We start from the raw sequence: 115,343 nt of genomic DNA on the forward strand, positions 1-115,343 counted from the left end.
TGGCAATTTACGACTCAAGATGCCCGCATCAAACTCAAGCGTCTCTATCCATCAATTCTTTCTTGACAGACTACTAGGGTGAGGGCGAATTTTGATATTCATCCCTCAATTCAGCAACGCCAAAATGTCTGGCTCTCAAACACTTTAAAATGAAGTTCTGGCGACGCGATCGCTCCCATGACCCACGTTTATCCTTTTTCTACATCAATCATGAGTCAACTTCCTACCGACCTGATCCCGTCTAAATCTGAGTTGCCAAACCCTATCGAACCAAAGTATGGAGAGCGGTTAATTGATGAGGGACAATTGATTACCTTTCCCAATCCGCGAATTGGTAGACGCTACGAGATTCAGATTGTGCTGCCTGAATTTACCTGCAAGTGTCCGTTTTCGGGATATCCCGATTTTGCAACGATTTACCTGACCTACGTTCCTAACCAAAAGGTCGTGGAGCTAAAGGCAATTAAGCTTTATATCAATAGCTATCGCGATCGCTATATTTCCCACGAAGAGTCAATCAATCAAATCTTGGATGATTTTGTGGCAGCGTGCGATCCCTTGGAGGTGAAAATTAAGGGCGATTATAATCCTCGCGGCAATGTGCATACGGTGATTGAGGTGGAGCATCGTCACCCATCGATTCCAGCATAATTTGCTTAAGCATAATTTGATCGAATAAAGTAAGGCTTGCGCTGTTGATAACTGCAAAGGTTGGGCACACTGAATACTAAGGCGGTGCAATACAGCGATCGCCGCCTTTAAGAGTATTTATGAATGAGTCATTGGAATCATCACCGACCTTTTCTAATCCCGTTTCTGCTGAGAATCTGTTGCTGAAGCTTCCTCCTGAAGCGCGGCGATGGGCTGAAAGCCTGCCTTGGGCACAGCGCCGCTATGTGTTGTCGTTGTGCCATTTAATGTGTGCGGCTGCGCCAGAAACACGGGCAAAATTTTTAGATGACTATACCGCCGATGGGTTAGTGTCTAAAGTTTTGGAAGACCGTGACACAAAGCAAAAAGTCAAAGAATATTTGAAAGAATTTAAGGTTAAAACCGATCTGGATACTAATTCTTTACGGCATTATATTCGTCAGTTTTATATCCATTCGGCGCAAGATATGCGAACTCAGCCGGATCTTTATTTAGAGTCGGCATTGCGGTTGGTGATGAGTACGGAGGAACGCAACAATGTGTTTTCGTATATTTTGGGTTTTGAGTTGATTAAGATGATGTTTCGCATGAGTTGGTATCAGCAGGAAAAGCTCTATCGCTTGCAGCGTAACCAGGAAGAGTTTTTGCAGACTTACATTAAGCCGATTCAACATGCTCACCGGATTAATCAGATTATTGTGCCAAAAGATGAAAACCTATTTTTTGCGCGGCGCGATTATTATGTGAAAAAGCCGATTATGTCTGAGAAAAAGTTGGTGGAGTTGGCGATCGCCACTTTCCCAACGGATGTCACTACGAATATGGGCTTTTCCATTATTCGCCATTCTCAATCACTCATATTCGACTATCACTATATTTTTGAACTGGATCAGGATGCCATTTATCTGCAATGACCTATTCTCAAACCTATTCCCAGAGTGACTTAATTGCAGAGCTTACCCAACTCTACCGAACCTACGAAACCGCTCTTTGCTGCAACGATTTGGTAACTCTAGATGCGCTGTTTTGGGAATCAGCCGATGTGGTGCGGTTTGGTGCCACTGAAAATTTGTATGGGATTGACGAAATTCGCCAGTTTCGCCAAAATCGCCCCACAAAAAACCTGGAACGGCAAATCTCCAATCTGAAAGTGATCCCGTTTGGCGAGGATACGGCGGCGATTACCCTGGAGTTTTGCCGCCAGATTGATGGAGTGGCGAGATCGGGTAGACAAAGCCAATTTTGGCGAAAGTTTCCCCAAGGATGGCGGATTGTCTCTGCCCATGTGTCGCTGCTGCCAGTTTAGGAATATGGTAAAAGGGCGATCGCACGAGGCAGCGTAAAGGCAACCTCAAAGTTCACGCTTCATCATCAGTGCTTCATCATCTTCCTTCTCACCGGTGTATGCGAAGCCTTGCTTCTGATAAAATTTCCCTGGACTCCCCTCTCCCGGCACACAGCTTGTTAATAAAACCTTTGCGCCGGGGCGTGTTTTGACGTGTTCGATCAACAATTCCAAAGCGCGTCGCCCAAATCCGCACTTTTGAAAACGGGCATCAATCATGAATCGCCAAAGAAAATAGGATGCCTTGACCGGATCATCTTCCAGCATCACAAAACCGACGGGTGTTTCATCAGCATAAATCGCTCGAAACCAAGCAACTTCTGGATAAAAATGGGCTTGAGCAAGAGACCAAGCATTGGAGGCAACGAATTCTTCTTGTTCGTCAGTTACTTTCAAAGCGAGAATATCTTCAAGATTTTCTTGAGTAATTTCTTGTAGCGTAACGATTGCACTTGGCAACACCATTAGATCTCTTCCAGTAAACGCTGTCCGCTATTTTAACTAACAGATGCAATACACGTAAGCATTAAATAAAATACAATCCCGTCGATAACTTGACCAGCATAACAACGCCTTAATCGTCCTTGCCCTTGCATAATAGAAAGCGGCAGAGGATGCGAGTGAGCTAGCAGGAGAGTGTTTGTATGAGTCAGTGCGATCGCCTATTAATTCAACGGTCAAAGCGACCACTCAGTAAAAAAATTGGGTGGTTGATTGTGGTGGGTGCGATCGCGCTCACAGGTTGCAATTCTCCAGAACCTAGTCCTCTTCCAACAGAGTCACCAATCCTCCAATCTCCGTTTCCCACTTCCACTGGATTGTTGCCCAGTGCCAGTCCCACAGAGACTCCCCTCAGTGCTAGCCCAACGCCCACCTTAACGCCCTCTCCAACAGCGGAAAAGCCAGAATCCGTCAAGGCAGTGGAAAACAATTTGGCAGGGTTGGTCGGCAAAGCGGGAAACTTAACGATTCAATCGGTAGACTGTCCGGCAAATTTGGCAGCGCCCAGTCAACCTGGAAATTCAAATGCCCCCGTATCAAAAGCCTACGAGTGTCAGATCAACTCAGATGCAGGCGCATTTACCGTTGTCGTTGAACCGACCAGCGATCCCAGTAAATTTCGCTGGGGCACCAAGGGAATGCTGCTGCTCTCTAAATTGAATGACTTTATTCAAAAAAGTGCTGAGAGCAAAGATATAGGGAAAGTTGCGGTGGATTGTGGCGGCAAAATTCGCCCTGCCAAAGTCGGAGAAACTTTTGACTGTAAGGTCACTGATCCAAAAGGTGTTGTTCGCACGGTGAAAGTGACGGTTCGCGATGAAGTTGGCAACGTGTTTATTGCACCGCTCAACCGCAGCTAATGGCTATTAGCGATTGGCTTTTTATAGCTGAGATACCCCACTAATGCCACAAACAGCCCAGTGCCGATCGCGTATTTGACTAAATCGGGAATCGCTGGTTGTGGGGAAACAAAGCCTTCAATAATGCCAGCAATCACCAGCATGGGCACAATGCCAAAAACCAGATTTGCTGCCTGCATTCCGTAAACTTTGAGGGCATCCGCACGGCGATATTTGCCTGGAAACAGAATCGCTTTAGCCAGCAAAAAGCCTGCACCTCCCGCCAAAAAAATGGCAGGCAATTCCAGCGCGCCGTGGGGAAAAACGAATGCCCAGAAGGGAAGGGCAAGATTATTTTGCCCTACGAGCGCCCCCACGGTGCCAATGAGCAAACCATTGAGCAGCAGAATATAAGTGGTGGCAAGTCCGGCGGTCATGCCCCCCGCGATCGCGGCAAACGACACCTTAATGTTGTTGATCATGATGCTGCTAGAAGCGAGTGGCTCAATCCCTAAAATAGAACCCATCCACAATTCGCCGCGATCTCGCACTTTTTCAATCATCTCCGCTGGCAGCAACAGGTTCATAAACATGGGATCGTGCCATGCCAGCCACCACGCCACCACGCCACCAAAAATAAATAGCGCCGTAGCAAAGGCAATATAGCCGCCTGCTTCCTGAACTGCCGCCGGAAAACCCCAACGATAAAACTCCAGCACGGCTTGCCATTCCTGCTTGCGATCGCCCTGATACACTTGGGCATAGCCACGAGTGGTTAAGGCTTGTAAATCCTGGGTGACTCGTTCTCCCACCTGATTCGTTTTTGCCCGCGCCAAATCTGCCGACACGGAGCGATACAGACTCGCCAACTGCCGAATTTCTTCTGCTTTTAGGGATTTTAGCCCCTTGCTTTCCAACTTTTTGAGGAGAGTTTCTAACGCCTGCCAACTGGGTTGTCGCCGACCGATCCAGCGCTGGATGTTCATAGATGTTTATATTTGCAACGAACGAAACGAGGTGGATTAGGATAGCGGCATCATTCACCGTTTTAGCAGGAGCGTAACTCATGGCTCAAGATTCGCGATCGTCCCCGGTGGAACCCCTCAGTGTTGGCAATATCGTCAGCAGTAGCTTTCAGCTTTACCGGGAAAAGTTCAATGAATATTTACCTATTGCATTAGCGGCTGTCGGTTGGTCTTTGCTGCCCATTCTTGCACTAATTGTACTGGGACTTATCGTAGCAGTGATTATGGGTGCCAGCCAGCAACCAACAGCCGGGGCTGGAATCGGAGTTTTAGGGTTTGTTGCCATTATTGTATTGGCGGTGTTTTCCTCGGCTAAATCCTTAGCGAATTCTGCGTTAATTACCCGCTTAGCCTTTGGAGAACTGACCAACGAGCCTGAAGCACTGACGGAGGCTCGCCGATTTACCAATTCTCGCAAGTGGAGTTTCTTCGCAACTCAAATCTGGGTTGGGCTAATTGCCGCTGGCTTGGTGCTTGGCATGTATTTGGTGGCAGCGGTGTTTGGCGTTGCCCTGTTTGCAGCATTCGGTGGCTTTAGTGGTTCTCCAAATTCTGGATTGATAGTTATTGGGGTGCTGCTGTCGCTGTTGATTATGCTGGTCGTGGTCACGGCTTTCTTTTGGCTAAGCGCTCGACTATTTGGGGCAGAAGTTCCCTTGGCAGTTGAACCTCAAATCTTGCCGCTTCAATCCGTTAAGCGCTTTTGGAGCTTAACCAAGGGTAATATTTGGCGAGTGTCTTTAGTCTTGCTGATTACGTTTGCCATCACTCTGCCGCTTTATTTAATTGCCCAATTCATTTCGATCATTCCCCAAGGCTTAGTGTTGGGATTGATCCGAGATAACCCCAATGCATTGGCGATCGGCAATGCTTTATCATCACTAATCAGCTACGCCATTGGATTGCTATTGTCTGTTGTAATACTACCGCTGTGGCAAGTCATTAAAGCAGCGGTTTATTATGATTTGCGAACTCGGCAGGAAGGTCTTGGCTTAAACCTGCGCGATCGCTAAAAGTAAGGAATGCCATCATGCGCTATTTCAATCGAGTTTCCCTCGCCACGCCCGAAAGCGTTGAGCTAGAGTTCACCTTGGCGGGAATTGGCAGCCGCACGTTGGCATTAACGATTGATTATTCAATCCTATTTTTAGTGCTTTCTGCTTTCTGGATTGTTTGGTTTGTCGTGGCGATCGGGCTGCTCAGTTCTTTAGAGTCTTTTGGCAGAGATTATAGTTCGGCTCCTCTGTGGCTAATCGCAATTTTTATATTGCTCAATTTTGCGCTGTGGAATGGCTATTTCATTCTGTTTGAAACAATTTGGCAAGGGCAAACTCCGGGGAAGCGGCGGGTCAAAATTCGAGTGGTGCGCGATGACGGTCGATCGGTTCGCTTGATGCAAGCCACTCTGCGATCGCTGTTGCGCCCAGTCGATGATTTTTGCTTCATTGGCGCAGTGTTTATCCTGTTTAGCAAGCGGGAAAAACGCATTGGCGATTGGGCAGCCGGAACCATTGTGATTCAGGAATCTCAAGGGGATAAAAGATCTGCGATCGCCCTTTCAGACCATGCTAAAACCCTTGCCGCTCAATTACCTGACATTGCCGATCTAAATCAACTGCTACCCGATGACTATGCCGTGATTCGAGAATACTTGCAGCGCCGCACCACCATGACAACTCAAGCCCACACCGACAAAAGCATGGAACTCGCCCGACAACTGCGATCGCTGCTGGCAATGGAAACCACCCCGCCCAACACTACCTCCGACGACTTCCTAGAAGCCGTATTCATCGCATATCAACAGATGGACAATAAAGAACCATATTGAACTCAAAACTCAAAATTGAACTCAAAACTCAAAACTCAAAATTGAACTCAAAACTCAAAACTTCCCCCTTCACTCTTGCCAATCTACGCTAGGGTAGGGCTGTAGAGGATTTTGCTGAAAGTAATCGTGTTTCATCGTTGTTTGTCTGCCTCATTAATAGTGTTCAGTTGCTTGCTGTTGACCAGTTGCGCCAATAGTGGTTTGGGAGAGTCGCTGCAAACATCTTTAGCCGCTGACCCCAAGCTAAAAGAAACGGTTTTGGACGGAGATGGACAGGCGATCGCCCCAACGCCGTCTCCCACCGAAAACCCAACTTCTCAGGCGGAACTACCTACTACGTTTCCAGTAGAAATTCCCCAATATCCGGCGGCAGTGTTGCAGTCGGTCAGTGAACCAGACAGAACCACTCAATGGGTCAGCGCAGACAGCAGCGATCGCGTTTTCGCCTTTTACAAAGAGCAGTTTCAAACCAATGGTTGGACGCTGGAGGCATCGCCCTTAAGCACAACCCAGGGAACCCTAACCGCCAATCGAAACGATCTAAAAGTAAGTATTGCCATTCAGCCGAAGCCAGATGTATCCAACCCGGCTGCTACGACTGGCACAGATTTTGCGATTCAATATCAGCAGGGCAGTGTGATTGGAGCGGTTCCTAGTCCCTCGCCAACCGCATCCGAGCCAACCACTACACCAGAAGAAGCATTCTTAGGATTATCGGGAAGTTCGGATGATACTCTGCAATCCAGTCAGCCACCTATTTCCAGTCAGCCACCTATACAAACAGCAGCGCCGTTGCCGCCCAATTCTTTCACCGATATAGAGAAAGCGCCCAAAGAATTACAGCCTTACATCACGGCGCTTGACCAACTTGGCGTTTTGGAGTTGTCGTCGAGTGGGAAGGAGAAAGCCGATAACAACAATTTTGCACCGAATAAACCAGTTTCGCGGCGCGAGTATGCGCGATGGCTGTTTGCTGCAAACAATCGCCTCTATCGCGATCGCACGGCTCAACAAATTCGACCCGCATCCAGCAGTTCTCAACCCGTTTTTCGGGATGTGCCCGCTAGCGATCGCGATTTTGCCGCGATTCAAGGGTTAGCAGAAGCGGGAATTATTCCCAGTCCTTTATCGGGCGACTCAACTGCGGTCACCTTTCGCCCCGATGCTCAGCTGAGCCGGGAAACTGTGCTGCTGTGGAAAGTACCGATAGATACGCGCCAGCCTTTGCCAGTTAGCAGTTTGGAGACAATCAAGCAAACCTGGGGCTTTCAAGATGCTGCCCGGATTGATCCCAAAGCGCAACGTGCCGTGTTAGCGGATTTCCAAAATGGCGACCAATCCAATATTCGTCGTGCCTTTGGCTACACCACTCTTTTCCAACCCAAAAAAGCGGTCACTCGTGCAGAAGCCGCTGCCACCTTGGGGTATTTTGGCTATCAAGGAGACGGGATTTCGGCTCAAGAAGCGCTGAAACCAGAAGGATAATGGCGATTGATTTTACGAACACGAATCTAGTCTGGGCTTCTATTCTGGTAGAAATGCTAGCTCGATTGGGATTGAAGACAGCAGTGATTTGCCCGGGATCGCGATCGGCTCCGTTAGCGATCGCGTTTGCCAATCATCCCACCATCGACGCAATTCCAGTGTTGGACGAGCGCTCCGCCGCTTTTTTTGCCCTTGGAGTTGCGCGTCAACAGCATCAACCCGTCGCCCTAATCTGCACCTCCGGCACGGCTGGCGCAAACTTCTATCCGGCTGTGATTGAAGCCTACGAAAGTCGAGTACCGCTACTAATTTTGACCGCCGATCGCCCTCCCGAACTGCGCGATTGCAACGCCGGACAAGCGATCGACCAGCAGAAACTCTATGGCTCCTTTCCCAACTGGTATGCCGAACTGGCGATCGCGTCGATAGAACCTGCCCTACTTGTCTACCTCCGCCAAACCCTGATCCACGCCTGGGAGCACACTCTTTTTCCAACTCCAGGCGTAGTCCATCTCAACATACCGCTGCGGGAACCGCTTGCCCCCATTCCCGACCCTTCCGTCCAAGCGCAAGCCCTTACCTTCAACGCCACCCACTTTTTTTCTGCCCTCCCCTCTACCCCTTCCCCCCTCCCCTCCTTCACCCTTCCCCTCCCTCTCGCCCACTGGCAAGCTTCATCCCAAGGCATCATCATCGCTGGACTCGCTCAACCAAACGACCCCGAAGCCTACTGTGAAGCGATCGCGGTTATTTCCAGTTTTCTCGGTTATCCCGTCCTAGCAGAAGGGCTGTCTCCAGTTCGCAATTACGCCAATCTGATCCCCAATTTGATCTCAACCTACGACCTGATTTTGCGGAATGCGGCGTGGGCAGAAAAATTGGCACCTGCGATCATCCTGCGGATTGGCGAAATGCCCACCAGCAAACAATTGCGGACTTGGCTAACCGCAACAGAACCGCGACAGTGGGTGATTGATCCCAGTGGACGCAATTTAGATCCACTCCACGGGAGAACCATTCACTTACACTGTTCTGTCGAGCAAGTAGCCGCACAATTTGTACAAGATTTGAATCCTGCTAAAACCAATCCTTACTGGCATCTCTGGCAAACCGCAGAAACCGAAACTCGCCAAAACCGCGATCGCGCCTTGAGTAAAACTACTCATTTATTTGAAGGCAAAGCTGCCTGGATGCTCTCTCGCTGCTTGCCTCCTAACACGCCCCTATTTATCAGCAGCAGTACCCCCGTGCGCGACGTAGATTTTTTTTGGGTTCCTGGCAATTCTAAAATTCAGCTATTTTTTAATCGAGGCGCAAACGGCATTGATGGCAGTCTCTCCACGGCGTTAGGAGTTGCCCATCGCAACCAGAGCAGCGTCATGCTCACCGGGGATTTAGCCTTACTGCATGACACCAATGGCTTTTTGCTACAGCAGCATTTTATCGGGCATCTCACGATCGTGTTAATCAATAACAACGGTGGCGGCATTTTTGAAATGTTAGCGATCGCCCAATTTGATTTGCCCTTTGAAGAGTTTTTTGCCCTGCCCCAATCCATTGATTTTGCTCACCTGTGTAAAACCTATGGGGTTGAACACGAACGAATTACCACTTGGGATCACCTAGCAGACCGACTCAATCCCCTGCCCAAATCTGGCATCCGTGTTTTAGAACTCTGCACCGATCGCAAAGCAGATGCCCAATGGCGACACAATCATTTAGGCACCTTTGCTGCAAAGATAAATGATTGAGCGACGATTTCCCCAATTCAAAACTCAAAATTAAAAACTCAAAACTCATTTCGTATGCAAATTGACTGGCAAATTGCCAAAACCTACGAAGACATTCTGTATCACAAAGCAGATGGGATTGCCAAAATCACCATCAACCGCCCCCATAAGCGCAACGCTTTCCGTCCTAAAACGGTTGTTGAACTCTATGATGCGTTTTGGAATGCCCGTGAAGATACGCGGATTGGAGTTGTCTTGTTTACTGGAGCAGGACCTCATACGGATGGCAAATATGCGTTTTGTTCTGGCGGCGATCAAAGCGTTCGCGGAGAAGCCGGATATGTCGATGAAGCAGGAATTCCTCGCTTAAATGTGCTGGATTTGCAAAAACTGATTCGCTCCATGCCCAAAGTGATCATCGCACTGGTGGCAGGATACGCGATCGGCGGTGGACATGTGCTGCACATTCTCTGCGACTTAACTATCGCGGCAGATAACGCTGTTTTTGGGCAAACCGGACCCAAAGTCGGCAGTTTTGACGGAGGTTTTGGGGCGAGCTATTTAGCAAGACTTGTGGGGCAAAAAAAAGCGAGAGAAATCTGGTACTTATGCCGTCAATACAATGCGGCTGAAGCCTTAGATATGGGACTAGTAAACTGTGTTGTACCCGTAGAGCAACTAGAAGCGGAAGGAATTCAATGGGCGCAAGAAATTTTAGCCAAAAGCCCGATCGCGATTCGTTGCCTCAAATCAGCGTTTAACGCTGACTGCGATGGTCAAGCTGGGTTACAGGAACTGGCAGGCAATGCCACCCTGCTCTATTACATGACCGAAGAAGGAGCCGAAGGAAAACAGGCGTTTTTAGAGAAGCGATCGCCCGATTTTCGACAGTATCCTTGGCTACCATAAAATAAAACTATCGACCTTGTTAAAACATCTAAATGCAAACAGCTTAAACCCAACTGGATGAAGCTTCAACGCTGAGTGGTGTTGGCAGAGGTTGGGCTGCAACTTCCGCTTCTCCTAAATCCTCACGAAAAGCATTTGCTTCAACAGCTTCTTGCACTTCTAACGCTTTTTGCTGCCAAATCATAATGTCTCCCAATCCATTCCAAGGCGGCAGAAAAGGGGGAGCCGATACACTACAAGCATTCCACTGACTTTTAACAGAAACGCTGAGCTTTTGACAATGCCCTCCGCGTCGCCCTTGAGGAAGGTAGTAGCGGCAGTGACGACAAAACGATATTGAGGATTCAAGGGACTTCATAAAATTTTTTAAAGTGAGCAAGAAGTGCTGATCCCCATTTTTAACTAACAGTTTTTTGCGTTTTAGAAGACTTTTCATCTTGAATTCACAGCACCGATGGACTTTGAGCGATTCAAGATAAAAAGTGACTTTTAGATTCTCTTTAGATTTGAGCAACCTAAGAATTGATTTGTGTGTAGTTTCCGTAAACCTTCTTGGTTTGCACCAAAAAACGACAGGGATCAAGTAAAACTAAAAGCGGTTTTTTGATAAAACTTTATTAAAGTGAGTCTTTGTTAAAGGAGAAATATTTGTGAACGCATTCTATCCAGTCACTCTTAGAGAAAGAATCTTACTTTTGAAAGAGTTTAGTGATGGGATTAAATGCTAAAAAAATAAGGGATTTATATTTTTTCAAATCACTAATTTACTGACAGATCATTAAGCTTGGCTTGCCCCAAAAAAAAGTGTATGTTCTAGCTCACTAAAATGTGTGATTATTATCACTCTGTAAGTAGTTACTTCAGCAATTCGTATTATTTACCAACGTTTTGCCACACATAGTGAGCAAATTTGCCAACGTTCTAGTTCCCCAATTGGAGTAGGGGAATGGCATTGGGGACAGTGAGGAAGATGGTTAGTTCGCGATCGCATGAGTGTTGCCCACTGTTGAAACGCCACCAGCGGCGTATCTGAAGGCAATGTGGCTGAATTGCTTAAGGGAATGGTGCCTGCTGGCAAACGACTGGGATGATCCTGCCACAGCGCTGTTTGCTCTTGTTCACCGGGGAAGGTTGCTAGGGGAATCTCTGCCCATTGAGCCGTAGAAAACCGAATATCAGTCAGCGATCGCGACAAGACCTGATTCAGTTTCTCTAAAATACGTTGGCGCTCAAACACCAAATTTTGTGCCCAAGCAGAACTGGAGGTTGCAACCTTAAGAACTCCGCGCTGCACTGAGATTGGACGAGTTTGCGCTGCAACGACGACTCCGACCACAGACTGCCAATGTCCCAAAACCTGCTGAAGCTGTTGCTGCTGTTTCTGCTTATACTGACCTTCTAAAGACCCTAGAACATGGTTAAGCGAATGGAAAGCCATGATTGCACAGTCCGCAATAAAAAATCAAAAAATGTAATCAAAAAAATGTGATCAAGTTTAGAAAAAGAAGTGTATAACGTTGGCTCAGGTTCTACTTGAGTTCCAAAAGAAGTGATACTAGGTGAAATTCGTTTTTGTCTAAGGGATCGTTAGCAATGGTGTCCTAGTGCAAGTCAGCTATAGTATCGCACTCTCTTCACTTTGAGATATTGGACTTTGGTTGGTTTGGGGTGAGTCGCTTGGGTGATTTGATGAAGAATTGGTTGGGGGTTTTGAAATGCGTCAGTCTTCTACAATAACGTCTTCTAAGGCTTGTGTTCAATCGCTGCATCCGCTGTTGCAGAGAGCTTTTGCGTGTTCTGACATTCAGCTTGATGAAGAACTTGCTCGGTATCGACGGCAAAAAGCGTTGGGCAAAGCGACCTATTCTCCTCGCCCGACGGCTTATCGAAAAGCGCCAAAAAGTCTAGATTTAATCTCAACTGCACCGATCGCTGAATCTGTTGAATCTTTTGCGCCCCCTCCGCCTGTTGCACCCACTATTGAATCCAACCTTGAACTGGCTCAACCATCAGCGGCAGCGACCGCACTAGATTTGGCGATCGCGGCTTTACCCGATCACGCTGATCTATCGATAGCAAATATCTCTGAACTCAAAGAGCTTGCTGCTCAATATGCTGCCCAAGTTGCCAGTGGCGCAGACTCAGCCTTAGATGAAATTAGCCCGGATTACTATTTAGAGTCCTCTGAATTATTGCGAAGCCTCGCCGCAGAAGAAGCAGAAGTTCAAGCCGAGCAAAGCTTCTTTCAAAGTTTGCTGACCCCATTGGGTATGGGATCAATGTTGCTGCTGCTGTTATCTAGCGCAATGTTTGGCTTTTTGGTGATGAATCCAACTAGCGTTAGCCGCTTCTTCAATAGTAACGAGACTCCAACGGCTGCCAATCCCCTAGGGGCGACGGTTTCTCCTGCCAACAGTTCTACGGCTGAAATGGCTAGTGCGCCTCAACCTAATCTTGCCAGCCGTGAATTTCCTGACCTAAACTTACAAACCCTAGGCTCCGTTGAGGTAGCGCCTTCTAGTAGCGCTGGCGTTCCTACCCTGAACACCGCTGAAGCTAGTTCAGTCAAAGGCGCGCAATCTGCCAACTTAGGGCTTTCTGGCAAATCAAGCTCCACTGGACTAACGCAATCTTCTGAACCTGTTCCCACCAGTGCTGCAACATTAAGGGTTGCGGAACCCCTTCCTGATCCGGTGATCCCGATCGCTCCTGCTGCCCCCCTCTCTCGATCAACTCCCCTACCTCCCAGAGTTTCACCACCTCCAGCCTCCTCTCCCATTCCTCGCTACAGACCCCCTGCCCAACCCTACCAATCCGCCCCAGCGCGAAGTTATGCCGCGCCTGCCAAATCTTATACTCCGCCGCCTATCAAATTTAAGCCTGTATCACCAGAAGCGCTCCCTACTGTGGCTCCGGCTCCAGCAGCATCTCAGTCACCGACGCAGATCAGAGAATATATTCGCGAACCTGATTATAAAGTAGTGACTCCTTATAGCAGCGATCGCTCCTTAAATGAGGCACAGCAAAAAGTACCCGATGCCTACTTACAAAACTATCCATCTGGAGCAAAAGTTCAGCTTGGATCGTTTGAAAATGAAAGTGCTGCCAAAGCCCGGGTTGAGCAACTGCGCCAACAGGGAGTAGAAGCAGAAATTTATAAGCCCGAAGGGATAAAGCCTGAACCGAAAAGGTAGGTTAGTATGATTAACATGCTCTTTTACCTGTGGAAGCGTCATGGGATTTTTTGATCGAATCTGGCGGATGATTCGTGCCAACTTGAATGCGTTGGTCAGCCAAGCAGAAGATCCTGAAAAGATCTTGGAACAGGTTGTGCTGGATATGCAGGATGACCTGATTCAACTGCGCCAAGCAGTAGCCCAAGCGATCGCGACCCAAAAGCGCACCGAGCGGCAATATTCCCAAGCGCAAACCACCGCCGATGACTGGTATCGGCGCGCACAACTAGCTCTGCAAAAAGGAGAAGAAGAATTGGCGCGAGAAGCCCTAGTGCGCCGCAAATCCTATGAAGAAACCGCCACGGCAATGAAAACCCAACTCACTCAGCAATCAGTTGTGGTAGACCAGCTTAAACAAAACATGAAAAAGCTGGAAAGCAAGATTTCTGAGGCGAAAACTAAGAAGGATCTTTATATCGCTCGTGCCCGGTCTGCCAAAGCCACCCAGCAAATTAACGACATGATGGGAAATGTGGGCACAGGTAGCGCCATGCAAGCTTTCGATCGCATGGAAGAAAAGGTGTTGCAACTCGAAGCCCAATCGGAAGCGATCACCGAACTTAGCATGGACGATTTGGAACAGCGGTTTGAGAAACTCGGTCAAGCCGACGACATTGACGCAGAGCTAGAAGCCATGAAATCCCAAGCTCTGTCTGGCACCAGTGCAACGGCTCAACTGCCTGCCCAAACCGCTGATCCAGAACTAGAAAAACTCCGTCAGCAAATCCGCGAGGGTTAAATGCTTAATCTATTTTTCCAAGATGAGAGCTTCTAGGTTTAGTAGCTTGCACAGATCTATTTGTACTGAGAACTACAATCAGAACTTAGAACCTCGTCAGAATTTCGCGGACTTCCATTAAAATCTGCCCTAATTGATTTTTACCGCTGCCATCTTTTCCACAGCCCCAGTAGTAATCGACTGGGGAGTTTTCCACCAGATCTTCATTTCCAGTGGCTAGCAAAATCTCTCGAATGTCTGCATGAGTTCTAAACTTTTGCAGCACTGCTTTTCTCATTACCTCATCCTTCACCTGATTCCAATCAGCATGAAGCGGCAACGATCGATTTCTGCCCATATTGGCTGCATCCTTCGGAGTTTTGGTTTGTCGCACTTTCTCCAGATGCGGTGTGTTAATAAACTTTTGCGCTTGAAAATAATGTTCACTGGTTGCCCAATATAGCTCATCCAACATAAACCCATGGGCTGAAAAATTGGAGAAGCACCCATAAGGCTTTTCTCGTTCAACGTAAAAGTAAATGGTCATAGTTGCTTCTTTGGGCTAAACGAGTAGTCATCATTTGGGCGATCGCGTCTTACAAACTTTTACACAGAAAACTTTTACACAGACACGATGTAGGGTGAAGCGATGACAGGTGATCGCCCCGATTGCACTAAAGCTTGATAGACAAAAGCGGCAACCTCAGCGCGGGTGGTGTCGCGCACGGGGTTTAACTGCCGTAAGGTGGGATGATTTACCACTAGCTTTTGTTGCGTTGCCGTTGCTATCTGGTTTTGAGCATATTGGGGAATCGAAGCGCGATCGTCATAGGCAGCTAGCAGGCTGATATCTCCGCCCGTTAAGCCCAAACCGCTGATCAGCGATGCCAGCAATTGAAACCGGGGAATGTTTTGGTCAGGTTTAAAAGAACCATCGGGAAAGCCTGAAATAAAGCCAGCGCGGTAGGCTTGATCAATAAACGGTTTTGCCCAGAAGGTGGCTGGAATATCAGAAAACGCGATCGCATCCCGTTTGGGAGAAGGGTTGAATGCTTTGACCAGCAGCGCGGCATATTGCGCCCGATTAATCGCAATATCTGGCTTGAAACTGCCGTCAGCGAACCCGCCAATCAGGTTTTGTTTTGCCAGGGCAGAAATAAAGTCTGTTGCCCAGTGTCCGGAGATATCGGTAAAAGCGGCAGCGGTCAAATCCGGGTTGACAATGTAGGGCGAAGCGATCGCGGGCGCTTGGTTTAATGCCACCAAGGATTGATAGACCAGTGCCGCAATTTCGCCCCGCGTTACATCGCGCATCGGTTCCAATTGGCGCACCGTGGGATAGTTCACCACAATCCGTCGCTGGGTTGCGGTTGCCACTTTTTCGGCAGCGTAGCTGGGAATTTGGACGCGATCGCTGTAAAAGCTCAACACATCTAACAAACCGCCTGTTAATCCTAAGCCGCCAATCAAAGACACGATCGCCTGCACCCGCGTCAAATTTTGATCCGGGCGAAATGACCCATCAGGGAAGCCCGAAATAAAGCCCATTTGGTTCGCTTTTTGGATGAAGGGAAACGCCCAATAGCTATTGGCTACATCCACAAACGGGGTAACTGCTTGCTTGGCAGGCAAACTAAAAGCTTTGGCAATAATGGCGGCATATTGGGCACGGGTAATCGGTGCTTGAGGTTTGAAACTGCCATCGGGAAAACCGCTGATATAGCCCTTTGCAACCAGTCCGCGAATAAATCCTGCTGCCCAATGTCCTTCAATGTCGGTGAGTTCGCCAGGGTTTGGGGGCGGCACGGGCGTGGGAGTCGGCAAGGGGGCAGGATTGGGGATCTCGTTTGCCAGTAGTTCTATTAACCCTTTGACTCTAACCGGATTAATCTGGTTGCCCACAGAGAGCAGTCGAGTTGCCGTGGCATTGTTGATATCACACTCGGTGTTGCCTCGAAAGATGTTTCCTCCCGGATCTTGCCCTTTACCGAGGTCAGGCATGGCGCGATCGATCATCGTTAAACCTTCGCTGGTATTGAGCTCTACCACATTCAACCGCAACACCGGACGACACTCCTGACCCAGCACGATTCCTGAGCGATTCTCAAATACTCGGTTTTCTGCCAATAGCGGAGCCGCCTGATCGCCAATCGAAAAACCAAAGCCTGTATTTCGGCAAACATTGCGTCGCCATTCACCCTTGGCATTCCGCACAATACTAAACCCATTGGCATCGTTGCGAGTCGCCACATTGTCATATACCGCAGGGCTAGCGTTTCCAGTCGCAAAAATACCTTCACGCTTGCAGTTCGTAAACGTGCAGTTGATGATGACTGGATTAGTTGATTCAATCCAAACCCCTGTTCCTCGTGTCGCCGGATTGGTAACGGTTACTCCTCTTAGTTGGGCATTCGTTTCCATCCGCAGAGTAATGTTTTGCCCCGCAAAGGTTTTGCTGGCATAACTGCCACTGCCGTTGATCACAATCCCTGCGCCTTTTGTGGCTTCGTTGCCAATTACGGTCACTCCAGCGGGAATCGCTAAAGGAAACACTTCGCCGCTAGCAGCGCTGTAGGTGCCAGTACCAAGCTGGATGCGATCGCCCAGTTTTGCCTGCTTCAGCGCCCGACTAATGGTTTTGAAAGGAGCCACCTGATTTCCACCAGCAGCATCGTTGCCGATCGCTGAATTGACATACAAAGTCGCAGCAGGTGCAGCTTGAACCATAATCTTCTCTCATTTAATGATAGGAATATTCTATGCTTTGCCCTAATGTCGGGTAGGGGGTATCCGTCTTAGAGAGGCATCACTACAATAGTCGAAAGAGTCGAAAGGCGTTTTTCCGTTTCACCAATCAGCAATCAAAAGCAAGAAACGCGATCGCCCGTCATTTAAGTCTATCGTTTGTCCCATTTACCCATTTTGTGATGGTTCTGTTTGTTGTTATTACTAACGTTGTACTGGGGCTAATCTGCCTACGCCTTGCGGAAGTACTCTGGTCTTTAAAAACGCGGCTCAACAGAATAGCTGGTAGCACTTTAGCGGTTGAACAATATTTTTATCAACTTCTTTACAACGCTCCCACCAAACTTAACAAAGCAACCTTGAGCGTTAATAGAGCGCGATATAGCTATCAAAACTTCGAGCAAAAAATCCAGAAAATCCAAAAGCTTTTGTCGCTCATTAGCCTAGGACAATCCCTCTGGCGGCGGAATGTTTTTAATCCGGTTGCAGGAGTCAGAGGGCGGAAGTAGGCAACGGGGGTACGGGTACGGGGGTAAGGGGCAGGAATAGGAAAAAATTACGAATGGCGAGTCATGAAGCATTGAGAGCAAAGGGGAGACGCTATCAAGCCTATGTTGATCGACATTCGACATTCAACACTCTGTACCCAAAACTCGAAGCCCGAAACCTAACCCCTCCTACCTTTACCAAAGATTGATAAGATGGGAGCTTTGATAGCTGAAATTGATTCAACGTTTTCCCTGAATGACAAGGATAGGGCTGAATATATGTCAAATAATCGGTCTGGATCGTTTTTGGGAGGGTTGCTGTTGGGAGCCGCCGCTGGTACGATCGCGGGAATTTTGATGGCACCTCGAACGGGTCGCGAAACCCGCCAGATTTTGAAAAAGTCGGCGGATGCCTTACCCGAACTAGCGGAAGATTTATCGACAACAGTGCAACTCCAAGCAGATCGTCTTTCAGAGTCGGCGTTGCGAAACTGGGATAGTACTTTGGTTCGCCTCAAGGATGCGATCGCGGCTGGCATGGAAGCCACTCAGCGGCAACATCAAGCGTTGGAAGAATCAGATTCTTTGGCTGCTCAATCTCAATCTCCTGCCCGTGACACTCTTTTGTAGCCTACCCCTGTGAACAATCCTCTCTTCTGGCTCGTTGTATCTTTTTTGTTCGTCACCGCCAGCTTGACGATTGTACTTATTGTTGCCATTCCTACCCTAAAAGAATTGGGGCGAGCAGCCCGGAGTGCAGACAAACTGTTTGAAACCCTACGGCGGGAGTTTCCACCGACGCTAGAAGCGATTCGGCTAACAGGGATGGAAATTACCGACCTGACGGATGATTTGAGTGAAGGGGTGCAAAGCGCGGGACAGGTGGCAAAGCAGGTAGACCAATCGCTTAGCGGTGCCCGTAAGCAAGCGAAAAAAGTACAGCTTGGCACTCGCAGTTTATTGACAGGAATGAAAACCGCCTGGAAAACCTTTACGCGATCGCCGGCGACCTCTCGGAGATCGGGCGATCGCTTGCCTCCCAGCAAGAGCAGTAGTGAACGACTGGAATCTTCTGAAGATCGGTTCCCCGGGCGATCGCATTCCCGTTCTGGTGTGGAAGAAACCATTTATCCTCCAGAACTGGATTCCACTAACGTCCACTCTTTTGCTGTTCAACCCTCTGAAAACGCCGCTAAAACAAGCCAAGTTCATCATGTCGAAGGAGCGCAATCTAAACGTCCTGCTTCAGAAGCGACCCCGTTAGAAGACTCACGCTATTCGGCAGACGAGATTTAACAACACTTCGGACAGTTTTTGTAAAAATCTAGATTACTGGCATAGATTAGTGGCATAGAAATGAGTCAGCCTTTCCGCTACGATGAGAGCTTTAAAGCGTGGTTCAATCGATAGCATGGGCAATACTTTCGGTCATTTATTTCGAGTTACGACCTTTGGCGAATCCCATGGCGGCGGTGTGGGTGTGGTGATTGATGGCTGCCCACCCCGTTTGGAGATTTCAACCGAAGCAATTCAGTTTGAACTGGATCGCCGTCGTCCCGGTCAAAGCAAAATCACTACGCCGCGCAAAGAAGCCGATCGCTGCGAAATTTTGTCTGGCATGTTTGAAGGGAAAACGACTGGCACGCCTATTTCAATTTTGGTGCGAAACCAAGACCAGCGATCGCAGGATTATGACGAAATGGCGACAACCTACCGTCCTTCTCATGCCGACGCGACCTATGATGCCAAGTATGGCATTCGCAACTATCAGGGCGGTGGGCGCTCTTCTGCACGGGAAACGATTGGGCGGGTTGCAGCGGGGGCGATCGCTAAAGCAATTCTTCGTCAAGCTGCTGGAGTGGAAATTATTGCCTACGTCAAGCGGATTAAAGATCTCGAAGGGGCGATCGACCCAGAAACCGTCACTTTAGAGCAGGTGGAAAGCAATATTGTCCGGTGTCCCGATGGCGAAGCCGCAGAGCGGATGATTGAGCTAGTGGAGCGCTTTCGCGATCAGGGCGATTCTTTGGGAGGCGTTGTTGAGTGTGTGGCGCGGCATGTGCCTAAAGGGTTAGGAATGCCAGTGTTTGACAAGTTAGAAGCCGACCTAGCTAAAGCGGTCATGTCTTTACCGGCGACCAAAGGCTTTGAAATTGGCTCTGGCTTTGCCGGAACGCTGATGGCGGGCAGTGAACACAACGACGAATTTTATACGGACGATCGCGGCACTATTCGTACAGTAACTAATCGATCGGGCGGGATACAGGGCGGCATTTCCAACGGTGAAACCATCTTGATTCGAGTTGCCTTCAAACCCACAGCCACGATTCGCAAGGAACAAAAAACCGTGACGCGAGAAGGGGAAGCCGTAACACTGGTAGCCAAGGGGCGGCATGATCCCTGCGTGTTGCCTCGTGCCGTGCCCATGGTGGAAGCAATGGTGGCGTTGGTGCTTTGTGACCATTTACTACGCCAGCAAGGGCAGTGTGGCGATAGGTAAGGCGATACCAATGGGAGTGAATAAGGATCTGTAAAGTTCGGTCGATAATGATGAACGATCGCTTAGAATTGCCAGGTCGTTGATGGGGTTCATCAGCATGAATGGATCAGGGTTGCTTAAAGTGTTTAGTGGTTGCTTAGTGGCGATCGCGCTTATCGCTGGCGGTGGATTTCTTGCTGCTCAATATTTGATTACTCAATTTACAACTCCACCTCCTAAACCCATGTTTCCCAACGACAAGCCATCTCCCAAGCCCCCCCCAGCCGCGATCGCACCCAAACCGACTCAACCCCAACCCACTCCTAGCGCAACTCCTTCGCCAAAACCCAGTGCAACTGGTTATTCAGCAAAAATCACCCTATCTGAGGGCTTAAATATCCGGTCGAATCCTAGTGTGGATGCTGAGCGAGTGGGGGGAATTGATTTTGATGAAGAAGTAATAGTTTTAGAAGAAACCCCTAATCAGGAATGGCAGCGAGTCCGGTTGAAAACTAGCAATGTGGAAGGTTGGATTAAATCAGGACATACCGAACGGATGAATTGAGCCGATGAAAAAGCCCCAGGCGATCGCTTGGGGCTTTTAGGATAGAGAACACATTTCTCAAACCCTTCATAAACCTGCTATCTATTCTTCTTTTTTTAGGGGAAAAGTAAATAACAGATTATTAAAGGTATTTTTCTAAAGTCGTTGCAAGAGTAGTTTTAGGAACTGCCCCTACAACCATATCTACCCGCTGTCCACCCTTAAAAATCATCAAAGTAGGAATACTACGAATACCATACTGACTTGCGACAGTTGGGTTCTCATCAGTATTTAACTTAACGACCTTCACTTGTCCCTCGTATTGAGTGGAAATCTCATCTACAATCGGTGCTACCATTCGGCACGGACCACACCAGGGAGCCCAAAAATCAACTAAAACTGGAACTTCGCTTTCAAGAACTTCTTGTTTAAACGTAGAATCCGTAACTTGTGCGGCGGATGACATGCTCAAAAATCCTTGCCTAAACATGTTTCAAACATCCTACCATAGCCCGAAGATCCCCCCATTAAACAAACTTGTCTAATATGCCGAATAGATAGACTAATTCCTAAAAAGAACCTCTTAACAGCTAGTCTTTTCTATCCTTAACTACTAGCTCTTTCTATACTCTTTAAAAAAGGAACCGCCCGAACGTTGTTCAGGCGGAGTGTGGTGTGAGGAGTGAACGGAAACTTTCATTTCCGCTCTCTTTATTGTAAACGACCTAAATCATTTTTCCAGGAGTTGTAAAAAAGACGGAATAAAGTTTTAAGAATTAAATTCTAGTGTCTAATTTAACTCTCCCCATAGTCTATTTTCCCATACCCAACTGCTGTGCTTTTTGATAAACTTTGCCTTCAGTCAGTAAGGAAGGAGCAATCACCACTTCGACTTGCTGCATTTCCTTAAGGTTTTTTGCACCTAGTGTGCCCATGCTCGTTTTCAATGCACCTAGTAGATTATGGGTGCCGTCATCTAACTGAGCAGGTCCCCGTAAGATTTGTTCTAAGGTGCCTGTGCTGCCAACTTTAATACGAGTGCCGCGCGGCAAAATTGGGCTTGGAGTTGCCATGCCCCAATGATAACCGCGTCCCGGTGCTTCTTTGGCTCTAGCAAAGGGAGAACCAATCATTACCCCATCGGCACCACAGGCGATACACTTACAAATGTCGCCCCCTGTGATTAAACCGCCATCCGCAATAATTGGCACATAGTTACCTGTGTCACGGTGATAATCATCACGAGCCGCTGCACAGTCGGCGATCGCAGTGGCTTGAGGAATGCCTACCCCTAACACTCCGCGTGATGTGCAGGCGGCACCCGGTCCAATTCCCACCAATACGGCGGCGGCTCCGGCTTTCATCAGGTTAAGGGTGACTTCATAGGTCACACAGTTGCCCAAAATGACTGGGATTGGCATTTCCAGGCAGAAGTTTGCTAAATCTAACGGCGTGACGGTTTCTGGAGAGAGGTGAGCGGTTGAAACGACTGTTGCTTGAATGAAGAACAGATCGGCTCCCGCTTTGGCAACTGTTTCACCATATTTCGTGGCTCCAATTGGAGTGGCGCTCACGGCAGCAATCCCGCCCTGCTGCTTAATCTCCTGAATTCGTTGGGTAATTAGTTCCGCTTTGATCGGTTCTGCATAAAGCTCCTGCATTAGTGTGACAAAACCATCGTTGCCCACGGATGCAATGCGATCAAGAATGGGATTTGGATCGGCATATCGGGTTTGAATGCCTTCTAAATTCAGCACTCCTAAAGCGCCTAGTTGAGACAAATGGACTGCCATACCCACGTCTATAACCCCATCCATGGCACTGGCAATAATCGGAATTTCTCGGTCAATGCCGCCAACTGTCCAATGAGTATCTGCTAAAACCGGGTCGAGGGTTCGCAATCCTGGAACGAGTGCAATTTCATCAATACCGTATGCTCTACGGGCAGTCTTGCCCCTACCAATTTGAATGTCCACGCTCTTTTGCCCAAACCTATTTAAGCTAGACTACCAAATTTCTCAGTTTGAGTGTTGCAGAAGTGATTTCTAAACTTAAAAGCGATCGCCCTTTGCATCCCCTTCCGACCATGCTAAAGGCGATCGCTAAGGATCTAAAACGCTGACTTAAAGGGCTGGTGCAGCAACAGGTAGTTCCCGATAGGCTTCTACAATCTGCCGAAATTCGTCGCCTTCAATCGTTTCTCCGTCGAGTAACACCTCAACTAAGCGATCAACTAAGGGACGATTGTCTCGAATCATTTGACGAGCTTCTTGATAACAGCGCAATGCAATTTCTCGCACCTCGCGATCAATCTGAGTAGAAACTTCCTCAGAATATTCCTGACGGGACATCATACTTCGCCCTAAAAAGACCTCGCCGGCGGGACTTTCTAAGGCAACTAACCCTAAATCAGACATCCCGTAGCGGGTGACCATTTCTCTGGCTATCTCAGCAACCGCTTTAATATCGCCGCTAGCTCCAGCCGTCACCTCTGCGGAACCAAACACTTCTTCTTCCGCAGCGCGACCCCCTAAGGCAATGGTGATGCGATCAGTCATCCACGATCGCGTATACAGTCCGCTGTCAATCATTTCTTCGTTAAATGACTGTTGGGCAAAGCCACCGATACCGCCGGATCGCGGAATAATCGTGACTTTATTCAACGGATCAGAATTTTTGAGCAGAGTCATCAGCAGGGCGTGACCCACTTCGTGATAGGCGATCAAGCGTTTTTTCTTGCTGTCCAACAAAGGAGTCAATGTTAGCCCAATCGTCACTCGGTCGATCGCGTCGTCTACTTCCAGCATGGACACTGCTTCTTTGTGGCGGCGGGCAGTTAGAATTGCGGCTTCGTTGAGTAAATTGGCGAGGTCTGCGCCTGAAAAACCAGGAGTACGACGGGCGATCGCTTCCAACGAGATATCCGGCTCCAGCTTTTTATCGCGAGCATGGACTTCTAGAATACCCAGCCGACCAGCATAGGTCGGCAAATCTACAGAAATTTGGCGATCGAATCGTCCAGGGCGCAGCAATGCCGTATCCAACACATCGGGTCGGTTAGTTGCCGCAATGATAATAATGCCAGTGTTGCCTTCAAACCCATCCATTTCGGTGAGCAACTGGTTCAGAGTTTGTTCCCGCTCGTCATTCCCTCCCCCAATGCCCGTTCCACGTTGTCGCCCAACCGCATCGATTTCATCAATAAAAATAATGCAGGGCGCGTTTTCTTTCGCTTTTTTAAACAAATCGCGCACCCGAGAAGCGCCAACGCCCACAAACATTTCGACAAATTCAGAACCAGAAATGCTGAAAAATGGAACTCCTGCTTCTCCCGCGATCGCTTTAGCAAGCAATGTTTTACCCGTTCCAGGCGGACCAATCAACAACACACCCTTGGGAATTTTTGCACCAACTGCCGTAAATTTCTCTGGCTTTTTCAAAAAGGTAACCACTTCTTGCAGTTCTTCCTTCGCTTCCTCAATCCCCGCCACATCATCAAACATGACTCCAGTTTTGGCTTCCATCTGGAATCGAGCGCGAGACTTGCCGAAATTCAGCGCCTGCCCTGGACCACCCGGCGAATTAGCAGACCGCCGAATGATTAACAACAAGCCGCCTAATAAAAGTAAAAATAAAAGTAAATGGGCAAGTAACCCCATGACAGCGCTGTTATCGGCAGTGGGCTGGATCGCCAAGTTCACCTTATTATCACGCGCTCGTTTCACTAGCTCAGGATAGTTATTAAACAGGGCAACTTCTTGAGCCGGGTCTTTCTTGTCTTGATTTTCTAGCGTAACTTTGGCAACCTGCTGGACTGGATCAATCTCAATTTTGGATACTTTGCCGTTGTCAATATTTACTAATAAGTCGCTGTAGCTCATGGGTTCACGGTTGGAACCGCCACTGGCGATCGCCGGCACCGTTAATGTCAAGCCTTGGGCAACGACCCACAGAGTAGTAATCAACCCTTTTGCAGCCGAATTGCGTAACGGAAGTGGTTTTACCAATGCTTTAGTCCAGAATCCTTTCATACAGATCGCCTTTCTGTTCTCCAAGTTCTTCGTCTAAGGTTGGCTATTTTCTCTTAATAGCTTTATAGCTTTTCTTACATAGCTTTCTCTGAGCAGCTAGGTCGCGCCTTAGATGTCTAGTTTAGCTTGCTTTCATCCGAGATGGCTTGGGTGATCAAGCCGATAGGCGATTCGCTTGTACGGCAATTACCCGTAGGAATGGAGGTGCTAGCCGAACCCTTAGTTCAGTGGTTCCCCGATATTCTAGAGACATGCAGAAATTGGAAAAGAGGTTAAGCGCTCATGGCTAAAGTAGTTGGAATTGATTTAGGAACGACAAATTCCTGTGTAGCAGTGATGGAAGGTGGACAACCCTTAGTTATTGCGAACGCAGAAGGTGGACGCACCACACCATCAGTGGTGGCATATGCAAAAAATGGCGATCGCCTAGTGGGGCAAATTGCCAAACGCCAAGCGGTGATGAATCCAGAAAACACGATTTACTCCGTTAAGCGGTTTATCGGGCGGCAGTATAGCGAAGTCAGCCAGGAATCCAAACAGGTTTCTTATAAAGTAGAGCAAGACGGTAGCAGCGTTAAGATTGCCGCGCCTGCTGTAGACAAGAAATTTGCTCCGGAAGAAATCTCGGCACAAGTGCTGCGGAAGTTAGTGGATGACGCTAGCAAGTATTTGGGCGATAAAGTCACCCAAGCGGTGATCACTGTTCCCGCTTACTTCAACGATTCTCAACGGCAAGCAACTAAAGATGCGGGTAAAATCGCCGGAATTGAAGTCCTCCGGATTGTCAACGAACCCACTGCGGCAGCATTAGCTTATGGGTTAGACAAGAAAAATAACGAAACCATTCTCGTCTTTGACTTGGGCGGTGGGACGTTTGACGTATCTTTGCTAGAAGTGGGCGATGGCGTGGTTGAAGTGAAATCCACGAGTGGCGACACTCACTTAGGCGGCGATGACTTTGATAAAAAAATCGTTGATTGGATTGCGACCCAGTTTCAAGCGTTGGAAGGAGTTGACTTGCGGAAAGACAAGCAAGCGCTGCAACGGTTAACTGAAGCCGCAGAAAAAGCCAAGATTGAGCTTTCTAATGCAACTCAAGCCGGAATCAATCTTCCCTTTATCACTGCCACTCAAGACGGACCGAAACACATTGACTTGACCCTGACCCGCGCCGAGTTTGAGAAGCTGGCTGCTGATCTGCTCGATCGCTGCCGGGTTCCTGTCGAGCAAGCTATTCGCGATGCCAAGCTAACAGCAAGTGATATTGATGAAGTAGTCCTAGTCGGGGGTTCCACTCGCATTCCCGCAGTCCAAGACTTAGTGCAAAAAATCACGGGTAAAGCACCCAACATGACCGTCAACCCGGATGAAGTGGTTGCAGTCGGTGCGGCGGTTCAAGCAGGTGTGCTGTCGGGTGAAGTGACCGATATGCTGCTGCTAGACGTGACTCCCCTCTCGTTGGGCGTGGAAACCATGGGCGGTGTGATGACTCGGATCATTCCCCGCAACACGACCGTTCCTACCAAAAAGTCGGAAGTTTTCTCTACCGCTGTGGATGGACAATCCAATGTGGAAATCCATGTGCTGCAAGGCGAACGGGAAATGTCAAACGATAACAAGAGCTTAGGAACCTTCCGATTGGATGGCATTCCTTCTGCTCCGCGTGGCGTTCCTCAAATTGAAGTTGTGTTTGACTTGGATGCCAATGGTATTCTGTCGGTTTCTGCCAAAGATAAAGGCACGGGTAAGGTGCAGTCTATTCAAATCAGCGGTGCGTCTACCTTGGATAAATCTGAAGTGGAACGTATGGTGGAAGATGCGAAGCGAAATGCAGACAGCGATCGCCAACGTCGGGAGCAGGTAGACACCAAAAATAATGCTGAAACATTAGTCTATCAAGCTGAAAAGCAACTGCAAGACTTGAATGGTCAGGTGCCAGCGGCAGACAAGAGCCGAGTGGAAGAGTTGGTTGCAAATCTACGCGAGTCTGTGACCCGTGAAGACTATGACCAAATGAAAACGTTGACTAACGAGTTACAGCAAGCCTTGATGCAAGTGGGGCAAGCAATCTATGCTAATGCCAACGCTGATAGTGAAAACGCATCCAGCGAAGATCCAGCGAATGGTTCGGCTGCCAACACTGATGATGTGATTGATGCCGACTTTGTGAATAGCAAGTAACTGAGTTGAGCAAAGCTAAAAGTTAATTAGCTATGAGTGACGGGGAATGGGTTTAAAATCCTATTCCCCTTTTTTATGGCTTTTGGAGGGAATCGTTGCCCTCAACTTCTTCTAGAATTCACACACAAAACTTGGAGCGTGATTCACAATACTAAACAGGCGATCGCCCACTTTCTAACTCATAAAGTCTGACGATTTATCAACAAAAGTGTAGGTATTCAAGTGGTTGTGCTGCTAAAGTCGAAACCGATTAAAGTATTCTCGACACCTGTTTTTCAGCACCTTCTTTCTAACTAGCAATGACCATTGGCTTATTGAAACAGGCAATCCACGCACTGCGGCACGAATCTATTAGCCGGACTCCAGTTCGTCTAAGTCGGTGGTTCAAGTGGATGGCACCGGGGCTATTTGTCAAACGGTGGCTGCTGCTGAGCGCTGCCGGAGTCTCGCTTGCCACCTTGGGGATTGCCATTTCGATGAAGTGGACTCCTGTATTTCGCACGACTCAGTTTTTTGGCTGGATTTTACAGCAGACAACCGAAATTATTCCAAGCTATGTTAGTGGACCCTTGGTGGTTGGGGGCGGCTTGTTGCTGGTGTGGTGGGGGCAATCGCGAACTTTGGGTGCCATCACCGAAGTGTTAATGCCCAATGGTAATGAAGATCTGATTGATGTGCTGTTGGCGCATCGCCGCTTAAATCGAGGACCCAAAATTGTCGTGGTGGGCGGTGGCACCGGGCTTTCGACTTTGCTGCGTGGGCTAAAACAATACAGCGCGAATATCACCGCGATCGTCACAGTGGCAGATGATGGCGGTTCTTCTGGGCGGTTGCGGCGTGAAATTGGTGTGCTGCCACCGGGTGATATTCGGAACTGTCTAGCAGCGCTAGCAGACGAAGAAAAACTGATGACGGAACTGTTTCAATATCGGTTTCAGGCGGGGGATGGACTGACGGGACATAGCTTTGGCAATTTGTTTCTGACGGCAATGAATGAAATTACGGGAGATCTAGAGCAGGCGATCGCCGCTAGTTCTCGTGTGCTTGCCGTGCGGGGAGAAGTGTTGCCTGCCACTCTGAGCGATGTACGGTTGTGGGCAGATCTAACCGATGGCAGACGGATTGAGGGAGAATCACACATTACCGAAGCCTGTGGCGCGATCGTTCGCGTGGGCTGCACGCCTGAAAATCCACCCGCTTTACCCAGAGCGCTAGTTGCCATTCAGGAAGCAGATTTTATTATTATGGGTCCCGGTAGCCTCTATACCAGTATTATTCCAAACTTGTTGGTGCCCGATATTGCCGACGCGATCGCCCACTCTAAAGCACCGCGTATTTACGTCTGTAACATCATGACCCAAGAAGGTGAAACTCAGGGCTACAGCGTGGGTGATCATATCCAAGCGATCGATCAAGCCTGCGGCAAGCCTTTATTTGAAGCCGTCTTAGTTCAAAAGCAGATGCCAACGGCAAGAGCACTGATTCGCTATGCTCAAGAAAATTCCAACCCGGTGCCCCTCGATCGCGATGTCGTTAGTCGGCTAGGAAGACGAATTATTTTGGCAAATGTAATCGACGAAGAGGAGCATACCGGAGTCGTTCGCCATGATCCTGAAGCATTAGCTCGTGTGCTATTTCGCTGGTTTACAAAGGTTCAAGGCTTGTAGTTTATGGTTTTTTAGTCTTTTTGCGGAACCAAACGCCTACTCCAACCAGCGTTAGACCCAAAACAGTGCTGGGTTCAGGAACGGCGGCACTGCTGGGGGAAGCGCTCCAAGAGCCTGAGCCGAAGGATGGAGTGAGTCCTACGACTGACTGAACCCAAGAACCACCCCAACCCGCAGAATTTTGTTGGTTGCCTTGCAGCGAAAATTGCCGTATGCCTGATCCAACATCTCCAAAAAACCAGGTATCCGCGATGAAAATTCCATAACGGCTGATGACCTGTTGCCCAAGATTTTTGGAGTCCGTGGGCTGCCACCAAGTCACACCAGGGCGATCGCCCAAACTCCAGCTTTTCCCTAGCACCGTTGCCGAAAAATTAGTCAAAGCATTTCTCACCTCAAAGCCAACTGGAGCCGAAATTGGAAGCGTTTGCACAAACGTTAAAGCTTCATCGTCGTAGCTAAACTCACCAGTGCCAACCGGGTTACCAGCAGTATCAAAAAAGCTCAATCCCCAGGTAAGAGTGGCTGCTTGAGTAGGTGCCGTGATGGTGCCAATTCCCACAACTGCGCTAAACGCGATCGCGGCGGTTTTCTGATAGATTTTTTGCATCTGTTTTTCCCTAATTGTCAAAATTGCTAGTAGCGCACCGCTGGGAAACCAACTTACAGAACTGTCAACGTTAGAATTGATGCGTTTAACCTGGAGAAATAGTAAAAAACAGTTCGCAAATTAAAAACGATCGCAGTTGCTCATTATGCTGATTGAAATTGCGATCGCTCTGATTGAACAACTTTCAAAGTGTAACTATTTGTTGTAATAAATCAAGGGTTAGAACTTTCTATTTGCAATTGTTAATAGGTGCTTTACCATGCTTCCTCTAAGCGATTCAGTTGGCTCCAGCCCTATGACTCTCACTAATTTGGATATTCACGCAACCCGCCAAATTGGTAGGCAATTGGGGCAAACTTTGGCAGTGGGAAGCGTATTGCTGCTAGAAGGTGAATTGGGTAGCGGCAAAACCACCTTGGTTCAAGCCATTGGGGAAGGGCTGAACATTCCAGACACCATTGATAGCCCCACGTTTACCTTAGTCAATGAGTATTTTGGGGGACGCTTGCCGCTCTATCACATGGATTTATACCGATTGCAGCCGGACGCAGTTGCCCAACTTTACCCCGATACTTATTGGGATGGAGTAGAAGTAGAACCCGGCATCGTGGCGATCGAATGGGCAGAACGCCTTCCCTATAGACCTGTGGATTATTTGCTGATTCGATTGGCTAGCGACGACGAGCAACGCCAAATGAGCCTAATACCTATGGGAAGTTTTAAGATACCGCACTGGATAGTCAATTTTGAGTTTTGAGTTTTGAGTTAGATTGCGTAGGGTACGTGAACCACAGGCAAGATCACCAATCTCCTGAAACCTGAAACTTGTTAAGTAAATCGCAACGGCTGACCGCGTACAGAGGTGTTTAACTTGCCGTGGTCAAATACAATCTGTCCCCCCACAATCGTCATCACTGCCCAGCCTGTCAGGTTCCACCCTTCAAAGGAACTCCAGCCACATTTGGTTAACTGATCTTCCCGCTGCACGGTGCGATAGGTGTTCAAATCCACTAGCACCAAATCGGCATCATAGCCGATCGCAATCTGCCCTTTATTGGGGATACCATATGCCTTTGCCACAGCGGTAGACATCCAGTTTGCCACCTGTGCCACGGTACAACGTCCTTCCATTGCCTGGGTCAGCAGCAGCGCTAGAGAGGTTTCCACTCCCGGCATTCCGGAGGGCGAGTCGGGGTAAGGTTTCGCTTTTTCTTCGAGAGTATGGGGCGCATGATCGGTGGCGATAAAGTCAATCACGCCATCTAGCAACGCTTGCCAGAGGACTTGATTGTCGTGGGGCGATCGCAAAGGTGGATTCATTTGTGCCCGTGTGCCGATTGTTTCATAGGCGCTGGTATTGAGCAGCAAATGTTGGGGTGTGACTTCGGCAGTCACCCAGGCGGGTTTCTCATGCCGCAATAACTCGGCTTCTTCTGCCGTGGATAGATGCAGGATATGCAATCGTCGCTGATATTTTTTGGAAAGTTTAAGCGCCAGTTGCGTGGCTTCCAAGGCGGCTTGATTGTCCTGAATTTGAGAGTGAATCGCCGGATCGGTGATTCCGGCAAACTGCTGACGGCGATCGCGAATTCTCGCCTGATTTTCAGCATGAACCGCAATTAAGCGATCGCCCTTAGAAAAAATTTGATCTAGCAGCGATTCCTCATCGACTAACAGAGCGCCATGCATTGAACCCATAAAAATTTTAATGCCGCAAGCAGGCATTGCCTCTAGCAAATCGGGTAACATCTCGGCGGTTGCGCCAATAAAAAAGCCATAGTTGACTAAACACTTTTCTGCGGCTCGTTGGAGCTTGTCATCCAGTGCGGCTTGAGTAGTCGTCAACGGGCGCGTATTGGGCATCTCTAAAAACGAGGTCACGCCTCCTTTTGCACAAGCGCAACTGGCGGTAAATAAATCTTCTTTGTACTCCAATCCCGGTTCGCGAAAATGCACCTGTGGATCAATCACTCCTGGCAACAAAGTTAGTCCGGTTGCGTCTATTTCTTTAATCGGTTGATGAGATGCACTCAGTTCGGCAGCATTCAGTTCGGCGGCATTCAGTTCAGCGGCGATCGCCTGAATAGTGCCATTTTGAATATAAACATCTCCCAACACCACGCTGCTATCTGGCTGCACAATCAAAGCATTGTGAATCAGTAAAGGTAAATCTGATGACATGATCTAAGCCGATTTAGATTAGTATTGAACTCTGCATAACCCTTATCTCTACGATGGCTCAAGTGAATAGTAAAGAATCCAGTGACAATAATAATAGTCCCCAACCTCCTAAGGAGATTATTTGGGTCGAAATTCTTAAGACTTTAGGGCTGAGTGCCATTCTGGCGTTTGGTATCCGCACGTTTGTAGCAGAAGCTCGCTATATTCCTTCTAAGTCGATGGTGCCAACGCTTCAGGTAGACGATCGCCTGATTATAGATAAGGTTAGCTACCACTTTAAGCCGCTTCAGCGGGGAGATATTGTGGTTTTCATGCCACCCGATGAAGCTTCCGTTGTGTGTACTACTGGACCGCGATCTCAACGGTCTAAAGATGCTTACATCAAGCGAGTGATTGGTCTACCTGGGGAAAAAATAGAAGTAAAGCAAGGGCTAGTTTTTATTAATGATAGTCCGATCAAAGAAACCTATCTAGATAGCGTTCCTGAATATCAATATGGTCCCAGGGTCGTCCCTCAAGATTCATACTTGGTTTTGGGCGATAACCGTAATAATAGCTGTGATAGTCACTATTGGGGATTTGTGCCCCGTGAAAATATTATTGGTCAGGCGATCGTCCGGTTTTGGCCGCTGAACCGCGTGGGCGAAATTACTCCCTAGATAAGTTTTTTATTAGAGTTTTCAGTAGGCAGCGGATGCACCAAAAATGCATACTCTTGAACGATCTGATTGCCAATGAGGTGTTCTTGGATAATCCGCTCAATCACTGGCGGCGTAGCACTGTGATACCAGACTCCATCTGGGTAGACAACTAAAATCGGTCCTTGCATACAAACCCGCAGGCAGTTAGCTTTAGTCCGAAATATACAGCTTGAGCGAGTATCTGTAGTCTGATCAAGCTTGAGTTCTTTTAATCGATTTTTTAAATAATCCCACGCCACTAAACTGAGTTCTTGGGAGCAACATTTTGGTTTCGTTTGGTCAGCACAAATGAACAAATGCCGTTGAATGTGATCTAGGCTCAAGCTTTTAATACAGGTTGCAAAAGCAGCAGTCAGACAAGGTTCATTTGAAGCAGCCATAAATCCTCAATAGTTGACAACTGATTTGAAACTGAAAAAGTCATCTGCTGAGTAAATTTATCAGCAGATGACCTAAGTTCAAAATAATGGTTCACAAGAGTGAAACAACGTGGAACGGAAAGGATTAGTCTTCTAGATCATCCTCAATGTCCTCTTCATATTCATCATCATCATCAGCAACAACATCTACAGCTTTGCTGCTGATGCTACTACCACCGATGAATTCATCGTCACCATCATCCAAAATGGGTGAAACATAATCGAGTTTAGGGTCAGTCATCCCGAACTCTGGTGCGCCAAAGAGCGTCCGATCTTCAATATCTAACCCATAGGTACGGGCAGTGCGATCGTCGAGAACGACATCTTTCAGATCAGCATCATCGTCGAACATCGCGATGCCCTCATAGGACAAGTCAGGATCGATGCTTCCCACTTCCTCATAAGCATTGAAGCCAGTTCCAGCAGGAATCAGCCGCCCAATAATGACGTTTTCTTTCAAGCCGCGTAGCCAGTCAGATTTACCTTCGATCGCAGCTTCTGTCAAAACCCGTGTCGTTTCTTGGAAACTAGCCGCTGAGATAAAGCTATCGGTGTTGAGCGATGCTTTTGTAATTCCCAGCAATACTGGAGTATATTCGGCTGGGGCACCCCCTGTAATCGACATTGCCTCATTCACCTGCTCTACCTGGTAAAGCTCAACCAGTTCACCCGGAAGCATGGTAGTATCTCCGCCATCATCGACCCGTGCTTTAGAAGTCATTTGCCGGACAACCACTTCAATGTGTTTGTCTGAAATGTCAACACCTTGAGATTGATAAACAGACTGAACCTCACTCACCAGAAAGGTTTGCACTTCTCGTAGGCTACGCAATGCCGAATCATGAACTCCCATGGTTTCACGACTTGCCCGATACATCACCTCTAGCAGTTCATGTGGGTTAGAAGGACCATCAGTCAATCGCTCCCCCGCAGTAACCTGTTGACCATCGGAAACAATCACATTTTGTCCAGGGCTAATGGGATACTCGCGCAGGCTGCCATCTGATTCAACGATTTTGACCTCAATGGAGTCATCGTCAGTATCATAAACAACCTGAGCCGTACCATCTCTTTCAGCGAGAACGCAGGCTTCTCTGGGCTTACGTGCTTCTAAAAGTTCCTCAATTCGAGGAAGACCTTGAATGATATCTCCGGTTTTAGAGCGCTCAAATACTAGGAGGACTAAATGGTCGCCCCGCTGTACCAGGTCACCATGATCGATGTGCAACACGGCTCCAGGTGAAACCCGATAAGGGCGCGCTAACCGCATCGTCAGTTCGGATTCATTGACCTGCACCACCAAACCCGATTCTTCTAGGGCAAAGTTAGGAGCAACTTTGGTTCCCGCCACAACCAAATCTCCAGGGCTAACTGTAGGCTGTCCCTTGGTGTTAATGGTGATCAGATCCGCATCTCGAACCACCAAAATTCGTCGAATTGCCTCTGCTCCTTCGCGAATCCCCCGGACTTCACCCGCTTCTTTACACTGAATTTCAGTACGAGCAACCACTGCACCCGGTGCAATCTGATCGCCATCCTTGACTAATACTCGTGTTTGAGTACTGCCTTGGGTAGGATCTGCCGAAATATCGCGCCGAATGACTAGAGATTCTAAAATAACAAGCTGCAAGCGCAAGCGATCGGGATCGATTTCGTCAGGAACTAATTCTATATCTGCTGCAAGCTGTGGGGCATCTTGATCGATCTCTAGCACCAGTTGAATTTTGAGCAGTTCTAATCCTTCGACAGACTTGACTCGCTCTCCATCCTTGTAAGGCATCCGTTGAATGGCTCTTAGGCGGATAGAACGCCCTGAATCATCATTGGACGATTCTTGGCTGGGAACTGAGGGTTCGTTTGGAACCGTAAATTCCATGATTGGACGGACTAGCATGGCAGGTCCTTCAGGAGTCTCCACGTACTCAACATATTTGAGTTCGTTGATGGTTAACCCTGGCATGATTTCCTGACCGGGATTGGCTAGAATTGCCTCACGAGTAATGATGTCGTCAGGATTATCGACCATGTGTAAGTCGCCTGGTTTGACAACGATTTCCCGGAGAATGTCATTCTTCTGGGTAACTTCAATCACGCCGTTACTTTGGCAGAAGATATCTTTAACAACTTCTGTGCCTGCTTCGACGTATTGTCCATCTTCCACCATTAATAAAGAGATGTCTTTGTTGACTTCGTGGGCTTCTTCGGGAATCCAAATTAGGGTGCCACCTTTAATGACTTCGTATCCTTGCTTGGCTTTCCCGCGTTTGCCTACTTCTACGCCAGAATATTTGATGATGCCGCCTGTTTGGGTGCGGTAGCGATCGTCAATCAGTTCGGCAACTACTTGACCATTTGTTACTTTAGTTCCAGGGGTGGCTTTGAGAGAGAAAGTTTGATTGTGATTGGTTTCAATCAGGTAGTGATCTCGACCTTGGAAACTTTCTGCCCGAATTTGGGCTTGATCGAGCAGCACAGAGGCAGTGATAATTTCAACTTCTCGTCCACCTTTGTTGCCTTCTGGTTCTTGAGGAAGCCGAACAATTCCGCCATGTTCTGTCACTAGCTTTGTTTCGGCAATGACTCCGGCGGCTTGGATAGAGTCCCCGTTTTTGACGATGGGTTCTGCACCGGGTGGCAAGTTGTAGACTTCGCCCGACAAAATCCATAGCAAGCCGCCTCGTTGGGCAATGCGGGTGGTGTTGCCTTGACGATCTTTTTTCTCTTCTGGAACGAGATCTGCAAATTGAACCTCTCCAGCCATATCAGACGCTACGTCTTTTGCGGCTTTTTCGGTTGTTTTGCGCGATCGCCCAGTTAGGGGAACTTCAGCGAGGATATGTCCCGCTTTTACCTTTTGACCATCTTTTACAAGTAGGGTTGCACCTTGCAAGATAGAGAATGCCTGTTGTCCAGCAGATCCTCCGTCCAACACTACTTTAGTATTGGCATCCACGGATTCGACAACGAGGGCATCTTCGCCATGACGGGTGCGGAAGGCACGAGTCCGAAACCGCTTGGGAAATTTAATGGTGCCATCAAAGTTTGCCCGTTCTTGGCGCGCCATTTCACCGGTAAACACACCTCCAGTATGGAAGGTTCTCATAGTCAGTTGAGTTCCGGGTTCCCCAATTGATTGGGCGGCGATGATGCCTACTGCTTCGCCGATGTCTACCATGTGGGCATGGGCAAGGCTCCACCCATAGCAAAGCTGGCAAACCGACCGGGTAGCATCGCAGGTAAGCGGCGATCGCAGCAAAACTTCTTCTACGCCTGCTTGGGCAATCTTCTCCGCATCTTCATCTGAGATTGCTTGATTCCGAGCAATGATGATCTCGCCTGTTTCTGGATGAACAATATCACGGGCGGCAACACGACCCAAAAGACGATTTTTAAGGGGAATCAAGACGCGATCGCCATCAGTCATGCTGGTTAAGGGAATCCCGCGCTGAGTGCCACAGTCAAGTTCCCGAATAATCACGTCCTGGGAAACGTCTACTAAACGACGGGTCAGATAACCAGAGTCGGCGGTTCGTAAGGCGGTATCTACTAAACCTTTTCGCGCCCCATAGGATGAAATAATGTATTCCGTGACGGTCAGCCCTTCTCGGAAGTTGGTCTTAATTGGCAAGTCGATAATTTCACCCTGGGGATTTGCCATCAGACCGCGCATTCCCACCAACTGGCGAACCTGAGAAATATTTCCCCGTGCCCCAGAAAACGCCATCATGTAAACGGAGTTCAGCGGGTTATTGGATTTAAAGTTTTTGACAACCTCATCTTTCAGTTCTTCATTAGTGCCGTTCCAGGTATCAATCACCTTTTGGAATCGTTCCACTTCGGTGATTTCGCCGCGAGTGTATTTTTCTTCAGTTTCTCGAATGGTTTCTTGCGCCGCATCGAGCAATTTGCGCTTGGTTGGCGGCACTTGCAAATCATCCACGCTGATCGACACCCCTGCACGGGTGGCAAACTTAAAGCCCATGTCCTTTACCATGTCTGCCATTTGAGCGGTGCGTGCAGTACCGTAGTTCGTGAATGCCCAAGAAATCAGCTTGGTTAGCTCTTTCTTATTAACGACCTGATTCCGAAAGATGGGTTGTTCGTTGCGCTCTGCCATGTTTAAGTCCGCCTGTGCCATGAACAAAATGTTAAATCTGAAAATAATTAGGGGGCTAGAGATCAAATCCAGCCCCACTAAGCTGTCTTAGCCTGCTAAGGCATCGTGAATGGTTTTATTGAAGATGATGCGTCCTGGCGTGGTGCGAACATATTGGGAAAGCAGATTACCTTCTGCATCAAGCCGCACCCGACGGTGTTTATAGAGCCTAGTGATCAAACCATCAGAGGTTGTTTCTTCCAACACTTCATCGTCGGGTTCGCCGCTGTCTACTTCGCCATCAAAACGCACCCAAACATGGGCATGGAGCGCAACCTGCTTCTGATCGTATGCAACGATCGCGTCTTCCAGGTTATAGAAATAGCGATCGCCGCCGCCTTGAGCCGCAGGGTTTTCTGCGGTGAGGTAATAACAACCCAATACCATATCTTGGCTAGGGGTGATAATGGGGCGACCTGTTGCAGGCGACAAAATATTGTTAGATGCCAGCATCAACAACCGGGCTTCGGCTTGCGCTTCAATGGATAGAGGCACATGCACTGCCATTTGGTCTCCATCAAAGTCAGCGTTAAATGCCGGGCATACTAATGGATGCAGTTGGATTGCTCGACCTTCTACCAAAACGGGTTCAAAGGCTTGAATACCCAAGCGGTGAAGCGTGGGTGCCCGGTTTAACATAACGGGATGCCCTTCAATCACGTCTTCCAACACATCCCATACGGTGGGATCATTGCGCTGGATGAGTTTTTTGGCAGCTTTAATATTGTTGACTAACCCTTGCCGAATCAACCGATGGATGACGAAGGGCTGAAACAACTCGATCGCCATTTCTCTAGGCAAACCGCATTGATGAATCTTCAGCTTTGGACCCACCACAATCACCGATCGCCCGGAGTAATCTACCCGTTTACCCAACAGGTTTTGACGGAAGCGCCCCTGCTTCCCTTCAATGATGTCAGATAGGGATTTAAGCGGACGATTATTTGCACCAACCACTGTGCGACCACGCCGCCCGTTGTCAATCAAAGCATCCACCGCTTCCTGCAACATCCGCTTTTCATTACGGACGATAATTTCAGGGGCTAGAATTTCTTGCAAACGAGCCAAGCGGTTGTTGCGGTTGATCACCCGTCGATACAGATCATTTAAATCAGAGGTAGCGAACCGTCCGCCATCTAGCTGCACCATCGGACGCAAATCAGGCGGAATAACGGGAATCACCGTCAATACCATCCAATCGGTTTGAGAACCCGTCGCAATGAAGTTGTCAATTACCCGTAGCCGTTTGATCAGTTTTGCTCGTTTCTGACCTTTAGAAGTAGCAATTTCTTCCCGCAGTTTTTCGGCTTCTTCTTCTAGATTGATGTCTTGCAACAATTGCTGTAGAGCCTCTGCCCCAATGCCAACCTCAACGCCTGTCAACTGAGAATCTTCGCTATAAAGCTGATCCTCAATTTCGATCCACTGATCTTCAGTCAGAAGTTGCTTGTAGGATAGGTTTTCTGCATTGCCGGGGTTTAGCACCACATAGGCATTAAAGTAAACAATCTGCTCCACATCCCGAAGGGGCATATCTAGCAGAATTGCCATGTAACTTGGAATTCCCTTCAAATACCAAACATGGGCAACGGGAGCCGCTAGTTTGATATAACCCATACGATGACGACGCACACGGGACTCGGTAACTTCCACACCGCAGCGTTCACAGACAATACCGCGATGGCGCACGCGCTTGTATTTGCCGCAATGGCATTCCCAGTCTTTTGCGGGACCAAAAATGCGCTCACAAAACAACCCATCCATTTCGGGCTTGAGTGTTCGATAGTTAATTGTTTCCGGTTTTGTTACTTCACCTACGGCTTGACCGTTAGGGAGAGTTCGTTCTCCCCATTGGCGAATTCTTTCTGGAGATGCCAGACCAATTTTTACGTAGTCAAACCTCTGCTCTAGCTTCGGCATCGGGCGTTATTCCTTATTAAGATCGGGGTATAGCAAGAAAGTTGTAGAAGGGAGATGGGAAGAAGTGCGATCGCGCCTTCTCCCCATCCTGTAGCATTATTATTCGTCGCTATCGTCCATTTCATCCCTAGAAATAGATTCATAGGTGGGTCGAGAGGGCGCTCGCCGAGTGCTTACATCTGCCATCAGATCCACCTCAGAATCACGACTGGTGCCGTCCTCACGAGTATCCAGCTTGTGTACAGCTACATCCAAACAAAGGGATTGAAGCTCACGCATCAATACTTTGAAAGACTCTGGAGTTCCAGGGCGTGGAATCGCTTTGCCTTTGACGATCGCATTCAGCGCTTCGTTGCGTCCCTGCATATCGTCTGACTTGACGGTGAGAAGCTCTTGCAGAATGTAAGCCGCTCCAAAGGCTTCCAATGCCCACACTTCCATCTCTCCAAACCTCTGTCCACCCTGTTGAGCTTTACCACCCAGCGGTTGCTGCGTCACTAGCGAGTAAGGTCCAGTCGAACGAGCGTGAATCTTGTCATCCACTAAGTGAACCAATTTCAGCATGTATGCCATACCAATGGTGACAGCACGATCAAAAGGTTCCCCAGTCCGACCATCATAGGTTTGGATTTTACCGGGATCTTCGGAATTAAATACCCAGTCTGCACCCTGATGATCCGCTCCTTCTTGAAGTTTAGAATGAACAGTTTCACGCGATTTTTCTTCCCCGTGCATTTCATCAAAGGGGATCACCTTAAAGCGCACCCCCAAGTTTTCCGCTGCCCAACCCAAAAGGCATTCATAAACCTGACCGACGTTCATCCGCGAAGGCACACCCAGCGGATTTAGCACAATGTCAATTGGAGTGCCATCAGGCAAGTAAGGCATGTCTTCAATGGGTAAAATGCGAGAAATAATCCCTTTGTTGCCATGACGGCCCGCCATCTTATCGCCCACTTGAATCTTGCGTTTTTGAGCAACATAGACGCGAACGACCATGTTTGCACCGGGCGGCAGTTCGTCTCCCTGCTCTCGTGTAAACACCCGCACATCAACAACGCGACCTTTTTCACCGTTGGGAACCCGCAGGGAGTTATCCCGCACATCTCTCGCTTTTTCGCCAAAAATTGCCCGCAACAGCTTTTCTTCGGGAGGCTGGTCGGATTCCCCTTTAGGAGTCACCTTACCGACCAAAATGTCGCTTTGCTGCACCCAGGCACCAATACGAATAATGCCAGTTTCATCTAGCTGACGTAGGGCATCCTCACCCACGTTGGGAATTTCACGGGTGATTTCTTCAGGTCCCAGCTTGGTTTGACGTGCTTCAATCTCATACTTTTCAATATGGATTGAGGTATAAATATCGTTGAAGACTAAACGCTCACTGATAAGGATGGCATCTTCGTAGTTGTAGCCTTCCCAAGGCATATAGGCAACGAGGATATTTTGCCCGAGCGCTAATTCACCGGATTCGGTCGCTGAACCATCTGCCAGAATTTGTCCAGCAATCACGCGATCGCCCAAGAATACAATCGGACGCTGATTTAGACAGGTATCCTGGTTAGACCGCTGATATTTTTGAACTTGATAGTCGATTTCTCGACCTTGGGGATCGCGGACTCGGATGCGATCGGCTGAGACAAAGATCACTTCCCCGTCAGTGCGGCTGACAATTACCATGCCCGAATCTCTCGCGGCTTGAGCTTCTAAGCCCGTTCCGACCAAAGGACGCTCAGGACGCAGCAAGGGCACTGCTTGACGCTGCATGTTTGATCCCATCAGCGCCCGGTTGGCATCATCATGTTCCAAAAAAGGAATTAATGAAGTCGCAACAGAGATGATTTGTACGGGAGAAACGGCAACATAATCAATTTCATCCGGAGTGGCTGTCGTGAACTCTTGACGATAACGAATCGGAACCTCATCGCCCAGAATTAATCCAGTTTCATCCATTGGCACATCGCCCGCCGCAACGCGCAGATCGTCTTCCTCATCCGCTGTCATGTAAGCCGCTGCGATATCACGGCACACCCGTCCATTTTCAACTTTGCAAAAAGGCGTTTCGATAAACCCGTAGGCGTTGACTCGCGCATGGGTTGCCAAAGAACCAATCAAGCCAGCGTTGGGACCTTCAGGGGTTTCAATAGGACAGATGCGCCCATAGTGAGAGGGATGAATATCTCGAACTGCAAACCCAGCACGTTCACGGGTTAAGCCACCCGGACCGAGGGCGCTCAATCGCCGCTTGTGGGTCAATTCTGCTAAGGGGTTCGTCTGATCCATAAACTGCGACAGTTGAGAGGAGCCAAAAAACTCCTTGATTGCTGCCACTAATGGTTTTGGATTGACTAAGGATGCTGGGGTCAATGAATCCGCATCGGAAACAGTCATGCGTTCTCGGATAATCCGCTCCAAACGGTTTAGTCCAACCCGCACCTGATTTTGTAGAAGTTCACCGACCGAACGGACTCGTCGATTGCCGAGGTGATCAATATCGTCAATTGTGCCAATATCAAATTCTAGGTTGATTAGATAGTCGATCGCCGAAAGAATATCTTGTGGCGTTAATACCCGCATCACTTCAGGAACATTCAAACGCAGTTTCCGATTCAGCTTATACCGCCCAACTTTTCCTAAATCGTATCGTTTCGGGTCGAAGAAGCGAGAATCAAGCAGTTGCTGACCACCGGAAACCGTGGGAGGCTCACCGGGGCGCAGTTTCCGATACAATTCCATCAAGGCTTCTTCTTCGCCGTATTGTCCTTCTTTATCAATCGTTTTCTGAAAATATTCAGGATGGCGCAATGCGTCAAAGATTTCACCATCGCTAAGACCCAAAGCCTTTAAGAGGACTTGGGCAGAGAGCTTACGGGTTTTGTCAATCCGAACCCACACCAAATCATTTTTGTCGGTTTCAAACTTCAGCCAAGCGCCCCGGTTGGGAATCAGACTAGCATTATAGGTACGTCGTCCGTTTTTGTCTGTTTCAGACTTGTAGTAAACTCCAGGACTACGAACAATCTGATTGACAATAACGCGCTCTGCCCCGTTGATAATGAAGGTGCCGCGATCGGTCATCAGTGGCAAATCGCCAATGAATACTTCCTGTTCCTTGATCTCTCCAGTTTCTTTGTTAATCAAACGAGTGGGGACATACATTTGAACGGCGTAGGTACTATCCCGTCGCTTCGCCTCATCAACATCGTATTTAGGTCGTTTTAGCTTATAGTCCTTGCCAACGAAGTGAAGCTCTAACTTCCCGGTATAGTCTGTAATCGGAGAAAAACTGTCTAATTCTTCAATCAAACCTTCTTCAAGAAACCAGCGGAAGCTCTCCCGCTGAATTTCAACTAAATCCGGTAAGGTGAAAGCGGGCGTGTTGTATTCAGTCATGCGTTGTCTTCAGAAGGGGTGTGCCCAGCGCGAGTGATGGATTATAGATGATTGCTCATCAAAAAGTCAATAGTCAGATAAATTTGACTACTCGTTTGCGATCGCTCTTTAGAGAACAAAACTAGGAAAACCAAAGATATAAATGTTCAAATATCTCAAATATTTTGAAGCTGCTACAAAATTCATGTGATTGAACCGTTGACTTGTAGAAACTATTTGACCGTTTGGCTAAATGTGTTTGAAATGTGATATGCCTCTACAAAAAAAATGTAGATGCAGACAAACAAGAAGCCTTTGAAAAACGAAGGGGCATGACTACCCAATGTAGAGATTGCTTCAAGGGTTTCCCACTGTTTCTATATTAATATTTCCTTTCATTATGCCGTGATTTTGTAAGAAGTGGGAATTAAATAGCAAAAATATGTAATGTCGTCAACCGAGTAAAACGAAAGTTGTTGGAATTTTAGTAGAGATCTTCAAGTTAACTAGTTAAAGCTGCCCAGGGGGGGTAGGCGGAACAGTTTACAGGCGTTTTTGGTTGTTTGAGCAGCAAGCTGATCCATTGAAAGATTGCGTAAGATGGCAACTTGCTCAGCAACATGTTGCACATGAGCCGGCTCATTGCGTTTTCCTCTGTAAGGAATAGGGGCTAAGAAGGGACAATCGGTTTCAACGAGTATGCGATCGCTGGGCACCATTTGAGCAGACTCATGAATTTGAGTTGCTTTTTTAAAGGTGACCGTGCCGCTAAAGCTAATGAAAAAGCCTAAATCCAAAAACCACTGAGTTTCTTCAGGTGTTCCTCCCCAGCAATGCATTACGCCTCGAACGGCACCGTGTTGCTCCCAAAAGGTGCGGAGATGGTCAGCCATTACTGCGGCTGCATCGCGACAGTGAATGATGACGGGTAAATCTAGCCGTTGCGCGATCTCCAACTGTTGGTTGAACGCTTGGAGTTGCTGCTCTAAATCTTGAGCCTTAAAAAAGTCTAAGCCTGTTTCCCCAATCGCTACCACCCGTCGATCAGAACTTGCTAACTGAAAAATCTCGTCAGCCCTCTGATCAGTCCACTTACCTTCTACATCTAAAGGATGCAAGCCGACTGCAAAAAATACTTCGGGGAAGCGGTCTGCAATTGCCTGAATACTCTTGAATTCTGATGGCTCCACACAAGAGTGGACGAGATAGGCAATGCTAGCTGCTCGCCAACGCTTGGCTACCTCATCTAAATCTTGCTGGAACGTCTCGAAATTAATGTGAACATGAGTGTCAACAAGTTGCATTAGAAGACAGCCAGACAGGTCAAAACTAATTTCGATTTAGGTTTAAGCTAGGACAATTTATTAAATAACTCAAAAACTTAGGTAGCTCTAACCTACTAAGTCCACTTTGGATATTAAAAAACGTCAAGACACAGTTGATGAATTGGGTTCAAGCCCCTTAACTGCCCGCATCAAGCGAGATTTTTTACGGGCTGCCGTATTCGAGTGCAATGCCCCTCTTTTCACTGCTTTGTCAATATGACTGTAAGCAGAGGCTAAACTTGCCTGAACTGCTTGCTCAGATTCGGGTGTTGGGCTTGCAGCATGACTACTCACAGCAGCAAAGCATTTTTTCACGAATGTCTTAACAGAAGACTTATAGCTTTTGTTCCGAAGCCGATTGCGCTCAGCAATTTCTACGCGCTTGATGGCAGACTTGATGTTAGCCACAGTAAATCCTAAAAACTCTACTACCTATCGAAACACTATCAGAAAAATCTGATAAATACTCGAAGAATAACTATAACATCTCCTGTGTTCAACAGCCCAATCTCCTAAAAATCCAGGTTAAGCTAGAGTAACGAGGATGGGCGCATCTGTTTTCTGACTGTAATGATAGAACTTTCAGAAATCTGTTCTCGCCAGACAACTTTTTAAGATGGCATTCCGACTTCCATGCTGCGAATTATTACTCAGCGAACCGAGGCACGATCTGAACTACGGCGTATCTGTGACCGCACTCACGATGACCAGGTTACTCACAAAGAGTCAACGGTGCGAGAAGTGCTTCAAGCAGTGAAACGGCAGGGCGATCGCGCCCTACTGCATTACACTTCAGAGTTTGATCGTCGGGATTTGAAATCTGATGACTTGCGGGTGAGCGGCTCAGAGCTAGATGCTGCTTACCAACAGGTTCCTAAAGAATTGCTAGATGCCATTCAGCTTGCGTGTCGGCAAGTGGAAGCCTTTCATCGTCAGCGGGTTCCAAAAAGCTGGGTGCATTTTGGTGAGAATGAAGTAGTGCTAGGGAAACGCTATACCCCAGTTGACCGTGCGGGTATTTATGTTCCGGGGGGGCAGGCTTCTTATCCCAGTACGGTGATTATGAATGCCATTCCTGCCAAGGTTGCCAAGGTGCCTCGAATTATCATGGTTACCCCTCCAGGCAGTGCGGAGAATGGGATTAGTCCAGCCGTATTGGTTGCAGCCCAAGAGGCAGGAGTTGAGGAAATTTATCGAGTTGGAGGGGCGCAGGCGATCGCGGCGCTTGCCTATGGCACTGAAACGATTCCAAAAGTCGATATCATTACTGGTCCTGGCAACATTTATGTGACGTTGGCGAAAAAACTAGTCTATGGCACTGTGGGGATCGATTCTTTGGCAGGTCCATCGGAAGTGTTGATCATTGCGGATAAAAGCGCCAATCCGGTTTATGTGGCGGCGGATATGCTGGCGCAGGCGGAACACGATCAAATGGCAGCCTCTATCCTGTTAACAGATGATTCGGTGCTAGCCCGAAAAGTTGTGGATGAAGTGGAACGGCAGTTAGTTGATCATCCACGTCGTCTATTAACGGAAAAAGCGATCGCGCATTATGGCTTAGTCGTAGTGGTGGAATCCTTAGAGGTGGCAGCCGAGCTATCGAATGAATTTGCGCCCGAACATTTGGAACTTGAAGTGGTTGATCCCTGGGGCTTGCTCGATAAAATTCGTCACGCTGGTGCAATTTTCTTAGGATCTTCTACCCCAGAAGCGGTTGGGGATTACCTGGCGGGTCCAAATCACACCCTACCGACTTCTGGCGCGGCGCGATATGCCTCTGCGCTAACCGTGGAGACGTTTCTAAAGCATTCCAGCTTGGTGCAGTATTCGCAAACCGCACTGGAAAAAGTTGCTGGAGCGATCGAGGCTTTGGCATTGGCAGAGGGGCTACATTCCCATGCTGAATCAGTTCGTTTGCGGATGCGTGGCAACCAAGAATTGCCGTAAGCGTAAAAGGCTCAGGGTTTGCCCTAAGTTGAGCGGCAAGAGAGAAATTCCCTCAATTCGGGATTGCACCCAGCCTTCGCCCCAATGCCATTCATGAAAGCCATCAATCCCCTGACTCAATAGGAGCCGTAAGCTGTTGGTTTCCACTTGAACCACTTGATGCTGGATTGCGATCGGACCCAACCAACTGGTAAAGGTTAATCCTGCTGTCAATTCTTCTGGTAACCCGGAGGAAAGCCGCTGTGGGGAAAGCCATGTCTGCAAACTTGCTGTCTGAAGCAAGCCTTGTCGTAATGCTTGCTCGGTAGCAGGAACTTCGATGCGGAGGCTGCTGTGTTGAAAGATGCCAAACATGGTGAGTTTTAACTTGTGGATTTAATAGAGCGTGTGCTTTCAGTATGCCAGATGCGTTTTTATCTGGGGATTGGATTTTGGCTGGGCTTAGTTTTGAAAAAATTAGGTTGACTTTTTGAAAAAATTAGGTTTCTTTTTGGAAAAATCTCAGAACGACTTGAAGTAAAAAATAGTCCCCTTTACTCATTTCAAAAGGTCGTTACTATGAAACCCCTTGCCGTTTTGCTCTCTGCTGTTACCGCTAGCGTCGCTGTCTTAGGTGTTGCTTTGCCTTCGTTTGCTCGTCCTGCCACGTTAGTTGCTCAAGAGTCTGGAAGCCGAATTAATGTTCGCTCTGCGCCAACGATCGCGTCATCTCGTGCCCACTATGGTTTAGCTGGCGATCGCGTGGAAGTGATGCGCTCAACACGGGGCAGCGATCGCGCCATGTGGAACTATATCCAGTTTTCTTCGGGTGCGAAAGGATGGGTGCGCGGCGATTTTGTTATGTATAAGCAAGGGCAGGCGGAGTATGGTGTGTTGGCAGGTAAGGCAGGCGATCGGATTAACGTCCGCGCCAATCCATCTACTTCAGCCACGTCTCCTCACTACGGCGTACAAGGCGATGTGGTGCAACTGCTGAACCAAAAAAATACCAACGACGGCTATGTTTGGCACTTTGTTCAGTTTCCCTCTGGTGCAAAAGGTTGGGTTCGCAGCGACCTGATTAGCCGCATGGATGTCGGTTGTTAAGCTTGCAAGAAATAGATTTCAAGCTTTCGTAAAGCTCCGGATAGAGAAAGTTTTAATCAGAGTTAGTAAGTAGCTGCTGGTGGGCACTCTGTAGAGAATAACCAGAGGCGGTACTTTACAAACATGCTTATGACATCCACCAGTCTCCAAGGAGCTTTACAAAGTCTTCCAGACTATGCTCAAGAAGCAATTGTCAGCCATCAATTTATAGCTTCCTCCGTTATCAAAGCATTAGGCTTCGAGCAAGGTGAAGTTTATCCAGAATTTAATACGGGTGATGGCTCAGTAGATTATGCAGTAAGAAAAACGATAGAAAGTGACATTTTTGTTATAACAGGCTCCAGTCCTTACTTGTTCATAGAATTGAAAGGACGAGATGTCAGTTTAAAAGAGGATTCGCCAAGCTATGAAAGAACTGTTAAGCAGTTAAAGAAGTACTTACATGCTCCAAATTCTAAAACTGTCGAATGGGGAATTATTACAAACTCTATTCACATTCAGTTATTTCGTAAACATGGAAAAGTTATTTATCCAGCAACGCCTTGCCTTGAAATTACCTTGGATAATATTGATGAAATTGTTGCCAATATTCGACGAAAAATTGAGCATCCAAGTAGAGCTTTAACCGTAGCTATTTATAACAATAAAGGTGGAGTTGGCAAGACAACTACGACTATTAATTTAGCGGCTGTTCTAAAGGGTGAGACAAAGAAGAAAATTTTAGTTGTAGACTTTGATCCCCATCAACAAGACTTGACTAATTCTTTAGGTCTTTCACCATGTGATGGTGATGTTTATACAGCACTGACTAATCGAAATTCAGATATTTGTTCTTCCATTCAAAACTATATTGTGACTCGCCGAGATAAGAAATTTGATTTTTTTGATGTTATTCCAGCAGACAAAAAGCTGATTGGTCTCAGTACTAGCAACAGTGATGTAGTTAAGCTACGCCAGCAATTAGTTTTAGGAATGGAAACTCTCCGTCAAAAACTAGAATCTTTAACTTCTTTATATGATTATATTTTGATTGACTCTCCTCCTAATTGGCAGGTTTTTAGTGAGCTTGCTGTTCATGCTGCGGATGTTGTTCTCATTCCAACAAAACATGATGATATTTCCTCTCTTCGTAATGCAGCACTCGCTATTAAACAATTCATCCCAGAAGCTCAACAAAAGAGAAGTGATGGTTCTCCTATTGCTTTGCCAATCTTCTTTAATGGTGGAAAACCTTCAACGAAACAGAAAGAAATAGCACGCAAAGCAATTGAGGATATTATCAAGCAGGCGAAGAGTGAAGGATTTAATAATCTACGGGCATATTTTTACCCAAAGTATACTACTGCTAGGAGAAACGAAGATATTTTTGAAGTGTCTAGCCATGCAAATATAGCGAGTGCAGCTTTCTCTCAAATTCCTGCTGCTTATCAGAATAGAACAGCTCATGAATATTATTTGAACCTAGCTAAGGAGTATTTTTTGTAATGAGCACTCTAACAGATGTTGGAAATCTTATGTACCTTTACTTGGACGAAATTGAACCAGGTGAAGGAACAGATGCATCAGAATTCTTGATTAGGGCAAGTGCAAACTTGTTAAATCAACGTGGAGAACGTAACTGGATTCCAGTAATTGTCAGGGAAATTGATAAGAGTCGATATGAAGTGATTGGCAACTCATTTATTTATGCAGTTGCAGAAGAAGCTGGTCTGGAGCGCATTTGGTGCATTATCGCTGATGACAGTGAAGCAACGGCTGAAATTAGTAAAGTTCTAGCCCGTGAAGTTACTCCTAAAGTAAATCTTTCATTAGCATCTAGAGATGAAATCGTGGCAACTTTAGAATATTTGATTGAACAGCCTGGTAGTCCAATTAAAAGCGTAAAGCTTGCAGTTGCTGCTAATCGAATTGAGGAAGCTCCTCGTCAGTATTGGAAAACATTCGAGCCAATCGTTGCGCTCAAATGTGGAATTACTAAAGGAAAGAAACTTGATACTTTAAAGCAAGTTTTTTACCTTACGCCGCAACCGATGCCTGAAGTTATTAAAGATTCTTCTATTCTGGAAACTTTGACAGCCGCAGAGTTAAAGGCAATGGCAAAAAAACGAGGTTTAACTGGCTATACTAAGTTTAAAAAACCAGAATTAGTTGAATTGCTTAGCCAGTAGTGAACATTAGTATCCTTTTTGTTACAACACACTCAGGTAAGTCTGCTCGGCATTCATCGGTAGTAGTCGAAGGCGGCGATTTTTGAGGTCGGGTTCTAGTCCTAAAACTTCCATTGGGATGACTCCAAGGAGCGCGTAGGAAACCTCGGTGAGTTCCAGGCAATCGAAGGTGCCGTGACGATCGCTAATACACAAATCGACTCCACGAAAAATCCGACCCATTTTCACGCCTGCGGTAGTTTCAACGCTGGCTTCTCCCCCTTGTACCAAGCCCAACTGCTGGATAACTTCGGCTGGCAAGCATAGCAGCGTTGCGCCTGTGTCAACTAGCACATTATCCAACTTGCGAGAGCGAACTTCTTCAACTGGAATGAACTTGCGATCGCTCATTACCTGATCAACCCAGTTCGTCACAGTCATCGTAATAGTCACTTGTCCCATTTGGTTGCTCGATAGATTAGGAAGTATTAATCCAGTCATTTTCGCTCCTAAGATTAGGGAATTAAAGATTGCAAGTTTGTTTGAGCCAGTCGGCATCGGTGGGGCTGAGGGTGGGGGTGAGTTTGGCGAGAATGGTTTGGTAATAGCAATCTAGCCAGGTGCGTTGGCGATCGCTGAGCCGGGTGAGGTCGATTAGGCGGTTGTCGAAGGGGATGTAGGTAAGGGACTCGAAGCCATACCAGGGTATTTTGGCTGCGTCGGAGTTATCCTTTGCGGCTTGGGGCACTTCCACGATCGCATATAAATTTTCGATACGAATGCCACCCCAGCCGGGTTGATAAAATCCGGGTTCAATACTGGTGATCATGCCCGGTTCCAGAGTTTGGCTAACTCGCTTGCTGATGCCGTTAGGTCCTTCATGGACGTTGAGAAATGCGCCAACCCCGTGCCCGGTGCCATGTCCATAATCTAATCCGGCGTGCCATAAGGTCGATCGCGTAATTCCGTCTAGTTGCGCTCCGGTGGTGCCTTTAGGAAACTGTTGCATAGCGCAATTAATGTGAGCTTTCAGCACTTCGGTATAGCGTTCAATTTGGTCTGGAGTGGGGATGCCGACGGCAAAGGTACGAGTATCATCCGTGGTGCCAGCGGCATATTGAGCGCCAGAATCGAGCAATAATAACTCTCCTGCTTGCAACACCTTTTCGGGGTTGGGAGTGCCGTAATGAACGATGGAACTGTTGCTGCCGCTGCCTGCGATTGTGTTAAAACTCAAACCTTGAAAATCTGACTCTTCCTGATAAAAGCCTTCAATCGTGGCAGCAACATCCGCTTCAGTCAATTGGTTTCCGGCTGCAAGCTGATCCAACAGCCATTTCATGGTGCGAGTTTTGGCACGACTGGCTTTCAGGTTTGCCTGCTGCATCTGCGCGATTTCAGTGGCATTTTTCCGCGCTTTCATCGCCTCAACTGGGTTTGCCGTTTCCACAATTTTGCAGCGAGTTTGCCTTGGGGCTGGCTTCAAAATCTGGTAGGTGCCCATGGTGATGTGCTTGGGATCAATTAGTACTCGGCTATTGGGAGTCAGCAGCGATCGCAGAGTGGGCACATACTCGTTGTAGGGCAATAGCGTCAGATGGTGGGTAAGTTGTTGCTGCAAAGCGGGTTCAATCCGATGTTCGTTGGTGAACAAAAACGCCTGCTCAAGGGTGACGATCGCGTAGGCAATGAAAACCGGATTGTAGGAAACATCCCAACCGCGTAAGTTAAACAGCCACGCAATTTGATCCAGTTTGGTCAACGGTAAAATCTGGGTGTTTGCCTTTTCCAGCTTTTCACGAGTGCGCGTCAGCTTTTGGGCGATCGCTTCTCCCGTTTGTTCATCCGACAGCGAAAACAGCGGCGAATCGGCATAGGCAGGCAATATTTCGGTTCCCCAAGGATGCTGCGATCTCAAGTGATCAACTAGGTTAGCGGCGATCGGCACCAGCACCACGCCCCAAGGTTCCACTTTTTTATAAAACTCGCGAAATTGACTCACTGACAGCGTAAATGGGTCGTAACCTAGCCGAAGTTCTTTGCCTGATTTAGCCGCCTCACGCCCCAACTCCTCGACTACTTCTTCCAGGGTTTTGTGATCATCCAATCCCACCTTTGACACTTGAATCAGGTCGGTATCGACTTCCAACCCGGCTTGCTCGTAATAGCGCGAATCGACAAACACCCACGCTTGAGTCTGTCCCACCAAAAAATCGCCAGATGATCCCGTAAACCCGCTGATCCATTTGCGCCGCTGTTTAATCTCTGGCAAATATTCATTCAAATGCTCATCTGCTGAAGGGATCAGGTAAGCATCCAACCCATGATCGGCGAACCGCGATCGCAACACCGCTAATTTTGCTGCAACGGTAGTAGTTTGGTCGGTCGTTTGGTCGGTCGTCTGTGTTGGAGCTTGCAACAAATCAATAGGAGTCATGAGTAGGTATTAGGTGTGGGTGGATGAGAAAAGAAATGATGGGGTGAAAAATTTTGAGTATTGGATTGACTCCTCTAGCCTGCAACCCTTGGTCGATAGTCTGCTTCTATGAAGCTAACTTGAAAGCTTCTACAAACAAGCTATAAATGATCCCTAGTTTTAGCGCATTCAGAATTTGCATGGGTAGCGATCGGGCGGTAGCAGAAGGGATGCTGTAGGCAAAACGGCTAATCGTTTCCGTGATAGCAACTAAGATTGCCGATGCGACAATATCTAAGTCTGCTCTTTGTCCAGAAATGCTAGAAATAGCAATTCCTAAGAAGTTTCCTAATAGCAAACTAATGAGCAGTAGAGAAAATCGCCGCCAAGGATTGCGAAAGAAGCTATCCAAGCCACCCACAATATTGTCAAACAGTGTATTGATTCGAGTATTTTGCATAGGAGCGCCACAAAACTCAGAGCTTAAATTTGGAACCTTTTTGACTTCTATCTATTCTCATCCCTAAAACTCCTGAATTTTAGGGGATACAAAACTCTATGGGCGAGCGATCGAGAAAGTTGTTATTACTAGAGTAGTGGCATGGTTAGCAGACGGGCAATGCGAGAAATTATCAGGGATATAAAGGGTGGGCGAGTTTCAACGATCGCGACCTTGGCAGGTGTAGTTTTGTTGACAATTGCGGGGGGTTGGAGTGTTGCTCAGTGGTTATTTGAACTATCGCCCACAACACAAGTGAATGCTTTACCAGAGTCAAACTTAAGTGTGAGCCAGCCAACAGCCGTCTCAACTGTGCTGCCGCAGGCTGCATCTGAGCCAGCGATCGTTCAAAAAAATAGTACCCAAAAAAACACGACAGCCGCCAAAATAGATGCCAAAGCGATCGCGGCAGTGCAAGGACTACTCCGAGTGGGTAATCCGACCGATCATCCGGTGAGAGTTGCCGTTTTGCTGAAAAAACCGGGGGGTAAAGACGCGGCTAATTCAAGCCAAACAGGATATGAAGCTCCTGCCCATTGGGATTTTGATCCAGGTGAAGGCAGCGAAAAAGGATTGCTGCTGTCCCTCCCTAATCGCCAAATTAAACTCAAAAAAGGCGATATTCTGGTTGCTTTTGCCCAAGATGGCTCTCGTCGCTATTGGGGACCGTATGTCGTCGGTGAAACCTCGATTCCTGCTTGGACTCCAAAAGTTGCTGAATGGCGACTGACGCTACAACCCTAAAGCCCTGCAACCCTAAAGCCCTGCAAACCACTCGTAGCTTTGATCTTCCCAAAACCCTCGGTGGGGTAGCAAATTGCTCACTAGAGTTACCTGAATGACCCATTTGCTCAACTTGTAGCCCAATTTGATGGGGGATGCAAGCCGCAACGGTGCGCCATGGTCGATTGGCAAGGGTTCGCCGTTTTTTTCATATGCCAGCATTGTTTGAGGATGCAGACAGGACGCTAAATCCCAACTTTCATAGTAGCGATCGGCAGAAATGAAATAGGCATACTTTACACCCGGTTTTGGCTGTGCCAATTGGATCAACTCCCGCAAGGGCACCCCGCCCCACTGAACGATCGCCGCCCACCCTTCCACACACACATGTCGAATCACCATCGACTTTTTGGGCAGCGTCTGAAGTGCTGCCATATCGAGGCTCAGCGGATGATTCACCTCACCATCCACCACTAGCCGAAACTCATTCAGGCTGATTTTTGGCGTGAAATCGTAGGTATTCACAATCAGCGCCTTTGGCTCGATCGCGCTAATGGGAAACTCTGGCACTAGAGCCTGCGGTTTGAGCAGCAGTTCCTCCACCTTTTGGTTCAACGGCTCAGCCACTTTCCCCGCCAAACTTTCCGCCAACGTCAACACTGAGCCACCCACCAACATTCCACCCAGTGAATAGCCCGATAACCGTAACAAATTCCGCCGATTAATCGAATTTTCTAAACTCAACTTTTCTACCATCCCTGTTCCCTGTTCCCTCTTCCCTCTTCCCTGTTCTCTCTTCCCTCTTTTCCCTAAAGCATCTCATCCCACAGCATCGAATTGACCAATCGCTCCCCGCCCGCTTTAAGCGCCAGTAGCGAGTGTGCGATCGCAAACCCAATCACCAGCGGCACTGAGGCAAAATGCACGGCACGCAGGGCAAACCAATCGCCAAAGCACTCCACAATCCAGGGAAATTGAGCCGGTTTATACATCCCTAACCCGGTAAACAGCGCCAGCAGCAAAATTGGAATGATAGAGGTATAAACAATCCGATGCCATGCATAAATTCTGCGCTTAGGATTTTTGCCCACTTGCAGCGCCTTCACATCGTTTTTGCCAACAAACTGATGCTGCCAACGCCGGGTAATCAACACATACCCGCCATACCCCAGCAGATTCAATGAAAACACCCACATCGCGGCAAAGTGCCAATGTCGCCCACCCGCTAGCCAGCCACCCAACAGAAAAAATGGGGGAATATGCCAGCCGCCCCGTCCACCAAATACAGGGTTAGCGTTGTAAATCTGCAAACCGCTCATGAGCATCATCGTCAGACTAATGATGTTGACCCAGTGAAACACTTTGGCGGGAAACGCCTGAAGCGATCGCGGAACTTTCACTTTCAAATCTTGTGCCTTTCCCACTTCAGCAGACTCAGGGGAATTCATCGCAACACTTCGTTACACAACAAGCCTCTACTCTAGCGGATGTTAATCCCTTCTGCACCAGCTTTTCGCAACTTCTTTCTGTCTAATTTATTTCTTCTAACGGCAGCATAGACCCATGTAATCTCATCCAGATTTGAGTTCTTCAAGCCATTTCCAACTTTCTAAATCTGACCATCTCAGAAAAAATTACATAACTTAGCATTCGCCCTACTTTTCCCAACTTATTCCACACCCTTTCCACAGTCAATCTCCTTCTTTTCCCCATCCTCTCCACAGGTTTTCCACAGATTCCGATTTGTTTTCCACAGGCAACACGAAGGAATCGGACTTTCCCACCTTAGCGTCGTCATCTGAATTTTCTTTTTCAACAGCCCCTCTTAAGCGGAGTTCTTGTAAACTTAAGTAACAAAAAATGGCTGAAAAGCCCATTCTCTCGTAGATCTTTTTTCAATCAAAAGCGACCTGCAACATTTCTCAATATTGACAACCCAGGCGATTCAACTGAGAATGGGGCGACTGACACCCACACAAGCCTGACCTCCAAAAGCAAAATCCACAGTGTTGCAATCAAATATTGTGGATTGCTCAGATTCGCTAAGGAGTTTGGCTGGCTTTGCTGTTGGTGTAGTTTGTTGCCTCATTTATCCTCTTTACCTGTGTGAGAGTAGAAACCTATGGATACTACCGTTAGTTTGCTTGTTGAAGTACCCGAAATCTTGCACGAATCCCTTCAGGGATATTTGGAAATGCGCCCTGATTGGGATCAAGACCGAGTTATCACGGCGGCATTGTCGCTGTTTTTATTGCAAAACCAGACCGAAGCTGCCCCCGAAAAATTGAACCATCGGCAAGCCTCTCGAATTTATTTAGATGCGTTGTTCAAGCGTCCAATTGGACAAAACTAGTGTGCAATCTCTCTTCGGTAGTCTCTCTTAGGCAGTCCTGCCGAGACAGCGTTTAGAAATAAAACACTGTTCTAGCTTTTTTGTAATCCGATGCCCCATGACTTATCAGATCTCAGCAACCAAACTCCAGACTTATCATCGGTGTCCCTACGCTTATTCTCTTCGCTATGAGCATAAGTTAATGACCCCTGAGTTTTTTGGGTCAGCTGCTCTCGGAAATGCTCTGCACCAAGCTTTGGCACAATGTCATCGGGATTGGCATTATCGCTTTCCACTGCCTCCTATTCAATGGGTGCATCAGTGCTGGCAAGAGCATTCTGCTGGGTTAAGTGAGGGTCAAGTGGTGGAAGGGACAAAAATTCTAGAGCAATACTATCAAAAGTTTATTGCTAGCGAAGTTTCTATCCATCAACCTTTGGCAGTGGAGGGCAAAATTCAGGCGCATTTGCAAGTAGAAAATCTGGAGTTTGTCATATCAGGTCGCTATGACCGGATCGACTTTTTGGAGGATGGGGGATTGGAGTTGATTGATTACAAGTCCAGCCGCGAGGTGAGGCTGCCCGATGCGTCGGAAATTGATATTCAGATCGGGCTTTACTACCTTGCTTTAGAACAAACCTATCGCCAAAGTTTGCAATATCTGAGTTTGTTATTTTTACGCACGGGTGAAAAGATCCGGTTCAAAGCGACTGGGGAACACCGAAAACAGGTGCAAACGATGATTGGAGATTTGGCGGTGCGGCTGCGCCACGATCGCGGTTGGGAGCCAACACCGGGTAAACAGTGCGATCGCTGTACCTTTGCCAGGTATTGCCCTTCAGTAACAGCAAACCCTGCTCCTGTACCAGAAACTCGGTCTAAACCTCAACTGCAACTCGCATTGAACTTTGCATAATCGCTAGCCAGTTTATAGTTTTCGCTGATCATGAGTGGGTGGTAGTCGTTAAACGATAGATTAGAAATCGCATTCTAAAATAATGCATTCTAAAATGTTGTTTCTTCCTATCACCTACTTTTTTCTTTTTAAAGCTTGATAGCTTTGATAGTTGCAATCTATAATCATCGTCTGCATTATCACCATTTGGCTCTAGCCATCATAGCGAGCTAGTTCGCAGCGACCGCTCCCACGGTGCTTCGGAGATCCGTTTTGTAGAATAGCTTCTACGGTTCGGTAAGAGCTATTAGATTCAGAATATTGACTGATCGATTGAACAGCATCGGTGTAGACAGTGGTTGTAACTAGAGTTAGCAGTAAGCTGCCTAGTAAAGTGTTCGGAAGTCGGCGCATAAGTAAAAATCCGTTTCAGAGGTTCTGATACCTGATACGGACATGCGACTTACTGATCAGGAAAATTCTTGACGGAATTTCCTCTGTGGAGACACTGCACAAATAGCTTTTAGAACTTAAAACTCTTACTCAAAACTCTCTTACTCAAAACTCTCTAAGTGAGGGTTGTAAATTCAAGTCATACTCTACTCGCTTTTTGGATCTAGCCCATCTCTTAGCCCGTCGCCTAATAGGTTGAATGCTAAGACCATGAGGGTGATGAATAGTCCAGGAAAGAGGGTTGTCCAAGGGGCGGTGAGAGAGTAGCCTCCTTTAAATGCATCTGCTACCATGCTGCCTAGTTCGGGAGTTGGAGGTTGGGCACCCAGTCCTAAAAAGCCTAGTCCAGCGGCTTCTAGGGTGGCGGTGCCGATCGAGAGACTGGCTTGCACAACTAGAGGGGCGAGGCTGGCTGGAAGAATATGGTGGAAAATAATTTGGAAAGGGGTGGCTCCAAGGGCACGGGCAGATTGGACGAATTCTTGTTCCCGGAGGGATAGCACCATTGATCGCGTTAGGCGAATGTAAATAGGAACTTGAACGATCGCGATCGCCACCATAGCGCTTTGCAAACTGGGTCCGGTGACGGTAACAATGGCGATCGCCAGCAAAATTGAGGGGAACGCTAGCAAAATATCCGTTAACCAGCTAATCACGCCATCGACTCGCCCCTGCCCATACCCTGCGAGTAAGCCCAGACTCACGCCAATCAAAAAGCCGAGGCTGACGGAAATCACACTAATAAATAGCGACGTGCGAATGCCATACCAAACTAGGGTTGCAATATCTCGTCCTAGGGCATCGGTGCCAAACCAATGTTGCAGACTGGGAGGTGCGAGGCGGGCAAGATAATCGCGATCGGTCGTTGGATCGTAAGGATGCAGAATCGGGGCAAGCAATGCTAGTAGAATCAGGGCGATCGCCAATACTGCGCCGATTCTTCCAGAAGTAGATTGCCAAAATCGCTGTTGGGCACGGCTAGTCAACATGGGTTCGATAATGTCACAAATGGTTAACGAAGCTGAATTCTTGGATCAATAAACCCATAGGAAATATCGATTAACGCATTGACCAACACAAAGGCGATCGCCACAAATACTACACCACCCTGTACTACAGGATAATCTCGCTCCAAAATACCCTGATAAATCCAAGATCCAATTCCGGGCCACGCAAAAATAGTTTCTGTCAGAATTGCGCCGCCGAGTAAGGTGCCAAACTGCAATCCGGCGATCGTCGTGACCGGCAACAGCGCATTCTTTAATGCATGGCGGCAGACAACCCAAAATTTGGGCACTCCCTTGGCTTTCGCCGTCCGAATATAGTCTTGAGCGAGGGTTTCTAACATGGAACTTCGAGTAATCCTTGCCAAAATTGCCAGGGGAATCGTACTGAGAGTAACGGCTGGCAACACTAAGTGAGCGAATCCATCCAGCAAGGCGGTACTGTTACCCTGCAACACTGCATCTAGGATATAAAACCCGGTGATCGGCTGAAAGTTAAAACCGCCATCCACGCTGATTCGTCCACTGGGCGGCAGCCAATGCAAGTTTACGGCAAACAGATAGATCAACAGCAGCCCTAACCAATAAACCGGGACGGAAACGCCCAACAATGATCCGGTCATGGTCAAATTATCAACCCAACTATTCCGCCGAATGGCAGCAACGATACCCGCTGGAATACCGATGATTAGGGCGATCGCCATTGCCGCGATCGCCAGTTCAAAGGTTGCAGGACAACGAACTTTCAATTCATCTGCGATCGGAATTCCACTAATAATGCTAGTGCCTAGATCTAAGTGAAATAGACTATTCAAAAACGCTAGATACTGCACCAGTAGCGGTTTATCTAACCCAAGCTGCGTTCTAACTGCAACAAGCTGTTCCGGAGTGGCACGCTCTCCTAGTAAAACCACTGCCGGATCACCGGGAATCAAATGCAAAAATCCAAACACTAACAGCGTGATGCCTAATAAAACAGGCAGTAAACTAAACAAACGTTTGAGGATATAGAAGCCCATTGACGCTGAAAAGGTTAAACTAATAGGGTCGCTTTTTGGAGAGGTGGCAGAGTGGTCGAATGCACTCGACTTGAAATCGAGAGTTCCGAAAGGAACCCAGGGTTCAAATCCCTGCCTCTCCGTTGATTCACAGTTAGCATAAATGATCAAAGCTGAAGAAACTTGTATTTCTTCAGCCTGATTGATTGGCTCTAACTATCAGTCCTTTGCTGAATGCCATAGCCTCTGTTCAAAATGTGCCTATCCGCATTAAGTGGCTCTCAGCATATGGTACGCAACTAACAGTTGGGTAATCGCTAGCGGATAGCTCTGGAGCGCTTCTCCGGTTGTACCCATGACTTTGCCTAATCCTGGATTGATGTCGCGATTACAGAACGAAAGCAAATTCGGTGATTCGCTACAAATAAAATGTTCTAGTTGAATTACCTGCTCTTCGGTTGCGTGCCCATCCACTTCTAGCACGTCTACGGGCTTGCCCATATCTCGATCTAGCCCCAGCCGAATAGCAGCATTGGAATAAGCCGCATTGCTGGTGACTACCTTAGTTAAATCAGGATGGGGAATATTAGGTCTTAGAACCAGTCGCACGTTTAAGTGTCCATTTCCCTCACTAGGCACATCACTGGGTGGATAAAACGTCACGACCATATCTGCCCACTGCCGTTGATGACGAATAAATTGCTCGGAATCTGGCTCACGCTTCTGCATTTCTGCGAGAACTTGCTCTGCGGTGTAGCCCCGTTTTTGCGTATCTCGCTTAACCTTCCATTCGGTTCTAAGCGATTCAGGCGGTGCCAAGTAAACCTTTACATCGTAGCAATCACGCGCCCCACGGGTTGAGTAACCGAGCAACCCTTCAACAATGACAAATTTAGTCGGTTTGATGTATTCGGGTGCTGTGAATGTTCCGGTCTTGTGGCTATAGATTGGCTTCAGGATAGGTTGCCCTGTTCGCAGCAGCGCTAGGTGTTGCTGCATGATGTCTAAGTAATTACAGTCAGGATGGAGTGCTGTAATTCCCATTTCTGCTCGCTGAACGCGATCGTAGCGATGGTAGTCATCGGTACAAATTGTTGTGACATCTTCAATTCCCAATACCTCGGCAATTCCTCGCGTCAGAGTTGTTTTGCCAGCCGCACTGTCACCGACGATGCCTAGGATAATTGGGCGATTGGTCATGAGTTTTCCTATACAAACGTAATTCGTAATCAGCGAAATTTTGCATTATTTTGCATTGATGTTTCAAGCGTAAAACTTAAAGGAGACCAATGCAAGCTGTAGAGATTTACCTTCATTTAACTTAGACATGACACAGCGTTTTTTGAAGTGGCATTGCCTTGAGTGAGTAACGCTGAGTGGGATAACTTTTTCTGATGTTTCAAGGGGGTGACAGATCTGTGTCGGTGCTATATATTTAGGGGGTGTGAGGAGCGAACCAGAAAGAACGCCGAGACGAAACACGGAAAGTCGTCGGCGTTCTTTCTGATTTTAAAGCGCTGTAGCTCTCTCCAAAAAGTCTTCCTGTCGAACTGAATCGATCTCCTTACGTGATGTGGCGGCAGCACCCGAAATTTTTCATTGCCTAGAACCTCATTGGAACGGCGATCGCCCTAAATCATTCCATGCGACTGTGGAGAAACGATCATGCTAGCCGAACCGAGATCGCTGTGATCCCGCTGCAAGCGATGCCGCTTGGGCAGAAATAATTACATTCCTGCGCCAAGTCTTAGGACGATATTTTCCTATGCCATATTATTTTCGATCGCCCAACGAGCTAACTCTGTCCGATTGTGCAATCCAGTTTTACCTAACATGTTGCTAACGTGGCTTTCAATGGTTCGTTGGCTAACTTTAAGTTGATCGGCAATCTCACGGTTTGCCATTCCTCGCGCCACAAACTGAACCACTTTTAGCTCAGTGGGTGTGAGTTCTACATCAAAAGGCACCTGAATTTTAGGAGTGGATTCATTCCCTCTACCCGGACGTTCAGACATGCGCGTTGCCTGTTTCAGCGAAGATTCAACTTGGGCAACCAACTCTTCTGGCTCAAACGGCTTCACCATATAGACATCTGCGCCAGTATTCAATCCTTTAACCCGGTCTTGGCTCTGCCCTTTTGCCGAAAGAAAAAGAACTGGAATCCAGCTAGTCCGAGGATCTTCGCGAACATGACGCACCAAAGAATAGCCATCCATTTCGGGCATCATCACATCACAAATAATCATATCTGGAGTTTCTAGCTCCAAAACTTCTAGAGCCTCACGACCATTTTCTGCGGTAATGACTTCGTAGCCCCGAAACTCCAAGTAGTCTTTAACCAATAAAATTAGGTTAGGGTCATCATCAATTAGCAGCAGTCGTCTGTGATTTCCTACGCTGGTTTCTTTCATGCCGTGCTACTCACCTATTCCTGAATAAACTCGCTGGTAATCTGTAGAATTTCTAACAACCCACCTGTTGCCAGATCCCTTCTTTGGAAAAGGGGTGCCCCTTGCCGAGCGATTTGAGGAATACCTGACACTATTCTAGGTAGACCTATGATAACCGCTTCACTTTATATAAATCTTATATATCAGTAATACGTAAACGAACAAATTCTAATGTGTAGTCAGTATATTTTTCACTTTACTTTTGATTGCTGTTTATCCTTAATAATGTCAACGCCAGATTTTGATAGTTTGACCTTGGATTTCTTGATTTAACCACGGAGTATTTGAGGCAGATGATTTCAGCGAATGGGGCTTGGCAAGCCAAACCTGCTGAGGATCAAATAGAATCATTTCTGTGGGTTGGTTGATCGCTTGCCGACCCACAGGGCTGATCGCGATCGCGGGGGGGGCTTGCTGCAAACAGATTGCGGGACGAGCGCTTAAGGCTGACCAAAGCTCGATCGCCGTCCATAAACCAGATTCAACAAACCGATGCCACAGTAAGGGAAGCACCAGTTCTAGCCCAATCGCCCCTGGGGGAGCTTCAGCAAAAGGGACTGTTTTCTCTTCGTAGGTGCAGGGCGTGTGGTCAATCGCGATCGCATCAATCACGCCATGCTGCACAGCATCAATCAACGCCGCTTGATCGGTTGGGGTGCCCAGAGGCGGATCAAGCCGCAAATTGGGGTCATAGCTAGCGATCATTTGAGTGTTCAACAATAAGTGCATCCAAGACGTGCTGGCAGTAATCGGTAAGCCCCGCTCTTTAGCAGTGCGAATCAACTCCACGCCCCGCGCCGTCGAAATTCGCATTAAATGGACTGGGGTGCCAATGGCTTCGATGCATTCTAGGAGGGACGAAAGGGCAGCAGTTTCAGCGATCGCCGGAATGCCAGGTAGCCCAATCTGAATCGAATCGGTTCCTTCGCGCATCACCCCATTGCCGGCGATCGCTCTATCCCATGCCCACAGCATCACGGGCTTACCGAATGGATGCAGATATTCCAACAGACGGCGCACCATCGCCAATTGCAGCGGTTTTCCATCAGCAAAGCCGGCAATATCTGCCGTTGCTAGTTCTGCCAACTCAGTAAGTTGTTGCCCTTTCACCTCTAAAGTCAGCGCTGCCCAAGGCTGTAAAGCGGGGAAAGATAGGCTAGAACTTAAAGCCTTAGATTGATCATGCAGCCATGCAAGACTGGCGAGATTATCCAGGGCAGGAGCGGTGTCTGGCAAAATATTAACGCGAGTGAAACCGCCTGCCGCTGCTGCTTGCATTAACGATTTTAGGGTTTCTCGTTCTTCAAAACCGGGTTCGCCAGAATGGCTATAGAGATCGACGAGTCCGGGTGCCAGGATTAAACCAGACCCTTCGGTGATTGTCGCGTTGGCTGGATACTCGGCGATCGCGTTCTCTATTGCCGTAACCATGCCGTCAATGATTAAAACATCAGCAATTCGATCCATTTGAGAACTTGGATCAATCACTCGAACTTGTCTCAGAAGCTCATTCATTCACGCCTCAACATTCTATAAAGCTCCCGCTGCGGTTTTATCCAACACGCCGCCCTCTAAGTGTGCCGTGATGTTCATCGCCATCATGATTGGCGGTTGATCGATGGCATAGTCAATCACACTGACGGCTCCATTCCCTTGTTTGAAGCTCCAAAAGCGATCAGGGGATAAACCCAGCACATAGCAAAGAATCGCCTTGTTGACGGCATCATGGGCAACAACGAGGGTCGTCCCCGGTTTAGGGTGATTCATTGCCGTTTGGACGATCGCAGTCCAAGCAGTTGTTGCACGATCCCATACTTGCTGGAGGTTTTCCCCTTCTGGCATTTGCACGGTTTCTGGGGTGTGCTGCCAGTGCTGGAGTTCTCCGGGAAACTCGTGTTCAATGTCGGCTTCTAGCTTGCCTTCCCACAACCCATGGCTAATTTCCTTTAGATTGTCCTCAAAGCCCAACGCCACATCCGGATGATGTTGCAAAATGATCTCTGCCGTTTCCTTAGGGCGCAGCATTGGGCTAGCGATCGCCCGATCAATCGGAATCGCTTTGAGAAATTCTGCGGCTTGGTTGGACTGCGATCGCCCGTTGTCATTGAGCGGCACATCGATCTGTCCTTGAAAACGTTTCTGGCGATTCCACTCGGTTTCGCCATGCCGCACCAGCAGCAACCGAGTGTGATAGCCTTTCCTTGGTTTGGGAATCGGTTCGCCTAAATGCGCGGTTTGATTCAACGATTCTACCTGCACCAAATCCCCCCAGCCTCCAGCAAAGTTGAGAACACTGATGCCGCAATTAGACTGCTGAACTGTTTGATAGCCGCCGGCATCTAGCCCGATCGCCGTCCCAATCAATGCCCGATTGATGCCGCTATGAGCAACGAGCAGAACCGTTTGATTCGCGTGGTTAGGCAGAAATTCTTGCCAAAACTGCTGGGCGCGATCGAATAAGTCCACTACCGGAAAATATTCCGCCGTTTCGCCGTTCTCTTGTGAAATCAGCATTCGCATTTCGTGAGGGCAATTCTTCCACTGCTCATACTCATTCGGATATTTTTGCTCCACATCGCTAAACAGCATCCCTTCCCACAGCATCAAATTAATTTCTTTCAAGCTGTCAACCGCTTGCAATGGCGCTGTGGGAGTAATTTTCAAATAAGACACTACAATCTCTGCGGTGTCCTTTGCGCGTCGTAGGGTGCTGCTATAAACGGCATCAAACAAAATGCCACTAAGCGCGCTTCCGACCTGATGCGCCATTGCCTGCCCTTTTGCCGTCAGAGTAGATTCATCTAAAAAACCTTGGACTCGCCGCTCAACGTTAAAGCTGCTTTCACCGTGACGAACCAAAATGACGCGAGTAACCATATTGGGAATAGGGAATAGGGAATAGGGAATAGGGAATAGGGATTCCAGCGTTTGAAATCAACCTGCGCGATCGCTTAGACAGATGCATTCTACCCTGTTCCTAATCCCCTGCTTGAATCTTGCTTTTTTCTATAGTGCATTAGTGCATTTCTACGCGATCGCTGGTTTGTATTCGCCACTTGCCGTTCGCCATTGCCCACTCGCCACTCGCCATTTCCTGTACCCTAGATTCATAGCAATCTGAGGATTTCATGACGATTAAGCGGGTGATTCTGGTAACGCTGACGGTGTTGGCAGTCTTTCTAATGGGTCAAGATTTGCTGAATAGCTGGAATCAGCCCCAAATCCAGAGCCGTTTGGAACTGTATCAAACTAATTTGCTGTTGCGCTCTACGGAGTTTCGTAGCAGTGACATGAATACGGATGCTGCTCGAAAAGCACTACTTGGCGCAGAGCCAACCAAAAACGCTTTAGAGCAATATGAAGACGTGCAGCAACAGGTGCAGAAGACTCTAAAGCAGACGCAATCCCTTTTAGCCAGTGGCTCTAGCAATAAAGCTCAGCCAGTATCTTTAGAGCAAACTGAACGCAAGCTGACTCGCTTAGTGACTGAACTAGATTTGAAGTTAGGAATTCTGCGATCGCAGCAGGGAGAGACAACACTTGCCCAAAAAGAATGGGATAAAGTCATTCAGCAGGCAGAAGTAGACTCTGGACTCAACCCTTTAGCCGTAACAGCAGAAGTTCTCAAAGGGCTGTGGGCAAAATCGCCTCAGTTGCTTCCTGATGCCGAACCTCAGATTCAAAAAAACCTGGATGGCTGGTTTCGAGATCGCGCCCTAACTCAGCTATATACTCTGCAACAGCGTTCTGCTGATTTGCAAGCTCTACAACTCAGCGAACAGCAAGCCGCAGAAAAAGCCTTAACCAGTTTGGCGATTGTGGGCGGCATTCCGGTGTTGAGCGGTGTGATTGGCATTGGCATCCTGATCTTTGCGATCGGGCAATGGGTGGTGCAGCGAAAACAAGCTTTACTCTCCGCCGAAACCCTGCAACCTTGGACAACCCCTTGGGATGGCGAAACCATTTGGCAGGTGCTAATTTTAGGCTTTTTTATGGTGGGGCAAATTGCCTTACCAATTTTTCTAGCAGTGTTGCAACGGGCAACAGGATTAAATCCTGCTAGCTTTGGAGAACAGGGCAAAGCGTTATTTATCCTGTTTAATTATGTGCTGTTGGCAGCGGGGGGATTGGGCGTACTGTATTGGTCGGTCAAATCCTATTTGCCGTTACCCGAAGACTGGTTTCGCATTCGCTTGAAAGGCAACTGGTTTTGGTGGGGATTGGGCGGCTATTTTGCAGCATTGCCGTTAGTTGTAGTGGTGTCGCTGGTGAACCAAAAGATTTGGCAAGGTCGCGGCGGCAGCAATCCGATTTTGCCGATCGCCCTTGAAGGAAAAAATAGCTTTGCTTTAGCCATCTTCTTTGTCACCGCCGCGATCGCCGCCCCCATTTTTGAAGAGATTTTATTTCGAGGCTTTTTGCTTCCCTCACTCACTCGCTATTTCCCCGTTTGGGGCGCAATTGTCCTCAGCAGTTTTCTGTTTGCCGTTGCCCATCTCAGCCTCTCAGAAGTGTTGCCACTGATGACTTTGGGGATGGTGTTGGGCTTTGTTTATTCGCGATCGCGCAATCTGCTGTCATCCATGCTGCTCCATAGTTTATGGAATAGTGGTACTTTACTCAGCCTGATTGTGCTTGGCTCAGGTCAAGGATAATGACGTATGCTACTCACTCCTAGCTCCAATCATCTCGCTTAGAGGTTTGCCCTCGATAAACTTGGGCTATCGCGTGAATTTCACGAGTTTTTTCAAATAGAGCGGTTTCTGTCAAATCCCATTGTTCTAATACTTTGTCTAAATCGGATTGAATATCTCTAGCACCTGGAAAGCCTTGATAGCGAATTCGGAGGCGTGCGAGTTCAACGAAGTTATGGTCGGTGGGATCAGTAGCTGCCAAAAGAGTATCAACCGTTTGACGATCAAGCCGCCATTGTGGATGTTGTTGGTCTTTGAATTCGGCTGCTTGGCTCATAGTTTCATCAGTCCTACATAAAGTTTTATTGTGAAATAAGCGATGGTAAGCGCGATCGCTAAGAGACAAGGTATATTACTTTCCCACCTTCCACAAACTTTCCCACCTTCCACAAAATATAGTCTTAGTAAAATTAAAACTGCACATTAGTACATTTTGATGTAGACAAAACATCTGTAAAAGCAGGTTTTATGAATTTGTAGTTGTAATTCAATTGTTGCAGTAGACTAACTACAGAAAATTGTGAATGTTCTGATTTTTGCGATTGATTTGCGATTGATTTAGGAGTGATGCAAAGCGGATGGCAACAGCATTGAGATCTCAACGACCGACCCCGCCCGATTCCCGTAGCGATCATTTAACGAATCGCCTAGCACCGCGCCGCAAAGCTTCCTCCCGGTCTGCTTATAGCGTTACTCCAGTTGCTCACAGCGGAAGATCTCCTAAACTTCCTTTGGCAACAGTTTCAGTTTTATCTACTCAACCAACCGTTCGTAAACTCCCCGCTGCGCCACCCCTACCCAAATGGCTACGCTTACTAATGCAGGCTCAGCGCGGTTCTCTAATCGTTACTTTCGCGTTGATTGTCACAACTTTAGTCGTGTATGGCGGTACTGTTTATATGCAGCAGCTTTGGACTAAGGAATATCGCAAGCTCAAAACCATGCAGCGCAGTGAACGCCAGATGTTGGCAGCTAGTGAAGTATTAAAAAATCAAATTATCCAGCAGGCAGAAAGCCCGAATTCAGGATTGGTTACCAAAACTCCACAACATACGCTAGTTTTAGAGTCATCTCCACTTCGTACTGTAAAACCAGCAGCAATTCCTATTGTGATTAAAGCTGAAACCTCAACAAACGAACCACCTTTAGGATATTAGGATACTTTGCAATGAGTAGTCCTTATTCTTTCCAAACGCCGCGTTCTCGAAATCGTCTGTACGCTAAACACTCTAAATTGTTGAGTTGGGCAAATTCGCCAAACTTTCGGGCTGCCTTGGTATGGGGTCTTCTAATTGCAGCAATCTGCTGCTTGGTAATCAATTTATTTTACGTTCAAATTGTGCAAGGGAGTCTGCTGCGTGGGATTGCTCAAAGCCACCAGGTGACTCAAATTCGCCCTTTTATGCCTCGTCGTAACATTGTTGATCGGGGGGGAAATATTTTGGCGCTCGATCGCCCTGTTTTTTCCCTTTTTGCTCACCCGAAACTATTCAAACTCTCTAAGGAAGAAGTTGCCGAAAAGCTTTCCCCAATCATGGATCGCCCTGCTGATAGCTTAGTCAAGCAGTTTAACGAAGGGGAAACGGGCATTCGGATTGAATACTCACTGATTGAAGATATTTCCAACCGCATTATTGATTTGCGGCTAGATGGCTTAGAGCTAATTCCCCACCAACAGCGGCTCTATCCACACAAAGAAGTGGCTGCCGATATTGTTGGTTTTGTAGATGGCGAACATATTGGACAAGCCGGGTTAGAACTTAGTCAGCAAAACATTTTGACACGCCCTAGCCAAGAAATTCGACTCCGACAAATGGGCGATGGCTCCCTTATGCCTGACCAAATTCCAACGGGCTTCCTAAACCAGGATGATTTGCAGTTGCGGCTTACTCTAGATACTCGTTTGCAACGAGCAGTGCAGCCAATCCTACAAAAGCAAGTCACTAATGTGGGTGCCAAAAAAGGCACGGTGATTGTGATGGATGCTTATACAGGAGAACTGTTGACTTTGGCATCCTATCCATCCTATGACCCTAACCAATACTATAAGTCCAAGCCAGAACGCTACAAAACTTGGGCAATTACGGATCTATATGAACCGGGTTCTACGTTTAAACCGATTAATGTAGCGATCGCGATCGAAAACAAAACCATTAAACCAGATACATACATCAATAATCCAAGCGCCATCTCAATTGATGGATGGCCAATTACCGGCGGCAGTGGCGGCAGTGAAACCGTCACCGACATTGTGATTAATTCCTATAACGTCGGCATGGTGCATATCGTAGATACGTTAAAGCCCGAAGTTTATTATGCGTGGCTCAGGCGATTAGGCATGGGCGGAGTCGTCGGAGTTGATCTACCCTCCGAAAGTCCAGGACAGTTTAAATCCCGCAAACAATTTGTTGAAAGCCGAATTGATCGAGCCGTAACAGCATTTGGTCAAGGGTTCTCCCTCACACCGATGAAGTTAGTTCAGCTTAATGCCACGATCGCAAATGGTGGAAAATTAGTCACTCCCCATGTTATTCAAGGGCTGTTTGATAGCAAAGGGCGGCTCTATTGGCGACCTAGCTTACCCGCACAACGACAAGTATTTTCTCCGGCAACCGCTAAAGTCATTTTGCCCATGATGGAAGGAGTAGTTACGCAAGGAACCGGAAAAGCAGCACAACTTCCGGGCTACCATGTCGCTGGAAAAACTGGAACATCACAAAAAGCAAATGGGTTTGGCGGCTATTCAGAAAGTGCCTATGTTACTAGCTTTGTTTCGATCTTTCCTGCCGATAAACCTCGTTATGTTGTGCTTGCGGTAATTGATGAGCCAGCGGGAGGAGGATATGGTGGAACGATCGCCGCTCCCGTAGTAAAACAAGTATTACAAGCACTCACAGCATTAGAAAACATTCCTCCCAGTATTTCTGGTCAGGTGTCTGGATCAGCGTCAGAAAGTAAAGCGGGCTAGGTAGTAGTCAAACGAAAATATGACACTCAAACCCTTAGACAACTGGAATTGTCTGCATATGCAGCAGTGGAGGTCACACAATTTCAATAGAGAATGCGACAGATATTAGGTTAAGACCGTGACTGAATAAAGCTTCTACAATTCAAAAGTATTCATACATGTAAACCCCTGATTTCACTATCAGGGGTTTACATGTCTAGTATGGGTGGAATGTCTAATAGCTTGAAGGCTTTACACTTTGCCAGATAAAGCGTTACTACCAGTACGCTTACTTGACTAGGCTGACATCCGCCTTAACATTACCCAAGTAATTTCCGATCGGTAAATTAGGATGGCGTTGATAGGGCACCACATCTTCCCCAAAGTAGCGAAGATACTCAGCGCTTTCTACCATCGCGGTCACTGTTGCCGACAGTCCTTGATTCACTAACAACTCTAGGTATTGGTGAATCTCAGCTTGAGTAGCAGGGGCACGACCCAATAAATGCCGGAACAAGAATTCAACAACCTTTGCTTCAGGATAGGGCATATAGAAGCGACGGCAGTAAATCTCTGAACTAGCTAAGGCTTTCACAAACATCCGAACACAGATGTTTCCACTGTGGAATTTGCTATCAAGATCCGCTTTTCTCAACGAGTTGGGTACTTGATCGCCAGACACATCCATAATCTGGGCGTAGATGGCATTCAGCACGAACTCTGTCTCTGCCCACCCCATACCCGGATTCATCCGATAAATCCGGGCTGGTTTGCAATTAGCACTATCAGTAGTGGAATCTAGTGACGGCACCGAAGCGGTGAGAGAAGAGCGACCCAACTCGACAAATGCAGTTCTTGCCTGCTCTTGCTGACGGGTTTGCGCTGCCATATCGGCGATCGCCTTACCCATCATCGGCATTTTAGACCCATCCATCCGCGCTTTTACCGTTTCAAAACTCGGCACCACTACGTCTTTGTTTTGCTTAGTCAGCGTGTTGTAAAGCTTTTGAGTATTGGGGAAATTTGCAGCAGGTAAGGTTAGGTAGCGGTTATAGGGAACTACGTCTTCCCCAAACGCCTGACTGTATTCCATACTACCTACAAGCGCACTAATAAAGCCTTTTAACCCTTGCGTTGCCAAAATCTGGTTATATTTGCGGATTTCAGCTTGATCTAAAGGTGCGCGTCCTAAGAAGTGCTTGGTGCCTAGCTCAATCACTTTCGTGTTGGGGTAAGGCGTGTAAAACTCCTTCAAATAAAGGTTAGAGGTTCCTAATCCTTCAATGAACTCCTTCAGGTTGATTTCACCATTGCCCAGTTTGCTTTCTAAAACACTAAATTCATTCTGGACAATATAGGGCGCAACATCCCGCTCAAATACTTGGCGATAGGCAGCACCAACTACTAACTTTAAGTTGGCTTTATCAGCAAGGTTAGTCAGCTTAAAGATTTTCGTTTGTTCGCGTTTCTTGCTGACACCTTGGTTAACCCGGAATTGGATATCAGGTTCAGTCCGCAATTCCGTTGCAGCAGCTAGTTCCATAAAGCGGGGCATTTCTTCTGGAACAGATCGATCGCCCTTGTCAGCAATGGAACCCACTCGATTACCGCGCAAAGACAACCCGGCTGGAGTCACATAGCGTTCATAGGGAACTGTATCTTCCCCAAAGGTATCTGAATATTCCTGGCTATCCAACATGGCATCAATTAGGGCATAAAAGCCTTTTTTGGCGCAAATATCAAAGTAGGCGTTGATTTCCTGGCGACCATAGGTTGGGCGACCTAGAAGACGGCGATGGATATATTCTACGGATTTGGTGACGTAGAAGGGAGTCCAGTAGAGGCTGCGGAAGAGATTAGATTTTGCCAAGCGACGAATAAATTCGCGCATGGTAATTTCACCGCTCTCCAGCTTGATTTCATCAACTTTGAGCCGTTGCCCGTCGTATACTGCCCGCCCAAATACTTGTAGATATGCAGCCTGGATCACTGCTTGGGTAGAGCTTTCAGAATATTTAATGCTGATGCCCTTTGTATTACCGCGATCGCGACCTTTCGCAAAACTACCGGTATAGCTAGGACTTTGGTCAAACTTGAAGACTTTTGGACCTAAGGAGCCAGGAGCCACACCCCGCGCTGCGGGATTGCTCAACTGATTGTTAATCCCAGCACCCCGATTAATCAAGATACGGCGGGTATCTTTCCCAAACGGAGCCGGACGAGTACTGGGATTCTTGGTTTCTTTAGGGAAGATAGCACCAAACTGAATTTCCAGTGGATCGTTACCAGAGCCATAGACATGTTGGTCAGGTAAGGGGCGATCGTAGGCTGCAAAAGTTGTGAGGAATTGAGGAATTTTACGGAAAGGCGCACTGTACTTAAACAGATCTTGCTGGGGTCCCCAGTTGCGACATTCTTGTGCCTCTTGACCCAGACCCCGCAAGTAAGGAACAGTTTCTTCCCCAAAGTAATCCGCGTATTCTTGAGAATCAATCAGAGCATCCACTAAAGCAGGTAAACCACCCTCAGAAACGATGGAGAAGTACTTTTGAACCTCTTCACGGGAACTAGGACCACGACCTAGAATATGACGGAAAGCCAATTCCAAAGCACGACTGTTGATGTAAGGCTGATAGAAATTTTTGCGATAAAGCGGCGATTTCGCTAAACGACGAATAAACTCCTTCATGGAGATTTCGCCATTCTTCACCTTAGACTCTAAATCAGAGATGCTAAGAGAATAAGCACGAGTAATATCGCGCTCAAATACTTGGCGATAGGCTGCCTTCACCACGTCATTCTTCTCCGTAGAAGACAAACCGGGCTTCATCGCATACTTAGACCGCTTCTCAGCCGCATTCGCATAAATTTGAGGGAGTTGTAGCCCCTGTAGGTCATTGGAGGAACGCTGGCGTACTTGAGTAGAAGGAGTAAACGCTTTGAACTCAGTGATCAATACATCAAAATATTGACGGACGATCGCCTCGGCTTCAGCATCATCCCGAAAATAGCTAAGACTGGCTGCCTTCATCTTTTGCAAAGCTACCGTCGTCGCTTCGCCAGAACAAGCTCGCTCAATAATTTCCCGCAAGCCACGAGTGTTGACCGCAATAATATTGGGATCACCCGCAACAATCGCGTAGGTAACGTAGCGCAGGAACCAGCTTAAGTCCCGCAGAGACTTCGCCATGTTGCTCGGACCGTAACGCGCAATGTTAATGGGTCGAAAGTTGACGGAAGTTGAACCCCCATCAGGCGTACCCTTAAAAATAGAGCGAATACCATCCAAAATCCCAGGGGTATTCTTGGTATCGCCATAGGTTACTGTGCCCAGTTTCATTCCCTCTTCAGTCGTCAGAGCAACCCCGGCGATCGTCATCACTGGCGCTTCTACTGGCTTCTCAAGAAACGCCATCGGCGAACCACCTGTAAAAATACTATTGGCAGCACGCGACACAATAATGTCTGAATTGCGAGTGAGCGTTTCCGCAATTTCTAGACGCTTCAAACCAGAACTAAAATAAGTAGATAGCGCGTCTAGTTCTCCTTTTCCTGGAAAGCGATCTTGCTGCTCAGCCTGGGAAATCGTGGCGACCGCTAGAGTTTGGTAAAGGTTGGGGCGTGCAACCGAGCTTCCACCGCTTGCTTTAACACTCATGGATTTCAAAAGCTCCCTTTACGGATTGTTACTGTTTTAAATTTGACAAAAACCTTGCTTGCCAACCATCTAGACAATGCCTACCAGCATTAAATCTGAAAATGAAGGCATAAGACAACTTGTTCACTGGTTTAGATTAAAACGATTTGGATTCAACAAGTCTTTTATTAAAAAGTGTATGGAACCCAATCCGCTTGATTTATCGACCAATCATAGAGGATTAGAGTGACTCGGCTGAGAAACTAGAAACCTTTTGTTACAAAGTTAAATCAACTAACCTTGAGGGAGTTGAAGAACGACTGTCTTTGAATATGACCAGACAAAATTTCTCTATGTTGACATTAAGTATTATTACCTTGCGTGATATGATTACTGAGGGTTTGGGTAGCTATCTGGGCATCTACAAAGAAGTGAGCTAAAAGCCTTAAAGTTATTTAGATTCATTTTTTGTATGCTCACCAGTCCAAGCTAAACCGCTAAAGACGCCATCTGAAAATGAGTCAAGTACCTAAACCGAATACTCTGCCAGCAGAAACCGATAACTCTATGCAGGAGTATTACCAACTTCAGCAGGAGTTGTTAGTAACCACTGGAGTTTTGACGGGCATTATCTTTGTTTTTGTTTGGTACTTTTATTCCTTAAGCATTGCTCTGAATTATTTGCTAGGAGCAGGCACAAGTGTGGTTTACTTGAAAGTGTTGGCTCGAAACGTTGAGAAGTTAGGTAAGGAAAAAGAGCAGATTGGAAAGTCGCAGCTTGCTATTTTTGTTGGGTTGATGATAGTCGCAACTCAGTTGAGGCAGTTGCATATCTTACCGATTTTTTTAGGTTTTTTGACTTACAAAGGCTCTCTCATCGTTTATATGCTGCGAACACTCATGCCTTCTAACTCTGGTTAGTTAGATTACCTGGGAACTTTAACTATTCAAACCCTGAAATTTGTTTGGAGTCCAATGCTGAGTTTTATTGCTGCTCCCAATCTTCCCCTTGCCAACCTGGAAGTTGGTCAGCATTTTTATTGGGAAATTGGCAACCTTAAAGTTCACGGTCAGGTTTTTCTGGTTTCTTGGCTTGTTATTTCACTGTTAGTAATCGCCTCAATTTTGGCAACTCGTAATATTCAACTTGTTCCCTCTGGGATGCAGAATTTTATGGAATATGCCCTAGATTTTGTGCGGGATCTTGCAAGAAACCAGCTTGGAGAAAAGGAATATCGTCCGTGGGTGCCGTTTATTGGCACTCTGTTTTTATTCATCTTTGTGTCAAATTGGTCTGGTGCGCTAGTTCCATGGAAGCTGATAAAGCTACCAGAAGGTGAACTGGCTGCCCCAACAAACGATATAAACACAACAGTCGCACTTGCCCTTTTAGTTTCATTGGCGTATTTCTACGCTGGCTTTAGCAGAAAAGGGTTAGGGTATTTTGCTAAGTACATTCAGCCAACGCCAGTTTTGCTCCCGATCGCAATCTTGGAAGATTTCACGAAACCTCTTTCACTAAGCTTTCGTCTCTTTGGCAACATTTTGGCGGATGAGTTGGTGGTTGGGGTTTTAGTTCTTCTGGTGCCGTTGTTTGTACCTCTACCGGTAATGTTACTAGGGCTGTTTACTAGTGCAATTCAGGCACTGGTGTTTGCAACGCTGGCAGGTGCTTACATTCATGAAGCTCTAGAGGGACATGGAGAAGAGCATGAGGAGCATTAATTTGTCTTCAGCAAGTATTCTTGAGCCTTGGGTTTTGGATGTTAGGTGCCAATAGGAGTTTGCTGAATTCTTATCTTGACTTAGCATTCAGGCTAGTAAGTTCAAAATTTCGTAGTTATCAACCGCATTACATTTACTAAATCAAGAGGAAACCTCATGGTAGATCTGACAGTTGCTTTCCCCTCCGTTTTGGCTGCTATTACAGTAGACCCAACAATTGCTTCCGCTTCAGTTCTTGCTGCGGCTTTGGCAATTGGGCTAGCTGCAATTGGTCCTGGTATTGGTCAAGGTAATGCTTCTGGTCAAGCAGTTGAAGGAATTGCTCGTCAACCTGAAGCAGAGGGTAAAATTCGTGGCACCTTGCTTTTAACTTTGGCGTTTATGGAATCTTTGACTATTTACGGCTTGGTGATTGCATTAGTGTTGCTATTTGCGAATCCATTCATTGGCTAACCTACTTGAGATTAGGTCATGGTAGGGACGTGTTTCATGTCTCTACCTTTTAACTAAAAGCTATTGATTTGCAACTCGTGGTAGCTTTTCTTATTCTTTCTATAGTTATTTTGACTATAGTTATTTTGAGTATTGGATCTTGTTTTTTACTGACCATGCAGTGTTGCGGTAGCAGTTTTTGGAAAGGAAACCATGTTTGACTTTGATGCAACATTGCCATTGATGGCAGTGCAGTTCTTGCTGCTGGTGGTTTTAATGAATGCCATTTTCTACAAGCCACTAACCAAGGCGATCGAAGATCGTGGCGACTACATTCGACGAAATCAAGTTGAGGCTCAGGAGCGTCTGTCAAAAGCAGAAGCTTTGGCAAAGCAATATGAGCAAGATTTAGCTGAAACCCGTAAGCAATCTCAGGCATTGATCACAGCGGCTCAAGCGGATGCTCAACAGATTGTTGCTGGCAAGATTGCGGAGGCTCAAGAAGAAGTCCGTTATCAAAAAGAGCAGACTCAGAAAGAGTTGGATTTGCAAAAGCAGGAAGCTTTGCGATCGCTAGAACAAGAGGTTGACTCACTCAGCCGTCAGATTTTGGATAAAATCTTGGGCACTCAAGTTGCCTAGCTACCCAGCACGGTTTGACGAGGGCATTGCAAGCTAGATAGCGGGTGAATGTACTGCACAGGCATACAAGATGGGAATGGCGCAGTTATGAGTATGTTGGGACTAGGATGGTTGATTGCAGAAGCTAGTGTAGAAGCTTCTGAAGAAGGTGGATTCGTTGCCACTATTTTGGAAGCAAATCTAATCAACCTTTTGATTGTGATTGGTATCGTCGTTTACTTTGGGCGCGGTTTTTTAGGAAAGATTTTGAGCGAACGTCGAAGTACTATCGAATCTGCTTTGAAAGACGCTGAAGAACGCAGGCAAAAAGCCGCTGCTGCTCTGGCAGATGAACAGCAAAAATTAGCTCAGGCACAGCAAGAAGCTGCTCGAATCCGTTCTGCGGCGGAAGAGCGTTCAGTAGCTGTTAAAGCGTCTCTAATAGCAGACGCAGAAGTCGAAGTTCAGCGGATGCGGGAAGGATTGAGTCAAGATTTAAATGCAGAACGGGAGCGGGCGATCGCCGATCTACGGCAGCGAGTGTCCAGCTTAGCCCTGCAAAAAGCAGAATCTGAATTGCCTTCTCGTATGACTGATGAACTTCAGACCAATATGATTAACCGCAGCATTGCCATGATTGGAGGTGCCTAATGAAAGACGGAGGTATGGTTAGAGGTGAAATTTTAGAGCGGTATGCTCAAGCTCTCATGTCGCTAGCGCAGCAGGGCAATATTGTTGATCAAGTGGGCAGCGACATCAACACAATTATTGAAACACTCAAAAATTCTGAAGATTTGAAAGAGTTTTTTGCAAACCCGATTTATAAATCGGAGCAAAAGAAAGCTGTTTTATCCCAAGTGTTTGGGGATGGACTTCATTCATACACCCGGAACTTTTTGATGTTACTGGTTGATCGCCGTCGCGTTATGTTTTTGCTAGGAATTTGTAGCGAGTTTCAAGCATTACTTCGTAAACTAAACCAAGTGGTTCTCGCTGAAGTAACTACTGTACGGGAATTGACTGACGATCAAATTCAAGCCTTGAAAGATAAAGTCATCGCCTTGACAGGGGCGCATCAAGTTGAATTCGATATCAAGCTTGACCCAGAGCTTATTGGTGGCGTAGTAATCAAAATTGGCTCTCAAGTTATTGATGCCAGCATCCGTGGGCAGCTACGGCGCATTTCGCTTCGCTTAGGTGGTGCGGCTTAATTCAACCCTTTGCAACTGAACCTTTTAACCCTCATTCTCTAAGAGAGCAACCCTATGGTAAGCATCCGACCAGACGAAATTAGCAGTATTATTCGGCAGCAGATTGAGCAATATGATCAAGGTATCAAAGCGTCCAATGTTGGAACTGTTCTATCAGTAGGTGATGGGATTGCCCGCATTTACGGACTCGATCAAGTCATGGCAAATGAGCTACTTGAGTTTGCAGATGGCTCAATTGGCATTGCGCTCAATCTAGAAGAAGATGATGTAGGTGCCGTTCTGATGAGTGGTGGACGCGGCATCGAAGAAGGTAGCGTCGTTAAATCAACTGGAAAAATTGCTCAAGTTCCGGTAGGCGATGCGCTGATTGGGCGAGTCGTGGATGCTTTGGGTCGCCCGTTGGATGGTAAAGGCGATATTGCCTTTTCCGAGATGCGTTTAATTGAATCTCCGGCTCCTGGAATTATTGCGCGTAAATCTGTTTGTGAACCCATGCAAACGGGGATCACCGCGATCGATTCCATGATTCCTATTGGTCGGGGACAGCGTGAACTCATTATTGGCGATCGCCAAACCGGTAAAACCACAATTGCGCTCGACACCATTTTGAACCAGAAGGGTGAAGATGTGGTTTGTGTCTATGTAGCGATCGGTCAGAAAGCTTCCACCGTTGCCAACATTGCCAACGTCTTTCGAGAGCAAGGCGCTATGGAGTACACCATCATCGTGGCTGCCAATGCCAACGATCCTGCATCCCTCCAATTTTTGGCTCCTTATACGGGTGCTAGCTTAGCCGAATACTTCATGTATAAGGGCAAGCATACCCTTGTAATCTACGATGACTTGTCAAAACAAGCGCAAGCATACCGCCAAATGTCCTTGCTGCTCCGTCGTCCACCCGGTCGGGAAGCCTACCCTGGCGATGTATTTTATCTCCACTCTCGTTTGTTGGAACGCGCTGCCAAACTGAGCGATGCTTTAGGTGGCGGCAGTATGACGGCGCTGCCCATTGTGGAAACTCAAGCTGGTGACGTATCTGCTTACATTCCAACCAATGTCATCTCGATTACAGATGGTCAAATTTTCCTATCCTCTGACTTATTCAACTCAGGCTTACGTCCTGCGGTAAACCCTGGTATTTCAGTGTCACGGGTTGGTTCAGCCGCTCAAACGAAGGCAATGAAGAAGGTTGCTGGAAAAGTGAAATTGGAGCTAGCGCAGTTTGACGATCTGCAAGCGTTTGCTCAGTTTGCTTCAGATTTGGATAAGGCAACCCAAAATCAGTTGGCGCGGGGTCAGCGTCTGCGAGAAATTCTCAAACAGCCTCAGTTCTCGCCACTCTCAGTAGGCGATCAAGTTGCCGCCATTTATGCCGGGATTAACGGATATTTGGATGATTTGCCCGTTGATAAAGTGACCATTTTCCTCAAGGGTCTGCGGGAATATCTAGGGGGTAGTGCGCCGAAGTATGGTGAAATCATTCGCGAAAAGAAAGAACTGACTGCGGATGCAGAGGAAGCGCTGAAGAGCGCGATCGCTGAGTTTAAGAAAACCTTCGTAGCCACTGCCTAGGTTAGTCATGAGTTTTAGGCGATGAGTTCTAAGCAGTGTGATGTTTAGGACTCATCACTTAATTTTTTACTAGCTCTGAGTCATTCAATCGCACTCTATAACTCAAAACTTCCCCAGTTATGGCTAATCTTAAAATCATTCGCGATCGCATCCAGTCGGTCAAAAACACCAAAAAAATTACAGAAGCCATGCGGCTTGTAGCAGCAGCGAAAGTCCGTCGCGCTCAGGAGCAAGTCCTGGCAACTCGCCCCTTTGCCGATCGTTTAGCTCAAGTCCTTTATGGTTTGCAGAGCCGACTAAAATTTCAAAACGATAACAGTTCACCACTCCTGCAAAAAAGAACTGTGAAAACCGTTGGATTGCTAGTCGTTTCGGGCGATCGCGGTTTGTGCGGCGGCTACAACGGCAACGTTATTCGGCGGGCTGAGAACCGGATTAAAGAACTCAAAGCAGAAGGACTAGACTACCAACTTGTGTTAGTAGGTCGCAAAGCGACTCAATACTTCCAACGTCGAGATCAGCCCATTGCCCAAACCTTTACCAGCCTAGAACAAGTACCGACAGCAGCGGAATCCTCACAGATCGCGGATGTATTGTTGGAGCTTTTCCTCTCTGAAACCGTTGATCGCGTTGAGCTAATTTATACTCGCTTTGTTTCTCTAATCAGTTCTCGCCCCGTGATTCAAACCCTACTTCCTCTCGATCCCCAAGGCTTTGAAGATCCAGAGGATGAAATCTTTCGCCTCACCAGTCGCGGCGGACAGTTTGAAGTATCACGCGAACAGATTGATACAACCGGGCGCGAGTTTCCGAGAGATATGATCTTTGAACAAGAGCCTTCACAAATCTTAGAGACTCTTCTGCCGCTTTACCTGAATAATCAGCTACTCCGGGCACTACAGGAATCTGCTGCTAGCGAACTGTCGGCTCGGATGACCGCCATGAGTAGCGCCAGTGATAATGCGAAACAACTCATTAGTACATTAACCCGCTCTTACAATAAGGCTCGCCAAGCAGCAATTACTCAAGAAATCCTTGAAGTAGTTGGCGGGGCTGAAGCACTGAAGTAGCTCAAACGCTTTTGAAATCAGCCAATCTAAAAAGGTGCCTACTCAATCCTAGGCACCTTTTTTAGTGAAATGATTATTTTTACCGTTAGCAGAAATGGCGATCGCAGGTACTGTCCACCTTAGAAAGCGGCTGTGTCTAGTTTTTACCAGCAGAAGCCGGAACTTTCTTCGTAGCCTGGGGTAAATTTCCATCGGGAGCAACAGATTCTCCTTCAATAAAGGAACGCAGCATCCAAGCCATTTCTTCGTGCTGCTCCATTAAACCAGTCAGAAAGTCTGCTGTGCCTTCGTCATGAAACTCTTCACTAGACTGATCAATTTGTTCACGCAGACTACGGATAATTATTTCATGATCATCCACTAGCTTTGCTACCATTTCTGTTGCATTTGGAATCACTCCAGGGTGTTCCTCAAGGGATGCTAATTGAATAAATTCTGCTGCGGTGCCAGCAGGAAAACCCCCTAAAATCCGAACCCGTTCTGCAATGCTATCTGTTGCAGTAGATAGGGCTTGATATTGTTCATCTAACAGCATATGTAGGGTGCGAAACTGAGGACCGACCACATCCCAATGGTATTTTTTGGTCTTGATCAATAGCAAATATACATTTGATAAGCTGCTGTTCAGCAACCCAATTACGCCTTCACGTTCTTTCTCTGTAAGACCAATATTTAGTTTGCGCATGGTTTCCACTAGTTAACTCTACACACCAGTTCACCAATTTTGCCATCGAAGAGCATCCATCCAAAGGAAGGGATTGCGATTCGTGAAACGATCCCTGCGGGAATCGCATCTCTGTGTCTCTTCGCCTATGAATATAAAAGACTTAACCACGCTTCCAAATCTACTTCTTGATGCAGATTGAGTAATTCTTGAAATTCTGGGTGGTTTTTATCAAGGGATTGAACCGGAAACTTGATCCCTTGCAAAGAGAGTAATTCTGAAAAGCGATCGCTAGTGACAATCAGAGTTTCCGCCCAATCATCTCGCCACTGCTTTGATGAAGTAACCCGATTGTTTGCTTGTCCATCAATATCCTCATCTAGGATAGGCTCTTCAATCAGATGGTTTCCACAGCAATGAAGGCTTGCTTCTAGCATCTTTTGAGTTTCAACCAGACTGCTAGCAGTAGTTTGCACCCAAGATTGAATCATCCAGTTAACCCGCTGCTTAATCAACACAAGATAGGCATCTTCGCTTAGCCGAGTGGTCGAACGAGGTGCTTTTGTAATAAATAGAGCCGACATCCGAGGAGATGTCCACAGTCTTGAATAATCTGGATAGGGACCAATCGGTTCATCTAACGTTGCAAATTCGATCGCGCGCTCACGTTGCTGAATGGGGTGAAGCAGATCATTAAGACGAAGAATAGGACGATAGCGGTTTGCTGGTTGAGAAGTCATAGTCACACATTGAGGCGTTCTGATCGCAAAAAACTTTTTAGACTGTTCATCTGAGCATAAAGGTTGCATGTGGATAGCATGTGACTATACACGGCAAGTTTCATGACTAGTAGTTTTAGCAAGCCAGAATGCTAAGGAATTAGAAATTTTTAATTGCAGAGATGAATATTTCGTAGCTGCGAAGTACAATAAAAGCCACCGATATAGCAGTACGAGAAAAGATCAAACCAACAACTGTCCATTCTTCCTTATTGCCCAAGGATTTTTGTGTCCTAACCTATTTCATCCATTGCTATACCAGCCTGTCTTTTATGCAAATGAGAAAGGCTATCCAGTAAAAAAGATAGTCCTGTGGCTTAGCTCCTGAAATCCAGGGAATCTGTCTTTTGGCAACAATCCTGATTATTGAAGATGAAGTCAATATTGCGTCCCTTCTACAAACCTGTGTGGAGAGTGAAGGGTATGGCTGTTGTGTCGCCTATGATGGCAAAAGTGGACTGGCAGCATTTAGACGGTTAGAACCTGACTTAATCATTTTAGATTTGATGTTGCCAGAAATGAATGGATTGGAAGTTTGTACTCAAATTCGGCAGTCTGGCGCTAGTAAAGATCCCTATGTGATGATGTTGACGGCGAAAGGGGAAGAAATCGATCGCATTATTGGGTTTTCAACGGGGGCAGATGACTATTTACCAAAACCCTTCAGCCCCACTGAACTACTGGTGCGAATTCGAGCTTTATTACGGCGAACCATGCGCCATCAAGCAACCCTCAAAATTGAAACTCCCCATTTGCAAATTGATTTAGAACGGCGATCGGTGTTCTTGAAAGCAATTAGAAGTGACGAAATCGCGGTTCATCTCAGCGCTTTGGAGTTTGACGTGTTGGCAACCTTAGCAAATCGCCCAGGGCGAGTGTGGACACGGACTCAACTGCTCGATAACGTCTGGGGAGGCGATTTTACGGGAGACGAGCGTATTGTCGATTCTTACGTCAAGCGATTGAGGCATAAATTAGGACAAGGGAATGCTGAAACCTATTCATTCATCAGAACTGTTTCCGGCGTTGGCTACGCTTTTGAAGACCCTTAAAAAGTCCATTCATCCATTGCATGTCCGTCCATCGTTGTGGCTACGGTTGTTGTCTACGCATACTTTAGTGATGTTGATTGGCATTGGGGCGATCGCCTTAATTAGCAATTTATGTCGCGTTAATCTCTCAGATGCCCTCGTTGCAGCCATGGTTAGCGCAACCAGCGTTATCACCATCAGCATTCTCGTTAGCACAACCATTTCCCGACCGCTGCAAAGAATGGAAACCGCGATCCATACTTTTCAAGCCGGCGACTTAGCCATGCGAATTCCTGCTTGCTCCATTCCTGAAATTCATCGCTTGGGTATGAGCTTTAACAACCTAGCCGCAAGCCTTGAAGGAGTGGAACAACGCCGCCGCGAGTTAACCAGTGATCTCGCCCATGAACTGCGAACCCCAGTTACCGTGATTCATGGCTACTTAGAGATGTTGAATACGGGCAAAATTGCTTTTCATCCCAATATTGGCAGTCAAATGGTGCAGGAAACCGATCGCATCCAACGATTGGTCAACAACGTTTTAGAACTCTCAAAACTAGAAGCAGGCTATTTACCTTTACAACTTCAAGCGTTGCAACCGTTCCCCATCCTCAATCGAGTGGCGACCACCTTTGAATCAGAATGCCTGAAAGCAAACTGTCAACTCCAGTTGCACTATCCCTCCACATTACCGACTGTTTTTGCTGATCCCGATCGCCTAACTCAAATCTTGGTCAATCTGGTGAATAATGCCATCACCTACAGCCCAAATGGGATCGTGACGTTGCGGACTTGGGACAATGGGGCAATGCTGTGGATTGCAGTGATTGATACCGGAATTGGGATTGCAGCGCAAGATTTACCTCATATTTTTGAGCGATTCTGGCGAACCGATCAATCTCGTGCCCTCAAAATTGGCAGTACTGGCATTGGGTTAGCGATCGCAAAACGGCTCATTGAACTTCAGGGTGGACAGATCGAAGTAGAAAGCGAACTAGGGAAAGGAAGTTGTTTTTGCTTTTCGATGCCGCTTTATCTTTAATTTTCAAATCGTAAATTTACGCTACTCCTATAGAAATTGCTACAACACTGAGTCCGATTTGTGTGTATACAAGAGAGGTATCATCCTCTAGGCTGAGGGATCAGCCTGGAATGTCTGCGTACAATAAAAGTGATACATGTAACAAACTCTTAATACACTAAACGCTTTAACTAGCAATGGAAGACAAAATGATGAATATCCTCTTAGTTGAGGATGACGAAGTGGATGTGATGAATGTGCAACGGGCGTTCAAGCGCAACAACATTACGAATCCGCTATACATTGCCAGTAACGGACTTGAGGCACTTGCCATGCTTCGTGGAGAAAATCAAACTCACCCAGTGCTGCCTTTAGTCCGCAGATTGGTTTTGTTAGATCTAAACATGCCTCGTATGGGCGGGTTAGAGTTCCTACAAGAACTCCGCGCTGATGATCAATTGCGTTCTACACCAGTAGTCGTGTTGACAACTTCTAATCAAGATCTCGATCGCATTGATGCATATAATCTCAACGTAGCAGGCTACATTTTAAAGCCTGTAACATTTGCCAACTTTGCAGAACTAATGGCAACGTTGAATAAGTATTGGGCGCTGTGCGAGTTGCCGAACTAACAACGCCACTTCAACTATATCCAGTCTGAACGACGATAAACGATTAAAAATTCCTATTTTTTATGGAAGAGATTTTAAAGATTTTGGTAGTTGATGATGATGATGTCGATCGCATGGCAGTGCGTCGCGCTTTGAAAACGGCTGGCGTTGAAATGGCGCTGACTGAAGCGGTGGATTGTAGGAGTGCGATCGCGGCATTAAAAAATACTGCATTTGACTGTATCTTTTTAGACTATCGACTCCCCGATCGCGACGGGCTATCTCTCGTGAAAGATTTGCGGCAAGACAATCTTCGTACTCCGATTGTGATGTTAACGGGTCAAGGAGATGAGCAGCTTGCAGTCGATCTAATGAAAGCAGGCGCAGCCGACTATCTTCCCAAATCAAAAGTATCGCCTGATCGCCTATCTCGTATCTTGCGAAGCGCTGTACGGCTTTATCGCCTAGAGCAAGAAGCAGAGACTGCAAAACAGCAACAAGAGCAATTGTCGCGACAGCGGGAAGATTTTGTTTATCGATTGACTCACGATCTACGCACGCCCTTAGTTGCTGCCGATCGCATGTTGACGTTGTTTAAACAAGACGCATTTGGAGAAGTTTCGCCCGATATGACCGAGGCGATCGCCATGATGATTCATAGCAACCAGAACTTGCTGCAAATGGTCAACACCATTTTGGAAGTATATCGCCATGATGCGGGGCACAAAACGCTCAGCTTTTCTCCCTGCAACTTGAAATCAATTCTCCAGGCGATCGTCACAGAACTATTGCCTTTAGCCGAAGAAAAGGGCTTATCTCTAACAATGCAGGTTATCCCAAAGGAGATTGGACACCCACTGTCTGTCATGGGCGATCGCTTAGAACTGCGTCGGTTGTTCACCAACCTCGTTGGCAATGCCATCAAGTTTACTGATGTCGGCTCAGTTGAGCTATGTCTCAGCGGTTCCAGTGAAAACTATTCTCAACACTCCTTAATAGATACCTCTTGGGTTAAGGTTGAGGTTAAAGATACTGGCTCTGGCATCTCTCTAGAAGATCAAGAACGCTTATTTGAACGATTTCGTCAGGGAGAAAACAAGCGCTCTGGTAGCGGTTTAGGACTCTATCTCTCTCGCCGGATTGTTGAAGCACACCACGGCGCGATCGCCGCCCAATCTGAGCCAGGAAAAGGCAGCGTTTTCACAGTTTGTTTGCCAAGTGCCCATGAGGGCAGTGGTGAGTTTTGAGTTACTAGAATAACCCCCCTTCACTCCTTCGCCCCTTCCACTAAAACAGCATTGGTGTCCTTAAGAACCAACGGATTCCGAAAGAATGATCCAGTTTGGGGCGGTAACGTTGGCTCAGAAACAACTTCGACAAAACTTTTAACTACGCCCGTAAAGGGAATCGCCAGAATAATTCCCAATAATCCCCCAACTTTGGCTCCTAATAGCAAGGAGATAAAAATAAATACCGGAGATAACCCAGTCAATTCACCCATTAACTTGGGGGTAATCACATTATCTTTGACCTGCTGAATGACAAGGGAAACAACCAAAACCTTGAGCGCTAGCCACCAATCGATAAATAAAACAACTAGAACCACGGTGCCAATTCCCAAGGTTGCACCCACAAATGGAATCACTTCCATTACGCCAATGAATACGGCAAATAGTAGGAAAAAAGGCACCTGCAAAACCCAAAAGGCAATGGTTAAAGCGGCTGCCATGAAGGTTCCTAAAAGTAATTGTCCGGTGCCAAAGCGCTGTAGGTTAGTCCGAAGGCTGACAGTGAGTTCTTGCTGAATAATTGGAGTGAAAACAGAGGTAAAGGCTTGCCACAGGCGATCGCCATCAATCAGCATATAAAACGAAATCACCAGAATTAAGGTGAAATCTACAAAACGATTAACGGTGCCTAAAACCAGGCTGACTCCGCGTGTTGCAGTAGATTCAGCGATCGCCTGAGTCCGGCTTAGAACCTGTGAAGTCAGTAGTTGAACATTAATCGGTAAGCCATGCTCATCGCTCCATAGTTGAAAACCTGTTAATTTATCCTGAGCCTGAGCAAGCAAGTTTGGAAACCCGGTAATGAACTGCACTCCTTGATTAATCACCGGCGGCAGCAAGGTAATCAGCAGCAGCACAACGAGCAAAACGCTTGCCAAATAGACAATTACAGCAGCAGCAGTTCGAGGCAGCAAGTTTTTGAGAGCATCAACTGGGTAATTTAGCAGAAAGGCAATTAAGGCAGCAGTCAGCAAAATACTAATTAACCCACCCACATAGCTTAGCGCCTGGGTAGTCAACCAGCCTGCAACCAGCACCAGAGACCAAGTAATCAGAAAGTTTTGGAGAGACGACACAGAAGGATAGGTTGAAGAATCTCTCCTATATTCCTCTAAAGTACGGTTTGTGAATACCCTGTCTCTCCAAATTTAGAGACAAAAGACCAAATTTAAAAACAAAAAGAGCATTTGACGATCAAATGCTCCAAAATCTACTTAGCTAAGGTTGGGCTTAAATTACAGAGTATTAGATTACGCCAGTACCTTTACCGCGAGAGTCATGATCACTGGTCAACTTACCATCCTCATTGGTTTCATTGACTTCTTTTAACTCTTGGGCACGTTCGCGCAGATCTTCCTCTTCAGCCTGCTTTGCATCACCGGGCACTTCATAATACATTTCCGGCTCGATCGCGTAGTTGTTCAACAGCCCTTCTTGATCAACCGTGAAGCCACCTGTTGTATCAATGCTATCTTCGCCTTCCTCGTCAGGTAACTCTTTATAGTTATCACCTTCGCGCTCCATCCGAGCAGCAGTTTCTGCGGGAACAATGCCACGATCATAGGTATTAGAATCAGCATTTTGGTTTGGCATAATTAGTAATATCCAAATGGTATAGTCATGAATTGTTAACAGCTTATGGCTGATTATTGAAAGAACTCATCCACCATAAGTAACAGTTAAACTAAGATTTCCATCATCTTTTGGAAGAGTTCTTTAAACAAATAAAATGTTTCTAAAAAAAGCCCAGGCGCTTAAAAGGCTTAGGCTTTGTTGGTGACATATTAGATTATGTGATGTCTACAAAAACTACTTAAAATGATTAGTCAATTGCTCTTTTGACATCATCTTTAACATTTTCTACAGTATGTCTGACTTTTGATTCAGCTTGCTTCGCTTTCCCAGCAGCTTCATCTTCCGGATTGCCTGTCACTTTACCGGAAATCTCCTGAGCCTTACCTTCAACGTTTTTTGCAACGGCTTTTAATCTATCTTCGGCACTCATAATATTATCCTCGTTGTTATGTCGGGAGAGATATTGTCTGAACTCTCATAACATATAGTTTATGTTGAATCTCTGATATACTCCTCTACCTAAAGGTATGTTTAGTAATAGGCTTAATTTGCTTCATTAACTAATGAAACAGGCAATTTTTAGGACGTGTTTTACTGTTGTTATTCGGCTGTTGTCGCTAGCTAATTAAGCCCGATCGCAATGCAAGTACGGCAGCTTGGGTGCGATCATCCGCACAGAGTTTACTCAGAATATTGCGGACATGAGTTTTGACAGTGCCTAGAGAAATAAACAACGTCTCGCCGATCGCATTATTACTTTGACCTTCCACAATCAACTGCAAAATTTCCAGTTCGCGATCGGTGAGTTGCACATTATCCATAATTTCTTCATAAGCCGCTTCCACTGCTTCGATCGCGATCATCTTGGGTTGACTTGGATCAGCCGCGATCGGTTTACGCACCTGACGCAGCACAATATTGGCGATCGTTGGGTCAATCCAAGAATTACCATCTGAGGTAGACTGAATCGCTTCTACTAGTTGATCAATGTTGACATCTTTCATGCAGTAAGAATTGGCTCCAGCCCCAAAAGCTGCTAACACAGAATCCTCGCTGTCATACATGGTCAGAATCAAGATTTTAGTTGAAAAATCATTCGTGTCTAATTGAAATTGCTTAAACTGGCGAGTTAACTCAATGCCATCCATATCGGGCAACCCAATGTCTACTACTGCAACATCAGGCTGCTTGTCTTGCAGCAACATCAATCCTTGTTTGGCATTGGCGGCTTCTCCTACAACTCGAATGCTACTGTGGCGTTGTAAGGCAGTTCGCAAGCCTAATCGAGTCAGGTCATGATCTTCAATTAATACAATCCCAATATCAGCCATTGTTTTTTAGTGACGCTTTATGTTTGATAATGTGTGGCTCACCGTTTGCTAATTACCTTCACCCTAAGACTTATGCAAGTTCCACAATCAATTAGAGCAAAAGCTTAAACCAAAGACTCAAACCTTTTGTTTGCTGAGCCAGGGCATTAATCCTGAAATAGGGAGCAAAATTACTAACAAATTCATCCATTAGGTATATGCAGTTTGGCATATAGCGTTTTGCTTTTACAGAAAATAAAATACGTATGCAAGAAATCTTGATAAGCAGTGAGCGATCTCGGTCAGCCGTCAGTTTAATTCTTTGGGTTTTCTCCATTCCAAAAACTATAAAATTACAGGAATATGCGACTTTCGTGAAACATCTGCCAAGACTGCTAGTGGGGGAAGGCAGCAAGAACTAAAAAAATGTCCAACTACCCTTTTTGTGGAGAAGAGTTGGGTTGCGGGCAATTTAATTGCACAGCGCGTAAATTAGGTATTCTGCAACAGAAGTTTGCGTTTGGTTAAGTTTGCCTCTTGAATTTTGCCTCATGAATGAAGTTTCCAATGCTATGGAATCGTTAGGCATCGCGGCATCTAGTTCGCCTCAGCCTGAACGATATCCCCCCAGCCGCTATCAGCAGTTAATGAATGCACTGCCACAAATGATGTGGGTTGCGAATGCAGAAGGTGCGATCAATTATCTCAATTTTGCTTGGACGGAAACTTTGGGGGTTGCGATCGCCGATTCGTTGGAGTGGCGATTATTTGACCGCATTCATCCAGACGATCGGGCGATCGCCTTTCGGCAATGGCAAAACTCCATTAGCACTAAACAAGCGTTTGAAGTAGAACTGCGCTTCCGTGAAATGGATGGCACTCATCGGCGGTTTGTGGTTCAAGGTCGCCCCATTTTAGATGAGACAAACGCGGTGGTGGAATGGGTAGGCATTTGCACTCCTGCCAGCCAAGCGAGGCGAGTTGAAACTGAGCTAGAGCAGGAGCGGGAACTGCAAACGGTGATTACTCGCAATATGGCAGAAGGAATTTGCTTGGTGCGATTGGGCGATCGCCGGATTGTGTATGCCAATCCTAAGTTTGAGCAACTGTTTGGCTATGAACCAGACGAACTCAATGGGCAACCCGTCGCAATCCTCAACTATGCACCAGATTTACCCGCCGCAGACGCAGTGGCTCAAAACATATTGCAGCAAGTCGAACAGAACGGGGCTGCCACTTATACCGTCCAGAACATCAGAAAAGATGGAACGTTGTTTTGGTGTGAAGCCACGACCTCTATTTTTGAGCATCCTGAATATGGAGCAGTGGTCGTGGCAGTGCAACAAGATATTACCGATCGCCGACAGGCAGAGCAAGAACTGCAAGAAAAAGAACGTCGGTTTCGCGCCATTTTTGACCAAACGTTTCAGTTTGTTTGGCTACTAGAACCGGATGGCAGGCTGAGTCAGGCAAACCAGACGGCTTTAGAATTTGGCGATGTGATGGCAGATCGGGTGATTGGGCAGATGTTTTGGGACACTCCCTGGTGGCAAGCTTCCCAGGATAGTCAGATGCAGTTACGCGAGGCGATCGCCCGTGCTGCAACGGGAGAATTTATCCGATATGAAGTAGAACTTTCTGGGGCGGATGGCAAAATTGCAATCTGCGATTTTTCGATTAAACCCCTGCGAGATGAAACCGGGCAAATCGTCTTGCTGATCCCCGAAGGACGCGACATCACCCAGCGCAAGCAAGCCGAAGCCGAAATTCATCAATTAAACGTTGAACTAGAAGATCGGGTGGCACGACGAACCTCCCAAATGGCGCAGTTGAATAGGACGCTGGCTCAAACTGCCACCCTGCTAGAAGAACGTAACCGTGAACTCGATCAGTTTGCCCACATTGCCTCTCACGATTTAAAAGCACCGCTGAGGGCAATTTCTAATCTGGCTGAGTGGATTGAAGATGATTTGCAGGGGCAACTCCCCGCAGAAAACCAGCAGCAAATGGGACTACTGCGAAGCCGGGTGGTGCGGATGGAAGCATTGATTACTGGATTACTAGACTATTCCCGTGTGGGGCGTACCGAAACCGCGATCGCATCCGTTTCCGTTAGTTCCTTGCTAGAAGAGGTAATTGATTCCCTCGATCCACCCGCTAGTTTTACGATCGCGCTTGCTCCCGATTTACCCACCCTGCCAGCGCGACAACTGCTGTTGCGTCAAGTGTTTGCCAACTTGATCAGCAACGCGATTAAACATCACGATCGCTCCGATGGACGTATTAAAATCACCGCAAGTGATCAAGCAACTTTCTATGAATTTGCTGTGACGGATGATGGACCTGGTATTGCTGCCGACTATCACGATCGCATCTTCGTCATTTTTCAAACCCTCGCGGCTCGTGATTCTAAAGAAAACACAGGTGTAGGCTTATCCATTGTCAAAAAAATTGTTGAAACCGAAGGCGGGCAGATTTGGGTAGAATCCCAACTGGGGCAAGGCACCACCTTTCGATTCACTTGGCTCAAACAGCCTAAAGATGCGATCTTAGAACCGTGAGTATCCCACCGATGAAACGCACTCCACTCAAAAAGTTGTGGGCAGATTGGGCTCAGTTACCGATTCGTCATCGTGGCGCGATCGTCGTTGCCATTCCGGCAATTTGCCTGGTCATTACGGTAGTTGCTTGGGCGTGGTCGCAGGAGGCGTTGCTTGGGGTTCGCCGAGAGATTGAATCCACAGATGAGGTGATGAGTGAAAGTAATAAGCTGCTGATTGAACAAATTAATGCAGAAACGGGTGTGCGCGGCTATTCGTTTACCCGCGATCGCGCTTTCCTAGAGCCTTATCGCCAATCTCTGAGTAACTATCAACCCTCGCTCAGGCGGCTGCAACAACTACAGCAAAAAAAGCCAGGGCGATTGGAAGAAGTCAACACGATTCAACAACTGATTCAGCGCAACTTAGACATCTCGCAACAGGTGATCACTACTATCGATGCTCAGCAACCATCTAGCGCAGCAAAATTTCCGAACAGACGGTTGTTGTATCAAGGCAAAGAAAATATGGATGCCCTGCGTGCTTCCATGGATGCCTTGCAGCAGAGTGAGCAAATTCATAAAGATGATTTGCGGGCAAGGCGAGAAAAAATTCAGGGGGCGACTTCTGCGGCAATTTGGTTGACTGCGACGATTAGCGGGTTAGGTTTTTTTGCTGCCCTTTATTTGTTTCACCAACTGGATCGAGAATTACGCGATCGCGAAGCCCGCTTGAGTGAAAGCCGCTCTTTGTTAACTGCCATTGTTTCCAATGTGGTAGACGGAGTGATTATTCTCAACGAAGATAGCCGAATTGAAACCTTCAACCCCACGGCATGTGAGATATTTGGCTATCAGCCCAACGAAGTGATTGGGCGTGAAGTTGAGCAGTTGTTAGTTGAGGCTCAGTCTCTCACCCGCAACCAGCATACCAATGCGAAACAAAGCGTTATGGATAGTCCGCCTGTGCAAACGGGACGCGCTTGGCAAACTTCAGGAATTCGCAAAGACGGAACAACCTTTCCGATCGGAATTTCGGTGAGTGATGTGCAATTAGACGATCGCCGACTGCTTGCCATCATCCGCGACATGACTGAGGTGCAAGCATCCCAGGAAAAACTTCAGTCTCGTGCCAATGAATTAACCCGAATCACTAGGGTTTTAGCGCAAACAAACATCACCCTAGAAGATCGCAATCGTGAATTAGAACAGTTTGCCTATGTTGCCTCCCACGACTTGAAGGCACCCCTGAGGGCGATCGCCAATCTTTCAGAATGGATTGAAGAAGATCTGCAAGGACAACTCCCTGCTGAAAACCAGCGCCAAATGCTGCTGCTGCGGGGACGGGTTCACCGGATGGAAGCCTTAATCAATGGGCTGCTAGAATATTCCCGCGTGGGACGCACCAAAGCCCCACTAGAACAAGTTTCTGTGAAAACGCTGCTCGAAGAAGTGATCGATTCTCTTGCGCCGCCTGCCACTTTTACGATTGAGATCGCGCCCAACCTGCCAACCTTCACGACTAAAGTGATGCTGTTGCGTCAAGTCTTTACCAACCTACTCGGCAACGCGATTAAACATCACGATCGCCCCGATGGACAGATCACCATTTCCGTTCAAGAACAAGGCGCATTTTACGAATTTTCTGTAGCAGACGATGGACCTGGCATTGATGCAAATTATCACACCAAGGTGTTCGTGATTTTTCAAACCCTAGAAGCTCGCGATACTAAGGAAAGTACTGGAATCGGCTTGGCGATCGTCAAAAGAATCGTTGAAGCGGAGGGTGGCAGTATTTGGATTACTTCCCAAGAAGGCAGCGGTGCTACATTCCACTTCACCTGGCTCAAGGAATCCTTTCAGCATGGTTGAAAAAATAAAAAAGCCCTCGCCATAATGACGAAGGCTTTAAGAGAAAATAACCTAATCTTTAGAGAGCATTACCGCGAGGTAAGACTTCTTCAGGGAAGATAAAGTTTTCGTGAATCTGGTCTTGAGGAGCCATCCAAGCGCGGATACCTTCATTGAGCAGAATGTTCTTAGTGTAGAACGTTTCAAACTCAGGGTCTTCTGCGGCTCGGATTTCCTGAGAAACGAAGTCATACGCTCGTAAGTTGAGCGCTAACCCAATGATGCCAATCGATGCCATCCACAATCCCGTCACTGGCACAAACAACATGAAGAAGTGCAGCCAGCGCTTGTTGGAAAAGGCAATACCAAAGATCTGCGACCAAAAGCGGTTCGCTGTCACCATGGAGTAGGTTTCTTCGGCTTGGGTGGGCGAGAACGCGACAAAGGTGTTTGAGCCTTCGCCATCTTCAAACAACGTGTTCTCGACCGTTGCTCCATGGATGGCACAGAGCAATGCTCCACCCAAAATCCCAGCAACGCCCATCATGTGGAACGGGTTAAGGGTGAAGTTATGGAACCCTTGGACAAACAGGATGAAGCGGAAGATACCCGCTACTCCTAAGCTCGGTGCAAAGAACCAGCTTGATTGTCCCAAGGGGTAGATTAAGAAGACTGAGACGAAGACGGCAATCGGTCCCGTGAAGGCGATCGCGTTGTAAGGACGGATGCCCACTAAGCGAGCAATTTCGATTTGACGCAGGCAGAAGCCGATGAGAGCAAATGCGCCATGGAGGGCAACGAATGCCCACAGACCGCCGAGTTGGAACCAGCGGGTCAGGTCGCCTTGGGCTTCAGGACCCCACAAAAACAAGAGGGAGTGTCCGAGGCTATCGGCAGGAGTGGAAACGGCTGCGGTTAGAAAGTTGCAGCCTTCAAGATAAGAAGATGCCAGTCCGTGGGTATACCAGGAGGTGACGAAGGTGGTGCCGGTCAGCCATCCGCCCAGTGCCATGTAGGCGCAGGGGAACAGCAGTAAGCCGGACCAACCGATGAAGACAAAGCGATCGCGTTTCAGCCAATCGTCAAGAGCGTCAAACAGCCCTTGTTTTGCAGGCGCGCGCCCCATTGCTACGGTCATACGGTAAAACTCCAGATTGGATAAAAATGCTTAAGAGTGTCTCTAGTCACGCTCTAATTAGCCTGAATCAGAAAAATTCAGTGTAACTAAAAGTATGAAAAGAGTTTACGTTTCTTTACTATCAGTCAATTATACAAATTAGTCCATAAATTTTCTAGGTAAATTTTCAATATTTATATATTTAAGTATTTATGCTCAATAGCCTGTCGCGACGATTGTTGAAGCGATCGCAGAAGAGTTGCGATCGCTGATATAAAAGTCGATTACGCTGCCTAACTCCACCCGCGATCGCTGAGTTTACAATTCCCATCACCGCATCTGAATATTTTTTACCGTTCTCTGCTATGTCAGGGAACTTGAATTTAATCTAAGAAATCCTCAGCAGGCACCAAAAGTAAGCCGTGCTGATGGGTTGAGTCAAGCGTTCAAATCTTTAGATCCCGTATGTCAAAGATAAAATCGCCACGAATCCAGCCCTTCACTCCCGATCTCTGAAATTGCACCCGATACCAAGTGAGTCCTTCGTTATCACAGGTTTTTGCCAAGATGATAACCCAATCGCCTGGATAGCCAATATGGCGAACATAAGCATTATGGCTTACCCCATCTCGCACACTAATCGAAGTGCCCTTAAAACCTAGTAAAGAACCAACATTGCCCGCATTCATGCGGTTAAATTGGCAGCTTTGAGCAAACCCAGGAGATACAGTGGTCAATAAAGCACCTAGTGTCAATCCTAAGTACTTCAAACTGTGCTGTAAATTCATGATTGTTCCTACCATGCGGGTTTTAAAGTTGCGCGGACAATTCATCCAGCAGTCTATTGTTCCGCTAGTGATATCGAAAATCGGTACATTGATCACGTTGTTACTGCCCAAGCTCTTCAATTGAGCCAGCATGATGCATGTTTAAACAGGTCAAGCCCGACAGAAAGGCTGTCAGGCTATCAGGGTATGTCAAAATTGTTTTTTTGCAGCTAAGGTTTACAGAAACTCTACGCCAAACCAGTGAGAAAACACCTTACTTCTTCCCTCCTTTTTGGAAAAACTGATAAATGAAACGTAATCAGTTGTGAAATTCCAGTGAGAACCATCCGATTTAGATCGGCTAAAAAACGTGATCCTTCAATCACGAAAAGTAGAGCAATATGAGAAAAACTTACGAACAGCTTGTCTACTTTCTCAACTAGGGGCGTAGCGGCTTTTAAAGAGGAGACACAGGCTCAAAAGCCATTGGTTTAAAGAGTGTTTGCAAGTCCTCTCTGTGTCTATTCAAAGAATAGCACCAACGACTTAACAGATCACTCGCTTTAACCGAAGTTAATCCATCCATAAATAACAACATAAACAGCAATGTTTAGATACAAAAGCTGTTTATGTTGGGAGTTGGGAGTTGGGAGTTCAGAGTTTTCTTCGCACTCCATACCTCGCGCCCCGTACTCAATCAAAGGCTTGTTGCTGAAACGCTAACAGTTGTTTGATGCCCAGTTCTGCGAGATCCAAAATTTGGTTAAGCTGTATTCGGCTGTAGGAACCTGCTTCTGCTGTGCCTTGCACTTCAATCAGGTGAAGCTTTTCGTTCATGACGACATTGAAGTCGGTGTCAGCCGCCACGTCTTCTTCATATTTCAAGTCAAGCAAGGGTTCGTTGTCGAGTAAGCCGACAGAAATGGCAGCGACTTGATGGATCAGGGGCGATCGCTCTAGTTCTCCCGTTTGCATCAGGGTATCGATCGCGTCTTTAAGCGCCACAAAACCACCCGTAATCGCCATTGTGCGCGTTCCAGCATCCGCTTGCAGCACATCCGTATCAATGATGATAGTGCGCTCTCCTAATGCATCCATATCCAACGTTGATCGCAGGCTTCGCCCCACTAACCGCTGAATTTCCTGAGTGCGCCCTGATAAACGCATAAATTCGCGCTCTTGGCGATCGCTAGTGGCAGTAGGCAACATCCGATACTCAGCCGTAAGCCAACCTTGCCCCGTGCCCGTCAAAAATTTAGGAACCTTGGCTTGGATTGTCGCCGTGCAAAGCACCTGAGTATCTCCGCACCTTGCCAACACAGACCCAGCCGCAAACCGGGTAAACTGGCGCTCGAAACTGACTGGACGAAGTTGATCTGCTTGCCGACCGTCGGGGCGTTGCCAAGCCATGCCTGTTACCTCAAGAATCTCACAGTTAGGATAACAGGTGCCGGGTGTAAGGGTGTGAGGGTGTGATTAGTCTCCTAAAACTAATCTGTAGTTCATCTAAAGTTCCCGGATGATTTCAGAATGCCTCTTTAAGATGGGAGGTGAAATAAAAAGAAATGAATTTTAGTAAAAGTAGCGATCGCTAGCGCCAAAATTGCCCGCCAGCGGTATAAGAAGATCAGAGTCTGATAAATTCTTCACCTCAAACACGCTCTGCATTTTCCATACGCCTAACTTGATCCTTCCAACAGCCCTCTATCATCACCTAGCTGCCCATGGTTACATTGCTCGAAAATCCACTCCGTGCTGGCTTGCAACAAGACCGCGTACCAGAACCACAGATCTTGATTATCTTTGGAGCCTCTGGTGACCTCACCCAGCGTAAACTGATCCCCGCCCTCTATCAAATGAAACGGGAGCGACGGCTGCCCCCCGAAATCACGATTGTGGGTTTTGCGCGCCGTGAATGGACGCATGACTACTTCCGCGATCATATGCGGGAGGGCGTTGAGCAATTTGGCAGTGGATTAGGCTCCGAAGCCACTTGGAACGAATTCGCGAAAGGTTTGTACTACTTTTCAGGCGATTTAGACAATCCAGAAAGCTATCAAAATCTCAAAACCTTTCTGAGTACCCTAGACGAACAACGAGGCACTCGCGGCAATCGAGTCTTTTACCTCTCTGTAGCACCGCGCTTCTTCTCCGAGGCAATTCTTCAGTTGGGTGCTGCCGGGATGATTGAAAATCCTAAAAAGCAGCGAATGGTGATTGAAAAGCCATTTGGACGTGACTTAAGTTCGGCTCAAGCGCTCAATCGAATTGTGCAAAAAGCCTGTGATGAAACCCAGGTTTACCGAATTGATCATTATTTGGGGAAAGAAACCGTTCAGAACTTAATGGTGTTTCGGTTTGCTAATGCTATTTTTGAGCCACTCTGGAACCGACAGTTTGTGGATAACATTCAAATTACCGTTGCCGAAACAGTCGGGCTAGAGGGACGGGCAGGTTACTATGAAACCGCTGGTGCCCTACGCGACATGGTGCAAAATCACTTAATGCAGCTATTTTGCCTGACTGCAATGGAACCGCCTAACTCCCTAGATGCAGACAGCATTCGGGGTGAAAAGGTCAAGGTGTTGCAAGCAACTCATCTGTCAAATGTTGAGGATATTCGGCTAACGGCAACTCGTGGACAGTACACTGCCGGATGGATGAAGGGCAAACCGGTTCCGGGTTATCGCGAAGAAGAAGGGGCAGCGATCGATTCCACTACCCCAACCTATGCAGCACTGAAACTTTCTATTGACAACTGGCGATGGAAGGGAGTTCCTTTTTACCTGCGAACGGCAAAGCGGATGCCTAAAAAGGTTTCGGAGATCTCCATTCAGTTCAAAGAGGTGCCGTTTCTCATGTTTCAATCGGCAGCCCAACAAGTAAATCCAAATGTGCTGGCTTTGAGGATTCAACCGGATGAAGGGATCTCAATGCGGTTTGATGTGAAAACACCTGGAAATTCCCTCCGAACTCGCCCGGTAGAAATGGATTTTCGCTATGAGTCTGCTTTTGGTCAACCCAATACAGATGCTTATGCTCGCTTGCTGATCGACTGTATGTTAGGCGATCAAACTTTATTTACTCGCGGTGATGAAGTAGAGGCTTCTTGGCGGATTTTGACCCCGCTTCTGCAAGTGTGGGATGCGCCTGCTCCACCAGAGGTAATTCCCCTATATGAAGCTGGAACTTGGGGTCCCGTAGAGGCTGAGCTACTGTTGCAACGAGATGGGCGCAAATGGCGCAGATTGTTATAAAGACACATGTCGAGTTACGAATGTCGGGTTACGAATCGGATTACTACTCTTTCTCACTGATTACTAAACAAATCACCAAACTCTGACTTATGACCACTACTCCCCTTGTTGCGATCCAACAGCCAAAAGATATTTCGCTGCACGAGATTGAGGCAGAATTAAACGCGATGTGGAATAGCCAAAGTAGCGATATTGCGATCACGGCTACTCGTGCTTCTACATTTAGCATGATTGTTTATGAGCCAGAAGAGTTTCAGCAATTGCTGGCAGTGCTGGGCTTTTACCGAGGTTCCATTGACGGGATTCATGGTTTTGAGACTAAAGAGGCTGTTGAAAAAGCGCAAAAAATCTACGAGTTACCCATTACAGGACGGGTTGACCCAGATACGTTGGTTCGGTTGCGAGAAGAGGTGGCAAGTTTACCTCCCGATCGCTTAAAGGTGGCAAATATTAATTTGCGGGGGGCGAATTTGAGCGATGCGATCGCGGTTCGCAATCCTCGTCGGATTATTACCCTCAGTCCCATTTTGGGAGAAGATCAGGGGGTTTCATCCGTTGTTTCGGCTTATTGCCCGATTCAAAAAGCCACCAGCGAAAATCTCATCTGTAGCGAGTACATTACCCTAACAGGCACGAAAGCTGCCCTAAATCGGATTGGCGATGTGGTTGCGGCTTTGCTCATTTCAGACTTGCCCAAGTTTTTATGGTGGAAAGCAACTCCAAATCCCGAACATGAGCTATTCAAACGGCTCATTGAAGCGGCTCAGTGCATTATTTTAGACTCTTCCTATTTCAGCAATCCAGAAGCTGAGCTTGTCAAAATGCAGGATCTGGTTGATTCTGGCATTTCAGTGGCAGACCTCAACTGGCATCGGCTGCTACCGTGGCAAGAGTTAACTGCGGAAACCTTTGATCCCCCAGAACGCCGAACCTCTCTGTCTCAAGTCGATCGCATCGTGATTGACTACGAAAAAGGAAATGCGGCTCAAGCGCTCCTATTTTTGGGTTGGATGGCGAGTCGATTAGGCTGGAAACCGACTGCCCTGATTGAAATTGGCGGTGACTATGAAATTCGCCATATCAAGTTTGTCAACTCTGACCAATTAGAAATAGAAGCAGAACTAGCGGCGATCCCCACTGCCGATGTGGGTGAAATTGTGGGGGATTTAATCGGCTTACGGTTAGGGTCTACTGATCCCAGTGCAAACTGCGGTACGATTTTGTGTTCTGAAACAACGGGCTGTATGCGTCTGGAAGCAGGTGGGGCGGCTCAGGCATCGGGCGGCTACACTGAAATGGTGAAGGCGATTAATGACCAAAAAGCCGAATTTTTGTTGAGTCAACAGCTTCAGCGCTGGGGACGAGAAGTGTTGTTTGAAGAAAGCCTTGCGATCGTGGTTCAAATTCTGTCCTTGATCCCGCAAGGTGAGTAAAAGAATTCAGATTTTTACTCACTCAACGTTTTGGTAATGTTTCTCGGTTTATCCACGTTCAGACCTCGTTGAACAGCAAGGTGGTAAGCCAGTAGTTGTAGCGGAATCACGGAGAGAATCGGAGAAAGAGGATCAGCGATCGCAGGCAATATCAGCACGTGATCAAACAAACTAGCAGTTTCCGGGGGCACATCTTCCGTCAGGATGCCAATGATAGGAGAGCCGTGGGACTTGACCTGACGCAGATTGGCAATCATGGCAGCGTGGGTCGAATCGGTGGGCGCGATCGCAATCACAGGCACCCGCTCATCCAGTAAAGCGATTGGTCCATGCATAAACTCGCCAGCGCTGTAGCCTTCCGCATGAAGATAGGTTGTTTCTTTCAGCTTTAATGCCCCTTCGAGGGCGATCGCCTGATTGATTCCCCGCCCCAACACCATACAGTGCTGCTGGTTGATCATTGCTTGGGCGATCGGCTTGATTTGGGTTTCCAACTGCAACACTGCCCGGATTTTTGCGGGTAAGGTAGACAATTCAGCCCAGTAAGCCTGAACTGTTTCGGGCGAAATGGCTTGGCGACTGAGTGCTAGTTCTAGCGTGAAATAAAAACAAACGATTAACTGATTGAGAAACGTTTTAGTGGCAGCTACGCCAATTTCTGTGCCTGCCAGGGTGGGCATTGTCCAATCGACTCGCTGACTCAGCGCACTATTCGGTTGATTGGTTATCCCTAGCAAATGAGGTTGAAATACCTCAGATTGAGCCAAGCGCCGCTGTTTATCTAGGGCGATCGCGTTGAGAGTATCAGCCGTCTCGCCCGATTGGGTAATGCCAATCGTCAGCGTATTGGCAGTCATCGGCAGAGGGGCTTCCTGAAACTCTGAGCCAGACCGAACCCGCACAGGAATATTCACTAGCTGCTCGATCCAGTGTTGGGTAATCAAGCCAGCATGATAACTCGTACCGCAAGCAAGAATATGGACTTCGTTAAGGTTAACAGGAACAGACAGGAGTGGCTCAGAAATCGCGTGAAAATAGTGTGCGAGGCAGATTTGCACAGATTCAGGCTGCTGCTGAATTTCCTTCAGCATAAAATGAGGAAATCCACACAGATTGTCAGAATACAGATCGTCAGCATAAGGCTGATTGGCAGGGGCAGCAGTAGGTAGATTAGAGTTCACGATAATGATGTAGGTGAAGATACCTTCAGTGTGCCTTAAGCGATCGCTCCCAGCCCCGCACCTCTCACTCAAATCATCAACACTCAAATCATCGATAAATCGCCCGATACTTCCAATCGGCTAGCGGTGCCTGAATTCATAAACAGTTCAGACAAACTTTCGGAGACGGAAGGGCTAATCCAACCCATTTGCCTCAACAAATGAACTGCAACCGCGTGTTTTGCCCGCTTTGCGCCATCCATCACCTTAATTGCCAATCCCATCCCTTCACCCACGCGCCCGATACACTGAATACCCTCGGCTCCAGCCTTACTCACCAGTTCTCCTTCCGTCAGGCGCATTAATTCCGTATCAAATTCTCCTTCTCCAGCAATTAGCACAGGATGATGTACCATTGCCCGGATGATCCGTTCCATATCCAAACTGTTGCCAGAGGCAAGACGAGCATATAGGGTGGACATCTGCCCCATTTGCAAGAAGTAGGTCGGTGCGCCGCAATCATCACGAGCCGCAATAAATTCTTCTCCGGGCATGCCTAACAGTTCGGCAAGCTTTTGTAAAATAAGCTGCTGTACAGGATGATTGATTTGTAGATAGCTGTTTAGCGTCCAGTTTCGCTGTTGACAAACGGCAAGCATTCCAGCGTGTTTGCCAGAGCAGTTATATTCCAATGGACTTTTCTTGCCGGGTGGAATAGGACATTGCAGTGCAGAGGGATCAATATCTGCACGCCACAAAATATTAAAGGCTTGTCTAACCTGTTCTACGGTGCCCCGATGGGAGCTACAAATAATTGCCAGATCACGATCGCTCAAGCTATAGCGCTCTAACGTCCCCGTTGTGGTTACTGCCAACGCCTGAAATGGTTTTAATGCTGAACGAATAAAAGTTGCTGTTTCAGCACTGCCAGCAACCGACAAAATACGTCCGCGATCGTCGCTTACAACCGCTTGCACTCGATGCGTTGATTCAACAAGCCCTTCGCGCAGAAGTCGCACGACGAGTTCCGCTGCTTGTGTCCGTCGTCCCCGTGGTGTTGCCATGGGCATAACTTTACCATCAGATGGGGACGCTGGAACATTTTCTTTAGGAGGAATATGATTCTAGCAAAAGACTAAAATGCGAGTTGGTAGTCCTGTAATAAGTCCTATTTAAGTACCGACAGAATTATTTTCACGCCAGCTTCGGGTAAATCTAGCTTCTCAGCCACTTTGCTGTGTAATTGATTTTGTCTAACTACTTAACAGGTCAAGAACGGAAACGCTAAGGTAAAGGTGAAAGGATGGCTTGCTTGGGATAGTTTGAGCGGGGAAGATGGAAGAATGAAGCAGGATTTGGATAAGCTGGAACAACTACGATCGCTGTTTGGCGAAATGGAGCGATCGCTGATTGCCTATTCTGGCGGCATCGATAGCACGTTGGTGGCAAAGGTGGCGTTTGATGTATTGGGCGATCGCGCCTTGGCTGTCACCGCTGTGTCTCCGTCGCTATTGCCAGAGGATTTGGAAGAAGCTTGCATTCAATCCGCCGAAATTGGCATTGCTCATGAGTTAGTGCATACCCACGAGTTGGAGAATCCCGACTACGCTTCCAATCCGATCAACCGCTGCTATTTTTGCAAAAGCGAACTGCATGACACACTAAAACCGTTGGCGCTGAAACGGGGCTATCCCTATGTGGTGGATGGCGTGAATGCGGATGATTTGCGCGACTATCGACCGGGGATTCAGGCGGCAAAAGAACGCGGAGCGCGATCGCCCCTAGCAGAAATTGGTATCACCAAGCTGGAGGTGCGCCAAATTGCCAAGCATCTTGATTTATCGTGCTGGGATAAACCCGCGCAGCCCTGCCTCAGTTCGCGCTTTCCCTATGGCGAAGCGATCACGTTGGCAAAACTGCATCGTGTGGGCAGAGCCGAAGCTTATTTGCGAAAACTGGGGCTGAAAACGCTGCGGGTGCGATCGGAAGGCGACACTGCCCGGATTGAGCTTCCGGCTGAGCAGATCAAGGAGTTTGTGCTGACGATGGATTTGCCGCTGCTGGTGGAAAAGCTGCAATCGTTTGGTTTTGTCTATGTCACCCTCGATTTGGAAGGCTTCCGCAGCGGCAAGTTAAATCAAGGGCTGCAACTGGCAACCGTGGGCGATCTCCCATCGGTCTAAAATGTACTAAGATAATTGCCCTTACCCTAGCCCTCTCCCGACGGGAGAGGGAACCGGAAATATCTGAAAGCCCTTCTCCTTGGGGAGAAGGGTTGGGATGAGGGCAAGTTAGTCGATTTTCATTTGATACTGATAACAGTCCAGCATTGTTAAGGAGGGGACAGCCTTGTCCATTGTCCGTGTGCGCGAACATGTCAACCCGCTCAGCAAAAAGTATCAGGTGCCAGCAACTCCGCCGGATTGGTCGACAATTTATGCCAAGCCTCACCAACCGCTCCATGTCGATATTGGCTGTGGCAAAGGGCATTTTGTCCAGGACATGGCAACCCTTCAGGGCGATCGCAACTTTTTAGGGCTAGAAATCCGCGAACCGTTAGTGGATCAAGCAAACCGCTGGCGAGATGAACTGGGCTTAAGCAACTTGCATTACTTATTTTGCAATGCCAACAATTCTATTCGTCCGTTGCTCACTTCCCTGCCAACCGGCATTTTGCAGCAGGTGACCATCCAGTTCCCTGATCCGTGGTTCAAACGGCGACACCAAAAGCGACGGGTCGTGCAGCCCGAACTGGTTGTGGATTTGGCAGAGTTTCTGGTTCCAGGTGGCATCGTGTTTGTGCAATCTGATGTGGAGGAAGTGGCGATCGAAATGCGCGATCGCTTTGATGAATATCCCGCCTTTATTCGCCAACATGATGATTGGCTACCCGATAATCCGATGTCGATCTCAACGGAGCGGGAGCGATCGACGCTTTCCACTAGCGATGAACCTATCTATCGAGCATTATTTGTTTACGCGAAGGTATCCTAGCAGTGCATTTCGCTGACAGGGCAATCTCAAGCGGTTGGTTAAAGCGGCTAGAGATACTAATTGTCATTGCCTGTAGCTATTTGTAGCAACTCTTCTGGCTGGCTAATCAAAAAATCAGGGTTTTCTTTTGCTAACGCTTGACTAGAGTTAAATCCCCAGGTAACCGAGATGATTGGGATACCGATTTTTTGGGCTGCTTCAATATCGCGGGTTTCGTCACCGACATAAATCACGTCTGCTAAGTTCAGCCGTTGGCGTTTCACGACGCGCTGGATCACTTTATCCTTCCCAAACAGTGCTAAGCCAGATTCCACAAAGTCAAAGACATCTAGTAGAGTTTGGGCAGCGAGAAATGCCACTACATTTTCACGGGAGTTGGATGTGACAATTCCCAGACGGTTGCCCTGATATTGTAGCGATCGCAGAGCGAGCGACATCCCCGGAAACGTCTGCAAATGGGGGATTTCGTAGCTCAACTCTTGTCGTAAACGGCGCACCAAAAAGGGGATTTTGAGAGGAGACAGCTTGGATAGCTTGATAATCTCCTTAGAACTGAGGTTTTTAAGTTGGTTAATATCATCGGCTTGGGTCACAGGATAGCCAAACTCAGCCGCTAGCTGGTTGCTAATTTTCCAAACCGCTTCAAGAGAGTCTGCGATCGTTCCATCAAAATCAAAAATAATTACTTTCACGGCTGAAAAAAGTGCATCGTTCAATAACTCACAGAATTGTCATGAATATTTGATAAATCTTGCTTGAGAATAGTATTTCTCTTAAAAAAGTTAGATATGATACAGAAAGAAAGCAAAACGTTCATCTCCTCTGGTGATACAAATCACACGCATTCGGTTCAGATGAGACGGAAGTAGGGACTTTTCCCGAAGGAACGCGCCTCACTAACCCTAGAGAATCATTCCTTGCGAGGCGAACCATGAAACTTACTTATCGCGGTGCTAGTTACGAATACAACCCAGCTTCCTTAGAAGTAAGTGAAGTTGATGCTTTAAGACAGTATCAAAACTCTTATCAACGCTGCCACACTTTAGCCGAGTCGAATTATCCTCTAGTCTATCGTGGAGCTAGTTACACCACGGCTCAAGTGGCTCAGGCATTGGCTTCCGTACCGATTTCTGGCACTCCTCAGCGATTGACCTATCGAGGTGTGCAGTATAACAAGAATGGCAATGGAATAGTAGAATTTGCTAGACCTGCAAAAGCATCGCTGGCTCCTAAAACCATCACTCCTGCTTTTGTAGAAGCAACCGCAGTTCATCACGAAAACCTACGCCGTAATGTACAGCATCGGCTTGAAATTGCCAAGATACAAGGAAATCAGAATCTGGTCAGTCAATTAGAGGCTGAGTCTAAACAGCTTGCTCTTTAAGGTCTAATCATGTAGAACGTCTTTGCTAGAGTTCTACATGATTAGAAAGTGAACGACTCGCTCGTGTTTTCCTTGCAATTATTTAAGGATGGTGTAGTCAATCTATACCATCCTTTAATTTTTTACAGCATTTCTATGGCGATCGAGAGAGGCGGAAAGACAAAAAGACAAAAAGCTTACCGCTCTGGTCGTGGGAGTGTGTCAATCTAGTCCAAGTTCACGCTTCAGCAAATTAATGGATTTGGAGACGATGAAATTTTCACAGCAGATCAGTTGGGGGCGACGAATCAGTTCTTCGCGAACGGAGGCGATCGCGGCTTTTACCATAGAGCAACTTGCCTGATCACTAATGATGGTTTGGGCGCTACGGGCGATCGCGGCTAGCTTATAGGCATCGCTAACTTGCCCAGTCATCACCAGCAAATCATCGCCGCGTAAACTGTGAATAATCACATTTGCAACACTCACTGTTTCGGCACTGAGGCTCACAACGCCCAGGCAACTCCCCTTTGGTAAACTCCGGATCACTTTAATTTCAGATTCAAAGTCATAAATATCAACCGGGATCACGCGCACCGATTTAGGAGCCGCAATTTCTTCGGCTTGAGCAATAAAGTAGCGACTGGTGACCACCGTGCCGGAGCGAGTTTGATCTAAGGTTTGCTCTAATTCTTCCAACGGCACTAGCTGAATCGGAATATTTAGCGCCCGTTCTAGATCCCGCACAATCACTTCACCTGCCTCAATGTCATGAGCAGGGGCGGTCACCAGTACTTGGGCACTACAGCGAAGCCGCCAGTCAATTTCGCCCAGCAGCAATTCTCTGGCTTGGTTAAGAGAACAGCCCAACTTAAGCAAATCATCCAGGCTACTTTGCACAACTTTGTAGGCTTCAGGATTTTGGTCTAGCAGAGGGGATTTAACTTTTGTCCCACCATCCTGAGCAGGATCACGGACATAGATCCCAGAGCCAGCCTGAGCATCGACAACTCCTGCTTCTTCTAACTGGCGATACACTTTGCTGATCGTGTTGCGGTGCAAGCCAGTTTGCATTGCCAATTGACGAGTGCTAGGTAGTCGATGCCCCGGTGGAAACTGCCGGGAAGCGATCGCAAACAAAATCTGGTTATAAAGCTGATTCGATGCGGGAATATCACTATCTTGCTGGATTTGGAACTGTACCATCATTTAAGTCTCCAGGTCACCTCAATGCTCGAAGAAAGTTACAACATCTTGGGTTATATCTATCTATAAAATTGTGGCTACAAATTGTGGGTTCATAGGCGGGAAACTGGCACATGTGTCTCAAGCTTACCTTACAATCTATGCTAGGTCTGGTTTTCTGCGGGTAATTGCTTCTATGTTAATAGATGGCATCATTGCAGGCTTTATAGCAACGAATGAGTAAGTTAGGACACCAAGATCCTTGAGAAACAGGGAATAAGGGACGTTTGTGGTCTTGACCTTTCCTCGTACTGCCATATCAGGCTTTATAAGGGTGATCCACCTTCAGCCTTCTACTGTGCCAATTTGCATTTATCCGGACAGTCACAATAACCGCATTTGACTATTGACAGCCTGCAACTGACAGCTTGCAACAAATTTTAGACTTTAGCCATAACAAGGGAGCGATCGCACTAGGAGTATTGCAGCATGGGAAACGTTAAAGCAGGGTGAAGGAAAGTGCCCAATGGCGAAGTACAGATTGATGTCTATCTTGCTGAACCCATTACGGAAGAAATTGTTCCCGGAGTAATTGTCATTTAAGAGATTTTTGGCGTAAATGCTCACATTCGAGAGGTGACAAAACGGCTTGCACGGGAAATAATCTAGAAAATAATAGACGGATGTATGAGCCGACACGATAAAATCAACATCTGACACTCTCATGAACCTACTCATGACACTGAGTCCTCCAATGTTATTTTTGGTTCTAGTTTCTCCCCTCATCATGTCCCTTTAGCCACCTCCCACGCTGCCACTGTTATGTTTGAAGCACTCTCTGAACGTTTGGAAGGAGCCTGGAAAAAGCTTCGCGGTCAAGACAAAATTTCTGAATCAAATATTCAAGAAGCGGTGCGGGAAGTCCGCCGCGCCTTGTTAGAAGCCGATGTTAACCTCCAAGTGGTGAAAGACTTTGTGGCAGAAGTGGAAACCAAAGCCCTGGGTGCGGAAGTGGTTGCAGGTGTTCGCCCCGATCAACAATTCATCGAAATTGTTTACAACGAACTGCTGCAAACCATGGGAGAAACCAACGCTCCCTTAGCAGAAGCGGAAACGACTCCCACAATCATCTTGATGGCGGGTTTGCAGGGAACTGGAAAAACCACGGCAGCGGCTAAGTTAGCTTTGCATCTCCGCAAGGTGAACCGGAGTACGTTGCTGGTGGCCACCGATGTTTATCGCCCCGCTGCGATCGATCAGTTGATCACCTTGGGTAAGCAAATCGATGTGCCAGTATTTGATCTCGGCAAAGATGCAGACCCGGTTGAAATTGCTCGACAAGGGGTCGACAAGGCAAAAGCTGACGGGATCAACACCGTAATTATTGACACGGCGGGTCGGCTACAAATTGATGCCGACATGATGGCAGAGCTTGTTCAAATCAAAAACCTCGTGCAGCCCCACGAAGTTTTACTGGTCGTGGATGCGATGACGGGGCAAGAAGCCGCTAACTTGACTCGCACTTTCCATGACCAAATTGGCATCAGCGGAGCCATTCTCACCAAAATGGATGGCGATACACGCGGTGGTGCAGCGCTCTCAGTCCGGCAAATTTCTGGGCAGCCGATTAAGTTTATCGGTACGGGCGAAAAGGTGGAAGCGTTGCAGCCTTTCTACCCCGATCGCATGGCATCGCGCATTTTGGGCATGGGTGACGTGCTGACGTTGGTAGAAAAAGCGCGGGAAGAAGTGGATCTGGTCGAAGCTGAAAAAATGCAGGAGAAAATTCTCACTGCAAAGTTCGACTTCACCGATTTCCTTAAACAAACTCGGCTACTGAAAAACATGGGTTCCCTTGGCGGCATCATGAAAATGATTCCAGGGATGAACAAACTCAGCAGTGATCAGCTTGAAAAAGGCGAAACCGAACTCAAACGAGCGGAAGCCATGATTGGCTCCATGACGGTGATGGAACGCAAAGATCCTGACTTGCTCTCCAGTTCGCCTAGTCGCCGCCGTCGGATTGCCCGTGGTTCTGGACACACCGAAAAAGAGGTCGGGGAACTCGTCAGCAAATTCCAGCAAATGCGAACCATGATGCAGCAGCTAGGGCAGGGCAATTTTCCGGGTGGAATGGGTGGATTGCCAGGAATGGGCGGAATGCCGGGAATGGGTGGTGGTCGTCCTCAGCCTGGTTGGAGAGGCGGGGGCGGGGGCGCTCCAGCTAAAAAGAAGAAGGACAAGAAAAAGAAAGGGTTTGGCACACTGTAACAGGCTTTGGCAGGCGATCGCATTATTGCACCTTCTTCTTGCAAGCAGGATAGGCAATGTGCTAAAGGCGGTCGCAACAATGGTGTAAAAAATAAAATATTTTGAGTAAGCTATTTTTATCGCTAAATCAACTGCTTCTTAACGCACAAACCAATTTTTTTCGACTTCAGCGATCGCATTTTCCTTGCTTCTAAAATATTTTACAATCAGAGCATCTTTCAAAACTGGGGCAGACAAATAGTATTATTGTCCAGCGATTGGAGCAACTATATCATCTACTTTTTGTTGCACATCATTTAAGAAATCTTTAGTGCTTTGTGGCACAGGTTCATCTAAATTCAGCTTTTTACGAATGGTATCGGCTGCTTTTTGAATACCATTTGAGTTATCACCTATTGTCTCTTTAGTAGACCTTTGAGCCATTTGAGAATTGTTCTGAGAATCTTTTAAGTAGTTTTGTTTGGCTTCCATTATTTCAGCCGCACTTGATCCGGTATCAAGAGCTTTTGTCCGGCTGTTATATTTTTGTTTTCCTTCTTGAAGATTTCGATAAAAACCATTGTATCCAGCGTTTCCTGTTTCAGATGATTCTGCATTCTGAACCAGAAAGTTTGCCAATGCTGGCTCTGAAAAACTTTTAATCAGTACGCTACTTAAAAGCAACATGAAAATAATCAATAGTGTGCTTAAACTCTTACGTAACTAACTTAGATTAACCATAAAAAATTAGCTCCTTAGACAAGTTTAGAAAGCGCAATGATGCTTTCTTAAGGTAGTTGTTAAGGACTTCTCATTCTTCTCCCTAAAGGTAGAATCAGAGATGAGGTAGGAATAATTTTTTTTAAATCTAAAAAATAGAAAAAGTGATTTTTTCCATTTACTTTCCCATTTAATAGTAATGAATGTTGCTTTCCCGGAGATCCCGCGATCGCCGATGTAGTCTGTTGAAAAGTAGATCAGCAGGAACAGTATGTCGTACCATTGGCACCGATTCACAGTGAACTGGAACCCGCAGCAATGGAGCCTTACGAAGCGCTATGCTAAAACGCTGAAAGTGTTTTTGGGGTTAGGAGTTGCAGTATTAACTGTGCGATCGCTGCCCTATCTTGCGCCGATTCGAGCGAGTGATATTGTGCAAAGCCAGCAGGCAGCGGAATTCACTGATCGCAACGGGCTACCGCTAGGCACAGTGCTAACTCGTGATCAGGAACATACGGTGTCAGTGCCCCTATCTCAGGTGTCGCCGCAATTTCTCCAGGCAATCATTGCGGCTGAAGATCAGCGGTTTTATCACCATGGCGCACTGGATGAACGGGCGATCGTGCGATCTCTGCTAGAAGCACTTCAGGCAAAGCAAATCGTTAGCGGTGCCTCCACGATTACAATGCAACTGGCGCGAATGCTAGAGAATTCTCCGCGCACTGCCCAAGCGAAGCTACAAGAAATTTGGACATCCTGGCGACTGACCGCAGGCATGAGTAAAGCCGAGATTTTGCAGGCATATCTCAACCGTTTGCCCATGGGCAGCAACATCTACGGTGTGGAAGCGGCATCTCGCATCTACTTTGGCGTTCCAGCTAGCGATTTGACACTGGCTCAGGCGAGTCTGCTGGCGGCGATTCCCAATGATCCCAATCGGCTTAATCCTTACGATCACTTGCTGTCGTTGAAAAAGCGCCAATCCTATGTGCTAAATCGTATGGTGCAAGATGGTTACATTACCCGTAATCAGGGCGATCGCGCCTACACTGAAGCCACCGCTCTGCAATCTCGCCAGCAGGGGATTGTGGCAGCCCCCCATTTTTTGTTTTGGTTAGCCGATCAGCTTCCCGCCCATCATCCCGCCCAAGTTCGCACGACGATCGATCGCCCCCTTCAGCAATTTGTTGAAACTCAGGCGCTGCAAGTGATTCGCAGCCTTGCCCCTCACAATGTCCATCATGCCGCCGTATTAGTACTCGATAACCAAACAGGCAATGTCTTGGCGTATGTGGGATCGCCAGATTATTTTGCCAGAACCCAGCTAGGACAGAACGATGGCGTACAGGCATTACGCCAACCGGGTTCAACTCTCAAACCGTTTCTCTATCAGCTTGCCCTCGAAAATCGCACCATCCAGCCCAACACCATTCTGGCGGATGTACCGACTCGCTACGCCATTCCAGGAGCGCGCCTATATAGCCCTTCCGATTACAGCGAAACCTTCCAAGGTCCGGTGCGGGTGCGACTGGCTTTAGCAAACTCCCTCAATGTGCCAGCCGTCAAAACTCTAGAAAAAGTGGGTGTAAGTACGTTTCTCGATCGCCTCCATCAGCTTGGCTTCAAGCACCTCACCCAGACTCCGGAACACTATGGCTTAGGACTTACCCTCGGCAGCGGCGAAGTCAGCCTCTGGGAATTGGCACAAGCGTATCTGACCTTAGCAAGGCAGGGGAAGGCACTGAGCATCAAGTGCCAGGGATTGGGTAGTGAGTGCAAGGAGAGTAAGGAACAGGGAACAGGGAAGGGGGAACGGGGAAACAGAAGCCCCATTCAAAACTCAAAACTCAAAACTCAAAATCCTTCCACTTGGTTGCTGGTCACAGATATGCTCAGCGATCGCTATGCGCGATCGCGGGCGTTTGGCGTAGATTCCTTGCTGGCGTTACCCTTTCCGGCAGCGGTGAAAACGGGCACCTCGTCCGATTATCGAGATACTTGGACAGTAGGTTTTACCACAAATTACACTGTCGCGGTGTGGGTTGGAAACTTTGATAGTGCGCCGATGCAAAAGGTGTCAGGAGCGATGGGGGCGGCTCCTTTGTGGAATCGAATTATGCTACATCTGCACGAACAGCAAGAACCTAAGCCGTTTCAAGCTCCAACTGGGCTGGTGCAACGCCCGATCTGTGCAGTGTCAGGGGCGCGTCCTACTTCTGCTTGTCCGGCGGTGGTGCAGGAATATCTATTTCCTGAAGAATTGGCGACCTATGAACAGGAGAGCGATCGCTTTTTTCCCACCGTGAACGGTAAGATTCAGTTGAAGCTGCCAGCAGACTATAACGAATGGCTAGCGCGACAACCCAAGAATTTGTCTAGCGCGACGATGGAATTGAGAATTGTCTCTCCTCGTAGTGGCGATAGGTTTGTGATTGGCAAAGATGATCCCTCTCAGCGCTTAGAATTCAAACTGGCAGGCACTTCTAAAACAGCTAAAACAGCAATAGAATGGCGGCTGAATGGTCAACCGTTGGCAGCATCTGCTGCTAATACCTTCTTTTGGAAACCTCAAGCGGGAACTTGGACGCTGCAAGTAAAGCAAGGTCAACAGATCGATCAGATTAAGTTTGAAGTGCAGACAATCCAAGCTAGACCGACTCGTAAAGGATTCTCTTTTGTCTCAAAATAAAGGCATTTAGATAGTTGTTTTTGGCAAAGAAGCCCCTACAATAAAGGGCATGAGTACATATACACAGGCACCTATAGACATGGCGAGTGGCGAATCTCAGGTGCAGAGTTCTTTATCAGAACGGGAACTGCAAGTGATTGAATGGGTAGCCGCTGGCTTAACAAACCAGGAGATTGCCGAGAAACTGGAAATTAGTAAGCGCACCGTGGACAACCATATCAGCAATATTCTGACTAAGACTGAAACTGATAATCGAGTGGCTTTAGTGCGGTGGGCGCTGCTATGGGGCAAGGTATGTCTGAATGATGTTACCTGCTGCACGTTGCCCAATGTAGACACTGGAAATGGCGCTGATAGCCGCATAATGAATTAATAGCTTAAGCGATCGCCCTAGCTAATTGAGTTTTTCTGAAGAGTTGCTTTTGTTTCCTTTAACACTCTTTATTTATGTTTGCTTTCAATCATTAAATCAATGGTTTTGAAGTATCGTATTCGGTTCGCGCAGTTGCCTCTGGCAGTATATCGAGAAGTTGCGGCTCATCTAGAACAGGTGGGAGGAGTGCAAATTGAGCTAGTGCCACAGACCTCTCAGCAATTTGACTATACCTTGAGCCAGATTGATAGTTTATGGATCAATCATCCTGAGAATGCAGCGGCAGAAAAACAAGTGAGTCAAATTTTGGCGTACTATGGCGATCTCTATGGGGCTTGGGAATCAGTAGAAACAATTGCTTCAGCTTAATAAATCCTCTCCTCTCTAAAATTTAGTAGAGTGTCAACTTTGAGTTGAAAGGGTGGATGAGTGGATGTACGCATTCCCCCTAGTCCCAACTCAAAACTCAAAACTTCCCTACTCCTCATTTACCATGGGTTCCATTCAAGCCACACGCGGCACACGCGACATTTTGCCCGAAGAAGTCCGCTATTGGCAGCAGATCGAAGCCGCCGCACGGGAAATTTTGGGCAGAGCCGCTTACCAAGAAATTCGCACCCCGATTTTTGAGCAAACGAACCTGTTTGAGCGCGGCATTGGGGAAGCAACCGACGTAGTAGGCAAGGAGATGTATACCTTTAAAGATCGGGGCGATCGCTCGATTACTCTGCGCCCCGAAGGAACCGCCGGAGTCGTGCGATCGTTCATTGAACATAGCCTTAATGCTCAAGGTGGCGTGCAGCGGCTTTGGTATTGTGGCTCCATGTTTCGCTATGAACGCCCTCAAGCCGGACGACAGCGACAGTTCCACCAAATTGGTGTAGAAGTGTTGGGTAGCCCTTCACCACGGGCAGACGTAGAAGTGATTGCCATTTTTGCCGATATTTTGCAGGCGTTAGGGTTAAAAAAACTGGTGCTAAACCTGAACTCGATTGGAAATGCCAGCGATCGCCTGCACTATCGCGAAGCCTTAGTCTCCTACCTCACGCCCCATAAAGCCGATCTAGATGCCGACTCGCAAGATCGCCTAGCGCGCAACCCGTTGCGAATTCTGGACAGCAAGGATGAACGCACCCAAGCGATTCTGACTGAGGCACCCAGCGTTTTAGATCACCTCAACCCTGATTCACAGCAGCGCTTTGAGCAGGTTCAAGCCTTGCTGACTGATTTAAACATCCCATTTTTAATCAACACCCGGCTAGTGCGCGGTTTGGATTACTACACCCATACCGTATTTGAAATGCAATCGGCTGATTTGGGCGCTCAAGCAACCGTGGGCGGGGGGGGGCGCTACGATGGCTTGGTGGCTGAGTTGGGTGGAGCCGATACTCCAGCGGTGGGTTGGGCGATCGGCATAGAACGGCTGGTTATTTTATTGCAACAACTCCACAGTTTGCCTGCTGCCAACGTTGATTTTTATCTGGTTTCTAGAGGCACTCAAGCTGAAGCGCAGGCGGTAGTTTTGGCACAAAAACTTCGACAAGGCGGCTTTACGGTAGAACTGGATTTGAGCGGAAGTGCTTTTGGCAAACAGTTTAAACGTGCTGATCGCAGTGGTGCCGCTGCCTGTTTAATTGTGGGTGATGACGAAGCCGCTAGCCAAACAGTGCAGTTGAAGTGGCTGGCAACCGGAAATCAAGACGCGATCGCCCAAAGTCAACTTTTCGATATCACCGAAGAGTTACGCCAGAAAATTCAAGCTGCCAAGCTGCTTCATTAACTTTTCTAACGGTTACCCCATCGTTGTTTCAGGTGTCCCCCTACAGACGTAAAATAAGCTCAATTCTTTGGTACTTGCTTTTTATAATTAAGGAAATTCAGAATGGAGAACCTGATTAAACCTTACAAAGGCGATCCCTTTGTTGGGCATCTGTCTACGCCGATCAGTGATTCCGATTTTACCAGAGCATTTATTGGTAACCTGCCTGCTTATCGCAAAGGGTTAGCTCCGCTGCTACGGGGTCTTGAAATCGGCTTAGCCCATGGCTATTTTATTATTGGTCCTTGGGTTGTATTTGGACCCTTACGCGACTCTGACGTTGCAGCCTTGGGAGCGCTAATCTCAGGTGGTGCCCTAATTTTGATTGCCACAGCTTGTTTGTCGATTTATGGATTGGTCACCTTTTCTGATGCCGATGACAATTCATCCGATAAACTGCAATCGGCTGATGGCTGGAGCCAGCTAACGGGTGGTTTCTTTATTGGCGCAATGGGTGCAGCTTTTCTAGCCTATTTCTTGCTCCAAAATTTCTCTGTTGTAGATTCGATTTTCCGTGGCTTTGTCAATTAAAGTCACACCATTCGATTGACTCAAAAGTCATTCAATCAATAGAAGTCTGGTTGATCTATCTGCCAGACTTTTTTATGGTCTATAGCCGAAAGCCCATAGACGAAAAACTTCATGAGTCTGGCAAGTTTTTAAAACGCTGCATAAATTGGCGATCGAGGTGGTCTTTCCATTGCCAAAACCATTTGGACTGCCCAGACAGTTTGCCCCACACCGCGATCGCCTGATCATCTGCCGTCCCAATTAAGCTGAGGTAGCGCTTTTGCGGGTGAAAAGGTTTAAGAGGTTGCCCTTGAACCAAACGGCGAAAATTCTCAACGAGCGGCTTTCCTTGACGTACCGCAAAAACTCCAGCTTTGGGTCGGGGATGGTTAACCATTGTGGCAATGTCACCGACGGCAAAAATATGAGGATGGGAGAGCGATCGCAAAGTATTATCCACTAAAAGAAAGCCAGCATCATTCACAGCAAGCCCCGCTGCACCCAGCCACTTTGGAGCAGTAGCCTGAGTCACCCAAAAAAGATAATCACACTGAAGCTCGAAGCCTGAGACGCAACGAACATGAGGCAGTTTCACAGTGTGAACCGTTTCATTTAAGTGAAGCTGTATACCCCGATGCTCAAAAATTTGATGAACGCGATCGCCGACCCAAGGGGGATGTCGCGGTAACAACTGAGAACCCCGATGCAGTAGATGCAGAGAAATATTGCTCAACGGTTTCTCAGCCGCTTTTAGTAAGTCTTGTAAACGCCGCTGCATATTCAGCGCTAGTTCTACTCCCCCTGCACCCCCGCCCACAATCCCCAACTGCAATGGGCGATCGCGCTGCTGAGCAACGGTATGGAGCAGCGATCTCCATTGCTCCAAAAAATGATGGACTGGTTTAGCAGGAATCACTCGATCCATGCCAACCAGTCCAGCGGGAAGATGAGGCGTGCTGCCAATATCAATCGACAGCACATCAAAGGGGAGCGGAGGATGATTGCCACAAAACACCTGATTAGCTTGCAAATCTAACCCGATCGCTTGATCTACAAAAACCTGTGCTTTAGCAAACTTAGCTAGCTCATTCAGATCAATGTGGCAACCCTCATGGCTGTAAATTCCTGCCACATGTCCCGGCAGCATTCCAGAATAAGCCGTTTCAAAATTCTCAGAAATTAGGGTTAGCCTCACCCCTGGTAAAGGAGTAATGCCAAACAATCGCAGGGCGATCGCGTGAGCATGTCCCCCACCAAGCAAAACCAAGTCTTGCATAGATTGAATCGGTGTTTTAATTCCAAGATAGCCAGGTCAGACAGTGCCTCAAGCCGCTTACTCAAAATGCCCTGTTTTCATCGAGTGGATTACTCTGCTTTGCCAACGACTTTATCTTTAAATGACTTTCCAGCGCTAAATGCTGGAACCTTGGTGGCTGGAATTTTGATCGGTTCGCCGGTAGAAGGGTTGCGCCCTTCCCGTGCTTGGCGATCGCGGGCTTCAAAGGTGCCAAAGCCAACTAACGTGACCTTATCTCCACTAGCAACAGTATCTAAAATGACATCTAACAATGTCGAAAGCACAAGATCAGCATCTTTCTTAGTGACACTTGCCTTTTCAGCAATCTTGTCAACCAGTTCACCTTTATTCATATCCCAAAATCCTTAGAATGACTGCTGTGATTATAATTGAGCACTTTGAAAGTGCAACAATTTTGCTAATCTCTGAAAATACTTTTGTTGACTAAACGCTTTAAATCATTCACCAAACCCTCATCTGACAAGGATTATAGCGAATGAGCGCCTATTTTCTTAGACGCAACATAGCTTTATAGAAAAAAGTGTTTTAGTGTTCTGTTAAGAATCCTTTAAGACATTGAAAACTCTCATTCAGTAGCCTCTCAATTATTCCTTATTCATCTAATTAAAGTGAACACACCACTCAGCTAAAGGCTTCAATTAACGCTGCAAAATATCTGTTAGGAAGTCAGTTAAGCACGTCGGATCAATCTCTTGGAAAACTTTGGTGTGAACAATATCAAACTTTGCGCCAAAGCGCGATCGCAAATCATCATCCAAGGCAGATAGAAACCCTCTGGCGATTAAGTCATTCCCAATGTGAGCAAAACCAATTCCCAATTCGTTATTTGAATCAAGCGCATTCGCAGCATGGGCGATCGCCTTCGCGATTTTCATTCGATCCAATGGTTCACCATCAATCAACACGATAATAATGGCTCCATTCTGCTTCGTCAGCTTTGCAGTCTTGCGTATAGAGTATTCATCTAGAGCCAACTGCAAACCATCTAGCAACGAAAGGGTTTCTGGAGGATAGTTGTCTTGAAAAATTTCGTCTACTTGCGCTGGAGTCACTTGCTCGTATCGTTTGAATGCACCCTCCGAATGGTCACGAGAGGAAATATAAACCGTAATTCCATCGGGATCGAGTTCTTCACAGGTTTGAGCTAATGCCACAATTGCAGAATGAGCCGCCGCCCAGCGATTTTCATAGCCTGGAGGCATGGTAGCAATACTGGCAGCCGTTTTTGCGACAATCAACGTATAGTCGCGATTTTCTAGCAGAGCATTAGACATAAAAATGCTTCCTTGAAAGCAGGGCAAAATCAAAACCAGAAATCAGCAGTATTCTAGCCTGACTCCTTGCTTCCAAATCTATATTTCCCATAGAATAATTTTGGGCGAGGACTTTACTAAACCTGCGATCGCCTACAGTCAAAGTCGATCAACTCCTGGCTGAGTTGACACTACAAGTAATTGCTTCTTTCACAGGTTATTCCTTTATCTTGGATGCCCTATCTGCCTTGAATACCGTTTAAATTGGTCTGAGATTTTGGTACCCCATCAAAACACCAAGCGATTCACCAAGGACTACTAATCAACGTGAAGGCAGCCCAGTAGTAAGGCGCAGAGAGATCATTGCTAGTTTTACCGTTTAACTCTGGGGGTAAAGGGACAGCACCGCGTGAGAGTATCAGTTGTTTGCCCTCAATCCGAATATCTCCCCGCATCATTCGTAATTGGGCTTGTCGAAGGGCTTCAGCTTTCGTTGAAGTGGTTCCCAGTTGCCGATAAA

At 47.3% G+C, this 115,343-nt stretch carries 102 protein-coding genes, 1 tRNA gene, 2 pseudogenes and 1 riboswitch (1 of these 106 running past the window's edge); of the genes and pseudogenes, 56 read left to right on the forward strand and 49 right to left on the reverse strand.

What is annotated here, in order from left to right; translation table 11 throughout:
* Positions 1-177: 177 nt before the first annotated feature.
* The 3 genes from queF to hpxZ all read left to right on the forward strand — a co-directional run bounded on the left by queF (position 178) and on the right by hpxZ (position 1,957).
* Positions 178-651 carry a preQ(1) synthase gene (gene queF / locus AB3R30_RS10130; protein WP_458649058.1) on the forward strand — a complete coding sequence of 158 codons (474 nt, stop codon included), beginning with the start codon at positions 178-180 and terminating at the stop codon, positions 649-651.
* A 119-nt stretch (positions 652-770) separates the two neighbouring features.
* Entirely contained in the window at positions 771-1,565 is a 795-nt protein-coding gene (locus AB3R30_RS10135) for a cobyrinic acid a,c-diamide synthase (protein ID WP_458649059.1), read from the forward strand.
* Entirely contained in the window at positions 1,562-1,957 is a 396-nt protein-coding gene (gene hpxZ, locus AB3R30_RS10140; RefSeq protein WP_458649060.1) for an oxalurate catabolism protein HpxZ, read from the forward strand. Before AB3R30_RS10135 ends, hpxZ begins: the two co-directional genes overlap by 4 nt.
* Before the next feature lie 45 nt (positions 1,958-2,002).
* On the opposite strand, the gene AB3R30_RS10145 is transcribed toward hpxZ, so the two are convergent.
* Entirely contained in the window at positions 2,003-2,461 is a 459-nt protein-coding gene (locus AB3R30_RS10145; protein ID WP_458649061.1) for a GNAT family N-acetyltransferase, read from the reverse strand.
* 179 nt (positions 2,462-2,640) lie between these two features.
* Between AB3R30_RS10145 and AB3R30_RS10150 the strand changes: the two genes are divergently transcribed.
* Positions 2,641-3,357, forward strand: a complete 717-nt coding sequence (locus AB3R30_RS10150; RefSeq protein WP_458649062.1) for a DUF4333 domain-containing protein — start codon at positions 2,641-2,643, stop codon at positions 3,355-3,357.
* On the opposite strand, the gene AB3R30_RS10155 is transcribed toward AB3R30_RS10150, so the two are convergent.
* Positions 3,354-4,322: a stage II sporulation protein M gene (locus tag AB3R30_RS10155; protein WP_458649063.1), complete on the reverse strand. Its 969-nt coding sequence runs from the start codon at positions 4,320-4,322 to the stop codon at positions 3,354-3,356. The two genes, AB3R30_RS10150 and AB3R30_RS10155, sit on opposite strands and share 4 nt — an antisense overlap.
* 80 nt (positions 4,323-4,402) lie before the next feature.
* On the opposite strand from AB3R30_RS10155, the gene AB3R30_RS10160 reads away from it, so the two are divergent.
* From AB3R30_RS10160 to menB, 5 genes are all read left to right on the forward strand, one after another.
* Entirely contained in the window at positions 4,403-5,374 is a 972-nt protein-coding gene (locus AB3R30_RS10160; protein ID WP_458649064.1) for a hypothetical protein, read from the forward strand.
* 17 nt (positions 5,375-5,391) lie between these two features.
* A complete protein-coding gene (locus tag AB3R30_RS10165) occupies positions 5,392-6,189 on the forward strand; it encodes an RDD family protein (RefSeq protein WP_458649065.1) in 798 nt (265 codons plus the stop codon).
* A 159-nt stretch (positions 6,190-6,348) separates the two neighbouring features.
* Entirely contained in the window at positions 6,349-7,674 is a 1,326-nt protein-coding gene (locus AB3R30_RS10170) for an S-layer homology domain-containing protein (protein ID WP_458649066.1), read from the forward strand.
* Positions 7,674-9,425 (forward strand): 2-succinyl-5-enolpyruvyl-6-hydroxy-3-cyclohexene-1-carboxylic-acid synthase, encoded by a 1,752-nt coding sequence (menD, locus tag AB3R30_RS10175; RefSeq protein WP_458649067.1) that lies wholly within the window; start codon positions 7,674-7,676, stop codon positions 9,423-9,425. Before AB3R30_RS10170 ends, menD begins: the two co-directional genes overlap by 1 nt.
* A gap of 54 nt (positions 9,426-9,479) precedes the next feature.
* On the forward strand, positions 9,480-10,313 hold the full coding sequence (menB, locus tag AB3R30_RS10180) for a 1,4-dihydroxy-2-naphthoyl-CoA synthase (protein ID WP_458649068.1): 834 nt from the start codon (positions 9,480-9,482) through the stop codon (positions 10,311-10,313).
* A 43-nt stretch (positions 10,314-10,356) separates the two neighbouring features.
* Here menB and AB3R30_RS10185 read toward each other — a convergent pair whose 3' ends face one another.
* The gene (locus AB3R30_RS10185) at positions 10,357-10,671 is read right to left on the reverse strand and encodes a hypothetical protein (protein WP_458649069.1); all 315 of its coding nucleotides are present in this window, start codon (positions 10,669-10,671) and stop codon (positions 10,357-10,359) included.
* A gap of 519 nt (positions 10,672-11,190) precedes the next feature.
* On the reverse strand, positions 11,191-11,751 hold the full coding sequence (locus tag AB3R30_RS10190; protein WP_458649070.1) for a DciA family protein: 561 nt from the start codon (positions 11,749-11,751) through the stop codon (positions 11,191-11,193).
* 277 nt (positions 11,752-12,028) lie between these two features.
* On the opposite strand from AB3R30_RS10190, the gene AB3R30_RS10195 reads away from it, so the two are divergent.
* Complete coding sequence (locus AB3R30_RS10195) at positions 12,029-13,507, forward strand: SPOR domain-containing protein (RefSeq protein ID WP_458649071.1); 1,479 nt, start codon at positions 12,029-12,031, stop codon at positions 13,505-13,507.
* Positions 13,508-13,547: 40 nt separating this feature from the next.
* A complete protein-coding gene (locus AB3R30_RS10200; RefSeq protein WP_458649072.1) occupies positions 13,548-14,288 on the forward strand; it encodes a PspA/IM30 family protein in 741 nt (246 codons plus the stop codon).
* 85 nt (positions 14,289-14,373) lie between these two features.
* Here the strand turns inward: AB3R30_RS10200 and AB3R30_RS10205 are convergent, their stop codons facing one another.
* Complete coding sequence (locus AB3R30_RS10205) at positions 14,374-14,814, reverse strand: NADAR family protein (protein ID WP_458649073.1); 441 nt, start codon at positions 14,812-14,814, stop codon at positions 14,374-14,376.
* Between the two features lie 74 nt (positions 14,815-14,888).
* A complete protein-coding gene (locus AB3R30_RS10210) occupies positions 14,889-16,994 on the reverse strand; it encodes an S-layer homology domain-containing protein (RefSeq protein ID WP_458649074.1) in 2,106 nt (701 codons plus the stop codon).
* 200 nt (positions 16,995-17,194) lie between these two features.
* Here AB3R30_RS10210 and AB3R30_RS10215 point away from each other — a divergent pair, with 200 nt between their 5' ends.
* The 5 genes from AB3R30_RS10215 to AB3R30_RS10235 all read left to right on the forward strand — a co-directional run bounded on the left by AB3R30_RS10215 (position 17,195) and on the right by AB3R30_RS10235 (position 20,544).
* The gene (locus AB3R30_RS10215) at positions 17,195-17,521 is read left to right on the forward strand and encodes a hypothetical protein (RefSeq protein WP_458649075.1); all 327 of its coding nucleotides are present in this window, start codon (positions 17,195-17,197) and stop codon (positions 17,519-17,521) included.
* A gap of 192 nt (positions 17,522-17,713) precedes the next feature.
* Complete coding sequence (locus AB3R30_RS10220) at positions 17,714-18,130, forward strand: YtxH domain-containing protein (protein ID WP_458649076.1); 417 nt, start codon at positions 17,714-17,716, stop codon at positions 18,128-18,130.
* 9 nt (positions 18,131-18,139) lie between these two features.
* Positions 18,140-18,796: a hypothetical protein gene (locus AB3R30_RS10225; protein ID WP_458649077.1), complete on the forward strand. Its 657-nt coding sequence runs from the start codon at positions 18,140-18,142 to the stop codon at positions 18,794-18,796.
* A gap of 115 nt (positions 18,797-18,911) precedes the next feature.
* The gene (gene aroC / locus AB3R30_RS10230; protein WP_458649078.1) at positions 18,912-20,000 is read left to right on the forward strand and encodes a chorismate synthase; all 1,089 of its coding nucleotides are present in this window, start codon (positions 18,912-18,914) and stop codon (positions 19,998-20,000) included.
* A gap of 97 nt (positions 20,001-20,097) precedes the next feature.
* Positions 20,098-20,544 (forward strand): SH3 domain-containing protein, encoded by a 447-nt coding sequence (locus AB3R30_RS10235; protein ID WP_458649079.1) that lies wholly within the window; start codon positions 20,098-20,100, stop codon positions 20,542-20,544.
* 121 nt (positions 20,545-20,665) lie between these two features.
* On the opposite strand, the gene trxA is transcribed toward AB3R30_RS10235, so the two are convergent.
* From trxA to ftsH, 3 genes are all read right to left on the reverse strand, one after another.
* On the reverse strand, positions 20,666-20,989 hold the full coding sequence (trxA, locus tag AB3R30_RS10240; RefSeq protein ID WP_171574577.1) for a thioredoxin: 324 nt from the start codon (positions 20,987-20,989) through the stop codon (positions 20,666-20,668).
* A 346-nt stretch (positions 20,990-21,335) separates the two neighbouring features.
* Positions 21,336-22,499, reverse strand: coding sequence for a GuaB3 family IMP dehydrogenase-related protein (locus AB3R30_RS10245; protein WP_458649080.1), 1,164 nt, complete (start codon positions 22,497-22,499; stop codon positions 21,336-21,338).
* A 147-nt stretch (positions 22,500-22,646) separates the two neighbouring features.
* Positions 22,647-24,554, reverse strand: coding sequence for an ATP-dependent zinc metalloprotease FtsH (gene ftsH / locus AB3R30_RS10250; RefSeq protein ID WP_458649081.1), 1,908 nt, complete (start codon positions 24,552-24,554; stop codon positions 22,647-22,649).
* A gap of 282 nt (positions 24,555-24,836) precedes the next feature.
* Between ftsH and dnaK the strand changes: the two genes are divergently transcribed.
* Positions 24,837-26,735: a molecular chaperone DnaK gene (gene dnaK, locus AB3R30_RS10255; RefSeq protein WP_458649082.1), complete on the forward strand. Its 1,899-nt coding sequence runs from the start codon at positions 24,837-24,839 to the stop codon at positions 26,733-26,735.
* Between the two features lie 299 nt (positions 26,736-27,034).
* Positions 27,035-28,402 carry a gluconeogenesis factor YvcK family protein gene (locus tag AB3R30_RS10260; protein ID WP_458649083.1) on the forward strand — a complete coding sequence of 456 codons (1,368 nt, stop codon included), beginning with the start codon at positions 27,035-27,037 and terminating at the stop codon, positions 28,400-28,402.
* A 1-nt stretch (position 28,403) separates the two neighbouring features.
* Here the strand turns inward: AB3R30_RS10260 and AB3R30_RS10265 are convergent, their stop codons facing one another.
* On the reverse strand, positions 28,404-29,012 hold the full coding sequence (locus AB3R30_RS10265; protein ID WP_458649084.1) for a PEP-CTERM sorting domain-containing protein: 609 nt from the start codon (positions 29,010-29,012) through the stop codon (positions 28,404-28,406).
* 259 nt (positions 29,013-29,271) lie between these two features.
* Between AB3R30_RS10265 and tsaE the strand changes: the two genes are divergently transcribed.
* The gene (gene tsaE, locus AB3R30_RS10270; RefSeq protein WP_458649085.1) at positions 29,272-29,769 is read left to right on the forward strand and encodes a tRNA (adenosine(37)-N6)-threonylcarbamoyltransferase complex ATPase subunit type 1 TsaE; all 498 of its coding nucleotides are present in this window, start codon (positions 29,272-29,274) and stop codon (positions 29,767-29,769) included.
* A gap of 71 nt (positions 29,770-29,840) precedes the next feature.
* Here tsaE and AB3R30_RS10275 read toward each other — a convergent pair whose 3' ends face one another.
* A complete protein-coding gene (locus AB3R30_RS10275; protein WP_458649086.1) occupies positions 29,841-31,193 on the reverse strand; it encodes a dihydroorotase in 1,353 nt (450 codons plus the stop codon).
* Positions 31,194-31,246: 53 nt separating this feature from the next.
* Between AB3R30_RS10275 and lepB the strand changes: the two genes are divergently transcribed.
* A complete protein-coding gene (gene lepB, locus AB3R30_RS10280; RefSeq protein WP_458649087.1) occupies positions 31,247-31,852 on the forward strand; it encodes a signal peptidase I in 606 nt (201 codons plus the stop codon).
* On the opposite strand, the gene AB3R30_RS10285 is transcribed toward lepB, so the two are convergent.
* The 5 genes and pseudogenes from AB3R30_RS10285 to rpsT form a co-directional block, all read right to left on the reverse strand.
* Positions 31,849-32,274: a (2Fe-2S) ferredoxin domain-containing protein gene (locus AB3R30_RS10285; protein WP_458649088.1), complete on the reverse strand. Its 426-nt coding sequence runs from the start codon at positions 32,272-32,274 to the stop codon at positions 31,849-31,851. The genes lepB and AB3R30_RS10285 overlap by 4 nt on opposite strands.
* 124 nt (positions 32,275-32,398) lie before the next feature.
* Positions 32,399-38,389: pseudogene (locus AB3R30_RS10290) on the reverse strand (DNA-directed RNA polymerase subunit beta').
* Between the two features lie 99 nt (positions 38,390-38,488).
* Positions 38,489-41,782, reverse strand: a complete 3,294-nt coding sequence (rpoB, locus tag AB3R30_RS10295) for a DNA-directed RNA polymerase subunit beta (RefSeq protein ID WP_458649089.1) — start codon at positions 41,780-41,782, stop codon at positions 38,489-38,491.
* Positions 41,783-42,267: 485 nt separating this feature from the next.
* Positions 42,268-43,065 (reverse strand): TatD family hydrolase, encoded by a 798-nt coding sequence (locus AB3R30_RS10300; RefSeq protein ID WP_458649090.1) that lies wholly within the window; start codon positions 43,063-43,065, stop codon positions 42,268-42,270.
* 123 nt (positions 43,066-43,188) lie between these two features.
* Positions 43,189-43,494, reverse strand: coding sequence for a 30S ribosomal protein S20 (rpsT, locus tag AB3R30_RS10305; protein WP_458649091.1), 306 nt, complete (start codon positions 43,492-43,494; stop codon positions 43,189-43,191).
* Positions 43,495-43,719: 225 nt separating this feature from the next.
* On the opposite strand from rpsT, the gene hisD reads away from it, so the two are divergent.
* Positions 43,720-45,033: a histidinol dehydrogenase gene (hisD, locus tag AB3R30_RS10310; RefSeq protein ID WP_458649092.1), complete on the forward strand. Its 1,314-nt coding sequence runs from the start codon at positions 43,720-43,722 to the stop codon at positions 45,031-45,033.
* Here hisD and AB3R30_RS10315 read toward each other — a convergent pair.
* Positions 44,992-45,387 (reverse strand): hypothetical protein, encoded by a 396-nt coding sequence (locus AB3R30_RS10315; RefSeq protein ID WP_458649093.1) that lies wholly within the window; start codon positions 45,385-45,387, stop codon positions 44,992-44,994. The genes hisD and AB3R30_RS10315 overlap by 42 nt on opposite strands.
* 204 nt (positions 45,388-45,591) lie before the next feature.
* Between AB3R30_RS10315 and AB3R30_RS10320 the strand changes: the two genes are divergently transcribed.
* The 3 genes from AB3R30_RS10320 (at position 45,592) to AB3R30_RS10330 (ending at position 48,287) form a co-directional block, all read left to right on the forward strand.
* On the forward strand, positions 45,592-46,119 hold the full coding sequence (locus AB3R30_RS10320) for an SH3 domain-containing protein (protein WP_458649094.1): 528 nt from the start codon (positions 45,592-45,594) through the stop codon (positions 46,117-46,119).
* A gap of 129 nt (positions 46,120-46,248) precedes the next feature.
* A complete protein-coding gene (locus tag AB3R30_RS10325; protein ID WP_458649095.1) occupies positions 46,249-47,604 on the forward strand; it encodes an AAA family ATPase in 1,356 nt (451 codons plus the stop codon).
* Positions 47,604-48,287, forward strand: coding sequence for a Rho termination factor N-terminal domain-containing protein (locus AB3R30_RS10330; protein ID WP_458649096.1), 684 nt, complete (start codon positions 47,604-47,606; stop codon positions 48,285-48,287). Before AB3R30_RS10325 ends, AB3R30_RS10330 begins: the two co-directional genes overlap by 1 nt.
* A 21-nt stretch (positions 48,288-48,308) precedes the next feature.
* Here AB3R30_RS10330 and AB3R30_RS10335 read toward each other — a convergent pair whose 3' ends face one another.
* From AB3R30_RS10335 to AB3R30_RS10345, 3 genes are all read right to left on the reverse strand, one after another.
* The gene (locus AB3R30_RS10335; protein ID WP_458649097.1) at positions 48,309-48,767 is read right to left on the reverse strand and encodes an aspartyl protease; all 459 of its coding nucleotides are present in this window, start codon (positions 48,765-48,767) and stop codon (positions 48,309-48,311) included.
* A 22-nt stretch (positions 48,768-48,789) separates the two neighbouring features.
* A complete protein-coding gene (locus AB3R30_RS10340) occupies positions 48,790-50,703 on the reverse strand; it encodes an aminopeptidase P family protein (protein WP_458649098.1) in 1,914 nt (637 codons plus the stop codon).
* A 106-nt stretch (positions 50,704-50,809) separates the two neighbouring features.
* On the reverse strand, positions 50,810-51,142 hold the full coding sequence (locus tag AB3R30_RS10345) for a DUF565 domain-containing protein (RefSeq protein WP_458649099.1): 333 nt from the start codon (positions 51,140-51,142) through the stop codon (positions 50,810-50,812).
* A 141-nt stretch (positions 51,143-51,283) separates the two neighbouring features.
* On the opposite strand from AB3R30_RS10345, the gene AB3R30_RS10350 reads away from it, so the two are divergent.
* Complete coding sequence (locus AB3R30_RS10350) at positions 51,284-51,925, forward strand: hypothetical protein (protein ID WP_458649100.1); 642 nt, start codon at positions 51,284-51,286, stop codon at positions 51,923-51,925.
* Positions 51,926-51,937: 12 nt separating this feature from the next.
* Here the strand turns inward: AB3R30_RS10350 and AB3R30_RS10355 are convergent, their stop codons facing one another.
* Together AB3R30_RS10355 and AB3R30_RS10360 are read right to left on the reverse strand one after the other, a co-directional pair.
* Entirely contained in the window at positions 51,938-52,660 is a 723-nt protein-coding gene (locus AB3R30_RS10355) for a molybdopterin-dependent oxidoreductase (protein ID WP_458649101.1), read from the reverse strand.
* Positions 52,661-52,713: 53 nt separating this feature from the next.
* Entirely contained in the window at positions 52,714-53,352 is a 639-nt protein-coding gene (locus AB3R30_RS10360) for a cytochrome b/b6 domain-containing protein (RefSeq protein ID WP_458649102.1), read from the reverse strand.
* 674 nt (positions 53,353-54,026) lie between these two features.
* On the opposite strand from AB3R30_RS10360, the gene AB3R30_RS10365 reads away from it, so the two are divergent.
* A complete protein-coding gene (locus AB3R30_RS10365; RefSeq protein ID WP_458649103.1) occupies positions 54,027-54,257 on the forward strand; it encodes a DUF2811 domain-containing protein in 231 nt (76 codons plus the stop codon).
* A gap of 97 nt (positions 54,258-54,354) precedes the next feature.
* Positions 54,355-55,152 carry a RecB family exonuclease gene (locus AB3R30_RS10370; RefSeq protein WP_458649104.1) on the forward strand — a complete coding sequence of 266 codons (798 nt, stop codon included), beginning with the start codon at positions 54,355-54,357 and terminating at the stop codon, positions 55,150-55,152.
* Positions 55,153-55,730: 578 nt separating this feature from the next.
* Here AB3R30_RS10370 and AB3R30_RS10375 read toward each other — a convergent pair.
* Together AB3R30_RS10375 and AB3R30_RS10380 are read right to left on the reverse strand one after the other, a co-directional pair.
* Positions 55,731-56,573: an ABC transporter permease gene (locus AB3R30_RS10375; RefSeq protein ID WP_458649105.1), complete on the reverse strand. Its 843-nt coding sequence runs from the start codon at positions 56,571-56,573 to the stop codon at positions 55,731-55,733.
* A gap of 23 nt (positions 56,574-56,596) precedes the next feature.
* Positions 56,597-57,607, reverse strand: coding sequence for an ABC transporter permease (locus AB3R30_RS10380; RefSeq protein WP_458649106.1), 1,011 nt, complete (start codon positions 57,605-57,607; stop codon positions 56,597-56,599).
* Between the two features lie 37 nt (positions 57,608-57,644).
* On the opposite strand from AB3R30_RS10380, the gene AB3R30_RS10385 reads away from it, so the two are divergent.
* A tRNA-Ser gene (locus AB3R30_RS10385) sits at positions 57,645-57,729 on the forward strand.
* 127 nt (positions 57,730-57,856) lie between these two features.
* Here AB3R30_RS10385 and AB3R30_RS10390 read toward each other — a convergent pair.
* The 4 genes from AB3R30_RS10390 to AB3R30_RS10405 form a co-directional block, all read right to left on the reverse strand.
* Positions 57,857-58,786 (reverse strand): phosphoribulokinase, encoded by a 930-nt coding sequence (locus AB3R30_RS10390; protein ID WP_458649107.1) that lies wholly within the window; start codon positions 58,784-58,786, stop codon positions 57,857-57,859.
* A 563-nt stretch (positions 58,787-59,349) separates the two neighbouring features.
* Positions 59,350-59,997 carry a response regulator transcription factor gene (locus tag AB3R30_RS10395; RefSeq protein ID WP_458649108.1) on the reverse strand — a complete coding sequence of 216 codons (648 nt, stop codon included), beginning with the start codon at positions 59,995-59,997 and terminating at the stop codon, positions 59,350-59,352.
* A gap of 267 nt (positions 59,998-60,264) precedes the next feature.
* Entirely contained in the window at positions 60,265-61,551 is a 1,287-nt protein-coding gene (locus AB3R30_RS10400) for a dihydroorotase (protein ID WP_458649109.1), read from the reverse strand.
* Between the two features lie 15 nt (positions 61,552-61,566).
* Entirely contained in the window at positions 61,567-62,913 is a 1,347-nt protein-coding gene (locus tag AB3R30_RS10405) for a histidine phosphatase family protein (RefSeq protein WP_458649110.1), read from the reverse strand.
* Positions 62,914-63,164: 251 nt separating this feature from the next.
* Here AB3R30_RS10405 and AB3R30_RS10410 point away from each other — a divergent pair, with 251 nt between their 5' ends.
* Positions 63,165-64,691, forward strand: a complete 1,527-nt coding sequence (locus AB3R30_RS10410; protein WP_458649111.1) for a lysostaphin resistance A-like protein — start codon at positions 63,165-63,167, stop codon at positions 64,689-64,691.
* Positions 64,692-64,710: 19 nt separating this feature from the next.
* Here the strand turns inward: AB3R30_RS10410 and AB3R30_RS10415 are convergent, their stop codons facing one another.
* Positions 64,711-65,007, reverse strand: coding sequence for a DUF3288 family protein (locus AB3R30_RS10415; RefSeq protein ID WP_458649112.1), 297 nt, complete (start codon positions 65,005-65,007; stop codon positions 64,711-64,713).
* A gap of 301 nt (positions 65,008-65,308) precedes the next feature.
* On the opposite strand from AB3R30_RS10415, the gene AB3R30_RS10420 reads away from it, so the two are divergent.
* Positions 65,309-65,887, forward strand: coding sequence for a hypothetical protein (locus tag AB3R30_RS10420; RefSeq protein WP_458649113.1), 579 nt, complete (start codon positions 65,309-65,311; stop codon positions 65,885-65,887).
* 11 nt (positions 65,888-65,898) lie between these two features.
* Entirely contained in the window at positions 65,899-67,698 is a 1,800-nt protein-coding gene (locus tag AB3R30_RS10425; RefSeq protein ID WP_458649114.1) for a peptidoglycan D,D-transpeptidase FtsI family protein, read from the forward strand.
* Between the two features lie 268 nt (positions 67,699-67,966).
* Here the strand turns inward: AB3R30_RS10425 and AB3R30_RS10430 are convergent, their stop codons facing one another.
* Entirely contained in the window at positions 67,967-71,335 is a 3,369-nt protein-coding gene (locus AB3R30_RS10430; protein WP_458649115.1) for a phycobilisome rod-core linker polypeptide, read from the reverse strand.
* Between the two features lie 495 nt (positions 71,336-71,830).
* Between AB3R30_RS10430 and AB3R30_RS10435 the strand changes: the two genes are divergently transcribed.
* The 8 genes and pseudogenes from AB3R30_RS10435 to AB3R30_RS10470 all read left to right on the forward strand — a co-directional run bounded on the left by AB3R30_RS10435 (position 71,831) and on the right by AB3R30_RS10470 (position 77,945).
* A complete protein-coding gene (locus AB3R30_RS10435) occupies positions 71,831-72,235 on the forward strand; it encodes an ATP synthase subunit I (protein ID WP_458649116.1) in 405 nt (134 codons plus the stop codon).
* Positions 72,236-72,289: 54 nt separating this feature from the next.
* The gene (gene atpB, locus AB3R30_RS10440; protein WP_458649117.1) at positions 72,290-73,039 is read left to right on the forward strand and encodes a F0F1 ATP synthase subunit A; all 750 of its coding nucleotides are present in this window, start codon (positions 72,290-72,292) and stop codon (positions 73,037-73,039) included.
* 156 nt (positions 73,040-73,195) lie between these two features.
* Positions 73,196-73,492, forward strand: a complete 297-nt coding sequence (atpE, locus tag AB3R30_RS10445; RefSeq protein ID WP_458649118.1) for an ATP synthase F0 subunit C — start codon at positions 73,196-73,198, stop codon at positions 73,490-73,492.
* A 183-nt stretch (positions 73,493-73,675) separates the two neighbouring features.
* Positions 73,676-74,113: pseudogene (locus AB3R30_RS10450) on the forward strand (F0F1 ATP synthase subunit B'); the annotation flags it as partial.
* Positions 74,114-74,200: 87 nt separating this feature from the next.
* The gene (locus AB3R30_RS10455; RefSeq protein ID WP_458649119.1) at positions 74,201-74,743 is read left to right on the forward strand and encodes a F0F1 ATP synthase subunit B; all 543 of its coding nucleotides are present in this window, start codon (positions 74,201-74,203) and stop codon (positions 74,741-74,743) included.
* On the forward strand, positions 74,743-75,303 hold the full coding sequence (gene atpH, locus AB3R30_RS10460) for an ATP synthase F1 subunit delta (protein WP_458649120.1): 561 nt from the start codon (positions 74,743-74,745) through the stop codon (positions 75,301-75,303). Before AB3R30_RS10455 ends, atpH begins: the two co-directional genes overlap by 1 nt.
* 54 nt (positions 75,304-75,357) lie before the next feature.
* A complete protein-coding gene (gene atpA, locus AB3R30_RS10465; RefSeq protein ID WP_458649121.1) occupies positions 75,358-76,875 on the forward strand; it encodes a F0F1 ATP synthase subunit alpha in 1,518 nt (505 codons plus the stop codon).
* Positions 76,876-76,994: 119 nt separating this feature from the next.
* Complete coding sequence (locus AB3R30_RS10470; protein ID WP_458649122.1) at positions 76,995-77,945, forward strand: F0F1 ATP synthase subunit gamma; 951 nt, start codon at positions 76,995-76,997, stop codon at positions 77,943-77,945.
* Between the two features lie 136 nt (positions 77,946-78,081).
* Here the strand turns inward: AB3R30_RS10470 and AB3R30_RS10475 are convergent, their stop codons facing one another.
* Together AB3R30_RS10475 and AB3R30_RS10480 are read right to left on the reverse strand one after the other, a co-directional pair.
* The gene (locus AB3R30_RS10475; protein WP_458649123.1) at positions 78,082-78,630 is read right to left on the reverse strand and encodes a Dps family protein; all 549 of its coding nucleotides are present in this window, start codon (positions 78,628-78,630) and stop codon (positions 78,082-78,084) included.
* Between the two features lie 125 nt (positions 78,631-78,755).
* Complete coding sequence (locus AB3R30_RS10480) at positions 78,756-79,349, reverse strand: hypothetical protein (protein ID WP_458649124.1); 594 nt, start codon at positions 79,347-79,349, stop codon at positions 78,756-78,758.
* Between the two features lie 386 nt (positions 79,350-79,735).
* Here AB3R30_RS10480 and AB3R30_RS10485 point away from each other — a divergent pair, with 386 nt between their 5' ends.
* The 4 genes from AB3R30_RS10485 to AB3R30_RS10500 all read left to right on the forward strand — a co-directional run bounded on the left by AB3R30_RS10485 (position 79,736) and on the right by AB3R30_RS10500 (position 83,298).
* Positions 79,736-80,440 carry a response regulator transcription factor gene (locus AB3R30_RS10485; protein ID WP_458649125.1) on the forward strand — a complete coding sequence of 235 codons (705 nt, stop codon included), beginning with the start codon at positions 79,736-79,738 and terminating at the stop codon, positions 80,438-80,440.
* Positions 80,376-81,461 carry a sensor histidine kinase gene (locus AB3R30_RS10490; RefSeq protein WP_458649126.1) on the forward strand — a complete coding sequence of 362 codons (1,086 nt, stop codon included), beginning with the start codon at positions 80,376-80,378 and terminating at the stop codon, positions 81,459-81,461. The genes AB3R30_RS10485 and AB3R30_RS10490 overlap by 65 nt, the downstream gene beginning before the upstream one ends.
* A 188-nt stretch (positions 81,462-81,649) precedes the next feature.
* The gene (locus AB3R30_RS10495) at positions 81,650-82,072 is read left to right on the forward strand and encodes a response regulator (protein ID WP_458649127.1); all 423 of its coding nucleotides are present in this window, start codon (positions 81,650-81,652) and stop codon (positions 82,070-82,072) included.
* A 62-nt stretch (positions 82,073-82,134) separates the two neighbouring features.
* The gene (locus tag AB3R30_RS10500; RefSeq protein WP_458649128.1) at positions 82,135-83,298 is read left to right on the forward strand and encodes a sensor histidine kinase; all 1,164 of its coding nucleotides are present in this window, start codon (positions 82,135-82,137) and stop codon (positions 83,296-83,298) included.
* Between the two features lie 20 nt (positions 83,299-83,318).
* Here AB3R30_RS10500 and AB3R30_RS10505 read toward each other — a convergent pair whose 3' ends face one another.
* The 4 genes from AB3R30_RS10505 to AB3R30_RS10520 all read right to left on the reverse strand — a co-directional run bounded on the left by AB3R30_RS10505 (position 83,319) and on the right by AB3R30_RS10520 (position 86,246).
* A complete protein-coding gene (locus AB3R30_RS10505; RefSeq protein WP_458649129.1) occupies positions 83,319-84,416 on the reverse strand; it encodes an AI-2E family transporter in 1,098 nt (365 codons plus the stop codon).
* Between the two features lie 169 nt (positions 84,417-84,585).
* Positions 84,586-84,933: a hypothetical protein gene (locus tag AB3R30_RS10510; RefSeq protein ID WP_458649130.1), complete on the reverse strand. Its 348-nt coding sequence runs from the start codon at positions 84,931-84,933 to the stop codon at positions 84,586-84,588.
* A 229-nt stretch (positions 84,934-85,162) separates the two neighbouring features.
* Complete coding sequence (locus AB3R30_RS10515; protein ID WP_458649131.1) at positions 85,163-85,345, reverse strand: CsbD family protein; 183 nt, start codon at positions 85,343-85,345, stop codon at positions 85,163-85,165.
* 187 nt (positions 85,346-85,532) lie between these two features.
* Positions 85,533-86,246, reverse strand: coding sequence for a response regulator (locus AB3R30_RS10520; protein ID WP_458649132.1), 714 nt, complete (start codon positions 86,244-86,246; stop codon positions 85,533-85,535).
* A gap of 530 nt (positions 86,247-86,776) precedes the next feature.
* On the opposite strand from AB3R30_RS10520, the gene AB3R30_RS10525 reads away from it, so the two are divergent.
* Together AB3R30_RS10525 and AB3R30_RS10530 are read left to right on the forward strand one after the other, a co-directional pair.
* Positions 86,777-88,786: a PAS domain-containing sensor histidine kinase gene (locus AB3R30_RS10525; protein WP_458649133.1), complete on the forward strand. Its 2,010-nt coding sequence runs from the start codon at positions 86,777-86,779 to the stop codon at positions 88,784-88,786.
* A gap of 11 nt (positions 88,787-88,797) precedes the next feature.
* The gene (locus AB3R30_RS10530; protein ID WP_458649134.1) at positions 88,798-90,636 is read left to right on the forward strand and encodes a sensor histidine kinase; all 1,839 of its coding nucleotides are present in this window, start codon (positions 88,798-88,800) and stop codon (positions 90,634-90,636) included.
* 58 nt (positions 90,637-90,694) lie between these two features.
* On the opposite strand, the gene psbD is transcribed toward AB3R30_RS10530, so the two are convergent.
* The 4 genes from psbD to rph all read right to left on the reverse strand — a co-directional run bounded on the left by psbD (position 90,695) and on the right by rph (position 93,909).
* Positions 90,695-91,753 carry a photosystem II D2 protein (photosystem q(a) protein) gene (psbD, locus tag AB3R30_RS10535; RefSeq protein ID WP_458648395.1) on the reverse strand — a complete coding sequence of 353 codons (1,059 nt, stop codon included), beginning with the start codon at positions 91,751-91,753 and terminating at the stop codon, positions 90,695-90,697.
* 181 nt (positions 91,754-91,934) lie between these two features.
* On the reverse strand, positions 91,935-92,063 hold the full coding sequence (locus AB3R30_RS10540) for a hypothetical protein (protein WP_458649135.1): 129 nt from the start codon (positions 92,061-92,063) through the stop codon (positions 91,935-91,937).
* A gap of 115 nt (positions 92,064-92,178) precedes the next feature.
* Positions 92,179-92,652, reverse strand: coding sequence for a hypothetical protein (locus AB3R30_RS10545; RefSeq protein ID WP_458649136.1), 474 nt, complete (start codon positions 92,650-92,652; stop codon positions 92,179-92,181).
* 540 nt (positions 92,653-93,192) lie between these two features.
* Positions 93,193-93,909, reverse strand: a complete 717-nt coding sequence (rph, locus tag AB3R30_RS10550; protein WP_458649137.1) for a ribonuclease PH — start codon at positions 93,907-93,909, stop codon at positions 93,193-93,195.
* 314 nt (positions 93,910-94,223) lie between these two features.
* Here rph and zwf point away from each other — a divergent pair, with 314 nt between their 5' ends.
* Together zwf and opcA are read left to right on the forward strand one after the other, a co-directional pair.
* Positions 94,224-95,756: a glucose-6-phosphate dehydrogenase gene (gene zwf / locus AB3R30_RS10555; RefSeq protein WP_458649138.1), complete on the forward strand. Its 1,533-nt coding sequence runs from the start codon at positions 94,224-94,226 to the stop codon at positions 95,754-95,756.
* Between the two features lie 89 nt (positions 95,757-95,845).
* A complete protein-coding gene (gene opcA / locus AB3R30_RS10560; RefSeq protein ID WP_458649139.1) occupies positions 95,846-97,189 on the forward strand; it encodes a glucose-6-phosphate dehydrogenase assembly protein OpcA in 1,344 nt (447 codons plus the stop codon).
* Positions 97,190-97,203: 14 nt separating this feature from the next.
* Here opcA and AB3R30_RS10565 read toward each other — a convergent pair whose 3' ends face one another.
* Together AB3R30_RS10565 and AB3R30_RS10570 are read right to left on the reverse strand one after the other, a co-directional pair.
* Positions 97,204-98,370, reverse strand: coding sequence for an SIS domain-containing protein (locus tag AB3R30_RS10565; RefSeq protein WP_458649140.1), 1,167 nt, complete (start codon positions 98,368-98,370; stop codon positions 97,204-97,206).
* A gap of 83 nt (positions 98,371-98,453) precedes the next feature.
* Entirely contained in the window at positions 98,454-99,419 is a 966-nt protein-coding gene (locus tag AB3R30_RS10570; protein WP_458649141.1) for an asparaginase, read from the reverse strand.
* Positions 99,420-99,644: 225 nt separating this feature from the next.
* On the opposite strand from AB3R30_RS10570, the gene larE reads away from it, so the two are divergent.
* Together larE and trmB are read left to right on the forward strand one after the other, a co-directional pair.
* The gene (larE, locus tag AB3R30_RS10575; protein WP_458649142.1) at positions 99,645-100,532 is read left to right on the forward strand and encodes an ATP-dependent sacrificial sulfur transferase LarE; all 888 of its coding nucleotides are present in this window, start codon (positions 99,645-99,647) and stop codon (positions 100,530-100,532) included.
* Between the two features lie 166 nt (positions 100,533-100,698).
* The gene (trmB, locus tag AB3R30_RS10580; protein ID WP_458649143.1) at positions 100,699-101,343 is read left to right on the forward strand and encodes a tRNA (guanosine(46)-N7)-methyltransferase TrmB; all 645 of its coding nucleotides are present in this window, start codon (positions 100,699-100,701) and stop codon (positions 101,341-101,343) included.
* A 56-nt stretch (positions 101,344-101,399) separates the two neighbouring features.
* Here trmB and AB3R30_RS10585 read toward each other — a convergent pair whose 3' ends face one another.
* Positions 101,400-102,035 carry an HAD-IA family hydrolase gene (locus AB3R30_RS10585; RefSeq protein ID WP_458649144.1) on the reverse strand — a complete coding sequence of 212 codons (636 nt, stop codon included), beginning with the start codon at positions 102,033-102,035 and terminating at the stop codon, positions 101,400-101,402.
* A gap of 116 nt (positions 102,036-102,151) precedes the next feature.
* Positions 102,152-102,236, forward strand: a riboswitch (Glutamine riboswitch).
* 38 nt (positions 102,237-102,274) lie between these two features.
* Between AB3R30_RS10585 and pirA the strand changes: the two genes are divergently transcribed.
* Positions 102,275-102,727: an arginine synthesis PII-interacting regulator PirA gene (gene pirA, locus AB3R30_RS10590; RefSeq protein ID WP_458649145.1), complete on the forward strand. Its 453-nt coding sequence runs from the start codon at positions 102,275-102,277 to the stop codon at positions 102,725-102,727.
* Positions 102,728-102,928: 201 nt separating this feature from the next.
* On the opposite strand, the gene AB3R30_RS10595 is transcribed toward pirA, so the two are convergent.
* Positions 102,929-103,915: a GntR family transcriptional regulator gene (locus AB3R30_RS10595; RefSeq protein ID WP_458649146.1), complete on the reverse strand. Its 987-nt coding sequence runs from the start codon at positions 103,913-103,915 to the stop codon at positions 102,929-102,931.
* A gap of 798 nt (positions 103,916-104,713) precedes the next feature.
* Between AB3R30_RS10595 and ffh the strand changes: the two genes are divergently transcribed.
* Entirely contained in the window at positions 104,714-106,162 is a 1,449-nt protein-coding gene (ffh, locus tag AB3R30_RS10600; protein WP_458649147.1) for a signal recognition particle protein, read from the forward strand.
* Positions 106,163-106,405: 243 nt separating this feature from the next.
* Here the strand turns inward: ffh and AB3R30_RS10605 are convergent, their stop codons facing one another.
* Positions 106,406-106,828, reverse strand: a complete 423-nt coding sequence (locus tag AB3R30_RS10605) for a hypothetical protein (protein WP_458649148.1) — start codon at positions 106,826-106,828, stop codon at positions 106,406-106,408.
* A gap of 304 nt (positions 106,829-107,132) precedes the next feature.
* On the opposite strand from AB3R30_RS10605, the gene pbpC reads away from it, so the two are divergent.
* The 5 genes from pbpC to AB3R30_RS10630 all read left to right on the forward strand — a co-directional run bounded on the left by pbpC (position 107,133) and on the right by AB3R30_RS10630 (position 112,273).
* Positions 107,133-109,550 carry a penicillin-binding protein 1C gene (gene pbpC / locus AB3R30_RS10610; RefSeq protein WP_458649149.1) on the forward strand — a complete coding sequence of 806 codons (2,418 nt, stop codon included), beginning with the start codon at positions 107,133-107,135 and terminating at the stop codon, positions 109,548-109,550.
* A gap of 49 nt (positions 109,551-109,599) precedes the next feature.
* Positions 109,600-109,923 carry a photosynthetic electron transport-dependent transcriptional regulator PedR gene (gene pedR, locus AB3R30_RS10615; protein WP_458649150.1) on the forward strand — a complete coding sequence of 108 codons (324 nt, stop codon included), beginning with the start codon at positions 109,600-109,602 and terminating at the stop codon, positions 109,921-109,923.
* Between the two features lie 99 nt (positions 109,924-110,022).
* Entirely contained in the window at positions 110,023-110,292 is a 270-nt protein-coding gene (locus AB3R30_RS10620) for a hypothetical protein (protein WP_458649151.1), read from the forward strand.
* Positions 110,293-110,416: 124 nt separating this feature from the next.
* Positions 110,417-111,703: a histidine--tRNA ligase gene (gene hisS, locus AB3R30_RS10625; protein ID WP_458649152.1), complete on the forward strand. Its 1,287-nt coding sequence runs from the start codon at positions 110,417-110,419 to the stop codon at positions 111,701-111,703.
* A gap of 102 nt (positions 111,704-111,805) precedes the next feature.
* Positions 111,806-112,273, forward strand: a complete 468-nt coding sequence (locus AB3R30_RS10630; protein ID WP_458649153.1) for a photosystem I reaction center protein subunit XI — start codon at positions 111,806-111,808, stop codon at positions 112,271-112,273.
* A gap of 109 nt (positions 112,274-112,382) precedes the next feature.
* On the opposite strand, the gene AB3R30_RS10635 is transcribed toward AB3R30_RS10630, so the two are convergent.
* From AB3R30_RS10635 to AB3R30_RS10650, 4 genes are all read right to left on the reverse strand, one after another.
* A complete protein-coding gene (locus AB3R30_RS10635) occupies positions 112,383-113,528 on the reverse strand; it encodes an FAD-dependent oxidoreductase (RefSeq protein WP_458649154.1) in 1,146 nt (381 codons plus the stop codon).
* Positions 113,529-113,617: 89 nt separating this feature from the next.
* On the reverse strand, positions 113,618-113,902 hold the full coding sequence (locus AB3R30_RS10640) for an HU family DNA-binding protein (protein WP_458649155.1): 285 nt from the start codon (positions 113,900-113,902) through the stop codon (positions 113,618-113,620).
* A gap of 306 nt (positions 113,903-114,208) precedes the next feature.
* Positions 114,209-114,844: a vWA domain-containing protein gene (locus AB3R30_RS10645; protein ID WP_458649156.1), complete on the reverse strand. Its 636-nt coding sequence runs from the start codon at positions 114,842-114,844 to the stop codon at positions 114,209-114,211.
* A gap of 284 nt (positions 114,845-115,128) precedes the next feature.
* A protein-coding gene (locus tag AB3R30_RS10650) for a CHAT domain-containing protein (RefSeq protein ID WP_458649157.1) crosses the window boundary here: on the reverse strand, positions 115,129-115,343 show its 3' end. Its footprint extends 1,144 nt past the window's final position; only the last 215 of its 1,359 coding nucleotides appear in the window; its start codon lies beyond the right edge, outside the window; the stop codon is at positions 115,129-115,131.

It is taken from the genome of Sivoneniella epilithica UHCC 1019 (genome assembly GCF_040830845.1).
Lineage (GTDB): Bacteria > Cyanobacteriota > Cyanobacteriia > Leptolyngbyales > Leptolyngbyaceae > ULC077BIN1.

Coding starts and splice junctions, on each gene's coding strand:
- queF (WP_458649058.1), top strand. CDS start 178: ATGACCCACGTTTATCCTTTTTCTACATCAATCATGAGTCAACTTCCT.
- AB3R30_RS10135 (WP_458649059.1), top strand. CDS start 771: ATGAATGAGTCATTGGAATCATCACCGACCTTTTCTAATCCCGTTTCT.
- hpxZ (WP_458649060.1), top strand. CDS start 1,562: ATGACCTATTCTCAAACCTATTCCCAGAGTGACTTAATTGCAGAGCTT.
- AB3R30_RS10145 (WP_458649061.1), bottom strand. CDS start 2,461: ATGGTGTTGCCAAGTGCAATCGTTACGCTACAAGAAATTACTCAAGAA.
- AB3R30_RS10150 (WP_458649062.1), top strand. CDS start 2,641: ATGAGTCAGTGCGATCGCCTATTAATTCAACGGTCAAAGCGACCACTC.
- AB3R30_RS10155 (WP_458649063.1), bottom strand. CDS start 4,322: ATGAACATCCAGCGCTGGATCGGTCGGCGACAACCCAGTTGGCAGGCG.
- AB3R30_RS10160 (WP_458649064.1), top strand. CDS start 4,403: ATGGCTCAAGATTCGCGATCGTCCCCGGTGGAACCCCTCAGTGTTGGC.
- AB3R30_RS10165 (WP_458649065.1), top strand. CDS start 5,392: ATGCGCTATTTCAATCGAGTTTCCCTCGCCACGCCCGAAAGCGTTGAG.
- menD (WP_458649067.1), top strand. CDS start 7,674: ATGGCGATTGATTTTACGAACACGAATCTAGTCTGGGCTTCTATTCTG.
- menB (WP_458649068.1), top strand. CDS start 9,480: ATGCAAATTGACTGGCAAATTGCCAAAACCTACGAAGACATTCTGTAT.
- AB3R30_RS10185 (WP_458649069.1), bottom strand. CDS start 10,671: ATGAAGTCCCTTGAATCCTCAATATCGTTTTGTCGTCACTGCCGCTAC.
- AB3R30_RS10190 (WP_458649070.1), bottom strand. CDS start 11,751: ATGGCTTTCCATTCGCTTAACCATGTTCTAGGGTCTTTAGAAGGTCAG.
- AB3R30_RS10195 (WP_458649071.1), top strand. CDS start 12,029: ATGCGTCAGTCTTCTACAATAACGTCTTCTAAGGCTTGTGTTCAATCG.
- AB3R30_RS10200 (WP_458649072.1), top strand. CDS start 13,548: ATGGGATTTTTTGATCGAATCTGGCGGATGATTCGTGCCAACTTGAAT.
- AB3R30_RS10205 (WP_458649073.1), bottom strand. CDS start 14,814: ATGACCATTTACTTTTACGTTGAACGAGAAAAGCCTTATGGGTGCTTC.
- AB3R30_RS10210 (WP_458649074.1), bottom strand. CDS start 16,994: ATGGTTCAAGCTGCACCTGCTGCGACTTTGTATGTCAATTCAGCGATC.
- AB3R30_RS10215 (WP_458649075.1), top strand. CDS start 17,195: ATGGTTCTGTTTGTTGTTATTACTAACGTTGTACTGGGGCTAATCTGC.
- AB3R30_RS10220 (WP_458649076.1), top strand. CDS start 17,714: ATGGGAGCTTTGATAGCTGAAATTGATTCAACGTTTTCCCTGAATGAC.
- aroC (WP_458649078.1), top strand. CDS start 18,912: ATGGGCAATACTTTCGGTCATTTATTTCGAGTTACGACCTTTGGCGAA.
- AB3R30_RS10235 (WP_458649079.1), top strand. CDS start 20,098: ATGAATGGATCAGGGTTGCTTAAAGTGTTTAGTGGTTGCTTAGTGGCG.
- trxA (WP_171574577.1), bottom strand. CDS start 20,989: ATGTCATCCGCCGCACAAGTTACGGATTCTACGTTTAAACAAGAAGTT.
- ftsH (WP_458649081.1), bottom strand. CDS start 24,554: ATGAAAGGATTCTGGACTAAAGCATTGGTAAAACCACTTCCGTTACGC.
- dnaK (WP_458649082.1), top strand. CDS start 24,837: ATGGCTAAAGTAGTTGGAATTGATTTAGGAACGACAAATTCCTGTGTA.
- AB3R30_RS10260 (WP_458649083.1), top strand. CDS start 27,035: ATGACCATTGGCTTATTGAAACAGGCAATCCACGCACTGCGGCACGAA.
- AB3R30_RS10265 (WP_458649084.1), bottom strand. CDS start 29,012: ATGCAAAAAATCTATCAGAAAACCGCCGCGATCGCGTTTAGCGCAGTT.
- tsaE (WP_458649085.1), top strand. CDS start 29,272: ATGCTTCCTCTAAGCGATTCAGTTGGCTCCAGCCCTATGACTCTCACT.
- AB3R30_RS10275 (WP_458649086.1), bottom strand. CDS start 31,193: ATGTCATCAGATTTACCTTTACTGATTCACAATGCTTTGATTGTGCAG.
- lepB (WP_458649087.1), top strand. CDS start 31,247: ATGGCTCAAGTGAATAGTAAAGAATCCAGTGACAATAATAATAGTCCC.
- AB3R30_RS10285 (WP_458649088.1), bottom strand. CDS start 32,274: ATGGCTGCTTCAAATGAACCTTGTCTGACTGCTGCTTTTGCAACCTGT.
- rpoB (WP_458649089.1), bottom strand. CDS start 41,782: ATGACTGAATACAACACGCCCGCTTTCACCTTACCGGATTTAGTTGAA.
- AB3R30_RS10300 (WP_458649090.1), bottom strand. CDS start 43,065: ATGCAACTTGTTGACACTCATGTTCACATTAATTTCGAGACGTTCCAG.
- hisD (WP_458649092.1), top strand. CDS start 43,720: ATGCTGCGAATTATTACTCAGCGAACCGAGGCACGATCTGAACTACGG.
- AB3R30_RS10315 (WP_458649093.1), bottom strand. CDS start 45,387: ATGTTTGGCATCTTTCAACACAGCAGCCTCCGCATCGAAGTTCCTGCT.
- AB3R30_RS10320 (WP_458649094.1), top strand. CDS start 45,592: ATGAAACCCCTTGCCGTTTTGCTCTCTGCTGTTACCGCTAGCGTCGCT.
- AB3R30_RS10325 (WP_458649095.1), top strand. CDS start 46,249: ATGACATCCACCAGTCTCCAAGGAGCTTTACAAAGTCTTCCAGACTAT.
- AB3R30_RS10330 (WP_458649096.1), top strand. CDS start 47,604: ATGAGCACTCTAACAGATGTTGGAAATCTTATGTACCTTTACTTGGAC.
- AB3R30_RS10335 (WP_458649097.1), bottom strand. CDS start 48,767: ATGACTGGATTAATACTTCCTAATCTATCGAGCAACCAAATGGGACAA.
- AB3R30_RS10340 (WP_458649098.1), bottom strand. CDS start 50,703: ATGACTCCTATTGATTTGTTGCAAGCTCCAACACAGACGACCGACCAA.
- AB3R30_RS10345 (WP_458649099.1), bottom strand. CDS start 51,142: ATGCAAAATACTCGAATCAATACACTGTTTGACAATATTGTGGGTGGC.
- AB3R30_RS10350 (WP_458649100.1), top strand. CDS start 51,284: ATGGTTAGCAGACGGGCAATGCGAGAAATTATCAGGGATATAAAGGGT.
- AB3R30_RS10355 (WP_458649101.1), bottom strand. CDS start 52,660: ATGGTAGAAAAGTTGAGTTTAGAAAATTCGATTAATCGGCGGAATTTG.
- AB3R30_RS10360 (WP_458649102.1), bottom strand. CDS start 53,352: ATGAATTCCCCTGAGTCTGCTGAAGTGGGAAAGGCACAAGATTTGAAA.
- AB3R30_RS10365 (WP_458649103.1), top strand. CDS start 54,027: ATGGATACTACCGTTAGTTTGCTTGTTGAAGTACCCGAAATCTTGCAC.
- AB3R30_RS10370 (WP_458649104.1), top strand. CDS start 54,355: ATGACTTATCAGATCTCAGCAACCAAACTCCAGACTTATCATCGGTGT.
- AB3R30_RS10375 (WP_458649105.1), bottom strand. CDS start 56,573: ATGTTGACTAGCCGTGCCCAACAGCGATTTTGGCAATCTACTTCTGGA.
- AB3R30_RS10380 (WP_458649106.1), bottom strand. CDS start 57,607: ATGGGCTTCTATATCCTCAAACGTTTGTTTAGTTTACTGCCTGTTTTA.
- AB3R30_RS10390 (WP_458649107.1), bottom strand. CDS start 58,786: ATGACCAATCGCCCAATTATCCTAGGCATCGTCGGTGACAGTGCGGCT.
- AB3R30_RS10395 (WP_458649108.1), bottom strand. CDS start 59,997: ATGAAAGAAACCAGCGTAGGAAATCACAGACGACTGCTGCTAATTGAT.
- AB3R30_RS10400 (WP_458649109.1), bottom strand. CDS start 61,551: ATGAATGAGCTTCTGAGACAAGTTCGAGTGATTGATCCAAGTTCTCAA.
- AB3R30_RS10405 (WP_458649110.1), bottom strand. CDS start 62,913: ATGGTTACTCGCGTCATTTTGGTTCGTCACGGTGAAAGCAGCTTTAAC.
- AB3R30_RS10410 (WP_458649111.1), top strand. CDS start 63,165: ATGACGATTAAGCGGGTGATTCTGGTAACGCTGACGGTGTTGGCAGTC.
- AB3R30_RS10415 (WP_458649112.1), bottom strand. CDS start 65,007: ATGAGCCAAGCAGCCGAATTCAAAGACCAACAACATCCACAATGGCGG.
- AB3R30_RS10420 (WP_458649113.1), top strand. CDS start 65,309: ATGGCAACAGCATTGAGATCTCAACGACCGACCCCGCCCGATTCCCGT.
- AB3R30_RS10425 (WP_458649114.1), top strand. CDS start 65,899: ATGAGTAGTCCTTATTCTTTCCAAACGCCGCGTTCTCGAAATCGTCTG.
- AB3R30_RS10430 (WP_458649115.1), bottom strand. CDS start 71,335: ATGAGTGTTAAAGCAAGCGGTGGAAGCTCGGTTGCACGCCCCAACCTT.
- AB3R30_RS10435 (WP_458649116.1), top strand. CDS start 71,831: ATGAGTCAAGTACCTAAACCGAATACTCTGCCAGCAGAAACCGATAAC.
- atpB (WP_458649117.1), top strand. CDS start 72,290: ATGCTGAGTTTTATTGCTGCTCCCAATCTTCCCCTTGCCAACCTGGAA.
- atpE (WP_458649118.1), top strand. CDS start 73,196: ATGGTAGATCTGACAGTTGCTTTCCCCTCCGTTTTGGCTGCTATTACA.
- AB3R30_RS10455 (WP_458649119.1), top strand. CDS start 74,201: ATGAGTATGTTGGGACTAGGATGGTTGATTGCAGAAGCTAGTGTAGAA.
- atpH (WP_458649120.1), top strand. CDS start 74,743: ATGAAAGACGGAGGTATGGTTAGAGGTGAAATTTTAGAGCGGTATGCT.
- atpA (WP_458649121.1), top strand. CDS start 75,358: ATGGTAAGCATCCGACCAGACGAAATTAGCAGTATTATTCGGCAGCAG.
- AB3R30_RS10470 (WP_458649122.1), top strand. CDS start 76,995: ATGGCTAATCTTAAAATCATTCGCGATCGCATCCAGTCGGTCAAAAAC.
- AB3R30_RS10475 (WP_458649123.1), bottom strand. CDS start 78,630: ATGCGCAAACTAAATATTGGTCTTACAGAGAAAGAACGTGAAGGCGTA.
- AB3R30_RS10480 (WP_458649124.1), bottom strand. CDS start 79,349: ATGACTTCTCAACCAGCAAACCGCTATCGTCCTATTCTTCGTCTTAAT.
- AB3R30_RS10490 (WP_458649126.1), top strand. CDS start 80,376: ATGCTGAAACCTATTCATTCATCAGAACTGTTTCCGGCGTTGGCTACG.
- AB3R30_RS10495 (WP_458649127.1), top strand. CDS start 81,650: ATGATGAATATCCTCTTAGTTGAGGATGACGAAGTGGATGTGATGAAT.
- AB3R30_RS10500 (WP_458649128.1), top strand. CDS start 82,135: ATGGAAGAGATTTTAAAGATTTTGGTAGTTGATGATGATGATGTCGAT.
- AB3R30_RS10510 (WP_458649130.1), bottom strand. CDS start 84,933: ATGCCAAACCAAAATGCTGATTCTAATACCTATGATCGTGGCATTGTT.
- AB3R30_RS10515 (WP_458649131.1), bottom strand. CDS start 85,345: ATGAGTGCCGAAGATAGATTAAAAGCCGTTGCAAAAAACGTTGAAGGT.
- AB3R30_RS10520 (WP_458649132.1), bottom strand. CDS start 86,246: ATGGCTGATATTGGGATTGTATTAATTGAAGATCATGACCTGACTCGA.
- AB3R30_RS10525 (WP_458649133.1), top strand. CDS start 86,777: ATGAATGAAGTTTCCAATGCTATGGAATCGTTAGGCATCGCGGCATCT.
- AB3R30_RS10530 (WP_458649134.1), top strand. CDS start 88,798: ATGAAACGCACTCCACTCAAAAAGTTGTGGGCAGATTGGGCTCAGTTA.
- psbD (WP_458648395.1), bottom strand. CDS start 91,753: ATGACCGTAGCAATGGGGCGCGCGCCTGCAAAACAAGGGCTGTTTGAC.
- AB3R30_RS10540 (WP_458649135.1), bottom strand. CDS start 92,063: ATGGGAATTGTAAACTCAGCGATCGCGGGTGGAGTTAGGCAGCGTAAT.
- AB3R30_RS10545 (WP_458649136.1), bottom strand. CDS start 92,652: ATGCTGGCTCAATTGAAGAGCTTGGGCAGTAACAACGTGATCAATGTA.
- rph (WP_458649137.1), bottom strand. CDS start 93,909: ATGGCTTGGCAACGCCCCGACGGTCGGCAAGCAGATCAACTTCGTCCA.
- zwf (WP_458649138.1), top strand. CDS start 94,224: ATGGTTACATTGCTCGAAAATCCACTCCGTGCTGGCTTGCAACAAGAC.
- opcA (WP_458649139.1), top strand. CDS start 95,846: ATGACCACTACTCCCCTTGTTGCGATCCAACAGCCAAAAGATATTTCG.
- AB3R30_RS10570 (WP_458649141.1), bottom strand. CDS start 99,419: ATGCCCATGGCAACACCACGGGGACGACGGACACAAGCAGCGGAACTC.
- pirA (WP_458649145.1), top strand. CDS start 102,275: ATGAAACTTACTTATCGCGGTGCTAGTTACGAATACAACCCAGCTTCC.
- AB3R30_RS10595 (WP_458649146.1), bottom strand. CDS start 103,915: ATGATGGTACAGTTCCAAATCCAGCAAGATAGTGATATTCCCGCATCG.
- ffh (WP_458649147.1), top strand. CDS start 104,714: ATGTTTGAAGCACTCTCTGAACGTTTGGAAGGAGCCTGGAAAAAGCTT.
- AB3R30_RS10605 (WP_458649148.1), bottom strand. CDS start 106,828: ATGTTGCTTTTAAGTAGCGTACTGATTAAAAGTTTTTCAGAGCCAGCA.
- pbpC (WP_458649149.1), top strand. CDS start 107,133: ATGTCGTACCATTGGCACCGATTCACAGTGAACTGGAACCCGCAGCAA.
- pedR (WP_458649150.1), top strand. CDS start 109,600: ATGAGTACATATACACAGGCACCTATAGACATGGCGAGTGGCGAATCT.
- AB3R30_RS10620 (WP_458649151.1), top strand. CDS start 110,023: ATGGTTTTGAAGTATCGTATTCGGTTCGCGCAGTTGCCTCTGGCAGTA.
- hisS (WP_458649152.1), top strand. CDS start 110,417: ATGGGTTCCATTCAAGCCACACGCGGCACACGCGACATTTTGCCCGAA.
- AB3R30_RS10630 (WP_458649153.1), top strand. CDS start 111,806: ATGGAGAACCTGATTAAACCTTACAAAGGCGATCCCTTTGTTGGGCAT.
- AB3R30_RS10635 (WP_458649154.1), bottom strand. CDS start 113,528: ATGCAAGACTTGGTTTTGCTTGGTGGGGGACATGCTCACGCGATCGCC.
- AB3R30_RS10640 (WP_458649155.1), bottom strand. CDS start 113,902: ATGAATAAAGGTGAACTGGTTGACAAGATTGCTGAAAAGGCAAGTGTC.
- AB3R30_RS10645 (WP_458649156.1), bottom strand. CDS start 114,844: ATGTCTAATGCTCTGCTAGAAAATCGCGACTATACGTTGATTGTCGCA.